This is a genomic window from Ruegeria sp. TASC047 (assembly GCF_059612445.1).
This window is the reverse complement of record NZ_JBXWQP010000030.1, coordinates 1-111337: the sequence shown is the minus strand read 5'-3', so window position 1 is coordinate 111337 and position 111337 is coordinate 1. Positions and strand designations below refer to the sequence as shown.

Annotated in this window: 114 protein-coding genes, 1 tRNA gene and 3 pseudogenes (1 of these 118 cut by a window edge); 61 read left to right on the top strand and 57 right to left on the bottom strand. The window is 58.8% G+C overall.

The window, feature by feature from the left end:
• Both AC2FLO_RS12915 and AC2FLO_RS12910 read left to right on the top strand, forming a co-directional pair.
• A protein-coding gene (locus tag AC2FLO_RS12915) for a F0F1 ATP synthase subunit epsilon (RefSeq protein ID WP_209504801.1) crosses the window boundary here: on the top strand, positions 1-13 show its 3' portion. It extends 398 nt beyond the left edge of the window; the window shows 13 of its 411 coding nt (coding positions 399-411); its start codon lies off the left edge, out of view; its stop codon occupies positions 11-13.
• Between the two features lie 114 nt (positions 14-127).
• Positions 128-478: an H-type lectin domain-containing protein gene (locus AC2FLO_RS12910; RefSeq protein WP_480482280.1), complete on the top strand. Its 351-nt coding sequence runs from the start codon at positions 128-130 to the stop codon at positions 476-478.
• A 28-nt stretch (positions 479-506) separates the two neighbouring features.
• Here AC2FLO_RS12910 and rpiB read toward each other — a convergent pair whose 3' ends face one another.
• Entirely contained in the window at positions 507-956 is a 450-nt protein-coding gene (gene rpiB / locus AC2FLO_RS12905; protein ID WP_480482278.1) for a ribose 5-phosphate isomerase B, read from the bottom strand.
• 105 nt (positions 957-1061) lie between these two features.
• Positions 1062-2081, bottom strand: a complete 1020-nt coding sequence (locus AC2FLO_RS12900) for a ribose-phosphate pyrophosphokinase (RefSeq protein ID WP_209504798.1) — start codon at positions 2079-2081, stop codon at positions 1062-1064.
• A 107-nt stretch (positions 2082-2188) separates the two neighbouring features.
• Here AC2FLO_RS12900 and AC2FLO_RS12895 point away from each other — a divergent pair, with 107 nt between their 5' ends.
• On the top strand, positions 2189-2791 hold the full coding sequence (locus tag AC2FLO_RS12895; protein WP_267362997.1) for a 2-hydroxychromene-2-carboxylate isomerase: 603 nt from the start codon (positions 2189-2191) through the stop codon (positions 2789-2791).
• A gap of 59 nt (positions 2792-2850) precedes the next feature.
• Positions 2851-3621 carry an alpha/beta fold hydrolase gene (locus AC2FLO_RS12890; RefSeq protein ID WP_496753580.1) on the top strand — a complete coding sequence of 257 codons (771 nt, stop codon included), beginning with the start codon at positions 2851-2853 and terminating at the stop codon, positions 3619-3621.
• Here AC2FLO_RS12890 and AC2FLO_RS12885 read toward each other — a convergent pair.
• From AC2FLO_RS12885 to AC2FLO_RS12875, 3 genes are read right to left on the bottom strand one after another with little or no spacing between them, the layout of a single operon-like run.
• Positions 3608-4642, bottom strand: a complete 1035-nt coding sequence (locus tag AC2FLO_RS12885; protein ID WP_480482272.1) for a threonine aldolase family protein — start codon at positions 4640-4642, stop codon at positions 3608-3610. The two genes, AC2FLO_RS12890 and AC2FLO_RS12885, sit on opposite strands and share 14 nt — an antisense overlap.
• Positions 4642-5115 carry a YcgN family cysteine cluster protein gene (locus tag AC2FLO_RS12880; protein ID WP_496753579.1) on the bottom strand — a complete coding sequence of 158 codons (474 nt, stop codon included), beginning with the start codon at positions 5113-5115 and terminating at the stop codon, positions 4642-4644. The genes AC2FLO_RS12885 and AC2FLO_RS12880 overlap by 1 nt, the downstream gene beginning before the upstream one ends.
• A complete protein-coding gene (locus AC2FLO_RS12875; RefSeq protein WP_496753577.1) occupies positions 5112-6044 on the bottom strand; it encodes a bifunctional riboflavin kinase/FAD synthetase in 933 nt (310 codons plus the stop codon). The genes AC2FLO_RS12880 and AC2FLO_RS12875 overlap by 4 nt, the downstream gene beginning before the upstream one ends.
• 261 nt (positions 6045-6305) lie before the next feature.
• Between AC2FLO_RS12875 and AC2FLO_RS12870 the strand changes: the two genes are divergently transcribed.
• Both AC2FLO_RS12870 and AC2FLO_RS12865 read left to right on the top strand, forming a co-directional pair.
• Entirely contained in the window at positions 6306-6887 is a 582-nt protein-coding gene (locus tag AC2FLO_RS12870) for a methylenetetrahydrofolate reductase C-terminal domain-containing protein (protein ID WP_496753575.1), read from the top strand.
• A complete protein-coding gene (locus AC2FLO_RS12865; protein ID WP_480487560.1) occupies positions 6884-7873 on the top strand; it encodes a methylenetetrahydrofolate reductase in 990 nt (329 codons plus the stop codon). The genes AC2FLO_RS12870 and AC2FLO_RS12865 overlap by 4 nt, the downstream gene beginning before the upstream one ends.
• Before the next feature lie 75 nt (positions 7874-7948).
• Here the strand turns inward: AC2FLO_RS12865 and AC2FLO_RS12860 are convergent, their stop codons facing one another.
• From AC2FLO_RS12860 to AC2FLO_RS12845, 4 genes are all read right to left on the bottom strand, one after another.
• Complete coding sequence (locus AC2FLO_RS12860) at positions 7949-8392, bottom strand: MaoC family dehydratase (protein ID WP_267362989.1); 444 nt, start codon at positions 8390-8392, stop codon at positions 7949-7951.
• A 101-nt stretch (positions 8393-8493) separates the two neighbouring features.
• On the bottom strand, positions 8494-9369 hold the full coding sequence (locus AC2FLO_RS12855) for a TIGR01459 family HAD-type hydrolase (protein ID WP_496753573.1): 876 nt from the start codon (positions 9367-9369) through the stop codon (positions 8494-8496).
• Between the two features lie 191 nt (positions 9370-9560).
• The gene (locus AC2FLO_RS12850; RefSeq protein WP_480475459.1) at positions 9561-10481 is read right to left on the bottom strand and encodes a manganese-dependent inorganic pyrophosphatase; all 921 of its coding nucleotides are present in this window, start codon (positions 10479-10481) and stop codon (positions 9561-9563) included.
• Positions 10482-10591: 110 nt separating this feature from the next.
• The gene (locus AC2FLO_RS12845) at positions 10592-11572 is read right to left on the bottom strand and encodes a TraB/GumN family protein (RefSeq protein WP_496753571.1); all 981 of its coding nucleotides are present in this window, start codon (positions 11570-11572) and stop codon (positions 10592-10594) included.
• Positions 11573-11682: 110 nt separating this feature from the next.
• Here AC2FLO_RS12845 and AC2FLO_RS12840 point away from each other — a divergent pair, with 110 nt between their 5' ends.
• The 6 genes from AC2FLO_RS12840 (at position 11683) to AC2FLO_RS12815 (ending at position 17540) form a co-directional block, all read left to right on the top strand.
• On the top strand, positions 11683-12357 hold the full coding sequence (locus AC2FLO_RS12840) for a DUF2161 domain-containing phosphodiesterase (protein WP_496753608.1): 675 nt from the start codon (positions 11683-11685) through the stop codon (positions 12355-12357).
• Between the two features lie 152 nt (positions 12358-12509).
• Positions 12510-12797 carry a co-chaperone GroES gene (gene groES, locus AC2FLO_RS12835; protein ID WP_170536247.1) on the top strand — a complete coding sequence of 96 codons (288 nt, stop codon included), beginning with the start codon at positions 12510-12512 and terminating at the stop codon, positions 12795-12797.
• Positions 12798-12850: 53 nt separating this feature from the next.
• On the top strand, positions 12851-14491 hold the full coding sequence (gene groL / locus AC2FLO_RS12830; RefSeq protein ID WP_480587939.1) for a chaperonin GroEL: 1641 nt from the start codon (positions 12851-12853) through the stop codon (positions 14489-14491).
• A 246-nt stretch (positions 14492-14737) separates the two neighbouring features.
• The gene (locus AC2FLO_RS12825; protein ID WP_496753569.1) at positions 14738-15589 is read left to right on the top strand and encodes a DMT family transporter; all 852 of its coding nucleotides are present in this window, start codon (positions 14738-14740) and stop codon (positions 15587-15589) included.
• A gap of 29 nt (positions 15590-15618) precedes the next feature.
• Positions 15619-16392: an alpha/beta fold hydrolase gene (locus AC2FLO_RS12820; protein ID WP_480587935.1), complete on the top strand. Its 774-nt coding sequence runs from the start codon at positions 15619-15621 to the stop codon at positions 16390-16392.
• The gene (locus tag AC2FLO_RS12815; RefSeq protein ID WP_496753567.1) at positions 16389-17540 is read left to right on the top strand and encodes an alpha-D-ribose 1-methylphosphonate 5-triphosphate diphosphatase; all 1152 of its coding nucleotides are present in this window, start codon (positions 16389-16391) and stop codon (positions 17538-17540) included. The genes AC2FLO_RS12820 and AC2FLO_RS12815 overlap by 4 nt, the downstream gene beginning before the upstream one ends.
• A 65-nt stretch (positions 17541-17605) precedes the next feature.
• Here AC2FLO_RS12815 and AC2FLO_RS12810 read toward each other — a convergent pair whose 3' ends face one another.
• The 4 genes from AC2FLO_RS12810 to AC2FLO_RS12795 all read right to left on the bottom strand — a co-directional run bounded on the left by AC2FLO_RS12810 (position 17606) and on the right by AC2FLO_RS12795 (position 20214).
• Positions 17606-18673 (bottom strand): 5-(carboxyamino)imidazole ribonucleotide synthase, encoded by a 1068-nt coding sequence (locus AC2FLO_RS12810; protein WP_496753565.1) that lies wholly within the window; start codon positions 18671-18673, stop codon positions 17606-17608.
• A gap of 2 nt (positions 18674-18675) precedes the next feature.
• The gene (locus tag AC2FLO_RS12805; RefSeq protein ID WP_496753563.1) at positions 18676-19431 is read right to left on the bottom strand and encodes an NAD(P)-binding domain-containing protein; all 756 of its coding nucleotides are present in this window, start codon (positions 19429-19431) and stop codon (positions 18676-18678) included.
• Positions 19428-19913 carry a 5-(carboxyamino)imidazole ribonucleotide mutase gene (gene purE, locus AC2FLO_RS12800; protein WP_480539325.1) on the bottom strand — a complete coding sequence of 162 codons (486 nt, stop codon included), beginning with the start codon at positions 19911-19913 and terminating at the stop codon, positions 19428-19430. The genes AC2FLO_RS12805 and purE overlap by 4 nt, the downstream gene beginning before the upstream one ends.
• A 76-nt stretch (positions 19914-19989) precedes the next feature.
• On the bottom strand, positions 19990-20214 hold the full coding sequence (locus tag AC2FLO_RS12795; protein ID WP_267362973.1) for a YdcH family protein: 225 nt from the start codon (positions 20212-20214) through the stop codon (positions 19990-19992).
• A gap of 163 nt (positions 20215-20377) precedes the next feature.
• On the opposite strand from AC2FLO_RS12795, the gene AC2FLO_RS12790 reads away from it, so the two are divergent.
• The 3 genes from AC2FLO_RS12790 to AC2FLO_RS12780 all read left to right on the top strand — a co-directional run bounded on the left by AC2FLO_RS12790 (position 20378) and on the right by AC2FLO_RS12780 (position 22001).
• A complete protein-coding gene (locus AC2FLO_RS12790) occupies positions 20378-20791 on the top strand; it encodes an Hsp20 family protein (protein WP_058275530.1) in 414 nt (137 codons plus the stop codon).
• A gap of 5 nt (positions 20792-20796) precedes the next feature.
• Entirely contained in the window at positions 20797-21021 is a 225-nt protein-coding gene (locus tag AC2FLO_RS12785) for a DUF1150 family protein (protein ID WP_209504776.1), read from the top strand.
• 92 nt (positions 21022-21113) lie between these two features.
• Positions 21114-22001 (top strand): PhzF family phenazine biosynthesis protein, encoded by an 888-nt coding sequence (locus AC2FLO_RS12780; RefSeq protein WP_496753560.1) that lies wholly within the window; start codon positions 21114-21116, stop codon positions 21999-22001.
• Between the two features lie 100 nt (positions 22002-22101).
• Here the strand turns inward: AC2FLO_RS12780 and AC2FLO_RS12775 are convergent, their stop codons facing one another.
• The 4 genes from AC2FLO_RS12775 to trxB form a co-directional block, all read right to left on the bottom strand.
• Positions 22102-23820, bottom strand: coding sequence for a bifunctional sulfate adenylyltransferase/adenylylsulfate kinase (locus AC2FLO_RS12775; protein WP_496753558.1), 1719 nt, complete (start codon positions 23818-23820; stop codon positions 22102-22104).
• A 196-nt stretch (positions 23821-24016) separates the two neighbouring features.
• A complete protein-coding gene (locus AC2FLO_RS12770) occupies positions 24017-25708 on the bottom strand; it encodes an adenylate/guanylate cyclase domain-containing protein (protein ID WP_496753556.1) in 1692 nt (563 codons plus the stop codon).
• A gap of 80 nt (positions 25709-25788) precedes the next feature.
• The gene (locus tag AC2FLO_RS12765; RefSeq protein ID WP_480587921.1) at positions 25789-26238 is read right to left on the bottom strand and encodes an RES family NAD+ phosphorylase; all 450 of its coding nucleotides are present in this window, start codon (positions 26236-26238) and stop codon (positions 25789-25791) included.
• A 3-nt stretch (positions 26239-26241) separates the two neighbouring features.
• Positions 26242-27183 (bottom strand): thioredoxin-disulfide reductase, encoded by a 942-nt coding sequence (gene trxB, locus AC2FLO_RS12760; protein WP_480587919.1) that lies wholly within the window; start codon positions 27181-27183, stop codon positions 26242-26244.
• A gap of 227 nt (positions 27184-27410) precedes the next feature.
• On the opposite strand from trxB, the gene AC2FLO_RS12755 reads away from it, so the two are divergent.
• The gene (locus tag AC2FLO_RS12755) at positions 27411-27911 is read left to right on the top strand and encodes an Lrp/AsnC family transcriptional regulator (protein WP_209504770.1); all 501 of its coding nucleotides are present in this window, start codon (positions 27411-27413) and stop codon (positions 27909-27911) included.
• A 119-nt stretch (positions 27912-28030) separates the two neighbouring features.
• Here the strand turns inward: AC2FLO_RS12755 and AC2FLO_RS12750 are convergent, their stop codons facing one another.
• The 5 genes from AC2FLO_RS12750 to lgt form a co-directional block, all read right to left on the bottom strand.
• Positions 28031-28813, bottom strand: coding sequence for a Hint domain-containing protein (locus AC2FLO_RS12750; RefSeq protein WP_496753553.1), 783 nt, complete (start codon positions 28811-28813; stop codon positions 28031-28033).
• Between the two features lie 330 nt (positions 28814-29143).
• Positions 29144-29272 (bottom strand): hypothetical protein, encoded by a 129-nt coding sequence (locus AC2FLO_RS12745; RefSeq protein ID WP_496753552.1) that lies wholly within the window; start codon positions 29270-29272, stop codon positions 29144-29146.
• Positions 29273-29543: 271 nt separating this feature from the next.
• Complete coding sequence (pgeF, locus tag AC2FLO_RS12740) at positions 29544-30302, bottom strand: peptidoglycan editing factor PgeF (RefSeq protein ID WP_496753550.1); 759 nt, start codon at positions 30300-30302, stop codon at positions 29544-29546.
• Positions 30299-31366, bottom strand: coding sequence for a class I SAM-dependent methyltransferase (locus tag AC2FLO_RS12735; protein WP_496753548.1), 1068 nt, complete (start codon positions 31364-31366; stop codon positions 30299-30301). The genes pgeF and AC2FLO_RS12735 overlap by 4 nt, the downstream gene beginning before the upstream one ends.
• Positions 31363-32253 (bottom strand): prolipoprotein diacylglyceryl transferase, encoded by an 891-nt coding sequence (lgt, locus tag AC2FLO_RS12730; protein WP_496753546.1) that lies wholly within the window; start codon positions 32251-32253, stop codon positions 31363-31365. Before lgt ends, AC2FLO_RS12735 begins: the two co-directional genes overlap by 4 nt.
• A gap of 97 nt (positions 32254-32350) precedes the next feature.
• Between lgt and AC2FLO_RS12725 the strand changes: the two genes are divergently transcribed.
• From AC2FLO_RS12725 to AC2FLO_RS12705, 5 genes are all read left to right on the top strand, one after another.
• Positions 32351-32599: an accessory factor UbiK family protein gene (locus AC2FLO_RS12725; RefSeq protein WP_050604795.1), complete on the top strand. Its 249-nt coding sequence runs from the start codon at positions 32351-32353 to the stop codon at positions 32597-32599.
• A 321-nt stretch (positions 32600-32920) separates the two neighbouring features.
• A complete protein-coding gene (locus tag AC2FLO_RS12720; protein ID WP_209598027.1) occupies positions 32921-33421 on the top strand; it encodes a type III secretion system chaperone family protein in 501 nt (166 codons plus the stop codon).
• A 39-nt stretch (positions 33422-33460) separates the two neighbouring features.
• Positions 33461-34276, top strand: coding sequence for a pyrroline-5-carboxylate reductase (gene proC, locus AC2FLO_RS12715; protein ID WP_496753544.1), 816 nt, complete (start codon positions 33461-33463; stop codon positions 34274-34276).
• Entirely contained in the window at positions 34269-34607 is a 339-nt protein-coding gene (locus AC2FLO_RS12710) for a tRNA-binding protein (RefSeq protein WP_267362951.1), read from the top strand. Before proC ends, AC2FLO_RS12710 begins: the two co-directional genes overlap by 8 nt.
• On the top strand, positions 34607-35557 hold the full coding sequence (locus AC2FLO_RS12705; protein WP_496753541.1) for a 2-hydroxyacid dehydrogenase: 951 nt from the start codon (positions 34607-34609) through the stop codon (positions 35555-35557). The genes AC2FLO_RS12710 and AC2FLO_RS12705 overlap by 1 nt, the downstream gene beginning before the upstream one ends.
• Here the strand turns inward: AC2FLO_RS12705 and AC2FLO_RS12700 are convergent.
• Positions 35554-36132, bottom strand: coding sequence for a thymidine kinase (locus AC2FLO_RS12700; protein ID WP_480587907.1), 579 nt, complete (start codon positions 36130-36132; stop codon positions 35554-35556). The two genes, AC2FLO_RS12705 and AC2FLO_RS12700, sit on opposite strands and share 4 nt — an antisense overlap.
• A gap of 355 nt (positions 36133-36487) precedes the next feature.
• Here AC2FLO_RS12700 and AC2FLO_RS12695 point away from each other — a divergent pair, with 355 nt between their 5' ends.
• Together AC2FLO_RS12695 and AC2FLO_RS12690 are read left to right on the top strand one after the other, a co-directional pair.
• Positions 36488-36949: a hypothetical protein gene (locus AC2FLO_RS12695; RefSeq protein ID WP_480587906.1), complete on the top strand. Its 462-nt coding sequence runs from the start codon at positions 36488-36490 to the stop codon at positions 36947-36949.
• A gap of 159 nt (positions 36950-37108) precedes the next feature.
• Positions 37109-38911, top strand: coding sequence for a hypothetical protein (locus AC2FLO_RS12690; RefSeq protein WP_496753539.1), 1803 nt, complete (start codon positions 37109-37111; stop codon positions 38909-38911).
• A 26-nt stretch (positions 38912-38937) separates the two neighbouring features.
• On the opposite strand, the gene AC2FLO_RS12685 is transcribed toward AC2FLO_RS12690, so the two are convergent.
• Positions 38938-40062 carry a beta-ketoacyl-ACP synthase III gene (locus AC2FLO_RS12685; protein WP_496753537.1) on the bottom strand — a complete coding sequence of 375 codons (1125 nt, stop codon included), beginning with the start codon at positions 40060-40062 and terminating at the stop codon, positions 38938-38940.
• Positions 40063-40221: 159 nt separating this feature from the next.
• On the opposite strand from AC2FLO_RS12685, the gene AC2FLO_RS12680 reads away from it, so the two are divergent.
• Genes AC2FLO_RS12680 through AC2FLO_RS12670 form a run of 3 tightly spaced genes read left to right on the top strand, consistent with a single transcriptional unit; the run spans position 40222 to position 44782 of the window.
• Positions 40222-40689 (top strand): MarR family winged helix-turn-helix transcriptional regulator, encoded by a 468-nt coding sequence (locus tag AC2FLO_RS12680; protein ID WP_209598021.1) that lies wholly within the window; start codon positions 40222-40224, stop codon positions 40687-40689.
• Positions 40686-41723: an efflux RND transporter periplasmic adaptor subunit gene (locus AC2FLO_RS12675; protein ID WP_267364260.1), complete on the top strand. Its 1038-nt coding sequence runs from the start codon at positions 40686-40688 to the stop codon at positions 41721-41723. The genes AC2FLO_RS12680 and AC2FLO_RS12675 overlap by 4 nt, the downstream gene beginning before the upstream one ends.
• Positions 41724-41734: 11 nt before the next feature.
• Positions 41735-44782, top strand: a complete 3048-nt coding sequence (locus AC2FLO_RS12670; RefSeq protein WP_496753534.1) for an efflux RND transporter permease subunit — start codon at positions 41735-41737, stop codon at positions 44780-44782.
• Positions 44783-44847: 65 nt separating this feature from the next.
• On the opposite strand, the gene carB is transcribed toward AC2FLO_RS12670, so the two are convergent.
• A complete protein-coding gene (carB, locus tag AC2FLO_RS12665; protein WP_480914059.1) occupies positions 44848-48201 on the bottom strand; it encodes a carbamoyl-phosphate synthase large subunit in 3354 nt (1117 codons plus the stop codon).
• A 178-nt stretch (positions 48202-48379) separates the two neighbouring features.
• On the opposite strand from carB, the gene AC2FLO_RS12660 reads away from it, so the two are divergent.
• The 4 genes from AC2FLO_RS12660 (at position 48380) to aspS (ending at position 52632) form a co-directional block, all read left to right on the top strand.
• Positions 48380-49507 (top strand): aminodeoxychorismate synthase component I, encoded by a 1128-nt coding sequence (locus AC2FLO_RS12660; protein WP_496753531.1) that lies wholly within the window; start codon positions 48380-48382, stop codon positions 49505-49507.
• Positions 49462-50109, top strand: a complete 648-nt coding sequence (locus tag AC2FLO_RS12655) for an aminotransferase class IV family protein (protein ID WP_480505948.1) — start codon at positions 49462-49464, stop codon at positions 50107-50109. The genes AC2FLO_RS12660 and AC2FLO_RS12655 overlap by 46 nt, the downstream gene beginning before the upstream one ends.
• Complete coding sequence (locus tag AC2FLO_RS12650) at positions 50106-50777, top strand: CPBP family intramembrane glutamic endopeptidase (RefSeq protein WP_496753529.1); 672 nt, start codon at positions 50106-50108, stop codon at positions 50775-50777. Before AC2FLO_RS12655 ends, AC2FLO_RS12650 begins: the two co-directional genes overlap by 4 nt.
• Before the next feature lie 79 nt (positions 50778-50856).
• The gene (gene aspS, locus AC2FLO_RS12645) at positions 50857-52632 is read left to right on the top strand and encodes an aspartate--tRNA ligase (protein ID WP_496753527.1); all 1776 of its coding nucleotides are present in this window, start codon (positions 50857-50859) and stop codon (positions 52630-52632) included.
• A 180-nt stretch (positions 52633-52812) separates the two neighbouring features.
• Here aspS and AC2FLO_RS12640 read toward each other — a convergent pair whose 3' ends face one another.
• Positions 52813-53532: a response regulator gene (locus AC2FLO_RS12640; RefSeq protein WP_496753525.1), complete on the bottom strand. Its 720-nt coding sequence runs from the start codon at positions 53530-53532 to the stop codon at positions 52813-52815.
• Positions 53533-53668: 136 nt separating this feature from the next.
• Between AC2FLO_RS12640 and mce the strand changes: the two genes are divergently transcribed.
• Both mce and AC2FLO_RS12630 read left to right on the top strand, forming a co-directional pair.
• Positions 53669-54073 (top strand): methylmalonyl-CoA epimerase, encoded by a 405-nt coding sequence (mce, locus tag AC2FLO_RS12635; RefSeq protein WP_170346086.1) that lies wholly within the window; start codon positions 53669-53671, stop codon positions 54071-54073.
• Positions 54074-54097: 24 nt separating this feature from the next.
• The gene (locus AC2FLO_RS12630) at positions 54098-54370 is read left to right on the top strand and encodes a DUF1467 family protein (protein ID WP_496753523.1); all 273 of its coding nucleotides are present in this window, start codon (positions 54098-54100) and stop codon (positions 54368-54370) included.
• 6 nt (positions 54371-54376) lie between these two features.
• Here the strand turns inward: AC2FLO_RS12630 and AC2FLO_RS12625 are convergent, their stop codons facing one another.
• Together AC2FLO_RS12625 and AC2FLO_RS12620 are read right to left on the bottom strand one after the other, a co-directional pair.
• Positions 54377-55075, bottom strand: a complete 699-nt coding sequence (locus AC2FLO_RS12625) for an EI24 domain-containing protein (RefSeq protein WP_496803976.1) — start codon at positions 55073-55075, stop codon at positions 54377-54379.
• On the bottom strand, positions 55072-55650 hold the full coding sequence (locus AC2FLO_RS12620; RefSeq protein WP_496753519.1) for a nitroreductase family protein: 579 nt from the start codon (positions 55648-55650) through the stop codon (positions 55072-55074). Before AC2FLO_RS12620 ends, AC2FLO_RS12625 begins: the two co-directional genes overlap by 4 nt.
• 134 nt (positions 55651-55784) lie before the next feature.
• On the opposite strand from AC2FLO_RS12620, the gene AC2FLO_RS12615 reads away from it, so the two are divergent.
• Positions 55785-56060: a DUF167 domain-containing protein gene (locus tag AC2FLO_RS12615; RefSeq protein ID WP_496753517.1), complete on the top strand. Its 276-nt coding sequence runs from the start codon at positions 55785-55787 to the stop codon at positions 56058-56060.
• Here AC2FLO_RS12615 and AC2FLO_RS12610 read toward each other — a convergent pair.
• The gene (locus AC2FLO_RS12610; protein WP_267364243.1) at positions 56057-56296 is read right to left on the bottom strand and encodes a DUF8831 family protein; all 240 of its coding nucleotides are present in this window, start codon (positions 56294-56296) and stop codon (positions 56057-56059) included. The two genes, AC2FLO_RS12615 and AC2FLO_RS12610, sit on opposite strands and share 4 nt — an antisense overlap.
• Positions 56297-56417: 121 nt before the next feature.
• Between AC2FLO_RS12610 and AC2FLO_RS12605 the strand changes: the two genes are divergently transcribed.
• The 5 genes from AC2FLO_RS12605 to AC2FLO_RS12585 all read left to right on the top strand — a co-directional run bounded on the left by AC2FLO_RS12605 (position 56418) and on the right by AC2FLO_RS12585 (position 58354).
• Entirely contained in the window at positions 56418-57125 is a 708-nt protein-coding gene (locus AC2FLO_RS12605; protein WP_496753515.1) for a M48 family metallopeptidase, read from the top strand.
• Positions 57122-57490, top strand: a complete 369-nt coding sequence (locus AC2FLO_RS12600; RefSeq protein ID WP_496753513.1) for a YigZ family protein — start codon at positions 57122-57124, stop codon at positions 57488-57490. The genes AC2FLO_RS12605 and AC2FLO_RS12600 overlap by 4 nt, the downstream gene beginning before the upstream one ends.
• 68 nt (positions 57491-57558) lie before the next feature.
• A complete protein-coding gene (locus AC2FLO_RS12595; protein ID WP_267366457.1) occupies positions 57559-57810 on the top strand; it encodes a DUF6455 family protein in 252 nt (83 codons plus the stop codon).
• Positions 57811-57824: 14 nt separating this feature from the next.
• The gene (locus AC2FLO_RS12590) at positions 57825-58094 is read left to right on the top strand and encodes a DUF6455 family protein (protein ID WP_496753511.1); all 270 of its coding nucleotides are present in this window, start codon (positions 57825-57827) and stop codon (positions 58092-58094) included.
• The gene (locus AC2FLO_RS12585) at positions 58094-58354 is read left to right on the top strand and encodes a DUF6455 family protein (RefSeq protein ID WP_496753509.1); all 261 of its coding nucleotides are present in this window, start codon (positions 58094-58096) and stop codon (positions 58352-58354) included. The genes AC2FLO_RS12590 and AC2FLO_RS12585 overlap by 1 nt, the downstream gene beginning before the upstream one ends.
• Here the strand turns inward: AC2FLO_RS12585 and AC2FLO_RS12580 are convergent, their stop codons facing one another.
• On the bottom strand, positions 58355-58597 hold the full coding sequence (locus tag AC2FLO_RS12580; protein WP_480587888.1) for a CDGSH iron-sulfur domain-containing protein: 243 nt from the start codon (positions 58595-58597) through the stop codon (positions 58355-58357).
• A 228-nt stretch (positions 58598-58825) separates the two neighbouring features.
• Between AC2FLO_RS12580 and AC2FLO_RS12575 the strand changes: the two genes are divergently transcribed.
• On the top strand, positions 58826-59014 hold the full coding sequence (locus AC2FLO_RS12575) for a hypothetical protein (protein ID WP_209504738.1): 189 nt from the start codon (positions 58826-58828) through the stop codon (positions 59012-59014).
• Positions 59015-59151: 137 nt separating this feature from the next.
• Here AC2FLO_RS12575 and rimO read toward each other — a convergent pair whose 3' ends face one another.
• Positions 59152-60540 (bottom strand): 30S ribosomal protein S12 methylthiotransferase RimO, encoded by a 1389-nt coding sequence (gene rimO / locus AC2FLO_RS12570; RefSeq protein WP_496753507.1) that lies wholly within the window; start codon positions 60538-60540, stop codon positions 59152-59154.
• 95 nt (positions 60541-60635) lie between these two features.
• On the opposite strand from rimO, the gene AC2FLO_RS12565 reads away from it, so the two are divergent.
• Entirely contained in the window at positions 60636-62591 is a 1956-nt protein-coding gene (locus tag AC2FLO_RS12565; RefSeq protein ID WP_496753506.1) for an AsmA family protein, read from the top strand.
• A gap of 47 nt (positions 62592-62638) precedes the next feature.
• Here AC2FLO_RS12565 and AC2FLO_RS12560 read toward each other — a convergent pair whose 3' ends face one another.
• Genes AC2FLO_RS12560 through AC2FLO_RS12545 form a run of 4 tightly spaced genes read right to left on the bottom strand, consistent with a single transcriptional unit; the run spans position 62639 to position 67210 of the window.
• Positions 62639-64135 (bottom strand): phosphomannomutase/phosphoglucomutase, encoded by a 1497-nt coding sequence (locus AC2FLO_RS12560; protein WP_496753504.1) that lies wholly within the window; start codon positions 64133-64135, stop codon positions 62639-62641.
• Between the two features lie 15 nt (positions 64136-64150).
• A complete protein-coding gene (gene kdsA / locus AC2FLO_RS12555) occupies positions 64151-64984 on the bottom strand; it encodes a 3-deoxy-8-phosphooctulonate synthase (RefSeq protein WP_267364357.1) in 834 nt (277 codons plus the stop codon).
• A 5-nt stretch (positions 64985-64989) separates the two neighbouring features.
• Positions 64990-66573, bottom strand: coding sequence for a KpsE/RkpR family capsule polysaccharide export protein (locus AC2FLO_RS12550; RefSeq protein ID WP_496753502.1), 1584 nt, complete (start codon positions 66571-66573; stop codon positions 64990-64992).
• Positions 66551-67210, bottom strand: coding sequence for an ABC transporter ATP-binding protein (locus AC2FLO_RS12545; protein WP_209504732.1), 660 nt, complete (start codon positions 67208-67210; stop codon positions 66551-66553). Before AC2FLO_RS12545 ends, AC2FLO_RS12550 begins: the two co-directional genes overlap by 23 nt.
• A 249-nt stretch (positions 67211-67459) precedes the next feature.
• On the opposite strand from AC2FLO_RS12545, the gene AC2FLO_RS12540 reads away from it, so the two are divergent.
• A complete protein-coding gene (locus AC2FLO_RS12540) occupies positions 67460-68047 on the top strand; it encodes a uracil-DNA glycosylase family protein (RefSeq protein WP_496753500.1) in 588 nt (195 codons plus the stop codon).
• On the top strand, positions 68040-68828 hold the full coding sequence (locus AC2FLO_RS12535) for an SseB family protein (protein WP_496753498.1): 789 nt from the start codon (positions 68040-68042) through the stop codon (positions 68826-68828). The genes AC2FLO_RS12540 and AC2FLO_RS12535 overlap by 8 nt, the downstream gene beginning before the upstream one ends.
• A 59-nt stretch (positions 68829-68887) precedes the next feature.
• On the opposite strand, the gene yghU is transcribed toward AC2FLO_RS12535, so the two are convergent.
• Positions 68888-69766 carry a glutathione-dependent disulfide-bond oxidoreductase gene (gene yghU / locus AC2FLO_RS12530; protein WP_480505973.1) on the bottom strand — a complete coding sequence of 293 codons (879 nt, stop codon included), beginning with the start codon at positions 69764-69766 and terminating at the stop codon, positions 68888-68890.
• 248 nt (positions 69767-70014) lie between these two features.
• Here yghU and AC2FLO_RS12525 point away from each other — a divergent pair, with 248 nt between their 5' ends.
• Positions 70015-70533 carry a YHS domain-containing (seleno)protein gene (locus AC2FLO_RS12525; RefSeq protein WP_480475567.1) on the top strand — a complete coding sequence of 173 codons (519 nt, stop codon included), beginning with the start codon at positions 70015-70017 and terminating at the stop codon, positions 70531-70533.
• 49 nt (positions 70534-70582) lie between these two features.
• On the opposite strand, the gene AC2FLO_RS12520 is transcribed toward AC2FLO_RS12525, so the two are convergent.
• Both AC2FLO_RS12520 and metF read right to left on the bottom strand, forming a co-directional pair.
• Positions 70583-71248, bottom strand: coding sequence for a DnaJ domain-containing protein (locus tag AC2FLO_RS12520; RefSeq protein ID WP_480487636.1), 666 nt, complete (start codon positions 71246-71248; stop codon positions 70583-70585).
• A 229-nt stretch (positions 71249-71477) separates the two neighbouring features.
• Positions 71478-72344: a methylenetetrahydrofolate reductase [NAD(P)H] gene (metF, locus tag AC2FLO_RS12515; protein WP_496753495.1), complete on the bottom strand. Its 867-nt coding sequence runs from the start codon at positions 72342-72344 to the stop codon at positions 71478-71480.
• A gap of 94 nt (positions 72345-72438) precedes the next feature.
• Between metF and AC2FLO_RS12510 the strand changes: the two genes are divergently transcribed.
• Together AC2FLO_RS12510 and AC2FLO_RS12505 are read left to right on the top strand one after the other, a co-directional pair.
• Positions 72439-73344: a LysR family transcriptional regulator gene (locus tag AC2FLO_RS12510; RefSeq protein WP_480482174.1), complete on the top strand. Its 906-nt coding sequence runs from the start codon at positions 72439-72441 to the stop codon at positions 73342-73344.
• Between the two features lie 98 nt (positions 73345-73442).
• Positions 73443-74228, top strand: a complete 786-nt coding sequence (locus AC2FLO_RS12505; protein WP_480773747.1) for an inositol monophosphatase family protein — start codon at positions 73443-73445, stop codon at positions 74226-74228.
• An 18-nt stretch (positions 74229-74246) separates the two neighbouring features.
• On the opposite strand, the gene AC2FLO_RS12500 is transcribed toward AC2FLO_RS12505, so the two are convergent.
• Positions 74247-74990: a rhomboid family intramembrane serine protease gene (locus tag AC2FLO_RS12500; protein ID WP_496753492.1), complete on the bottom strand. Its 744-nt coding sequence runs from the start codon at positions 74988-74990 to the stop codon at positions 74247-74249.
• 42 nt (positions 74991-75032) lie between these two features.
• Complete coding sequence (gene putA, locus AC2FLO_RS12495) at positions 75033-78431, bottom strand: bifunctional proline dehydrogenase/L-glutamate gamma-semialdehyde dehydrogenase PutA (RefSeq protein WP_496753490.1); 3399 nt, start codon at positions 78429-78431, stop codon at positions 75033-75035.
• Positions 78432-78539: 108 nt separating this feature from the next.
• Here putA and AC2FLO_RS12490 point away from each other — a divergent pair, with 108 nt between their 5' ends.
• From AC2FLO_RS12490 to AC2FLO_RS12475, 4 genes and pseudogenes are all read left to right on the top strand, one after another.
• Positions 78540-79022, top strand: coding sequence for an Lrp/AsnC family transcriptional regulator (locus AC2FLO_RS12490; RefSeq protein WP_480482166.1), 483 nt, complete (start codon positions 78540-78542; stop codon positions 79020-79022).
• A 30-nt stretch (positions 79023-79052) separates the two neighbouring features.
• Positions 79053-79619 carry a tetratricopeptide repeat protein gene (locus AC2FLO_RS12485; RefSeq protein ID WP_496753488.1) on the top strand — a complete coding sequence of 189 codons (567 nt, stop codon included), beginning with the start codon at positions 79053-79055 and terminating at the stop codon, positions 79617-79619.
• Between the two features lie 113 nt (positions 79620-79732).
• Positions 79733-80185: pseudogene (locus tag AC2FLO_RS12480) on the top strand (integrase core domain-containing protein); the annotation flags it as partial.
• A 25-nt stretch (positions 80186-80210) separates the two neighbouring features.
• Positions 80211-80369 (top strand): annotated as a pseudogene (locus AC2FLO_RS12475) (hypothetical protein); the annotation flags it as partial.
• Between the two features lie 33 nt (positions 80370-80402).
• Here the strand turns inward: AC2FLO_RS12475 and AC2FLO_RS12470 are convergent.
• Positions 80403-82106 (bottom strand): SulP family inorganic anion transporter, encoded by a 1704-nt coding sequence (locus tag AC2FLO_RS12470; RefSeq protein ID WP_496753486.1) that lies wholly within the window; start codon positions 82104-82106, stop codon positions 80403-80405.
• A 327-nt stretch (positions 82107-82433) separates the two neighbouring features.
• Positions 82434-83093 carry a phosphoglycolate phosphatase gene (gph, locus tag AC2FLO_RS12465; protein WP_496753485.1) on the bottom strand — a complete coding sequence of 220 codons (660 nt, stop codon included), beginning with the start codon at positions 83091-83093 and terminating at the stop codon, positions 82434-82436.
• A 217-nt stretch (positions 83094-83310) separates the two neighbouring features.
• Between gph and hemP the strand changes: the two genes are divergently transcribed.
• Positions 83311-83478 (top strand): hemin uptake protein HemP, encoded by a 168-nt coding sequence (gene hemP / locus AC2FLO_RS12460; protein ID WP_209504713.1) that lies wholly within the window; start codon positions 83311-83313, stop codon positions 83476-83478.
• Positions 83475-83951 (top strand): hypothetical protein, encoded by a 477-nt coding sequence (locus AC2FLO_RS12455; RefSeq protein ID WP_496753484.1) that lies wholly within the window; start codon positions 83475-83477, stop codon positions 83949-83951. Before hemP ends, AC2FLO_RS12455 begins: the two co-directional genes overlap by 4 nt.
• A 49-nt stretch (positions 83952-84000) precedes the next feature.
• Here the strand turns inward: AC2FLO_RS12455 and AC2FLO_RS12450 are convergent, their stop codons facing one another.
• From AC2FLO_RS12450 to AC2FLO_RS12415, 8 genes and pseudogenes are all read right to left on the bottom strand, one after another.
• The gene (locus tag AC2FLO_RS12450) at positions 84001-87066 is read right to left on the bottom strand and encodes an aminotransferase class III-fold pyridoxal phosphate-dependent enzyme (RefSeq protein WP_496753483.1); all 3066 of its coding nucleotides are present in this window, start codon (positions 87064-87066) and stop codon (positions 84001-84003) included.
• A gap of 107 nt (positions 87067-87173) precedes the next feature.
• Positions 87174-88052 (bottom strand): annotated as a pseudogene (locus tag AC2FLO_RS12445) (NAD(P)-dependent oxidoreductase); the annotation flags it as partial.
• Between the two features lie 95 nt (positions 88053-88147).
• Positions 88148-88537 carry a Cu(I)-responsive transcriptional regulator gene (cueR, locus tag AC2FLO_RS12440; RefSeq protein ID WP_480557736.1) on the bottom strand — a complete coding sequence of 130 codons (390 nt, stop codon included), beginning with the start codon at positions 88535-88537 and terminating at the stop codon, positions 88148-88150.
• Complete coding sequence (locus AC2FLO_RS12435) at positions 88534-91002, bottom strand: heavy metal translocating P-type ATPase (protein ID WP_496753482.1); 2469 nt, start codon at positions 91000-91002, stop codon at positions 88534-88536. Before AC2FLO_RS12435 ends, cueR begins: the two co-directional genes overlap by 4 nt.
• A 79-nt stretch (positions 91003-91081) precedes the next feature.
• Positions 91082-91846, bottom strand: coding sequence for an SDR family NAD(P)-dependent oxidoreductase (locus AC2FLO_RS12430; RefSeq protein ID WP_480587838.1), 765 nt, complete (start codon positions 91844-91846; stop codon positions 91082-91084).
• The gene (locus tag AC2FLO_RS12425; RefSeq protein WP_496753481.1) at positions 91843-92775 is read right to left on the bottom strand and encodes an SDR family oxidoreductase; all 933 of its coding nucleotides are present in this window, start codon (positions 92773-92775) and stop codon (positions 91843-91845) included. Before AC2FLO_RS12425 ends, AC2FLO_RS12430 begins: the two co-directional genes overlap by 4 nt.
• On the bottom strand, positions 92772-93674 hold the full coding sequence (locus tag AC2FLO_RS12420) for a bile acid:sodium symporter family protein (RefSeq protein ID WP_496753480.1): 903 nt from the start codon (positions 93672-93674) through the stop codon (positions 92772-92774). Before AC2FLO_RS12420 ends, AC2FLO_RS12425 begins: the two co-directional genes overlap by 4 nt.
• Positions 93671-94987: a flavin-containing monooxygenase gene (locus AC2FLO_RS12415; protein ID WP_496753479.1), complete on the bottom strand. Its 1317-nt coding sequence runs from the start codon at positions 94985-94987 to the stop codon at positions 93671-93673. The genes AC2FLO_RS12420 and AC2FLO_RS12415 overlap by 4 nt, the downstream gene beginning before the upstream one ends.
• A gap of 65 nt (positions 94988-95052) precedes the next feature.
• On the opposite strand from AC2FLO_RS12415, the gene AC2FLO_RS12410 reads away from it, so the two are divergent.
• Positions 95053-95715 carry a TetR/AcrR family transcriptional regulator gene (locus tag AC2FLO_RS12410; RefSeq protein ID WP_496753478.1) on the top strand — a complete coding sequence of 221 codons (663 nt, stop codon included), beginning with the start codon at positions 95053-95055 and terminating at the stop codon, positions 95713-95715.
• A gap of 220 nt (positions 95716-95935) precedes the next feature.
• Here the strand turns inward: AC2FLO_RS12410 and AC2FLO_RS12405 are convergent, their stop codons facing one another.
• A complete protein-coding gene (locus tag AC2FLO_RS12405) occupies positions 95936-96556 on the bottom strand; it encodes a pyridoxamine 5'-phosphate oxidase family protein (protein WP_480587823.1) in 621 nt (206 codons plus the stop codon).
• Positions 96557-96567: 11 nt separating this feature from the next.
• Positions 96568-97032: a nuclear transport factor 2 family protein gene (locus AC2FLO_RS12400; RefSeq protein ID WP_209504702.1), complete on the bottom strand. Its 465-nt coding sequence runs from the start codon at positions 97030-97032 to the stop codon at positions 96568-96570.
• Between the two features lie 303 nt (positions 97033-97335).
• Between AC2FLO_RS12400 and AC2FLO_RS12395 the strand changes: the two genes are divergently transcribed.
• From AC2FLO_RS12395 to AC2FLO_RS12385, 3 genes are all read left to right on the top strand, one after another.
• A complete protein-coding gene (locus AC2FLO_RS12395; RefSeq protein ID WP_496753477.1) occupies positions 97336-97899 on the top strand; it encodes a TetR/AcrR family transcriptional regulator in 564 nt (187 codons plus the stop codon).
• A 142-nt stretch (positions 97900-98041) separates the two neighbouring features.
• The gene (locus AC2FLO_RS12390; RefSeq protein WP_496753476.1) at positions 98042-99199 is read left to right on the top strand and encodes an acyl-CoA dehydrogenase family protein; all 1158 of its coding nucleotides are present in this window, start codon (positions 98042-98044) and stop codon (positions 99197-99199) included.
• Positions 99200-99375: 176 nt separating this feature from the next.
• Positions 99376-100647 carry an NAD(P)/FAD-dependent oxidoreductase gene (locus tag AC2FLO_RS12385; RefSeq protein WP_496753475.1) on the top strand — a complete coding sequence of 424 codons (1272 nt, stop codon included), beginning with the start codon at positions 99376-99378 and terminating at the stop codon, positions 100645-100647.
• Between the two features lie 3 nt (positions 100648-100650).
• Here the strand turns inward: AC2FLO_RS12385 and AC2FLO_RS12380 are convergent, their stop codons facing one another.
• Positions 100651-101352 carry an SDR family oxidoreductase gene (locus tag AC2FLO_RS12380; RefSeq protein ID WP_480482134.1) on the bottom strand — a complete coding sequence of 234 codons (702 nt, stop codon included), beginning with the start codon at positions 101350-101352 and terminating at the stop codon, positions 100651-100653.
• A 131-nt stretch (positions 101353-101483) separates the two neighbouring features.
• Positions 101484-102386 carry a LysR family transcriptional regulator gene (locus tag AC2FLO_RS12375; RefSeq protein WP_480587808.1) on the bottom strand — a complete coding sequence of 301 codons (903 nt, stop codon included), beginning with the start codon at positions 102384-102386 and terminating at the stop codon, positions 101484-101486.
• A gap of 75 nt (positions 102387-102461) precedes the next feature.
• Between AC2FLO_RS12375 and AC2FLO_RS12370 the strand changes: the two genes are divergently transcribed.
• The 5 genes from AC2FLO_RS12370 (at position 102462) to AC2FLO_RS12350 (ending at position 109635) form a co-directional block, all read left to right on the top strand.
• Positions 102462-105674, top strand: coding sequence for a reductive dehalogenase (locus AC2FLO_RS12370; protein ID WP_496753474.1), 3213 nt, complete (start codon positions 102462-102464; stop codon positions 105672-105674).
• A 125-nt stretch (positions 105675-105799) separates the two neighbouring features.
• Positions 105800-106666: an FAD binding domain-containing protein gene (locus AC2FLO_RS12365; RefSeq protein ID WP_496753473.1), complete on the top strand. Its 867-nt coding sequence runs from the start codon at positions 105800-105802 to the stop codon at positions 106664-106666.
• A complete protein-coding gene (locus AC2FLO_RS12360) occupies positions 106663-107142 on the top strand; it encodes a (2Fe-2S)-binding protein (RefSeq protein WP_496753472.1) in 480 nt (159 codons plus the stop codon). Before AC2FLO_RS12365 ends, AC2FLO_RS12360 begins: the two co-directional genes overlap by 4 nt.
• On the top strand, positions 107142-109397 hold the full coding sequence (locus AC2FLO_RS12355; protein ID WP_496753471.1) for a xanthine dehydrogenase family protein molybdopterin-binding subunit: 2256 nt from the start codon (positions 107142-107144) through the stop codon (positions 109395-109397). The genes AC2FLO_RS12360 and AC2FLO_RS12355 overlap by 1 nt, the downstream gene beginning before the upstream one ends.
• A complete protein-coding gene (locus AC2FLO_RS12350) occupies positions 109390-109635 on the top strand; it encodes a MoaD/ThiS family protein (protein ID WP_170346142.1) in 246 nt (81 codons plus the stop codon). The genes AC2FLO_RS12355 and AC2FLO_RS12350 overlap by 8 nt, the downstream gene beginning before the upstream one ends.
• On the opposite strand, the gene AC2FLO_RS12345 is transcribed toward AC2FLO_RS12350, so the two are convergent.
• On the bottom strand, positions 109632-110336 hold the full coding sequence (locus AC2FLO_RS12345) for a lysophospholipid acyltransferase family protein (RefSeq protein WP_496753470.1): 705 nt from the start codon (positions 110334-110336) through the stop codon (positions 109632-109634). The two genes, AC2FLO_RS12350 and AC2FLO_RS12345, sit on opposite strands and share 4 nt — an antisense overlap.
• Before the next feature lie 141 nt (positions 110337-110477).
• Between AC2FLO_RS12345 and AC2FLO_RS12340 the strand changes: the two genes are divergently transcribed.
• Positions 110478-110553 (top strand) — tRNA-Trp (locus AC2FLO_RS12340).
• 164 nt (positions 110554-110717) lie between these two features.
• Here the strand turns inward: AC2FLO_RS12340 and AC2FLO_RS12335 are convergent.
• Together AC2FLO_RS12335 and AC2FLO_RS12330 are read right to left on the bottom strand one after the other, a co-directional pair.
• Positions 110718-110930 (bottom strand): hypothetical protein, encoded by a 213-nt coding sequence (locus tag AC2FLO_RS12335; protein ID WP_496806587.1) that lies wholly within the window; start codon positions 110928-110930, stop codon positions 110718-110720.
• A gap of 208 nt (positions 110931-111138) precedes the next feature.
• The coding region (locus AC2FLO_RS12330) for a hypothetical protein (protein WP_496753469.1) at positions 111139-111337 on the bottom strand (199 nt) is incomplete at its 5' end.

Sequence of the window (111337 nt, the reverse complement as noted above, 5' to 3'; positions counted from 1 at the left end):
TATGAGCCTGTAATTGGCTTAACAGTGGAAAATTGGAACGGCCTCGCAATTGCGGGGCCGTTTTTTTGTCGTGCTTTTGCCAGAAAGCCGGGGTAAGTTGCGGAAATTCAAGTATAATGATGAAAACATGAAAAAATTTCTGACCCATCCCATTGGCATCGATCAGGGTGAAAGTGTTCTGTTTTCGGAATTTGCCGAAGGCGGGGACATGTGGACTGGCGAAGGCCCCCGCGAACGCCGGAAACCCATACAATTCAAGGGCACGTTTCTTAGCCCGCCCATGGTTCAGATCGGGATTTCCCTTTGGGATGTCGACACATCATCAGCCCTGCGCGCCGAGGTTCAGGCAGAAAATATCACCTCGGAAGGGTTCGAAGCGGTGTTTCGGACATGGTCCGACACGCGGATTGCCCGGATCCGGATCAGTTGGACCGCGTTTGGAGAGGTGGCACACCCGGACGACTGGAACATTTCCTGATCCGGGGCTTGCAGGACAGGCGCGGGGCTCAGTCGTCCTGCGCTTCGATCATGTCGACCCGTGTGGCGTGGCGGCCGCCTTCGAATTCGGCCCCCAGAAACGCATCCACAATATCCAGCGCCTGACCTTCGCCGACAACGCGCGCGCCAATCGACAGCATGTTGGCATTGTTGTGCTGGCGGATCATCCGCGCAGAAAACGCATCCGAACAGACGCCGCAGCGAATGCCGGGTACCTTGTTTGCAGCCATCATGATGCCCTGACCCGTGCCGCAGAGGATAATACCCAATTCGCAATCACCCGATGCAACAGTCAGTGCCGCGGCCTTGCCGTGTTTGGGATAATGGGTGCTTTCAGAGGTCGTCGGGCCGATATCGACCACGTCCCAGCCTTGCTGCGCGATGTGGTTGGCCACGGCCTGACGCAGCTCGATTGCCGCGTGGTCGCTGGAAAGAACAATGCGTTTGTTGCCAGTCATGGAGATCGGTCCACTTGTGTCGCTGATCGCGCACATGGGTCAGGCTTGTGCGCAATCGATGGTTCAAAAAGAAAGGGACGACACATCCTGTCGCCCCGTCCAAACTCAATCCATCTGGTACATGGATTCGTAGATCGGCGTCAGCGTCTTGTCTTCGAACAGGGATGACACGCTGGTTCCGTTCCAGATGTTCAGGATCGCCTGCGTAAAGATAGGCGCGGTCGGAACAATGCGGATGTTCTTGGCGCCCAAAATCTCTTTGGTCGGCTGGATCGTGTCGGTCAGCACCAGCGACTTCATCACCGAGTTTGTCACCCGTTCCACCGCAGGGCCGCTCATGACGCCATGCGTGATGTAGGAATGAACCTCTTTCGCACCGTTATCCAGCAGCACCTGCGCCGCCTTGCACAGCGTTCCGGCGGTGTCGCACATGTCGTCCACGATCAGACAGATCTTGTCCTTCACATCCCCGATCACGGTCATCTCGGCGACTTCGCCCGCTTTCTCGCGGCGCTTGTCCACGATCGACAGAGGGGCGTTGATCCGCTTGGCCAGTTCACGCGCGCGGGCAACGCCGCCCACGTCGGGTGAAACCACCATGATTTCATCCAGATTTCCCTTGAACTGATGCTTCACATCCAGCGCAAAGATGGGCGAGGCATAAAGGTTGTCCACCGGCATATCGAAAAAGCCCTGAATTTGGGCCGCGTGCAGGTCCATTGTCAGGATCCGTTCGATCCCGGCCCCGGTCAGCATGTTGGCCACCAGCTTGGCGCTGATGGGCGTGCGGGCCTTGGTGCGACGGTCTTGACGGGCGTACCCGAAATACGGAATCACGGCGGTGATCCGCTGCGCGGACGACCGGCGCAGGGCATCAGCGATGATCAGCAGTTCCATCAGGTTGTCATTGGCCGGGTTCGAGGTCGGCTGGATAATGAACATATCCTCGCCGCGCACATTCTCGAACACTTCGACGAAAATCTCACCGTCGTTGAACCGTTCGACACGCGCATCGACCAGACCCTGATCAACGCCTCGGTACAGGCTCATGCGGCGTGCGATGGCTTGGGCAAGCGGAAGGTTGGCGTTCCCAGCGATAAGCTTGGGTTCGTGAAGTGTCGGCATCGGCTGAGGTCCCCGGGCAGCAATGGCAATGTGACAGAATCGTGATGTTGACACCGCTTAGCATGGCCTTACCGTCCCGCAAAGGTAACGCAGCGGAGAAAGTGCACATGACCCAGATTGACTACTTTTTTGCGACACTCTCGCCCTATTCCTATCTGGCAGGGATGCGGCTGGAAGAAATCGCGGCAAAACACGGCGCCACGATCAACTATAAACCGCTGGATATTATCGCCCTGTTCGCGCGCACCGGGGGAACCCCTCCGAAAGACCGGCATATCTCACGTATCGAATACCGCGCACAGGAGCTGCTGCGCCAATCCAAGAATCTGGGGATGGAGTTCAATCTGAAACCCGCGCACTGGCCGACCAACATGGCCCCGTCATCTTATGCGGTTATTGCCGCGATCAAGGACGGCTCGGGCGATGTGGGCAAGCTGTGTCATTCCTTCCTTCGCGCCTGCTGGGCCGAGGAAAAGGATATCGCACAGGACGATGTTATCCGCGAATGTCTGACGCAAGCCGGGTTTGATCCCGGTCTGGCAGACAGCGGCTTGCTGGTGGGGGCAGAAACCTATGCCGCCAACCTAGAGGAAGCCGTGGACCGGGGTGTCTTCGGCGCACCGTTCTATATCACGCCCGACGATCAGCGGTTCTGGGGTCAGGACAGGCTGGACGATCTGGACCGGCATCTGGCCAAGATGAACGGGTGACGGTCAGGGCCGTGATGCAATCCGTTTTCGTCAGGCACTTGGGTGACGGGGGGCGGAAATTGCTCGCCCTCCATTGCACGATTGCGCATTCCGGTGCCTGGTCCGGTTTGGCCAGTGCGCTGGATGGCTGCGCGTCATTTATTGCCCCGGATATGCTGTCGCATGGGCGCAGCCCGGATTGGGACGGGCAGGGTGATTTCTTTGACGCAGTGACCAAACCGGCCCTGGCTGAATTGACGGAAACCATGGATGTAATCGGGCATTCCTTTGGGGCGATGATCGCGCTCAGGCTGGCGCTTGAGCATCCCGACCGCGTGCGCAGCCTGATCCTGATCGAACCCGTGTTCTTTGCAGTTGCAAAACAGGATGCGCCGCTGTTGTTCGACCAGCACGAACGGGACTCCGAGCCGGTCAATGCGGCCTTCGCGTCTGGTGACAAGGTTTTGGCCGCGCGCCTGTTCAACAGGGTGTGGAGCACGAAGATCAGCCCCAAATGGCCTGATCTGCCCGAGCGCACGCGGGCAAATATGGTGCGTGGAATCAATGCGGTTCCGGCTGTGCAGCCTGTGCTCTATGACGATCAGGCAGGGTTGCTTGACGCCGATCGGCTTCGGCGTGCATCGATGCCGACCCTGCTGCTGAGCGGGTCAGAGACGCCGCCGGTGATCCACGCGATTTGCGCAGGGCTGCAACGGCGCCTGCCTGATGCGCGCCATGAACGCATCAACGGCGCAGGGCACATGCTGCCGATTTCACACCCTGATGAAACCGGCGCTTTGCTGCGGGCGTTCTGGCAGGCCAACGCCCCGTTAGGCGTTAAAGCAGATTGAGAAACTGATCGATCTCCGCCGCTCCGATGGACCAGTCGCAAACCAGCCTGCACGCGAGGTTTTCGTTTTCATCCTCGCCGTCCAGCTCTGCCCCCCAAAGGTGATAAACCGCGCCGGCCTCATGCAGCTGCTTGTGCTTCGCGCGTGGGAATGAGGCAAAGATCATATTGGCCTGCGGTTCGTGCAGAAACGCGGCCCCCTTGGCGCGCAAACCCTCGGCCAAGCGGGCGCAATTGTCATTGGCCTGACGTGCCATCTTCAGCCACAGGTCGTCTTCCAGATAGGCGGCCATCTGAGCGGACAGATAGCGGTGCTTGGAAAACAGATGCGCCCCGCGTTTGCGCCGCAGCTCAAACTCCCAGGCTTTGCTTTCATCAAAGAACACCACCGCCTCGACACCCATCAGACCATTCTTGGTGCCGCCAAAACTGACAGCATCCACACCTGCTTTCCACGTCATATCCGCCGGGGAACAGTTCAGCGCAACCAACGCGTTGGTAAAGCGCGCGCCGTCCAGATGCACAGGCAGGCCGTACGTCTTGGCGACCCCGCACAGGGCCTGCAACTCTGCCAGCGAATAAACCGATCCGCGCTCGGTCACTTGTGTGATCGACACGGGTCCGCGCTGCGGCCCATGTACGCCGCGTGTTTCTTCGCCCAGAATTGACCCGCGCAGCGCCTCAGGGGTCATCTTGTCTCCGCCCGGAACCAGGGTCAGCTTGGCGCCGCTGTAAAACTCCGGTGCGTTGCATTCGTCCTCGTGGATATGCGCGACTGGGGAACAGAAAACCGTTTCCCAAGGCTTTGACAATGTTGCAAGGGCCAGAGAATTCGCGGCTGTCCCCGTCGCCACCAGATAGACCGCAGCACCCGGAGCCTCGAAGATGCTGCGGATACGGTCGCGCACCTCGTTCATCAGCGTATCCGCACCATAGGCCATCTGATAGCCCTGATTGACCTCGGCCAGCCTGGCCATGACCTGCGGATGAACCGGCCCGGAATTGTCAGACGCGAAATGCATCAGCTTGGCTCCTCGATTATGTAATCTTCCCACTCTTCCATGGGTGTCTCAAACTCGGACACCGTGCGCCCCTGAACCGAGACCCCGGCGGCGTGCACACTGTCCGCTGTACCAGATATCAACGGGTGCCAGTCGTAAAGCGGTTTGCCTTCCCACAGCAACCGATACGCGCAGGTTTGTGGCAACCAATAGGCATGTTCGTCGATATTGTCGGGGGTCATGATGATGCATTCGGGCACGAATTGATGCCGGATGTCGTATTGTACGCAGCGGCAGCTTTCATCATCCAACAGGCGGCACGCGACGCAGGTCAGGGCAACCTCGCCCGTGTCTTCATCTTCCAGCTTGTTCAGGCAGCATTTGCCGCAGCCATCACACAACGCCTCCCACTCGCGCTGGTTCATTTGGCGCAGAGGATTGCGCTCCCAAAACCGGGCAGGCAGGCCCGTGCGTTCAATCGGATCAACACTCATAGGGTGGTCAATATACCGCGGGCCTGTTTGCAGTCGGCATCCATCTGCGTGATCAGACTCTCCAGCCCGTCAAATGTCATCTCGGGGCGCAGAAAGTCGATCAGACCCACCGACAGCGTTGCCCCGTACAGATCGCCCGAAAAGTCGAACAAGAAGGTTTCGATATTGGGCACCTGGCCGTTAAACATCGGACGTACCCCGATCGAGGCCGCACCGTGATAGCTGCCTTTATGCGGCCCATCCAACACGTCCACCAGTACGGCGTAGACACCGAACTTTGGCGGGTGCAGCCCTTCGATGGACATGTTCGCGGTGGGAAAGCCCAGTTCGCGCCCGCGCTGTTCGCCCCCGATCACTTCGCCTTCGATCCGGTGCCAGTGTCCCAGCATCGCGGCTGCGTCCCGTGGCCGGCCGTCGCTCAGCGCGGTGCGAATGGCGGTTGAGGACACAACGTTTTCCGACCGTTCCATCAAAGGCGCAATCGTCACGCCGAACCCCATGCCCCGCCCGAACCGCACCAGATCCTGCGCCGTGCCGCTGCGGCCCTTGCCAAAGCAGAAATCAGCCCCCACCACGACATGCGACAGGCCCAGCCCGTCGCAGATCACGTTGCGTGCAAACTCTTCCGGCGATAGCCCTGCCAGCGCGGCGTTGAACGGCAGTTCATACAGCTTCTCTACGCCCAGCTTTTCCAGCCGGTGCGCCCGCGCATTGCCCCGCATCAGGCGGAACGGAGGCGTGTCCGGCGCAAAATACTCCCGCGGATGCGGCTCGAAGGTCAACACACCCAGCGGCGCGTCTGGCGCAGCATTACGGGCCAGTTCGATGACCGATTGGTGCCCCAAATGAACGCCGTCGAAATTCCCGATTGCCACGCTGGCGCCGCGATCTTCTGGCTGGACGAACTGGATATCCCGGATGATGTGCATAGACGATTGCGTAGCGGCGCGAGTCAATTTGTTCAAGCGGCAGTTTGAATTCCAAGAATGCGATCCTGTGAATGAGCCTTGAACATTTCGCTTGGCCGGGAAAATGCACGAGGCCAATCCAAGTATTTCATGCCAGCCGCCTCCAACCGCTTGATTCAAAAAAAACTCTGGGTTTAGACTGAAAATCCGGTCCCCTGGATTAAGGCGCACCGGATCAAAGCCCGGCCAGGTTCGAACGAACCCAGCACAGGAGGCAGACCCATGTACCGAATGCGACTGTTCGCGATTCGTCATGCCCGCACTTTCGAGTGGATCTATAAATGTGTCGAACGCGGCATGGTCGCGATGGACCCGCTATTTGCAAAGATCGGATATAACCGCGTCGAACGCCCCATCGCACTGGTCGAGAAGGGCGTCAAAACCCTGTTGTTCGATTGCAAGATGTGCGGGCAATGCGTGTTGTCATCAACCGGCATGTCCTGCCCGATGAACTGCCCAAAGCAATTGCGCAATGGCCCCTGTGGCGGCGTACGTCCCGGCGAGTTCTGCGAGGTGAAGCCGGATATGAAATGTGTCTGGGCCCTGGCCTGGAACGGAGCCAGCCGCATGCGGCACGGAGCCGACAAGATAAAAGAAGTTCTGCCACCGGTGGAGCACACGTTGAAAGGCTCGTCATCCTGGTTGCGGGTCAGCCGCGAGATTGCAGCGCGCGAGCGCGAGACCCGGGATGCTGCCCGATTGGCGCTGGCCGAGGCATTCCCCGAAGCGCGCGAGAATGAACCTTCTGCGGCACCACTGGCCGCCGAACCACCCAACGCGATAAACCGGGAACTGAAGAAATGAGTGATACCCATCGCAACGAGGTGGAGCCGATTGGCTATGTTCCGGTTCCCCAAGGATATGTGTCGCACAGCCGGTTGGAAAAGGTACTCCGTTCAGGCCGTTTCGCAGTCACAGCCGAGTTGAACCCACCCGACAGTGCCGACCCCGAGGATGTTTATCAGGCGGCCCAACCGCTTGGCGAAGTGGCTGACGCGATCAATGCAACCGATGCTTCGGGCGCGAACTGCCATATGTCCTCGATTGGGATTTGTGCCTTGCTGACGCGCGCGGGTTATTCTCCGGTCTATCAGATTTCCTGCCGCGACCGGAACCGGATTGCCATTCAGGGCGATGTTCTGGGGGCTGCGGCGTTGGGCGTCAGTAACGTGCTGTGCCTGACCGGCGACGGCGTCGGCGTCGGGGATCAGCCGGGGGCAAAACCGGTTTTCGATTTCGATTCCCTGACCCTGCTGCGGACGATCCGCACGATGCGCGATCAGGGAATGTTCCTTTCTGGTCGTAAGATCACGCGCCCGCCGCAACTGTTCCTTGGTGCTGCCGAAAACCCCTGCATACCGCCTTATGACTGGCGACCTGATCGTCTGGCAAAGAAGGTTGAGGCCGGGGCCGAGTATATTCAGACCAATTACATCTACGACATTCCGCTGTTCGAGAAATTCATGGCGCGGGTGCGCGATGCGGGACTGGACAAGAAAGTGTTCATCATCGCGGGCGTCGGCCCCATCGCGTCAGCGCGTGCGGCACGCTGGATGCGCAGCAATGTTCCCGGCATTCACATCCCCGATCAGGTAATCGAGCGGATGGAGAAAGCCGAAAAGCCAGCTGACGAGGGCAAGAAGATCTGTATCGAACTGATCCAGCAGATCCGCGATATCGCGGGGGTGTCCGGCGTTCATGTGATGGCCTACAGGCGCGAACACGTGGTGTCAGAGATCATTCTGGAATCCGGTGCGTTGAAAGGGCGAAAACGCGCCCGCCCGTCCTGAAAGGCACAGGCAAAAAACAGCGTCCAAACAAAAAAGGCGCCGGTCGGGCGCCTTTTGCATGGAAGTGTTCGCCGATCAGTCGAACTTACGCGACGGGGCCAGTACCATGGCTTCACCGATCAGAACCTTCTTGCCCTCGACCGAGCAATGGCAATCCAGTTTGACGCGACGCTTGGAAAAGTCGATGTCGATAACTTTGACCTCGGCGTAAACCATGTCACCGGGGCGCACGGGGGCCAGGAACTTCAGTGACTGCCCCATATAGACCGTGCCATGGCCCGGCAGTTGTTCGCCAATCACGGCCGAAATCAGCCCAGCTGTCAGCATCCCGTGCGCGATGCGCCCTTCGAAGATTGTATCGCGGGCATAATCATCATCCAGATGCACCGGGTTCCGGTCTGTCGAGATCTGCGCGAACATCTCGATATCTTCGTCCGTCACCACTTTGCGCAGGTGGCGGGACATGCCCATTTCGATGTCTTCGATACAGATCGTTCCGCGTGGAAGATTGTCCAACATGTTGCCCTCACTCGAAATCGACCGAGAAAGAAAAAACCACTATCCGGCCTAGGTTGGCAACTTTATTACTTCGCAGTTGCAGAAAATCAAGTCTTTTCTTGCTATCTCAATCGACCGATTGTGTAGGTCGGGTTGATCTTTTCCCTTTCGATATAAGCTGTTAGGGATTCGTGATCCGGATGGTGCAACGTTTTTGTCTCGGCCGCCGCCAGCCCGCCCGAAATGAACAGGGAATCAATGCCTTCACCCATGCCCCCCAGAATGTCCGTATGGGGGCCGTCGCCGATCACCAGAATGTCGCTGTCCGGGATATCATGGCCCAGTTCCTGCAACCTGCGGCGCGCCAGATCGTAGATCGGCGGGTGCGGTTTGCCGAAATACAGGCTCTCGCCGCCCATCTCGGTATAGAGCTTTGCCAAAGCGCCGGCACACCATTCGCGCACCTCGCCGCGATCGACAACAATATCGGGGTTTGCGCATAGCAGCTTCATGCCCATCTGCTTGGCATAGAGGAAATCGGGGCGGTTCACGTCCGGGTCAGCCATCGGATCAAAGGGGCCACAGCAGACGATCCCCTCGGCCTCTCTCAGCGGGACACGTTCGATATGGATCGGGTGGTGCAGCAGTTTCAGTGGCTCGAAAAAGCCCGCATCGCGCTGCCATTCCCCCATGAAGTAAACCTTGTGCCCGACAGCGCCGCGGAACATCGCCGACCGCGCGGAATCGCCGCTGGTGGCGATGGTGTCATAGGCATCTGCGGGAACATTGAACTGCACCAGTTGCTCGGCCACACCCGCACGGGGTTTGGGCGAGTTCGTGACTAGCACGACAAGCCCCCCGTCCGCGCGATAGGCTTGAAGGGCTGCGACAGCTTCGGGATAGGCCGTGATTCCGTTGTGAACGCACCCCCACAGATCGACAAACAACGCTTTGTAGCGGGCAGAGATTTCGGACAGCGCGTGAACGATCTGGGTCATATGTGGCCTCAAGCTGAAACTGCACGAGCCTTATGACCGATTGGCAAGGGATTGGCCACCAATCGATAGGTGGCCACCCTGTATTTCATCTGTCGGGTACAGGTCTGCCCAGGCGCAATGCCGAAGGCGCAGACTCAGGACTAATAATGCAGGGCCTGTTTTACTCAGAACGACAGACCCCGCGTGTTTCTTCAGACCTTCAGGTTCGGAATGATCTGCTTTTTACGGCTCATGATGCCCGGCAGAACCACGGCGTCGCCATCGACGGATGCGCCAAAGCTTTTCTCGGCAACGGTTTTGACCAGATCGTTGGGCACCAGCAGAGTGGCTTCCTCGTTCAGGATATCGACGACGAACAGCAGCACCTGATCGACACCGTCTTCCTTGGCGACATCCACCATCGAACCCGCCAGGCTTGCCTTGCGGTCCAGAATGACGCCCGGCGCAGTGGTTTCCAGAACCGAAACGCGGAATTTGGTGCCATCGACCTCGTATTCCTTGCTGTCCATGCGGATCAGTTCGGCATCCGAGAAGGACGAGACATCCGATTTCGCCGCAAACATGTCTGCCGCGTAAGCCGAGATATCCAGCTCCAGCTCGGCTGCCAGCCGCTCAGCAACCTCGCGGTCATGGGGCGTGGTGGTGGGCGAGCGGAATTCCAGCGTGTCCGACAGGATGCAGGTCAGTGCCGCGCCCTTGATGGCGTCAGGCATCTTGGCCGCATCGTCACCCATCAGGTCGACCATGATGGTGGCCGTACAGGCCAGCGGGCGCACGGTGATGTCGATCGGGCCTTTTGTTTCCAGACCACCGACCAGCTTGTGGTGGTCGATGATGGCGCGGATGTCCGCGTCATTGACATTGGCGGGCAGTTCGGCGGGGTTGTTGGTGTCGACGATGACCACCGGAGTGTCCGCGGCCAGATCGTCCAGGATGCGCGGTTTGGGCAGGTCCCAGTTGTCCAGCATGAACGCCGCTTCGGTGTTGGGTTCGCCCAACAGCACGGGCTCGGCCTGCACACCTTTGATTTCGTTAAGGTACCACGACCACAGGATCGGCGAGCCTGTGGAATCGGTGTCGGGGGATTTGTGGCCAAATACGAGCGTTGTCATGTCAGCGTCCTGCGGAATGGAAATTTGCGCGCCTTATAGGGCGGACAAACGTCCTTGTCACGCCACAGCAGCCCGTCTGCGACGCTTGGTCTGAAAACCGCTGAACCGGCTTAGAAAGCGGCGCGTGTCAGCGTGTATCCGGCCTGCCACAGCTGGTTCAGCAAACCGTGATCGTCACTCAGATGACCTGCGCCGACCGCGATCACTGCCGTCTGATCCGTGATGGCCAGAATATGCTCCATCCACAGGGCATTCCGCTGGACCAGCATCTGCTGCTCGAACCCGTTCCATTCCTCATCGAAGACGTCCCGGCTCAGCCCGGATTCTTCGAACCCCTGCAGGCGGGCAAATTGTATGATCTCGGCGTGCTTTTCTTCCAGATATCCATTGGCCATGGTGGCCAGTTGATCGTTGCTTCCCATCATCGCCCCGGACAGGCGCACCAGTGACTCGACCTGCTGTTCCAGAGGGTGGCTGTCGAACATGGCGATCAGGTCGTCGATACGTTCCAGCGAGTGTTGCGGAATGCCGTTTTCTGCGGCGAGATCGTTCAGGCGGGCGTCCATGCCGTAGGTCCCGTTCGGATCTTCCATCATGCAGGGCGGGATGCTCAGCATCATGCTCAAGAACCACGGTCGCATTTTGGCCGCCATCCAGCCGGGAATGCCGCGCTGGTTCAATGCGGTCGAGAATGCGGCCCAGTCTTCATCTCCCATCAGGTCGATCAGGGTCGGCCCGGATGTGATCATTACAGCGCTGAGATTATTGGCCAGGTTTTTTTCGAATGCGTCCATGTCAGCCTGGGTGACTTCGAAATAGAACGCGTCAGCCTTGCTCAGGTCCGGAGACAGGCGTTCAACCACCTTTTCCATGCGTTCGTCATACGTGTGCAGGGTGCCAATGATGTGCAGAACCGTGTCATCCTTGCGCGCAATCCAGTGGTTGCCTTCCGGAAAGGGGATGTCCGCCACCGCGCGCTGCAATTCGGCCCGCGCGTCATCCGACAGCTGCGGGCGCAGGTCCTGCCCATCGCACGCAGCCGCAGCCGTGATCGGGGCCAGTAGAAAAGCAAGAAATGTCAGCAGGCGCATGAACCCATCCGGTGTTGTGTCATCAAGGTGTTCCAGACATAGCCATGCCTGCGACCCATGTTCAAGCAACCCGTCTGGTATTCCTCAACAATCTGCGTAGCATAGGCCCCATGAACCGCGAGCAGGACCTCTATCCCCCGATCAAGGCGCTTTTGGAGCGTCAGGGATACACCGTCAAAGGAGAAGTGGGCGCAGCCGATATCGTCGCGATGCGCGAAGACGAGCCGCCTGTGATTGTCGAACTCAAGCTCAGGTTCACGCTGTCCCTGTTCCATCAGGCAATTGCCCGCCTGAAACTCACGGATCAGGTCTATATCGGGGTCAGCAAACCCACCGGGCGCACGGCCCGACGGGCGCTCAGGGACAATCTGGCGCTGTGCCGCAGGCTTGGTCTGGGTCTGATCACCGTACGTTCTGATGGCACGGTCGAGGTGCAATGCGATCCGGGGCCCTATGCACCGCGCAAGAACAAGGCCAGGGCGGCGCGGCTGCTGCGCGAATTCGACCGGCTGGAGGGCGACCCCAATTCCGGGGGCGCGACACGTCATGGGATCGTGACGGCCTACCGCCAGGATGCGCTGAAATGCGCGGCCTTTCTGGCCGAACACGGCCCAGCCAAAGGGGCCGAGGTCGCCAGATCGGTGGGTGTTCCGGTCGCCACCCGGTTGATGCGGGAAAATCACTATGGCTGGTTCGAGAAGGTTGAAAAAGGTGTCTACGCTCTTACCTCTGAGGGAACAGACGGCTTGAAACACTGGGCCTACAGCTGGGAACAGGCCGACTGAGCCGTTCTTAAAAAAATCCCAAACACCTTGTTGACTCGGCGTTTTAGAGTCCCTAGCTATGCGTCGTTATCACTCACACACACCGAGTGCTAACGCCTCGTCGAACGGCGAGGGGAGGATAAACAAAACTTTGAGCCCAAGGAGCTGCAAAGATGGCATTGAAACCGCTTCATGACCGTGTGCTGGTTCGCCGTACCGAAAGCGATGAAAAAACCGCAGGCGGACTGATCATTCCTGACAGCGCAAAAGAAAAGCCCAGCGAAGGCGAAGTCGTCGCAACCGGCGAAGGCGCGCGCAAGGACAGCGGCGAGCTGATCGCAATGGCGGTCAAGGCTGGCGACAAGATCCTGTTCGGCAAATGGTCGGGCACCGAGGTCCAGGTCGACGGCGAAGAGCTGCTGATGATGAAAGAAAGCGACATCATGGGGATCATCGAGTAAGCCCGCGCTTTCTCTGATCTTCCACTCAACACATTTTCTCAAGGAGAAACGACATGGCTGCAAAGGACGTCAAGTTCGACACCGATGCCCGCAACAAGATGCTGAAAGGCGTCAACATTCTGGCGGATGCTGTCAAAGTGACCCTGGGCCCCAAAGGCCGCAACGTGGTTCTGGACAAATCCTTCGGCGCACCGCGCATCACCAAAGACGGTGTTTCGGTTGCCAAGGAAATCGAACTGGAAGACAAGTTCGAAAACATGGGCGCGCAGATGGTGAAAGAAGTCGCCAGCCGCACCAATGACGAAGCCGGCGACGGCACCACCACCGCGACCGTTCTGGCGCAGGCCATCGTAAAAGAAGGCCTGAAGCAGGTTGCAGCGGGCCTGAACCCGATGGACCTGAAGCGCGGCATCGACCTGGCAACCGCCAAAGTTGTCGAAGGCATCCGTGCTGCTTCGCGCGAAGTCAAAGACTCGGCAGAAGTTGCTCAGGTTGGCACCATCTCGGCCAACGGCGAAGCTGAAATTGGCCAGCAGATCGCGGACGCGATGCAGAAGGTTGGCAACGAAGGCGTTATCACCGTCGAAGAAAACAAAGGTCTGGAAACCGAGACCGATGTTGTCGAAGGTATGCAGTTCGACCGCGGCTACCTGTCGCCTTACTTCGTCACCAACGCAGACAAGATGATCGCAGAACTCGACGACTGCATGATCCTGCTGCACGAAAAGAAACTGTCTTCGCTGCAGCCGATGGTTCCGCTGCTCGAGCAGGTGATCCAGTCGCAAAAGCCGCTGCTGATCATTGCAGAAGACGTTGAAGGTGAAGCGCTGGCAACTCTGGTTGTCAACAAACTGCGCGGCGGCCTGAAAATTGCTGCTGTCAAGGCACCGGGCTTCGGCGATCGCCGTAAGGCCATGCTGCAGGACATCGCAATCCTGACCGGCGGTCAGGTGATCAGCGAAGATCTGGGCATGAAGCTTGAGAATGTCACAATGGACATGCTGGGCACCGCCAAGAAGATCGAGATCAGCAAAGACGAAACCACCATCGTCGACGGTGCTGGCGAGAAAGCCGAAATCGAAGCACGTGTTGCTCAGATCCGCACCCAGATCGAAGAAACTTCGTCGGATTACGACCGTGAGAAGCTGCAGGAACGCGTTGCCAAACTGGCAGGCGGTGTTGCCGTTATCCGCGTCGGCGGCATGACCGAAGTTGAAGTGAAAGAGCGTAAGGACCGTGTGGACGATGCTCTGAACGCAACACGCGCAGCCGTTCAGGAAGGCGTCGTTGTAGGCGGTGGTGTTGCTCTGGTTCAGGCCGGTAAAGCACTGGAATCGCTGAAAGGCGCGAACGCTGATCAGGACGCAGGCATCAACATCGTGCGCAAGGCCATCGAAGCGCCGCTGCGCCAGATCGCCGAAAACGCAGGCGTTGACGGTGCGGTTGTTGCTGGCAAAGTGCGCGAATCTTCGGATCCGGCCTTTGGTTTCAACGCTCAGACCGAAGAATATGGCGACATGTTCTCGTTCGGCGTGATCGACCCGGCCAAAGTTGTCCGTACTGCTTTGGAAGACGCGGCATCTGTTGCCGGCCTGCTGGTCACCACCGAAGCGATGGTTGCAGACAAGCCGCAAAAAGATGCGCCTGCTGGTGGCGGCATGCCCGACATGGGCGGCATGGGCGGCATGATGTAAGCACGTCGAATTCGCCTCGGCGAATTCTGACGACCCCTAACAGGCGTTTGGCTGCAAGGTCAGGCTGTCGAGAGGGGAAGCAAAGTGCTAATGGACGGGGTCGCCTTTTAGGCGGCCCCGTTTCATTTCCGATGGCCGCAATGCGGCCATGCCTCCGGCGGGAGTATTTTGGAAAAGATGAAGGCTGGGCCGCGTGTGCCCGAATTGTGAGTGTCCAACGCGCCGCCAAGTCGGTATGTGGTTGAAATGCGACTGTTCCTTCTGACCGCCCTGACCATGTGCGCCTTTGCGGCGAACTCCATTCTGAACCGGCTGGCTATCGACAGCGCGTCCAGTGATCCTGCGGGGTTCGCCATTATTCGGGTTCTGGCGGGGGCGTTGGTTCTGGCTGCACTGGTGCTGCTGCGCAGAGGACATTTGCCCCTGCGCAACCGCAGGCGGTTTATCGGGGCGGGGTCGCTTTCCCTGTATATGATCGGGTTTTCCATTGCCTATCTGACGTTGGATGCGGGGCTGGGCGCGCTTATCCTGTTTGCCGTTGTGCAGATCACCATGTTCGCCGCCACCGCCCTTGCCGGGGCCAAACCCACCCGGCGACAGCTGGCCGGGGCAGGGATTGCACTGGGTGGTCTGGCCTGTGTTCTGTGGCCCACAGGAACAGTGCAGGTCGATCCAACCGGAACCGTTTTGATGATTGCAGCCGGGATCGGCTGGGCAGCCTATTCACTGGCCGGGCGGTCCGAGCCTGATGCGTTGCAGGGCACGGCCGCAAATTTCATCGTCGCGCTGCCGGTGACCGCGCTGGCCCTGATGGCCACAGGGGCAGAGTGGCACATGACCGGATTGGGCTATCTCCTTGCGGCCTTGTCAGGTGGCGTGACCTCGGGTCTGGGATACGCCTTGTGGTATCGCGTTCTGCCCCAGCTGGCACCTTCGACGGCGGCAGTCGTCCAGCTCAGCGTGCCGGTGATCGCGATTGTGGGCGGCGTGGTGCTGTTGGGGGAAAGCGCGGGTGTGCGGCTGCTTGTTGGTGCGGCACTGGTTTTGGGCGGTATCGCGCTGGCTGTCCTGCGACGTCAACGTGGGAAGGGCTTTTAACGCAGGCGCACAGGCTTTATCTGGCGGGTATGAGAATTCTGATCGCCCTGCTTTGTTGCCTTTTTCCCGCCGTGGCCAGCGCAAAATGCGTTGTCCTGCTGCACGGTCTGGCCCGGACCGAGGCGTCATTCAGCGTGATGGAACAACTGTTCAAAGCGAATGGCTATTCCGTCGTGCGCCCCGGTTACCCATCGACCGAAATCGGTATCCCCGAACTGGCCGAACAAACCATCCCGCAAGCATTTGCAGCCTGCGGCAGTGACACCGTCAATGTCGTTGCGCATTCCATGGGCGGCATCTTGTTGCGATACTGGTTGCAGGACCACAGCCCTGAAAACATGGGCCGTGTCGTCATGCTGGGGCCACCCAATCAGGGTAGCCAGCTGGTCGATGAACTCAGCGCGTGGGAGGTGTTCGGATACCTGAACGGCCCGGCCGGACTGCAACTGGGTACGGGCCCGGATGGTATTCCCAGCCGCCTGCCGCCCGTGGATTTCGAACTGGGTGTCATCGCAGGTGATCAGTCCTTGAACCTCGTGTTTTCATCTCTGATCGACGGCCCGGACGATGGCAAGGTGTCGGTCGAATCCACCAAGGTCGAAGGCATGGCCGATCATCTCGTCTTGCCGGTGACCCACACCTTCATGATGAACAACCCGCAGGTCATGGCACAGGCTTTGCACTTCATCGAATTTGGTCGGTTTGATCCGCAGATCACTTGGCTAGATGGTGTGATGGACGTAATAGACGAGATCTGCATCGGGCAAAATTGCTCGGAACCGGAGGCGGAGCCATCAGAATGACCACATTGGATCTGACATTGACCGGTGCCGAGGTTCTGCTACCGGATGAAGGGCTGTCACGCGCAGACCTCTCCATTGCGGATGGGGTCATTCAGAAAGACGCAACCGGGCGGCGGATTGACCTGACCGGGTTTCTTGTTCTGCCAGGTATTGTCGACTTGCACGGCGATGGGTTCGAACGCCATATCGCCCCACGTCGCGGCGCGATGAAGCAGATGAATGAGGGCATTCTGTCGGTCGAGGCCGAACTGGCCGCCAACGGCATCACCACAGCCGTTCTGGCGCAGTTTTACAGCTGGGAAGGCGGCGTGCGCGGCCCGGACTTTGCCGCGCAGGTGTTTGCGGCCATCGCAGCGGTCAAGGACAGCACGGTCACCGATCTGATCCCGCAATTGCGGTTTGAGACCAATATGCTCGCGGATTACGACGGGCTGGCCCGTCGCATCGCCGATTGGCAGGTGCCATACGTGGTCTTCAATGATCACCTGCCGCATGATCGTTTGGCACAGGGCAAGAAACCACCGCGCCTGACCGGGCAGGCATTGAAGGCCGGACGCAATCCGGAAGCGCATTTTGCGATGCTGCTCGGCATGCACGCCCGCAAGGCTGAGGTTCCGGCCGCGCTAGAAGCGCTCTGTTCGGACCTTGCGGAAATGGGCGTGCGTCTGGGCAGCCACGATGACGCAACTGCCGAGGCGCGCGCTTGGTGGCGCAGCCAAGGGGTGCGTATTGCCGAGTTTCCCGAAAAGCTTGAAGCCGCCGAGGCCGCGCGCGCTGCTGGGGATCACGTCATTCTCGGCTCGCCCAATGTGGTCCGCGGTGGCTCGCATAAGGGCAACGCCAGCGCGGTAGAGCTGATCGCCATGGGGCTCTGTGATGCGCTGGCCTCGGATTACCATTATCCCAGTCCTCGCCGCGCGGCGCTGATGCTGGCCAAAACCGGGCTGCTGGATCTCGCAGGGGCCTGGGCGCTGATCTCATCCGGCCCCGCGCGGGTGCTGGACTTGCAGGACCGGGGCACGCTTGCCGCGGGCAAACGCGCCGATCTGGTAATCCTTGATGCAACCACTCACCGGGTCGCCGCGACATTGGCGGGCGGGCGCTTCAGCTATATGTCAGGGGATATCGCGGTGCGCTTTGTGGGGTGAAACCAGACCGGCTTCACCTTTTTCCAAATACTCTCGCCGAAGGCATCGCGCCGCAGCGCGATATTCTACCGCATGATCCGGTTGAAATGTCCCATCTTGCGACCGGCCTTGACCTCGGCCTTGCCGTAAAGATGCAGCGCGACGTCCCGTTCGCGCGCCAGCTCGGGCACACGGTCCATATCGTCGCCAATCAGGTTCTCCATCACCACATCCGAGTGGCGCTGCCCGTCGCCCAACGGCCAGCCCGTCACCGCGCGGATGTGCTGTTCGAACTGATCCACGGCGCAGCCATTCTGTGTCCAGTGGCCCGAATTATGCACGCGCGGCGCGATCTCGTTCACGATCAGCCCGCCGGGTGTCACGAACAGCTCAACGCCCATGACACCGACATATTCCAGCGCGTTCAAGATATTGGCCGCCAGCAGGATGGCATCGGTGCGCTGGGCGGGGGACAGTCGGGCAGGAATGGTGGTGGTGTGCAGGATGCCGTCGCGGTGCACATTCTCACCCGGGTCAAAACAGGCCACCTGACCGTCCAGCCCCCGCGCTGCAATGATCGAAACCTCGTGTGAGAAATCAACGAACCCCTCCAGAAGGGCAGGCGCACCAGCCATATCGGCCAGCGCGGCCTCGGCATCCCGGGGGGTGCGCAATCTGGCTTGTCCTTTGCCGTCATAGCCAAAGCGGCGGGTCTTCAGGATGGCGGGCGTGCCGATTTCTTCGATGGCCGCATTCAGGCTGTCCAGATCGGTGATATCCGCAAACGGAGCCGTTTTCAGGCCAAGCCCTTGCAGGAACGTCTTCTCGGTCAGGCGGTCCTGACTGACCCTCAATGCCTCACGCCCGGGACGAATGGGGCGATGGGCTTCCAGAATATCCAATGCCTCGGTCGGGATGTTCTCGAACTCATAGGTGATGACGTCCACCGCATCGGCGAAGGCCGTCAAGGCGTCGATATCGTCGTAGGCCGCTGTCGTAACCCGATCCGCAACCTGCCCGGCAGGCGGGTTTGCGCCCGGCTCGTAGATGTGGCTGACAAACCCCAGCCGAGAGGCCGCCACCGACAGCATCCGGCCCAGCTGGCCGCCACCCAGAATCCCGATCACTGCACCTTGGGCGAGCATCTCCGCCATCGTCAATTCTCCAAACGTTTTCCAATTGCGCCAAGCGCCGCTCTCAGCGCCTCATGCGCGCCCTGTTCGATCAGGGTGCCCGTCATTTGCAGGCTCAAAGTACCTTCGGTCGCCAAAGCGTCGCGCTCCTGTGCCAACCGCCCGGCTGTGCCTTTTTCCATCGCGGCGAGAAAACCCGCCATCAACTGCGTGGTATAGAACTCGGCCCCGTCCGCATCGCCGGTTACGTCACCCAGCCATTCGGCCCCGGTGGCCATCAGATCCAGAATGCCGGGAACCATGGCACAAATGGCAAAATGCGCGTTCAGCGCCACCTCATCCGCAACCTTGACCACGGGGTTTTCCGGCTCAAACAGCTCGGCCAGCAAGCGGTCATTGCCGAACGCCGCCATCGGACAGCCACCGGACTGCAAGAACCCCAGTGGGATGGTTTGGACGAAATCCGACGCAGGGGCGCAAAGCTTGGCCAAATCCTCGGCGGAAACGGCCGCCATAACTGACACGACCTGCTGATCGGCACGAAAGGTCAGGGGGGCCAGAACCTCGGCCGCAATATGCGGGCGCAGGCACAGGAACACGATGTCCGAGGCGTCAATCACCGCTTGCGGCGGCGCGATAGTCACGCCCAGTTCGGCCTTCAGGGCGGTCGAGACCTCGGCGTTGCGTTCTGTCACGCTGATCTCATGCCCTTTGGCGGCCATCAGCCGCGCAATCGGCGCGGCGATATGCCCGGTGCCGATAAACCCGATCCGGCTCATCCCAGCGGTTCCTCGGGGATCGAGGCGGACAACGCGTCACGCCAGGCATCCAGCCGCGCGGCCAGGGCTTCATCCTGCAAGGCCAGAATGCCCGCGGCCATCAGGCCTGCATTGGCCCCGCCAGCGGACCCAATTGCCATGGTCGCCACCGGAAAGCCCTTGGGCATCTGCACAATGGAATACAGCGAATCCACCCCCGACAGGGCCCGCGTCTGCACAGGCACGCCAATCACCGGTACGCGTGTTTTCGAGGCCATCATGCCCGGCAGATGTGCTGCTCCGCCAGCGCCCGCGATGATCACCTGCAACCCGCGTGATACGGCGGTCTTGCCATAGTCCCACAACCGGTCCGGGGTGCGATGGGCCGAAACGATACGCGCCTCATAAGCGATGCCCAGTTCATCCAGAATATCTGCGGCTTCCTTCATCGTGGGCCAGTCCGACTGGCTGCCCATGATGATCCCCACTGTCACATCGCTCATCCGCTTACGTCCCCGCGCTCAGAAAGAGCGCGCACTATAGCCAAATCCGCTTTTGTGGCAATGCGGTACAGGGCGTTCAGGCAATGATATCGGGGGTCAGGCGGTCTTCGATCAGGCGGATGAAGTCTTTCAGGCGCAGTTTTTCCTTTTTCAGACGCCGAAGGGTCAACTGATCAGCCGTTCCTTTTTCGTGCAGCGCCTCGATCGCCTCATCAAGGTCGCGGTGCTGGCGGCGAAAAACCTCCAACTCAACCCGCAGAACTTCTTCGGTTTTCATTGAAAGGTCGGTGGGCGCGTTCATTGGCGACTCGGGCTTGTTGTGGTGCTTGCCCAACAAGATAGTGTGTCAGACGTTATCGCGCCAGACCTTGTGGACATCCTGTTTTCTTCCCATATTCTATAACAAGCGGTTGCCGGAACGGGACCGCACACCACGTCGCTTTGACAATAAAGGACGAAAATACGTGTCGAAACTTACTCTTGGCTCATACCCGCATCTTTTGGGGTTCGAGCAGCTGGAACGCCTTCTGGAACGGTCTGCCAAGGCCGGTAATGAAGGATACCCGCCCTATAACATCGAACAGACCTCGGACTTTTCCTACCGCATCACCCTTGCGGTGGCCGGGTTCGCCGAAGAGGATCTGTCGATCACCATCGAGGATCGCCAACTGGTGATCCGGGGCCGTCAGCGCGACGACAGCGAGGGGCGCATCTTCCTGCACCGTGGCATCGCGGCGCGTCAGTTTCAGCGCATGTTCGTGCTGGCCGACGGGGTCGAGGTGGGCGAGGCGATCATGGAAAACGGTCTTCTGCATGTGGATCTGACCCGCGCCGTGCCGGAAACCGTGGTTCAGACAATCAACATACGGAAGGGGTAAGAGCAATGAATACACCGATTGAAATCAACACCGAAGGCGATCGTATCGTCTATGTGAAAACAGTCGACGTTGCCGATCTGCCGCGTGATCTGCGCGATCAGGCAGGTGATCTGGATCACCTTTATGCCGTGCACGATTCCGATGGGCAGCAACTGGCGCTTGTGGCCGACCGCAAGCTGGCCTTCGTTCTGGCCCGTCAGCACGACCTTTCACCTGTGGCCGTTCACTGAACGGCCCCTTTGTCCGGTGGGGCTGAAACGTTCCCCGCAACACACGCGCATCGGCGAAACTGCCGCTTTTAACCTGTAACGGAGCCGACTGCATGAGCTGGTTTGAATTCGACTGGGTAGACGCCTTCACCAATCGTGCATTTGGCGGCAACGGTTGTGCCGTGGTCCACGGCGGCGCGGGTCTCTCGGCCGAGGTCTGCATGGCCTATGTGCGCGAAACCTCTCTGGTCGAATGCACATTCACCGGCCCGTCCGACGTGGCCGACATCCGCGTCCGGTATTTTCTGGCCAGCCGTGAAATTCCCTTTGCCGGTCATCCGACGATTGCCACCGTAGCGGCGATGCGGTCGCGCGGCATGATCTCCGGCGATAACCTGACGCTGGAAACCGGCGCTGGCATCGTTTCGATCGGATTGCAGGGCGAACAGATTGAGATGACGCAGGTCGCCCCGCAATTTGGTGCGCATGTGCCAGCCGATCTGGTGGCAAAGGCGATCAGCCTGCCGCAAGAAGCCATCATCTCGCCACCCCGGATGGTTTCAACCGGCTTGCCCTTCTGTATCACCGTTCTGCGCGATCATGACGCTTTGCGCGCGGCCCGCCTGTCCGAGGACGCGCTGCGCAAAGTGGCTGCGACGGCAGGGTATTCCGGCTCGGATATGGCCGAGCCGTTTCTTGTGACGCTCCAAGGGGCTACCGACGCGGGCGATACGTTCTCGCGCCTGCTCATGGCCCCGCCCAGCCCGCCCGAGGATCCGTTTACCGGGTCCGCCACCGGGTCCATGGCGGCCTATCTGTGGAAATATGGGCTGATGACCAAAGACAGTTTCGTTGCGGAACAGGGTCACGATATGGGTCGCCCCGGTCAGGCCGTTGTCACTCGCGTTGGCCCCACCGACGCGATGACGGGAATCAAGGTTGCCGGTCAAGGGCACATCCTGATGCGCGGGCAGGTTGATCTGCCACAAGCCACCCAGTAGCCGAACCGTTCCCGTCCCCAGGGACTGCCCGGAACGCCTCAGACTATCAAAACAAAAACGGCCCCCGAGAACCGGAGGCCGCGGCATTCATTCATCTGGTTCAGCCGGCTGCGATCAGGCCCATGCTTTCCAGCTTCAGCAGCACCTGATGAGCGCAGTTGTCGACCTCGACATTCTCGGTCTCGACACGCAATTCAGGGTTCTGAGGCACGTCATACGGGTCCGAGATACCGGTAAATTCCTTGATCTTGCCTTCGCGGGCCAGCTTGTACAGACCCTTGCGGTCGCGCCGCTCACACTCTTCGATGGTGGTCGCGACATGCACTTCGCAGAAGGCACCGAACTGCTCGATCTCTTCGCGCACCGCGCGGCGCGTGGTGGCATAAGGTGCGATCGGGGCGCAGATGGCGATGCCACCATTCTTGGTGATCTCGGATGCGACATATCCGATCCGGCGGATGTTCAGGTCGCGATGCTCTTTCGAGAAACCCAGTTCGGATGACAGGTTTTTCCGCACGACGTCGCCATCCAGCAACGTGACCGGACGGCCCCCCATCTCCATCAGCTTGACCATAAGCGCGTTGGCGATGGTGGACTTGCCCGAGCCCGAGAAGCCGGTGAAGAACACGGTAAAGCCCTGCTGGCTGCGTGGCGGCTTGGTCTTGCGCAGCTCGGCCACCACTTCGGGAAAGCTGAACCATTCGGGGATTTCCAGACCCTCGGCCAGACGGCGGCGCAGCTCGGTGCCCGAGATGTTCAGGATCGTGACATTGTCCTTGTCCAGAATCTCGTCATTCGGCTCGTATTGCGCGCGTTCCTGCACATAGACCATGTGCTTGAAATCGACCATCTCGACGCCGATCTCGTCCTGGAACTGGCGGAACAGATCCTGCGCGTCATAGGGGCCATAGAAATCTTCCCCGGCCGAGTTCTTGCCCGGGCCCGCGTGATCGCGGCCCACGATGAAATGGGTGCAGCCATGGTTGGCACGGATCAGCCCGTGCCAGACCGCCTCGCGCGGGCCAGCCATGCGCATCGCCAGATTCAGCAGGCTCATCGAGGTGGTGGATGCGGGATACTTGTCCAGCACCGCCTCATAGCAGCGCACGCGGGTAAAGTGGTCCACGTCGCCCGGCTTGGTCATGCCGACGACCGGGTGGATCAGCAGGTTGGCCTGCGCTTCCTTGGCGGCGCGGAAGGTCAGCTCCTGATGCGCACGGTGCAAGGGGTTGCGGGTTTGGAAGGCCACGATCCGGCGCCAGCCCAGCTTGCGGAAATAGGCGCGCAGCTCGTTCGGCGTATCGCGGCGACCGCGGAAGTCATAGTGAACGGGCTGCTGGATGCCCACGACGGGGCCACCCAGATAGACCTTGCCCGCCACATTGTGCAGATAGTTCACAGCCGGGTGGGCATCGTCATCGGCACCAAAAACCTTCTCGGCCTCGCGGGCCTTGTTCGGGGTCCAGCGGTCAGTGACCGTCATGGTGCCCAGAATCACGCCTTCCTGATCGCGCAGCGCGATATCCTGACCCAGTTCGATCTTGTCCGCAAAATCTTCGCTGACGTCCAGCGTGATGGGCATCGGCCACAGCGTGCCATCAGCCAGACGCATGTTTTCAACGACATTGTCGTAATCGGCTTCGCTCAGAAAGCCTTTAAGCGGGTTGAAACCGCCATTCATCAGCAGTTCCAGATCACAGATCTGGCGCGGGCTCAGATCCCAACTGGTCAGGTCGGCGGCTTCAACCTTCAGTTTCTGGGCCGAGTCATACGACACATAAAGTTCGGGAATGGGGGCCAGGTTGCTTAACATCGTCATCTGAATACTCTTATCGCAGTGTTGTGTTGCCAATGATTCAAGGGCGTTTTCGGGGCATTTGCACCGACTGTCGCGCGAAGTCCACTGGCGTCAATGAAACAAAGGACGATATGCTCTGATTTCTCGCGGATTGGAAGGAATTTCCAACTCTGAAATCAAAATGATGATCTGGTTCCCCTGGGCGTAGATAATCCGATCATGCAAGGTATGACTGTTCCTGTTTTCGCGTGTGCGGCGCAAGCTCGGACGCGCGGGTGACTGGCAGGGCGGGAATCGGATCGGCAACGCCGCGCAGCTGGAACATCCGGATACCCTCCGGCGGCAGGTCCATACCCGCAGCCTTCAACACCTCTTGCGAGACCAGCAACTCGACCCCCAAGGCCTTGGTTTCGCTTTCCAGTCGGCTGGCCACATTGACGGCGTCGCCGATGATCGTTCTCGCGGCATGTCCCTGCGCGCCAATCTCACCCAGCACCAGATCACCAAGGTGTAAGCCCATTCCGATGCGAATGCCGGGGCTGCCTTCGGCCTCAAGCTGCTCGTTGAACCGGTCGAGGGCATGGCTGATATCTATCGCAGCCTTCAACCCCGCGCTGGCGGATGCGGCTGCATCGGGTTTTTCGAAAACCGCCAGCAACCCGTCTCCCATATACTTGTCCACGACACCGCCGTCCTTGGTGATGGCAGGCACGACGGCGTCGAAGAACCGGTTCAGCAGGAACACGATATCATAGGGCAGCTGCCCCGTCGTGCGGGCGGTAAATCCGCGCATGTCCAGAAACAGCACGGCCAGTTTCCGTTCCTGCCCCTGACTGGCATGCCCGCGAACGCGCCCGCCATCCGGTTGAAAAACGCGGAAAACGGTGGTCGGTTCCGTCGGGCGGATCTGGCAGGCCAGCCGTGTCTGCGGTGAGGCGCCGACAGCGGCCAGGCTGCGGGCCTCGACATCGCCGGGCGGGGGCAGGGCGTTAGCGCCTTCCTCGATGATGACGCGGCATGTGGTGCAGCGTCCCTTCCCGCCGCACAAGGCCGTATGGGGCACACTATGTGCCTGCGAAATCTCAAGCAGTGTCATGCCCTTTTCGGCATCCACCTCGGGCCCGTTGCTGTAACTTACCCGCACCGAATGCCTGCGCCGCCACAGCTTGCGCCCGATATACACAAGACCCGTGGCCGCCAAGGCGAGCCAGAACGCCAAAAGGGCATTATCCTTGACGGTGAACATGGTCTGGAACGCCTCGGGCGAGGGCCAGTTGTAATGCTCGATATATTGTTCCCGCAGAAACTCATCCGCGAATTCCAACCAAATGCGGCGGCCCTCGGTCAGCAGACCAGCCAAGGCGAACATAGGGATGAAGACGGCAACACCGATCAGATAGGGTACGGCGCTGGACCACCATTTCGTCAGCCGTAACCACATATGCAGCCCGATACAGCCATGCACCCAGACGATCAGCAACAGTGCGCTTTGCATCCAAATCACGGTACTGGGCCACATCAGGATGATGATGTACCCCATCTCGTCATTGACGTCATAGATCTCGTGCGCGACCCGGGTCTGAATGACATGCGAGATCAACTGCAAAGGTATCAGCAGACCAAGAACCACCTGCAACGCCGTGCTGAACGGCATGCGCAGGGTCCGGCGCTGTGCGATCGAGGCTAGCGCCAGACCGGCATGTGTGAACAACGCCGCATAAAGCAGCAGGCTCATAAGACTGTGCCGCGTCACCGCTGTTCGACCGTCCTGCATCCCGTGCAGATAATCGGTGTGAAACAGGCCCAGTCCGATGTTGATGAAATGGAAGAAAGCGAAAGCAAACAGAACCAACCCGCTGCCGATCCGAAGCCGGGTTGCCCAACCGCCACGCCACAAAGCGCTCTTCAAGAATACCACCTGTATCGCTGTTCGCCTTGGTTGGACTTTGCGAGGACGTTCGCGGTCAGGTCAAGGCTTCGGGTGCAAATCTAGGCCCGCCAGTGGGTCGCGGTGTGTTGGGATTGAATTGATATCTTGTCCGCACAAAACAGCACCAGATGGCTGAGGTCAGGGCGCGAGCGCGAGCTGTAGATCAAGCCGTCCGCCCCTATTGCCCGCGCTTTATCCGAAAAAGACCATGTGGGCGAAGGGATCCCCGTCGCGCGAATATCCTGCCAGATCACCGACGCTGCCGTCTGCCCGCGGTAATCCACCAACTGCGCGTTTTCCACCAGAAACCTTTGTATCACGCGGTCGGGATCATCACCCGAGACGTAGCGCCGGATGGCGACCGAAGCGCCTTCGGCGCTGAGCGAGGCATAAAGCCCGAACTGTCCGGAATGGTGAAAGCGCCCCTCGGGCGCGCGGGCAGGCAGCAATGGGGCTGCTGCCTGCGACGCAAACAGAATTCTCCAGACAGGGCCAGAGAATTCAAGCATGTATCAGTCCTGTTCGGCCAGGAACCGTTCGGCATCCAGTGCCGCCATACAGCCCATTCCCGCGCTTGTTACCGCCTGACGATAGACATGGTCGGTCAGATCGCCTGCCGCGAACACGCCGGGGATCGAGGTTTCGGTGCTGCCCGGTTTGGTGACGACATAGCCACCCATATGGGTTTCCAGCGTCTCCTTAACCAACTCGTTCGCTGGGGCGTGGCCGATGGCGACAAAGACGCCCTTGCACGGGATCTCGGTAATCTCGCCGGTTTTGACATGTTTGACCCGAACGCCTTCAACGCCCAAAGGCGCGTCGGTGCCGATCACTTCTTCCAACTGGTGGAACCACATCGGTTCGATCTTTTCATTCTTCAACAGGCGATCCTGAAGGATCTTTTCCGCCCGCAACTCATCACGGCGGTGGATCAGGGTCACCTTGCTGGCGAAATTGGTCAGGAACAGGGCCTCTTCCACGGCTGTGTTGCCGCCGCCGATCACCACGATTTCCTGCCCGCGATAGAAGAACCCGTCACAGGTGGCGCAAGCCGAGACGCCAAAGCCCTTGAATTTCTCTTCCGACGGCAGACCCAGCCATTTCGCACGCGCGCCGGTGGCCAGAATGACGGCGTCCGCCGTGTATGTGGTGCCGCTGTCGCCCTTGGCGGTGAAGGGGCGCTTGCTGAGGTCCAGATCGCTGATGATATCGCCGATCACCTCGCATCCCATGGCCTTGGCATGGTCCTGCATCCGCACCATCAGGTCCGGGCCCTGCACCTCGGTGTCGCCGGGCCAGTTTTCGACCTCGGTGGTCGTTGTCAGCTGACCACCGGGTTCGATGCCCTGTACCAGAATGGGTTCCAGCATGGCGCGGCTTGCATATACGCCTGCGGTGTATCCTGCGGGTCCTGACCCGATGATCAGAACCTTGGTGTGTCTTGTGTCGGCCATGGTGCCCCCGCTCGAATTGCCTGAATTGGGCCCGCGGCCCGTCGCCCCGATATAGCGACCGACCGGCCCGGCTTAAAGCCCCTTACTGTTCAGGCCCCCGCGGGCTGGGGTGCCCTGGGTTTTAGGGGAGAAGGCGAAAAGGAAACAAAGAAAATTGCGCATCTGCGAAACATTATTGCGCGCGTGTAGGGTGCTGATATAAGAACCGAAAAAATCAGGAGCATTTGATGGTCACGACTCGGCTGGATGATATTGATCGCAAGATTCTGGCGGAACTGCAGGCGGACGGTCGTATGACCAATGTCGAGCTGGCAAAACGGGTCGGAATCTCGGCCCCGCCCTGTCTGCGCCGGGTGCGCACACTCGAAGAATCCGGTTTCATCACTGGCTATCACGCCGAGGTCAACTCGCGCGAGTTGGGGTTCGAGGTTCAGGTATTTGCCATGGTCGGTCTGGACAGCCAGGCCGAAGTCGAACTGCGCGCGTTCGAAGGCCGCTGCCGCGAATGGCCATTGGTCCGCGAATGCCACATGCTGAACGGCGAAGTGGATTTCATCCTGAAATGCGTCGCACCTGACCTGAGCAGCTTTCAGCAGTTCCTGACGGGCGAGTTGCTGACCACGCCAAACGTGGCCAGCGTCAAGACATCGCTCGTTATTCGCGGCGCAAAAGACGAGCCAGGCGTACCGTTCGACGTTCTGGAAGAACGTATGAACCGGACCGCGTAACGCCAACACGTTTTGGTTGCGCGGTGATTGGTGGCAACAGTGCTGCCACCGCAAGGGATAGAATCCAACTTATTACCAGCTGCATGATGCCCCCCATAATGCAGTAATCACAATCATGCTCAGGCCGTCATCGCGTCGATCTCACCATCTCCGGCGCGCGGCATCAGCAGCGGGCCGAAATCGTTCAGCGACTCGATATGCGCGAACAGGTTCAGATAGATCGACCGAAGCGAGTGGCTGATCATGCGAACCGCATTCACACCTGGATGATATGTTTCGAACTGTAATCCATCTACGCGAATAACGGAATGGCGTTTTAAACAAATGTGAAACAGTTCAACGGGGGTAGGCGGCATTGTTTCAATGACACCCATCCCGTCCTGAAATTCGGACACGGGTGTAAGAATCGGCTGCCCCCCATGCAGGTGCCGTAAATGCGCAGGTGTTCCCACGATTCGCGCCGCCGGGCCAGCAATGACACCCGACATTGGCTTTTGCATCCCGAACGTATCCGCCATGATCCGCGTCAGCGGTCGCGTCCGGCCACGTGAATCCGCTCGTCCGGGGATCAACGTGACAGATCCCTTCCACAGCACGGTTTCCGATGCACCATCCTGCGTCAGGACCGTATCCCCCGGCATCAAATCCTCGATTGCCATCGGTCCATGTTCCGTTTCTACCAAAGATCCACGTGTGAAGGCGCAAAACGCGTCTTCAAACATCGGCAGGGCAGGCGCGATGTGGCGGGTCTGAACCACATCTCCGTTCTTCAAAAGGCTGCTGACCTCATAGCGGCGCAGCTGGGCTTTTGGCTTGGAAACCGGCCGCGACGCGTCCCGCAGCATAACAGACGTTTCGATAGCATTTCTGGCCGCGCGGGCCAGTGAATTAGGAATAGTCATTAATATTCCGTCCCCTCAAAATGTTCGGTCAGGCGCGGCGTACCCCCGTACAGACCCGCCCGGCGAACTGGTTCTTTGTCTTGAAACAAATGGGTGACCCTCGGGCGGTGACCGGTACGGTCCCGCAACGCGACTAAATCTCGCTTTCCAATGGTCAACACATTGACCCCCCAGACAAACTCGTACTTCACGGGCGAAATTGCCCGCACACACACAACTCCTAAAAAGTCACGAACCCCTCGCTCGTGACGCGCGATACATCAGGCCGGAGCGAACCTGATACACGTTGACCCAGATGAGACCGGCAGCTTGGTCTCTGGGTTTTCTGTCTCAGCGTCGTGCCGCGATGCGACTGGCGACCCTGACAGAATTGCTTGTTACCCGCTTCCACGGCATTTCCAGGTTCTGGTCCCGAGTGGCCGCGACCATGGCTTTCAGAAAGCGTGATTTGGTTTTCATTTTCATTTTCCTGCTCTGAACGGAGATTTCCTCCCCGTATCCTCTGTAAACCTTTTGTGACGCGGGTTTGCGGCAGGGATAAGGCTTATCCGGGATGATTTGCGGACAGAAAAATGAAGTCAGACGGACCTCCCACTCAACACGCCAGCGCCCGATTTTCGAACGTCAGATACCGATCTGAATACTGGCAAAAACTCGTTACGATTCTGATGCCCAATCAACACAACAAATGTGGCGGAAAAGTGGCAGGGCACCTAAATCTGGACGAAGATCACAATCTTATGACGGAAATCAACCGCCCGTAATCGACCTCGTTCGCGTGCGTTGATCGGCGATAGGAATAGAACCTGTCAGGGTCGGAATATGTGCAGTGCCGGGTCCACTCGGCCTGTCCGATTCCCGCCTGCCGCAGCCGGTGCAACCCGAAGGCGGGCAGATCAAATTGCAGGCGGTCACTTTCACCATTGGCAAAAAAGCGGCTGTTGTCCGGCGAATCCGCCAGGAACGTGTCCAGAAACTCTGGCCCCACCTCGTAAGCGCGCTGGGAAATACTGGGTCCGATCACGGCGCAGATATTGCTGCGGTCGGCTCCCAGCGCCTCCATCGCGTCCAGCGTCGCTTCCAGAACACCGTCCAGCGCGCCGCGCCACCCCGCATGGGCCGCACCGATCACATGCGCGTCGGGATCGGCGAACAGAACCGGCTGGCAATCGGCCGTCAGGATCGTCAGGGCCAGACCGGGTGTTGCTGTGACAATGGCATCCGCTTTGGGCTTTTCACCGTCAACCGGGGCTTGGACTGTCAGAACCGTTGGGGAATGAACCTGATGCACCGCGACCATTGCCTCGGGGTCCACCTCCATCGCGTCGGCCACCCGCCGCCGGTTCAGCGCGACAATCTCGGTTTGATCCGAGGACCCCTGACCGCAGTTCAACCCGCTGAAAATTCCTGAAGACGCGCCGCCGCGACGGGTAAAGAACCCATGGCGAAATGGCGACAGCAGATCCGAGGTCAGAATTTCCAGCGTCATGGTTCCAATCCTGGTGGTGGGGCTGCATAGGCCGGGAAAAGGCCCATCACCTTGAACAGATTTCCCATTTCATCAGGATGCGTCAACCGCCGATGCGCGGCAATCAGCGCATCCAGCTCGGAACCGCTCAATGCCTTGGACAGGGCTTGCGCGCGGGCGGTGATCCCCAGCCGTTCAAGGAAGACGCCCTGCGGTGTCAAGCGTGTATGCCTGCACCCACAGGCGCGGGTCGCAACGGCCAAAGGCTCAAAATCCACATGCGCGGTCAAATCGGCCTGACCGGGCGATGCCAGAGGATCGGAATGTTCGTGGTTTTGCAGAGCCTGCAAAGTATCGCCCAGCGAATGCCAGTCGCCATAATCCACAATCAATGCCGCGCCGCCATGGCTGGCGACCCGCCCCGCGATCACGGTCAAAACGGGAATCGCAGCAGCACACAGTTCGACCAGATCACCGTCCTTGGTGTCCGACAGTCTATCATTCAACGCCACCTGCGGCCCGATCGCGCCCAGTCCGAACGTCAACCCGCCGTCACGCTCACCCACCAGACGCTCGCGCCAGCCCGTACCGTCACGCTGAAACTGGCGGATGGGCAGGGCATCAAAGAACTCGTTGGCAACCAGCATCAGCGGCTGGTCGGGCAGGTCGGCGATCATGTCGATCCAGGCCGCCCCGTATTCGTTCAGGGTTTCAGCCTGCACCTGTTTCAATACAGGCGATGCTTCGACCAGAACTACCTGCGCCGCCTCGTGAAAACCGGGTACAGACCGTGTGGCGCGCAGAATATCGGCCATCAGGGTACCGCGCCCCGGCCCCAGCTCACACAGGGTAAACGGTGCGGGCCGTCCCTGATCCATCCAGCTCTGCGCCAGAGACAGCCCGACCAGCTCTCCGAACATCTGACTGATTTCCGGCGCTGTGGTGAAATCCCCCGCAGCCCCCAGCGGATCACGGGTCGTGTAATAGCCCAGCGTCGGATGCAGCAGGCATTCAGCCATGTAATCCGCCACGCTCATGGGTCCATCCTGCCGGATGCGGGCGACCAGATGATCGGTCAGGCTCATACTGCCTGCCGCCGCGCGCGCAGGGCAAACCACAATCCAAGCGCGATCATCGGCAGCGACAGGAACTGCCCCATGGTCAGCCCGTACCCGCCCACATGCCAGGCCAGCCCCAGCGGATTGCCGGGCGATACGAATTGTGCGTCCGGCTGGCGAAAGAACTCGACGATAAAGCGCGACGCGCCGTAGCCCGCAAGAAACGTCCCCATGACAAGGCCCGGTGTGCGAAAACCGCCGCGCCGATAGACCAGCCACAGCAATACCGCCCCAAGCAACACCCCCTCCAGCGCGGCCTCATACAGCTGCGACGGGTGCCGGGCGCACATGCCTGCGACCACGCCGGGGCAATCCTGCGCAGCATATCCAGGAAAGATGACAGCCCAGGGCAGCTCACTCGGGCGGCCCCACAGCTCGGCGTTGACGAAATTGGCCAGCCGCCCCAGCAGCAATCCGGGCGGAACGGTGTAGGCAACCAGATCCCCCAGCGACAGGGCAGGGATCCGGTGCCGTCGTGCAAACAGGTACGACGCAAGGATCACGCCCAGCAGGCCGCCATGAAACGCCATGCCGCCTTGCCAGACCTTCACGATCTCCAGCGGGTGCGACAGGTAATAACTCGGCTGATAAAACAGCACAAAGCCCAGCCGCCCGCCCAGAATCACGCCCAGAATGATCCAGGTAACCAGATCCTCCAGCTGTTCGGGCTTCATCGGCGGGCCATCCGCAGGCCAGAGCGCCGGGCGGCGCAACGCCACAACAGCCAGCCGCCACGCGATCAGGATGCCCGCGATATAGGCCAGCGCATACCACCTTAACGCGAACTCCATCCCGAACAGCGGGATCGAGAACAGTTCGGGCGACAGATCGGGGAAATTCAGAACAGCCTGCATGTGCGTCTCATTGCCCGGGGTTTGCAGGTCAAGTCAACCTTGAGCCTGCGCCATTCTTTGCCCATATACAGGTAAACCGCGAGATCGGAGAACAGATATGCAGACCCGCAACAAAATCCTGGATGACGTGTCCCAGCTGATGACCAACGCCATGGGCGTGGCGCAGGGCGCGCGGGAAGAGGCTGAAAACGCGATGAAGTCGATGATCGACCGCTGGCTGGCCGACCGCGATTTCGTCACCCGCGAAGAATTCGACGCCGTGCGCGCCATGGCTCAGAAGGCGCGCGAAGAAAACGCGGCACTCGAAGCCCGCATCGCCGCGCTCGAGGCGAAACTGGACAAATAACGCCCCGGCGTTCCCTTTATTCACAATTTTCGGACAAAGCATTCCGCCGCGCAATCCAGCCCGGATTGTGCGGTGCTGTGTATTCTGACGTGTCGCAGAATTTATTCAAGACAAAGCTGACTCTGGCGCCAATATTTTGATCGCCGTTGCCTTCTGTCCACAACTTATTGCTGTTATCCCCAATAATTAGGGTTGCCAGAACTTACGCCACATCGCACCATATTTAGTACAGGCCTATGGGGGAAGCCCGGCTTGTAGAGCAGGCAACTAGCGCTGGGGCGCTGCCAGCCCCGAAATGCTAGAGATTAGTGAGGTGGCATTATGGCCCTTTCCGAGCAGTATCTCGAAGAAGACATTCATCCGATCGACATTGTTGAGCATCTGGCCGAACATCACGACTGGGATTTTGATCGCATTGGGGACGATCAGATTGCCATGGCCGTTGAAGGGCAGTGGCGCACCTACTCGATCACGCTGGCCTGGTCCAACTATGACGAAACGCTGCGCATGGTGTGCAGCTTCGAAATGGAACCACCGGCCGAGCGTGAAATGCAGCTCTATGAGCTGCTCAACAAGATGAACGACCAGTGCTGGGCAGGCGCGTTTACCTATTGGGCAAACCAGAAGCTGATGGTCTATCGCTATGGTCTGGTCCTTGCAGGCGGGCAAACGGCCAGCGCTGACCAGATCGACACGATGATCAATGCCGCCGTCATGAGCGCCGAGCGGTACTACCCCGCGATCCAATTGGTGACCTGGGGCAACAGAGGGCCAGAAGAAGCCATGCAAGTGGCCATTGCAGAGGCCTACGGCCGCGCGTAAACCTTTGCCCCGGACCGATATGTAAAGCGGGAGGGGCAAATGGACATGACGCGAGTGGCCGAACAGGGGCTTGTGCTTCTGGGGTGCGGAAAGATGGGGTCCGCAATGCTGGCGGGATGGCTGGAACACGGCCTTCCGCCAGCTTCCGTTTGGGTCATCGATCCCTACCCGTCAGATTGGCTGAAGGCGCAGGGCGTCAATATCAACGCACCCTTGCCCGAATCCCCCGCCGTGGTGCTGGTTGCGGTCAAACCGCAGATGATGGGCGAAGCCCTGCCTGCCCTTCAGGCACTGGGCGGCGGGTCCAGCCTGTTCATTTCCGTTGCGGCTGGCACCTCGATTGCCACCTTCGAATCCGTTCTGGGCCGAGACACCCCAATCATTCGCGCCATGCCCAACACACCCGCCGCTATCCGTCAGGGCATCACGGCACTGATCGGCAACGCACACGCCTCCGAGACCGATATGGAACAGGCCGAAAACCTGCTGGCGGCAGTGGGCCAGACCGTTCGCCTAGAGGATGAGGCACAGATGGACGCCGTCACCGGGCTCAGCGGGTCCGGCCCGGCCTATGTGTTCCATCTGATCGAAACCCTGGCCGCAGCGGGCGAGGCGCATGGCCTGCCTGCCGAGCTTGCGATGAAACTGGCCAAGTCCACAGTGGCCGGTGCCGGGGCACTGGCCATGGCGTCCGACGAAGACCCCGCGCAGCTGCGCATCAACGTGACCTCTCCGAACGGTACCACACAGGCCGCGCTTGAGGTGCTGATGCATCAGGAAACCGGCTTTCCCGACCTGCTGCACCGTGCCGTCAAGGCCGCAACCGACCGATCCAAGGAGCTCTCGCGTGAGTGAAATTTCGTTCGACGACTTTCTCAAGGTCGATATTCGCGTGGGCGAGGTGATCCGCGCCGAACCCTATCCCGAGGCCCGCAAACCCGCGATCAAGATGTGGATCGACTTTGGCGACGAGATAGGCGAGCGCAAGACCTCGGCCCAGATCACCGCGCATTACGATCCGGCCACTCTGGTTGGCAAACAGGTCATGGCTGTCGTCAACTTCCCTCCGCGCCAGATCGGCAAGTTCATGTCCGAGGTTCTGGTGCTGGGTCTTCCCGATGACAGCGGTGAGATCGTTCTGATCGGCCCCGACGGCAAGGTTCCTACAGGCGGGCGGATGCACTGATGAAACTGCTGATCACGCGTCCGATGACACCGGCAGTCGAATCGCGCGCCCGCGCCGATTTCGATGTGACCATCCGGGAAAACACCCTGCCCATGTCACGGCAGGAGATGCTGGCCGCTCTGGCCGATTACGACGTGGTCGTCCCGACGCTGGGTGATCAGTTTTCGGCGCAGGTTTTTGCAGAAGCCGGTCCGCCGCGCTGCAAGCTGCTGGCCAATTTCGGTGTTGGCTTCAACCATATCGACGTGGATGCCGCACGCGCGGCCGGGATTGACGTAACCAACACCCCCGGCGCGGTCACCGATGCCACGGCTGATATCGCCATGACCCTGCTGCTGACCACAGCCCGGCGCGCCGGTGAGGGTGAGCGGCTGGTGCGGTCCGGTCAGTGGCAGGGCTGGCACCCGACGCAGATGCTGGGCTATCACGTGACCGGCAAGCGCGTGGGCATCGTCGGTATGGGCCGCATCGGGCAGGCCATCGCGCGCCGCTGTCATTTCGGGTTTGCCATACAGGTGGCCTATCAATCCCGCGATGCAAAAGATCTGGATTTCCCGGCAGAATTCACACCTGACCTTGAAACACTCGCCGCCTCGGTCGATTTCCTTGTGCTTGCGGTTCCCGGTGGTGCGGAAACCCGCCACCTGATCAATGCGCAGGTTCTTGAGGCGATGAACCCCTCGGCTATTCTGGTCAACATCGCCCGTGGCGAGGTGGTGGACGAGGCCGCGCTGATCATGGCGCTGCAAACCGGTCAGATCGCGGGGGCGGGGCTGGACGTCTACGAATTCGAACCCAAAGTGCCACTAGCCCTGTGCGATATGGAAAACGTCACCCTGCTGCCCCATCTGGGCACCGCCACCGAAGAGGTGCGCAGCAGCATGGGGCACATGGCGCTGGATAACGTGGCGGCCTTTGTCGCGGGTAGGGCGCTGCCCAACCCGGTCTAGTCGCCCACCGCCTCGCGCCAGTGTTTGCGGCAGAGCGAGACATAGGTCTCGTTCCCGCCGATCTGCACCTGCGCCCCTTCGGTGATGGCCTTGCCGGTCTCGTCGCGACGAATCACCATCGTGGCCTTGCGGCCGCATTCACAGATCGTGCGCACCTCGCGCATTTCGTCGGCAAGGGCCAGCAGGGCGGCAGAGCCGGGGAACAGCTTGCCCTGAAAATCCACACGCAGACCATAGGCCAGCACCGGCACATCCAAATCGTCCACCGCACGGGCCAGTTGCCAGACCTGCGCCTCGGACAGGAACTGCGCCTCATCAATGAAAACGCAGGCCACGGAACCTTTGTCCAGCCGGGACCGGATCATGGCGAAGACATCATCTTCGGGTGTGAAAGTGTCAGCCTGCTCCGATATGCCGATGCGCGATGCTATCCGCCCCGCACCCGCCCGCCCGTCAATGGCGGCGGTCATCAGGTAGGTCTGCATTCCGCGCTCGCGATAGTTGTGCGAGGCCTGCAGCAACACGGTCGACTTGCCCGCGTTCATGGTGGAATAGTTGAAATACAGCTTTGCCATGGCGTGGGTCTAAAACGCCCGGCCAAAAGGAACAAGAGAGCAAAGGGATGTAAGAAGCGACGTCGCCGTTGCGTGTGCAGAGGCCGAGCTGGGCTCGTAGGGGATGGAACCCCCGCGTCTGCAACAGCGACGCCGTCGGCCAACATGTGGCCAAAACAAAGCAAGGCCCAACAATACCGCCCTGCAATCACTCTTTACCGGCTTGAACTGCCGCCACTCACTCACAAAATCCCCCGCTTATCTGAGGGATAGTCAATGTATGACATTTCAATTATGACTTAGTTATGGGAAATTTCCCGACGCTTTCCCCGGTTTGGACTTAGGGCAGGCGTTTGCAGGTAACAAAGGTAAATCAATGGCAGATATCGGGGCCTATCTGAAGAAACACACAGAAGCGCTGGTAAAAGATGTCGGAATAGAAGCTGCTTGTGAAATCACCGGAAAATCCAAGGCGACCCTGGGTCGGTATTATTCGGACAATGCCGAACACGCGGACAGGTTCATGCCCGTGGATGCGGTGGCCCGGCTTGAAAACGCAGCAACTTATCCGCATGTGACATCCGCGCTGGCGGATCTGAAAAACATCACCTTGTCGTACAGCGAACGCAACACCGTGGCACCACGCACAGGCGGGGTGAATTCGGATGTCATCGCGCTCAGCCAGCGGTTTGCAATGCTGATGACGGAATATCAGGCTGCAATCGAAGATGGCATCATCACGGTGAACGAAGCCAAAAGGCTGCTGAAAGAAACCAGTATGCTTCAGCAGGTCCTGATTGAAATGAAACTGCACCTGGAAGAAGAAAGCGTCAGCTAGGCTTGGTGGCGGCCAGCTATCGGCCAAAAACCGCCTGCCCGGATCGCCGCAGATGTCGTGCGCTTTGTTGCATGATCATCAACCGGACTCTGCGCCTCAATTCAGTCACGTCTTTCCGATAAGCTGCGGCGCAGGCAAGATCGTCAAGGGCAGTAAACCATGCAGAAAATGCAGGGAAATTACAGCATTCTCGCAGACCGTATGGTTTGGCAGTCGTTCCTGTTTGTCTATGTGCTTTTTCTGGCCACGGTGCTGTTTGGCGCTTATCAGGAAGGCCCTGATGACGCGATGCGCTGGGTTATGGTACAGGACCTGCTGGCGGGGCAGGGCTGGTTTGACGCCTATCAGCATCGGCTGGGGCCCGGTGACGGCACGCTGATGCACTGGTCCCGGCTTGTCGATGCACCGATTGCCGGGCTCTACGCGCTGTCCGCGATGGTCGCGCCGCCCGACACCGCCTTGCAAGTGACCGCGTTTATCTGGCCGGTGCTGCTGGCGGGGCTGACTCTGTGGGCCTTTGCTGTCACCGGCGCAGCGTTGGGCGGGCGAAATGGCGCGATTTCGGCACTGGTGGTCGGTGCGCTGACGCTCGAACATTATCGGAAGTTCGACTATTTCTCGTTTGACCACCACAATGTTCAGATTCTGCTGTTCGCAGCGGCCCTCATGTTCTTTGTCCTGCGCAAGGCCAAACCCTCTGCTGCGGGATGGCTGGGTGTCTGTCTGGCCCTTTCGGTGTCAATCGGAACCGAATCGATCGTGCAGGTCGCGATTATCGCGGTGTTCTTCACGATTGACTGGATCGTGACCGGCACAGCCGCCCGCCGCCGCACCATGGTGTTTGGAACCGGGCTGGCGCTGACCCTGTTGCTGGCCAGCGTTGCAACAACGGGGCGTCAGGGCTTTCTGTTCCCAAGCTGCGATGCCCTGACGATAAGTGTGGCCCTGCCGGCCGGGATCGCGGCCCTGTGCCTGTGTGCAGCAGCCTGGGTCGGGTCGGGCTGGTCCTATTGGGGGCGCATCGGTGCGTGTCTTGCGACAGGCGCTGTAACACTTGGCTGCGCTTACGCATTTGCACCGCATTGCCTTGAAAACCCGATTGCGGACCTGCCTCAGGACATGCGCGACTTCTGGCTCAGCCAGGTTGCCGAAGCACAGAATATCACCGTCGTGCTGGAACGACATCGGGGCGAGGCTGCGGCCCTGATAGCCATGTCCGTCATCACGGCGGTGGCAGCCTTGATTTTTGCCCGCCAGTCACAAGACAAAATGGATTACCTCCTGTTTCTGGCGCTGATTGTGACCGGGTTTTCCATGTTTCTGTACCAGTCCCGGATGATGACGTTTCTGGGCGTGTCCCTTGTGGCTGTTCAGGCTCAGATGCTGCGGGCCCTTTACGTCAGTTACAGAACCCATGGCCGCACGCTCTCCGGCTTGGCTATGATAGGCTTTATCGTCTGCGTCTCGCCAAAGATTGGTAGCAGCGTGGAAAAACAGCTGGAACGGTTTGCGCGCTCCTCCCTTGCGGCACCCGTCGCCGAGGTTGTGCAGGATTCGCAAAACATCGGCGCCCCCTGCAAAGCGCCCGAGGCCTACGCGGCCCTGCAAGACCTGCCAGCCGGAATGGTTCTGGTCGATTTCGATTATGCGGCAGAGGTGCTGCGCTATACCGATCATTCGGTTCTGGCGGGGAACTATCACCGCAACCGGGCCGGAATTCAGGCGCAGATCGCGGTTTTGCGTATGGATGCGTCCCAGGCCGGTCCGCGTCTTGCTGCACTGGGTGTAAGCTATGTGCTGCTCTGCACCGCCGCGCCCCGTGCCGAATTCTGGGATTGGGCATCTCAGGGGCGCGGTCTGCAATCCCAGCTAGCCAAGGGTGAAACCCCCGCCTATCTCAGCCGGATTGATGGTGGGGAAGGGGCCGCGTTTCAGGTTTTTCAGCTCGCGGCCGATCTCTAGGCCGTCAGCGCTTTGCGGAATGCCGATCAGGCGTGACGCTTGACGATCACCGATCCAACCGAATACCCGGCCCCAAAAGAACAGATCAGCCCCAGATCGCCCTCTTGCAGATCGTCAGAGTATTTCGAAAACGCAATGATCGACCCTGCGGATGAGGTGTTCGCATAATCCTGAAGGATATTGGGTTGCTCGCCCGCCTCGGGTTCGCGGCCCAGAACCTTCTTGCCGATGAAGTCGTTCATCGTCTTGTTGGCCTGATGCAGCCACAGGCGTTTGAGGTCGGTATTGCTGACCCCTTCGGCTTCCATATGGTCGCTGATATGCTTGCTGACCATCGGCAACACTTCCTTGAACACCTTCCGGCCGTTCTGCATGAACTGCATGTCGCGGCGGTCAATCACGCCATCGGGGCGCGACCGGCGCAGGAACCCGTTGTTGTTGCGGATATTGTTTGAAAAGGCGGTGGCACAGCGGGTCGACAGGATCTCGAAATGCGGGCCTCTGGCGTCTTCGATCCGCTCGATCAACGTTGCCGTTGCCACATCGCCAAAGATAAAGTGACAATCCCGGTCGCGCCATTCCAGATGGCCCGAGCAGATTTCAGGGTTCACCACCAACGCCGCGCGCACCGACCCGGACCGCACCATGTCCGCCGCCGCCTGAATGCCGAACGTGGCCGAAGAACAGGCGACATTCATGTCAAAGCCAAACCCATCGATGCCCAGTTCCTGCTGAATCTCGATTGCAATCGCCGGATAGGCGCGCTCGTGATTCGAGGCCGCGCAGATCACCAGATCGACATCCGCCGCCGTGCGCCCCGCCTGCGCCAGCGCCTTCCTGCAGGCATCCACTGCCATCTCGGTCATGATCCCGGGCTCGTCATCGCTGCGCTGGCGCAGCGTCGGGTGCATCACGTCCGGGTTCAGCACCCCGGTCTTGTCCATCACGTACCGGTTATGAATGCCCGATGCCTTGACGATGAACTCTTCCGAGGAATGCTGCATCGCCTCCATCTGCCCGGCTGCGATGGCCTCGGCATTCTTCGCGTTCTGCTTGTCGGCATAGGCGTTGAACGCTTCGACAAGCTCGGCATTGGTGATGACGTTTTCCGGCGTGAAGACACCGGTACCGGTGATGGCGGGGGTATACATGGCGGGCCCTGAATGTTTCGGATTCGCCCAAAATGCAGTCATGGCGTGATTTGATCAAGATATGTTGACCCAAGGGAATCCGTTCCGGGGTGCAGTTTCATATCTTGAATAGTTCATAAATTGAAGTATATCGCCCCGTAACCCGCGCGGAGACCCCCAATGCCCGACGATATCAGTGCCAGACTTGGCCGCCTCAGTCCCGAGATTCAGGCGATCATGGGCGTCTATGCCCTGTACTGGAAACTGGAAGAGACCTTTGACTGTATCGAAACAGACCTGAGCCACCCGGAATGCCACATGCTGATCAAGCTGGATCAGCCCAAGCGCATGGGCGTTCTGGCCTCTGATATGTTAAGCGTCCCATCAACGATCACCGCCACTGCGGATGCCCTCGAAAAAGCGGGCTATCTGATGCGGCGGCGTGACCCCGAAGACCGCCGCGCCTGGTTGCTGGTGCTGACAAAGCAGGGCGAAGAAGCCCGCAACATGCTGGTCGCCGCCGCCGGGGACCTGTTTCACCGGGCCTCGGGCCTCAACGAACAAGAAACTGCCGAATTCGCGCGACTGGCGCGCAAAATCCGCGACAACGTATTGAAAACGGGAATTCCCGAGGGATTGAAGAAATGAAACTCCTGACCTCTCTGGGCCTTGCACTGGCCATTCTGGCAACCCCGATTGCCGCTCAAGAGACCCCGAAACCGGTGAAACTCATGCAGGTGCGTGAAACCGCGCCCGGTTTCACGCGGCAGTTTTTCGGCCGCGTCGCCGCGCGCCAGACCGTTGATCTGGCCTTTCAGGTTGCGGGGCAGATTGTCGAAATGCCCATCAACGAAGGCTTCGTGATTCCCAAGGATGGCCTGATTGCCCGTCTGGATCAGGAACCGTTCGAGCTGCGCCTTGATCGGGCGCGGTTGCAAAAGGAGCAGGCCGACCGCACCGTTGCGCGCCTGTCGCGCCTGCGCGGTACAACCGCCAGCCAGGTGGCCGTGGACGATGCCGAGACCGAGGCGCAACTGGCCGCGATCGCCCTGCGCGACGCGGAATATGAACTGGAACACGCCACGCTGACCGCGCCCTTTGACGCGCTGGTCTCCAGCCGCTCGGTCGAGGCGTTTACGACCGTCTCGGCGGGCACGCCCATCGTCCGCATCCATGACATGTCCGAATTGCGCATCGTGGTCGACGTGCCCGAGATCCTGTTTCAACGCTCTGGTCAGAATGACGACATCTTCATCACCGCGAAATTCCCGGTCAGTGACGAAGTCTTCCCGCTGGAAATCCGTGAATTCGACGCTGAAACCTCCAGCGTCGGTCAAACCTTCCGCATCCAGTTCGGCCTGACCCCGCCAAAGGGGCTGCAAATCTTTCCCGGTTCTTCCGTTACCGTCAACGTTCAGGTGCAGGACAACCGCACAGGCATCATCGTACCGGCTACCGCTGTTGTCGCCGACGCAAACGGCGCGCTGAACGTCATGGTGTTTTCCCCGGTCGGGGCGGATGAGGGCACCGTGCGCCGCGTCCCGGTGACCATCGAGCCCACGCAAACCGGCGATGTCCGGGTGCTGACGGGCCTCTCTGACGGGGATGAGGTCGTCGTGGCCGGGGGCGCTGTGCTGACGGATGGTCAGACGGTGCGCCGGTTTGCCGGTTTCGCGAACTGAGGGGCTGACAGATGAATATCGCCCGCGCCTCAATCGACCGGCCGCTTTACACATGGCTGGTCATCCTCATTGCCCTCATTGGGGGCATCTGGGGGTTCACATCGCTTGGCCGTCTGGAAGACCCGGCCTTTACAATCAAAAACGCGGTCATCGCCACGCAATACCCCGGTGCCACGGCCGAACAGGTGGCGCTGGAAGTATCGGAACCGCTGGAATCCGCTATACAGCAGATGGGCGAGGTGGATGTCATCACCTCGGTCAACCAACCCGGACGGTCCCTGATCGAGGTCGAGATCAAGTCGACATACGACGGCACCGAACTGCCAGCCATCTGGACCCGGCTCAGGGCCAAGGTGCGCGACGCCGCGCGCGGCCTGCCTTCGGGCGTCGGCCAGCCGTTTGTGAATGACGGGTTCGGCGATGTTTTCGGCCTGTTCTATGCGGTGACCGCCCAAGGGTTCTCGGACGCTGAAAAACACGAACTGGCAACGTTCCTGCGGCGGGAACTGCTCACCGTGGACGGCGTCGCCGATGTCGAGGTTCAGGGCCTGCCGGACGAGGCGATCTTTGTCGAACCCGATCTGGCGATTTCGGTGAACCAGAATGTCCCGCTGCAAGCAATCAACCAGGCCATCGCCAATGCGGATTCGGTCAATTCCTCAGGGTCCTTACGCTCTGACAACGACCGGACCACCATCCTGACGGCCGAAGGGTCAGACAGCGTGTCGGCCATTGCGGGCCTGTCTGTTGGTTCGCAGGGGCAGGTGATCAACCTTTTTGACATGTCCGATGTCTATCGCGCCCGTCAGAACGACCCCGACATCATTATCCGCTACAACGGGACCGAGGCCTTCACCTTGGGTATCGCGGGTCTGGCCACGGAAAACATTGTCGAGGTTGGTAAACGTGCTGATGCAAAGTTCGCGGAGTTGAACACAAGCATTCCCTTCGGTGTCGAAATCCTGCCGATCTATCAGCAACATGTTGTGGTCGAACAGGCCTCGAACGACTTTCTCGTGAACCTTGCCATGTCGGTGGCCATCGTGGTCGCCGTTCTGGGCATCTTCATGGGCTGGCGCGCGGCCATTGTTGTCGGCTCGACCCTGCTGCTGACTGTTGTCGGCACGCTTCTGTTCATGTCGCTCTTTTCGATCGAGATGGAAAGAATCTCATTGGGTGCCCTGATCATCGCCATGGGGATGCTGGTGGACAACGCCATCGTCGTGGCCGAAGGGATGCAGATCTCCATGCTGCGCGGCCAGTCCTCGCGCAATGCGGCCGAGGATGTGGCGTCAAAAACCCAGATCCCGTTGCTGGGTGCGACCGTGATAGGCATCATGGCCTTTGCGGGCATTGGCCTCAGCCCTGACGCAACCGGAGAATTCCTGTTCTCTCTGTTCGCCGTGATCGGCATTTCACTGTTGCTCAGCTGGGTTTTGGCGATCACCGTCACGCCGCTATTGGGGCATTACTTCTTCAAACAGGGCAAAGCAGGCGAGATCGACGCTTACGGCGGCCTCCTGTTCCGCACCTATGGTGCGATCCTGCGCTTTGCGCTGCGCTTCCGATGGCTGGTTGTTGCTGGTCTCGTCGGCGTAACCGTGGTGTGCTATGCCGGGTTTGGGCTGATGAAACAGCAGTTCTTCCCCAACTCCAACACGCCTTTGTTCTTCGTGCACTACAAACTGCCGCAGGGCACACCGATTGCACGAACCGCCGAAGACATGGCGGTGTTCGAAGAGTGGCTGGCAGCACGCGACGACGTCGTCTCGGTCACGACCTTTGTCGGCCAGGGGGCTACCCGTTTCATGCTGACCTACTCCGCCGAAAAGCCGAATCCCAGCTATGGGCACATGGTCATCCGCACAGCAAGCCTGGACGACATCCCGGCGCTGCAAGCGGACCTTGAGGCGTTTGGGTCAGTCCAGTTCCCCGAAGGTGAGTTTGGCACCAAGCGCCTGGTTTTTGGCCCCGGCGGTGGTGATCCGATTCAGGCCCGCTTCTCGGGCAGCGATCCGGTCGTGCTGCGCCAGCTCGCGGACGTGGCAGTGCAGCGCATGGCAGCCGCATCCCCGAACGCGCTGCTGGTTCATCACGACTGGCGCGAACAGGAACTGGCGCTGCAACCGATCTATGCCACCGAACGGGCGCAGACAGCAGGTGTCACACGCGAAGACATCGCCGCCACCCTGCAATTCTCGACCGACGGCATTACGGGTGGTGTGTTCCGCGAGCGCGACCGCCTGATCCCGATCATCCTGCGCCGACCTGCGGACGGAGATTACTCGATCGTCGATCAGGTCGTGTACTCGGACCAGTCGGAAAAATTTGTACCAATTGAACAAATGGTGGATGGATTCGAGTACAAAACGCTCAATACGCTGGTTCACCGTCGAGATCGGGTTCTGACTATCACCGTCGGCGCGGACATCCCGCCCGACCTGACTGCGGCACAGGTTCACGCCGAAGTTCGGGACGCCATCGAGGCCATCGAATTGCCGCCCGGGTACAAGATGGAGTGGGGCGGTGAGTTCGAAAATTCGCGCGACGCGCAGGCAAGCCTAGGCAGACAATTGCCGCTGAGCCTGCTGATCACGGTGTTGATTTCGGTCCTGTTGTTCAACGCGATCCGTCAGCCGATCATCATCTGGCTGCTGGTGCCGATGTCCGTGAACGGCGTGGTGATCGGCCTGCTAGGAACAGGGCTGCCCTTCACCTTTACGGCACTTCTGGGCCTGCTCAGCCTGTCGGGTATGCTGATCAAGAACGGCATTGTTCTGGTTGAAGAAATCGATCTGGTCCGCGCCACCGGCAAGCCCCTGCGCGAGGCAATCATCGAAGCATCCGTGTCGCGTTTGCGGCCCGTCATGCTGGCGGCTGTCACGACCATTCTGGGCATGGCGCCACTGCTGACGGATGCTTTCTTCGTCTCGATGGCAGTGACGATCATGGGCGGTCTGGCATTTGCCACCGTGCTGACAATGGTTGCGGCACCGGTGTTTTACCTGCTGTTCTTCGCCCGTGACGAACCAAAGAAAACGATGGAAACGCCTGCGTAAGGCATTGGAAATAAAGAAAAGACCCAGAGTTTCCTCTGGGGCTTTTTCGTTTGGGTCAGGGGTCTTTACCCCTGTAGCGATTTCACCTCGACGTCGCCCTCAGCTTGTGCCTTGATCGCCAGTGCTGCGGCGTTGGCCCCTGCAGCGGTGGTGAAATACGGGATCTTGTCATACAGCGCGATCGAGCGGATGGCCTTGCTGTCCTCAACCGCCTGCGCACCTTCGGTGGTGTTCATCACCAGCTGCACCTGACCGTCTTTCAGCATGTCCACAACATCCGGGCGGCCTTCGTACACCTTGTTCACCACGTCACAGGCAACACCCTGTTCGTCCAGCCAGCTTTGGGTACCGCGTGTGGCCACAAGCGTGAAACCCTGATCAACCAGAACTTGTGCCGCTTCCAGCATGGCTTTGCCCTTGTCGGCATCCTTGATCGAAATGAATGCACGGCCAGAGGACGGCAGCACCATGCCCGCGCCCATCTGCGCCTTGAGGAACGCGCGTGGGAAGTCACGGTCCCAGCCCATCACCTCGCCGGTCGAGCGCATTTCCGGGCCAAGGATGGTGTCGACGCCGGGGAAACGGGCGAAGGGCATGACGGCCTCTTTCACCGAGAACCAGGGCATATCCGGATCGGCCAGCGTCATCTGGTCCGCGATCTTGGTGTCCTTGCCTTCCTGATAGGGCGGGCGCATCGGGAAATCGGCCAACTTCTCGCCCGCCATGATGCGCGCCGCAATCGACGCAATCGCACTGTCGGTGGCCTTGGCAACAAACGGCACGGTGCGCGAGGCGCGCGGGTTCACTTCGATCAGATAGATCTCATCATCCTTGATCGCGAATTGCACATTCATCAGGCCAACAACATTCAGCGCCTTGGCCAGCTTGAACGCCTGATCCTTGATCTGCCCGATGATCTCTTTCGACAGCGAATAGGGCGGCAGCGAACAGGCGGAATCGCCCGAGTGAACGCCCGCTTCTTCGATGTGCTGCATGATACCCGCGACGTGAACGTCGGTGCCGTCACACAGGGCGTCTACGTCCAGTTCGACCGCGCCGGCCAGATAGCTGTCCAGCAGTACGGGGCTGTCGCCGGAGACCACAACGGCCTCGTTGATATAGCGTCGCAGCTGATCCATATCGCGCACGATTTCCATCGCGCGACCGCCCAGAACGTAAGAGGGGCGGATGACCAGCGGGAAACCGATCTCTTCCGCAATCTCCAGCGCCTTTTCGTCGGTCGAGGCAATGCCGTTTCTGGGCTGTTTCAGGCCCAGTTCATTGACCAGCGCCTGGAACCGTTCGCGGTCTTCGGCCAGGTCGATTGCGTCCGGCGTTGTACCCAGAATCGGAATACCCTCGGCCTCAAGCGCGTTGGCCAGCTTCAACGGTGTTTGCCCACCGAACTGAACGATCACGCCGTGCAGCGTGCCATTTTCCTGTTCTTTCGTCAGGATTTCCATGACGTGTTCAAAGGTCAGCGGCTCAAAATACAGACGGTCCGAGGTGTCGTAGTCGGTCGAAACCGTCTCGGGGTTGCAATTGACCATGATGGTCTCGTACCCGGCCTCGGTCAGCGCATAACAGGCGTGGCAGCAGCAATAATCGAACTCGATCCCCTGACCGATCCGGTTCGGACCACCACCAAGAATAACGACCTTCTTGCGGTCGCTTGGGCGTGCCTCGCATTCGACATCGCCCATCATCGGGGCTTCGTAGGTCGAGTACATATAGGGGGTTTGCGCTTCGAACTCAGCAGCGCAGGTATCGATGCGTTTGAAGACCGCGGTAACGCCCAGATTGTGGCGGGCGCGGCGCACGTTATCTTCGCTGCGGCCTGACAGATTGCCCAGACGCGCATCGGTAAAGCCCAGCATCTTGAGCTTGCGGATGCCTTCTTCGGTCACTGGCAGACCGTCCTTGCGCACGGTGCGTTCTGCTTCGATGATCTCGCGAATGCGGGCCAGGAACCAAGGGTCAAACTTGGTGACGCCAAAGATTTCATCGTCGGCCAGGCCATGACGCATGGCTTGTGCGATAGTGCGCAGACGGTCGGGGGTCTGCTTGCTGATCGCCTTGATGACATGCGCCTTGTCATCGCTGCTTTCGACCTCATCCCACAGGCCGATGCTCAACCCCGGAATTTCGATCTCATCAAACCCGGTCAGGCCGGATTCCATCGATGCCAGCGCCTTCTGCATGGATTCGTGGATGGTGCGCCCGATGGACATCGCCTCACCCACTGACTTCATTGCAGTGGTCAGGTAGGGTTCAGAGCCGGGGAATTTTTCAAACGCGAATTTCGGGATCTTGGTGACGACATAGTCGATGGTAGGTTCGAACGACGCAGGCGTGACCTTGGTGATGTCATTGTCCAACTCGTCCAGCGTGTAGCCCACGGCCAGTTTCGCGGCGATCTTGGCAATCGGGAAACCCGTCGCCTTGGAGGCCAGCGCCGATGAACGCGACACGCGCGGGTTCATTTCGATCACAACCATGCGGCCATCATCGGGGTTGATCGCCCATTGCACGTTCGAGCCGCCGGTTTCCACCCCGATCTCGCGCAGCACGGCAATCGAGCCGTTGCGCATGATCTGGTATTCCTTGTCGGTCAGCGTCAGGGCAGGGGCCACGGTGATCGAGTCACCCGTGTGCACGCCCATCGGGTCGACGTTTTCGATGGAACAGACGATGATGGCGTTGTCGGCAGTGTCGCGCACCACTTCCATCTCGTATTCTTTCCAGCCCAGCAGGCTTTCATCGACGAGGATCTGGTTGACAGGCGAGGCATCCATGCCCGAGCGGCAGAAATGGATATAATCCTCGCGGTTATAGGCCACGCCGCCGCCTGTGCCGCCCAAGGTAAAGGCCGGGCGGATGATGGCGGGCAGGCCGATTTCCTCCAACTCGTCCAGAGCGATCTGCACACCTGCTTCCAGATCGGCAGAGCCGTCGGCCTTCTTGGGGGCGGTCACGATGGTGGCTTTGGGGTTTTCCAACCCCAGCCGATCCATCGCCTCGCGGAACAATTTGCGATCCTCGGCCATCTCGATGGCGTCGCGTTTGGCACCGATCATCTCGACACCGAACTTGTCCAACACCCCCATCTCTTCCAGCGCGAGCGAGGTGTTCAGACCAGTTTGCCCGCCCATTGTGGGCAGCAGGGCGTCAGGGCGTTCCTTTTCGATGATCTTGGCGACGACCTCGGGCGTGATCGGCTCGATATAGGTGGCATCGGCAAGTCCGGGGTCAGTCATGATTGTCGCCGGGTTCGAGTTGACCAGAATAACCCGGTAACCTTCTTCGCGCAGGGCCTTGCAGGCCTGAGCGCCGGAATAGTCGAACTCGCAGGCCTGACCGATAACAATGGGACCCGCCCCGATGATCATGATCGACTTGATGTCGGTTCTCTTCGGCATGGCCTGGCCCCTTCGATTTTGCACGAGTCGCGGGCGCCGCCCAAGCGCCCAAATTGTCGTGCGTTATAGGGACCACGCAGAAAGGTTCAAGGGGTATCGGAAACAGAAGCGAAATTGCCGCTTTCCCCCCTTTCCCCTGCCAGAGTATTCTCTATATCGCCCTTCACGGCAAAAGAGGATGCAGTTGCGTATTCGTTTTGATCAGGGACCAGCCGGTCGCGGAACCCGGTTTCAGCGCCCGACTCGGATTATCCGCGCGGATACGGCGGAGGACGTGCCCCAGGCTCTGGCGGCGCTGGATGAGGCGCGCGCGGGCGGGGCCTGGCTGGCTGGCTATGCCAGTTATGAACTGGGATATGTGCTTGAATCCCGGCTGATCAATCTTTTGCCGGAATCGCGTCGGCTGCCCTTGCTGTGCTTTGGGGTCTACGGCGCGCCGGATCGGGTTGCTTTACCGACGCCCGCGGGCGAGGTGCGCGCGTTTCAGCCGCGCTGGGACGAGGCGCGCTATGGCGAAGCCTTTCAAGTGGTGCATGATGCCATCGGTGCCGGTGATATCTATCAGGCGAACCTGACCTTTCCGATTGACCTGACCGTCTCGGGCAGCAGTGAAACCCTTTATGCGGCACTGGCAGCGGGGCAGCCCGTTGGGCATGGTGCGCTGGTGCAGCAGGTCGGGTTGCCGGATTTGCTCAGCCGCTCGCCAGAGTTGTTCTTCCGCACAGACGCGGATGGAAAGATCGAGACTCGACCGATGAAGGGCACCCAGCCGCGCAGCGAAGACCCGGACGAGGATATGCGGCGCCGGGCGTTTCTGACCACGGACGAAAAGAACCGGGCGGAAAACCTGATGATCGTCGATCTTCTGCGCAACGATATCAGCCGTGTCGCATTGCCCGGTTCCGTTCATGTCCCTGAACTGTTCAAGGTGGAAACCTATGCGACAGTGCATCAGATGGTTTCACTTGTCCGTGCCCAGTTGCTCAAATGCGCAGGGCTCAGCGATATACTGACGGCGTTGTTTCCCTGCGGCTCGATCACGGGCGCCCCCAAAATTCGCGCCATGGAAATTCTGGCCGGGCTGGAACCCTGGCCGCGCGACATCTATTGTGGCACCATCGGCTGGGCCGCGCCTGATGGCCGGTCCGAGTTCAACGTGGCCATCCGTACGCTGATGCTGGAAGACGATCAGGCCACCCTGAACGTGGGCGGGGGCCTTGTCTGGGACAGCACCGCCCCGGCAGAATATGAGGAGGCGCTATGGAAAGCCCGCTTCGCCCGCCAGCTGAGCCTGATTTCCGCCTGATCGAAACACTGGCGTTTCGGCCGGGTCAGGGCTTTGTCCGAAAAGACCGTCACCTTGCGCGCATGGCCCGAACCGCTGCGGCCTTTGGCCTTCCCTTCAACCCGGATTCAGCGACCGCCGCGCTGGATGGCGCGTTGGGCGACACCCCCTTGCGGTGCCGCCTTACACTGGACGCATCGGGCGCATTCGAATTGACCACCGGGGTTCTGGCCAGCAACCCTCCGGTCTGGCGCATCGCCCTGTCTGATCAGCGACTGGCTTCCAATGATCTTTGGCTGCGTCACAAGACAAGCCGCCGCGCCCTTTATGACAATACTCGCGCCGCGCTGACGGATGGCATAGACGAGGTGTTATTCCTGAATGAGCTTGATGAGCTGTGTGAGGGCACCATCAGCAACCTTTTCGTCGAAAAACAGGACGGTCGTATTCTGACACCTGCGCTCTCCAGCGGTCTGTTGCCTGGCATATTGCGCGAAGAATTACTGGATAAAGGAACGGTGTCTGAGGCCGTGCTGACCTTGAGCGACCTGAAAAATGCACAAACTGCCTACATGGGCAATTCATTGCGCGGGCTGATCCGGGTGGAGCTGATAGACACGTGACCAAAGACAGCGCGATGGTCGGACCGCCGGTTGCATTGCCGCGGTTAAGAGTTGAGTTCGGCCTGTTCTATGTTGTCCTGCCGCTGATCATCGCGGTTTTGTTTCCACCGAACTGGATGTTTCCGGCTCTGTTTGCCCTGACCGGGCTGGGGATCATGCTGCTGCATTGGACTCCGGGCTTTCAATGGGCCGAGTTGCGCTATGGTTGGGCCAACTGGTCGCTTCGCGAAGTTGTGCTGTTTACCGCTTTCATGTCCGTGTTTTGCGTTGGGCTGATTCAGGTGACACGCCCCGACGCCGCGTTTTTTCTGCTAGTACACCGCCCTGAGATGCTGGCGTTTATCTGGATCGGTTATCCTGTTTTGTCTGCACTGCCACAGGAACTTCTGTTCCGCCCACTGTTCTTCCGTCGCTATCACGCGATCCTGCCAGAAGGGCGCGCGGCTTATGTGCTGAATGCTGCCATCTTCTCGTTCGCGCATCTGATGTATTGGAGCTGGATTGTCGTCCTCATGACATTTGCGGGCGGGCTGCTGTTTGCATGGGCCTACAGGCAGCGCGGCTCGTTCTTCTATGCGGTGCTGCTGCACGCGATTGCGGGCAATATCATCTTTGCGGTCGGGCTGGGTGTCTATTTCTACTCAGGCAACGTGCAAAGGCCGTTTTGACAGGGCGACCCGCCTTGACTTTCCGGGCCTGACAGGGTGTATCGGCGCGACGAATTCTGCGCCCGAAGGGATATGATCCATGCACGCCTATCGCAGCCACACCTGCGCCGCACTGACCGCCGCTAATGTCGGTGAAACCGTTCGCCTGTCCGGTTGGGTGCATCGGGTCCGAGATCACGGGGGCGTCCTGTTCATCGACCTGCGCGACCATTTTGGTGTGACACAGGTTTTGTGCGATGGCGACAGCGCCGCTTTTGCTGTGCTTGAAAAGGTGCGTTCCGAATGGTGCATCCGCATCGACGGAACCGTCAAGGCGCGTGCCGCCGAACTGGTTAACCCGAAACTGCCCACCGGCGAGATCGAGGTTTACGTGCGCGAACTGGAAGTTCTGGGGGCCGCCGAGGAACTGCCGCTGATGGTGTTCGGCGATCAGGAATACCCCGAGGAAACACGCCTGCGTTATCGTTACCTCGACCTGCGACGCGAGGCGATGCAGCGCAACATGATCCTGCGCTCGGACGTGGTGGCCTCCATGCGCAAGCGTATGTGGGATCAGGGGTTCCGCGAGTACCAGACGCCGATCATCACCGCGTCCTCGCCCGAAGGCGCGCGTGACTTCCTTGTGCCGTCGCGCCTGCATCCGGGCAAGTTCTACGCGTTGCCGCAAGCCCCGCAGCAGTTCAAGCAGCTGATTATGGTGTCAGGTTTCGACAAGTATTTCCAGATTGCGCCCTGCTTCCGCGACGAAGACCCGCGCGCCGACCGCTCACCCACCGATTTCTACCAACTTGACCTCGAGATGTCCTTTGTCGAGCAGCAGGACGTGTTCGACACGATCCAGCCCGTTCTGACCGGTGTGTTCGAAGAGTTTGGCGGTGGCCGCAAGGTCGATCAGGACTGGCCGCAGATTTCCTACAAGGATTCGGCGCTGTGGTACGGCACGGACAAGCCCGACCTGCGGAACCCTATTAAGATGCAGGTGGTTTCCGACCACTTCCGCGGGTCTGGCTTCGCGATTTTTGCAAAGCTGCTCGAACAGGAAGGCACCGAAATTCGCGCTATCCCCGCGCCAACCGGTGGCAGCCGTAAGTTCTGTGACCGCATGAACGCCTTTGCCCAGAAAGAGGGTCTGCCCGGTATGGGCTACATCTTCTGGCGCGATCAGGGCGAAGGGATGGAAGCCGCAGGCCCGCTGGCCAAGAACATCGGCCCCGAGCGGACCGAGGCTATCCGTCAGCAATTGGGTCTGGGTGTCGGCGATGCGGCGTTTTTCCTGGGCGGCAAGCCGAAAGCCTTTGAAAAGGTTGCAGGCAAGGCGCGCGATGTGATCGGGGATGAGCTTGGCCTGACCGAGAAAGACCGCTTTGCCTTTGCCTGGATTGTTGATTTCCCGATCTACGAGCAAGACGAAGAAACCGGCGCGATCGACTTTGAGCACAACCCGTTCTCGATGCCGCAGGGCGGCATGGAAGCGCTACAGGGCAATCCGCTGGATGTGCGCGGGTATCAGTATGACCTCGCGTGCAATGGATATGAGCTGGTGTCGGGTGCGATCCGGAACCACAAGCCGGAAATCATGCTGAAGGCCTTTGAACTGGCAGGCTATGGCGAGGATGAAGTGAAATCCCGCTTTGGCGCTCTGTTCAACGCCTTCCACTACGGTGCGCCGCCGCACGGTGGCTGCGCTGCTGGGATCGACCGGATCGTGATGCTGTTGGCGGATGAGGCCAATATCCGCGAGGTCATGATGTTCCCTATGAACCAGCGGGCCGAAGATCTGATGATGGACGCGCCTTCAGACCCGACCTCGGATCAACTGATGGAACTGGGCTTGCGCCTCATCCCGCAGGACTGAACGAGAGCCGCCCGCATCAAGCGGGTGGTTTCATTTTGAAGCTGATTAGCATTCGCGGGTCAGTCCAGTGGGTTGTTCAAATCGCCTCGGTTGACACGAATTGAGCGTGCAGTCTGCCGTGTTTGGCGATAGGCCCAGATGCACAGAAGCGTTGCAGTGATGAAATAAGCTGCAATCACGTCAAATCGCCTTTCTCTGTTCCAGGCGGTTCTGCACCATGCCGGCGACCTGCGCTGCCTGCGCCGTGATCGGTGCGCCGTTCGCCCGTGAAAGCGCCAGCTTTCGGGCGGCTTCTGCCAACGGTCTGTCATCGGCTTCTCGTGCGACCCCTTGCAGGAACTGGGCAGCGTAATCCCATGTGCGATGATCGTTGGGCCCGGTAAGGACATCGGCGATATGGGCCATGTCGTCCTGATAAGCCATCGGGTCGGGGCGGATGACTTCGTCTCGAACCGAGTGGAGCCCGCTTGGGCGTCGATCTTCGGGCAGGCGCTCCAGAATGGACTTCTGAAAATAAGACAATGATTTTATCGGCTTGGACAGAAATCCATCCGCTCCGGCTGCGTACGCCAGACCTTCGGTAGCGTCATCGCCCGACAGGCCCATGATCACGCTGATCCGTGGTGAAGCTTCGGCCAGTTCGGCGATCAGGTCAGCTCCGGACCCGTCGGGCAGGCCCATATCGACCAGAATGACAGAGGGGCGATAGATCTGCAGGTGTCGCCGTGCCGATTTCAGGCAGTCAGCGCGTCGGATGCGTGCGCCGCTGTGCAGGCACATCAGGCGGATCGCGTCGCAGGCATATCGGCTGTCTTCAACAACCAGAATTGTCTGTCCCAGCAAGGGCCGCGTTGCGGTGGGCGAGGCGGCGGTGGTGGCAATGAGGCCCGAATCGTCCATGGCAGCTCTCCTATCCAGCAGATGCTTCACGCTAGGAACTTCTGGCTAACACGACGTTAACGCGCGATTTGGCGCACTTGTCCTTTTGCAGAGCAGCCCCCATAACCCACGCAACGCAGGACATCAGGAGTGAGACATGATTGGACGTCTGAACCACGTTGCCATCGCCGTACCCGACCTTGAGGCGGCATCCGAACAGTACCGCAATGCGCTGGGCGCCAAGGTCGGCGCGCCGCAGGACGAGCCGGATCATGGCGTCACGGTTGTGTTCATCGAACTGCCCAACACAAAGATCGAACTTTTGTACCCGCTGGGCGACGACAGCCCGATCAACGGGTTTCTGGAAAAGAACCCGGCAGGCGGTATTCATCACGTATGCTATGAGGTCGAAGACATCATCGCCGCCCGTGATCATTTGAAAGCGACCGGCGCCCGTGTTCTGGGGTCGGGGGAGCCCAAGATCGGCGCGCATGGCAAGCCGGTGCTGTTCCTGCATCCCAAGGACTTCAACGGCTGCCTTGTCGAGCTGGAACAGGTATGATCCGCAAAACCCGGAGGGGCTGAAGTGACCATTACTGCTGCATTGGTGCTGTTTGCCGTCATCTGGTTCATGACGTTGCTAGTGGTTTTGCCCATTCGCATCAAAACTCAGGGTGACCTGAACGATATCGTTCCGGGCACCCATGCGGGTGCGCCGGAAGTCCATCATCTGAAGGCAAAGATGTGGATCACCACCGCCATTGCTGTGGTTTTGTGGGTTATCATTGCCGGGATCATCATATCTGGTGTGATTTCAGTGCGGGACTTCGACTGGCTGAACCAACTGGAGCCGCGCTAATCTGTGTCAGACCTTTTGGCCTGACACAGCATGAAAAATATGGGTGAATGTCGCCGCGCCAAGGATCGGGATCACCAGATTCAACAGCGGTATCGACAGCGGAATGGCCATCAGCGTTCCAGCGACCCAGATCGTGGTCGAATGCGTGGCCCGCAGTTGGCGTGCGCCATCCCGCCCGATCCGGCGCATTGCAGCCAGCGTGAAGTATTCCCGCCCCAACAGGAACCCGTTCATGGCCCAGAAGATGAAGGGCGCAAACGGGGTGAAGATCGCATAGAGGATCAGCGCCAGCAGGTTTGCGACAATCAGCACGCCAAGAAAGCTGAGGCCGTCAAACAGGGCTTCTGACACCGGGATGCGTCGTGCATTCGGCAAGGCTGGAAAGTGCTTGTCCTCGACCGCCTGTGCCACCTCGTCCAGAAAGATCGATGTGATGGCTGACGCCACCGGCACCATCAGGAAAACAGGCAGGATCAGGACGAGAACGATACCTGAATAGTTCAGAACGTCGTTCAGCCACGGGACAGCTCCGACAAATGGCAGCGAGATTTCACTGCCCGACAACCAGTTGATCAACCTGATCGCACCCGCACAGGTGAGACCCAGCAACAGGATGGTCAAACCTACACCGCGCAGCAGAACGGCGCGGAATTTGGGATCTCCGATTTGGCCGAGCGCGCTGATAAAGGCGTTCAGGATGATCATTCTGTGATCCATTCCGTCAAGGCTGCCACATCGGGCCGCGGGCGTTCGGGTGGCGCTGTTCCCTCGGTGGCGATATGTATCAGCCCGGCGACACGTTCGTTGTCGGCAAGCCCAAAGGCGTCGACGCAGAAGTCGTGGTCATGGGTTTGCCAACCCGATAGCCAGTTTGCGCCCCAACCTGCGGCCAGCGCGGCATTCAGCAGGGCCAGACAGACCGCGCCCGCAGAATAGGTTTGTTCGATCACGGGTATTTTCTCGGACGGTTTTTGTACTTCGATCACGGCTACGGCCAGATGCCCCATGTCGAACTGGCTGCGCGCTTTTGCAATGTCTTCCGGACTTTTGTTCAGCCGTTGCCCGCAGGCCTCGGTCAGGGTTGCCAACCGTGCCATGGCCCCCTGTTCCAGAACGATAAATCGCCAGGGTTCCAGTTTTCCGTGATCGGGGCTGCGTGCGGCTGCGGTCAGCAGGGGGCGCAATTCGTCCCGTGTCGGAGCCGGGGCAACCAGTGTCTTGGCGGGTCGGGACCGGCGCGACTGCAAAAACTCCAGAGCAGCGGGGTTTTTCATGGACATATGTTAACTTCCTTTACATCACGTCTCTGTATCTTGGTCGGCATGCCGAGGGTTTCAAGGGCGCGGCGACGGATCGCGTGGATCAATTTCATTCCACCGCCCATCATGCAAGACTATTGAGGGAAGGGGCGACAATGGCGAAATCCAAACTACGAGATCTGCCGGATCTCAGCGCGCAGGCGCACGCCGGGGCAACGTTTCATCTGAAAGTTACACCCAAGGCCGCGCGCGACCGGATGGTCGTGAAAGACGGGCAGATCAGGGTATTTGTCACGGCACCGCCTGACAGTGGCAAAGCCAACCATGCGGTTCAGGTGATCCTTGCGAAATGTCTTGGCGTTGCCCCTTCGACACTGACACTCAAGCAGGGGCAAACCGCGCGCAACAAGGTGTTTGTCTATGTGCCCTAAGGCCCCGTTTCACGGATCTGGTAAACCCCCTCGGGCAGGTCCAGCGCCGCGGCCAGATCGCGGACCTGTTCGGGCGACAAGGTGATCTTTTGCACCTGGTCGGTTCGCGGATCAAACTGTTCCAGCGTGACGCATTCGGCGAAATTGTTGATCACAACATCCTCTTGCAAAGGTTTTTCACCTTCGTCCACAAGCGTTATGACCGTCGAGTCGAATTCATGCTCAATCGAAAACATAAGGACAGAGTGCAAGCCGTCGACGCGCAATGCAAGACGTTCGTTTCAAAGCATTGTGTGGTCACTCTGAACAGCACGTACTATGTTGAAATCACGGTCAGACCGAGCCGAAGGATGTAACATGCGCAGACGCTTAGTTTTGGTGCTTCCCCTGCTGCTTGCGGCCTGTGCGGAAGGTGCACTGCGCGTGCAACCCGCCGCGGATTGGCTGGGTGAAGGACCGGAGTCCGAAACCATGGCCCAGACCTTTCGCGAAGTCAGCCAGAACATTGGGGCCCAGGCTCGCAGCCAGTGTTTGAAACAATCAAGGCTTCAGAAATGCGATTTCCGGATTCTCGTTGATCTGAACCCACGTGCGCCGGCCAATGCGTTTCAGACATTGGACGACCAGAAGCAACCCACCATAATCTTTACACTTGCGATGATCCGCTCCACACAAAATGCAGATGAACTGGCTTTTGTCATGGGGCACGAGGCGGCCCATCACGTTTTGGGCCACATCGCACGGCAAAGCGAAATTGCCAGCGCAAGCGCAACTGAGTTCGGAAAGGCGGAGAAGCTGCGCGGGGGCGACGCCGCCGACATAGAAGAGGCCCAGAAAGTTGGGGCGCAGGTTGGTGTTCAGGCTTATGTGAAGGATTTTGAGCTTGAGGCTGACCAGATGGGCACGATCATTACACATAATGCGGGCTACAACCCGCTGGTTGGGGCGAAGTTCTTTGACCGGATTCCGGATCCCGGCGACAGGTTTCTGGGCACCCACCCGCCAAACGCGCAGCGCGTTCACATCGTGCTTGAAACCGCGACACAACTGGGACTGACACAATGACTGATCTTGTGCGTCTTGGCGTGATTTTGACGGATCGCGGGTCGAAATATGCGGTTTCCGGGGCGCGCGTGGTATCACGCGCGGAAGTTGACGCGGTTTTGGACCAACTGAAGTCCGAAAAATCTTATGCCAAGGCCACACATAACACCTGGGCCGCCTCCTTGCCGACCGGTGCGCTGAAGGCCGATGATGGGGAAAGTGGCGCCGGTATGGTAATCCTGCGGATGATCGAGCGTGCAGGGCTGGACAATCACATGATCATCGTCACCCGCTGGTACGGAGGCAAAAAGCTGGGTGGGGACCGTTTTCGCCGCGTTCAAGATGCAACCCGGGCCTATCTGGACCACATCGGCGTCCAATCTTGACCTGTATCAAAGTCTGACCTTCCGGATGCGCTAGGATTTCGTAAAGCGCGAAAGGGAAAGGATACAGCATGCCCACCCGAGAGTCCTTGCGGCTTCATGCCGGATTGGTGGACGATATGGCCAGAATGCTGGACATCGATCTTGAGGAAGCAGCCATTGGCGGCAAGCTATCTGTCGACCAGATTTCTGACGCAGTTCTGCGATGTACCGATTGTCCGAACCCGGATCATTGTCAGGATCTGCTTAAGAAAATGGCGACCGCTGGGCGGACACCTGAATATTGCCGTAACCAGGAGTTACTGCACAAATTGATGCCTTAACTGTCAGGTTCGCCATGCCACGTCTTGGTGAAATCATGGCCCATCTTCGTTTGGTGTTGCGGATGGGCGAGGTCACAGGAACCGACCTGGCCGCAGCCTATCGGGACGGTCACCTGAAACATGAGGATTGGGCCGAGATCGTGCAGCAATGCCGAGGCTGTGCCTGGGCCAGAACCTGCCCTGAGTGGCTGGAACGGCGCGAACAGATTGATCATGCCCCATACACATGCCCGAACCGTGAGCGTTTCAAGGCCATCAAAGCTTTGCAAGCGGAGGACGCGTGATGCCTCGTGATATTCTGGGTGAAGTCGAAAAGCACTTTTGGTTGACGCGCTCTGTCTCTCGAAGCATGGGAATTTCACTGAGCGAAGCCATGGCTGAAGGGCGGCTGTCGCCCGAAGAATACGCCGAACTGGTCACGCGCTGTCGCGCATCGGGCTGTAATGCGCAATGCGCCAGCTGGCTGGCTCAGCGGCAGCATCCAGCGGACACGGCCCCGGATTTCTGTGCAAATTCAGAGACACTGAACCGATTAAAAGGTTGATCAAAGGTCTTTATGCGTTCCATCGCATAGCGGCGCGTTTGCACTGTGTTTGCACCCGCAAAAGAAGACCTTTTTGCTGGTCTCGGCCGTGTATTTCACCGGTTCGAACCCGCTGTCCTTATGTGATCCATCGCAAAAGGGCTGCCGGTTCGATTTTCCACACGCGCACCAGAAATAGGTTTTCCCTTCGACAACCTCGACTGAAAAAGGGGTTTTCTGGGCAATAACGGGTGTGTCTGACATGTGGTTTCTCCGTCTTTGGCTGAAAACGTCGCACAATTTAGGGCAGTACAGACAAAAGGGTAGATGTAATGCCTCAAGGATCATCGTTTGGGCTTCGAACTGGCATGGAATCGCTCTGACTCACAAGGTTGTGATCGAATTGGTTGCCAGATTGCCGTTCAGACCGTATTCTGAATGCGGCCCCGAAAAGCTGGGCAATATCAGAAAAGTAATAGAGGATTGACGGACATGAAACTGAAACTTGCAGCCGTTGGCGCATTTGCCCTGGTCCTGACCGCTTGTGCGCAGCAGGAAGAACCGACCCCTGTTTACGTACAACCCGACTATGACAAGTATGGCTCGGCCAGCTGCTCGGCAGGCTATGAACTGGCAACAACCGAAGCAGGTCAAACCGTCTGCAACCCGGTTTCTCAGTAAGCTTATCGCAGGCGGTCTGACTACGGACCGCCTGCACCATTTTCAGGAATTATCACCGCCATTCATGGCGGTTTTTTTCTACCTGCGCTGTACGGGGTAACTATTCACCCCAGGGCATTATGGGCAGGTTACTGGCGTCAAACGGGTTTTCCCCACAGATCGTATTCCCCCGCCTCGTCCACTTCGACCGTGACGATATCGCCGGGAGTGAAGCCTTCGAAGCCCTCGTCAATAAACAGGTTGCCGTCGATCTCAGGCGCGTCCGATTTTGTGCGGCAGGTGGCGGCTTCGTCATCCACTTCGTCGACGATTACTTGAAGCGTTTGTCCGACTTTAGCCTGCAACTTGGCTTCTGAAATGGCCTGCGCCTTTTCCATGAAGCGATCCCAACGTTCTTGTTTGACTTCTGCCGGGACGTGATCGGGCAGGTCGTTTGAGCGCGCACCATCCACGTTTTCGTATTGAAAACAGCCGACACGATCCAGTTGCGCCTCGTCCATCCAGTCCAGCAGGGTTTGGAATTCGGCCTCAGACTCACCGGGATAGCCAACGATAAAGGTCGAACGCAGGGTGATATCCGGGCAGATTGCGCGCCAGGTCTGAATTTCGTCCAGAGTTTTGGCCGCTGCCGCGGGGCGGGCCATCCGTTTCAGAACATCCGGGTGGGCGTGCTGGAACGGGATATCCAGATAGGGCAGTATGTTGGACCCGGCGTCCGCCATCAGCGGGATCAACTCGCGCACATGTGGATAGGGATAGACATAGTGCAGCCGCACCCAGGCATCCATCTGACCCAGTTCTCGGGCCAGATCGGTGATGTGGCTGCGTACCTCGCGGTCTTTCCACGGGTTCACATCGTATTTCCGGTCCAGCCCATAGGCCGAAGTATCCTGCGAGATCACCAGCAGTTCGCGCACGCCATTTTCGACCAGCTTTTCCGCCTCGCGTAGAACCGCATAGGCCGGACGGCTGGCCAGTTTTCCCCGCATATCGGGGATGATGCAGAACTTGCATTTGTGGTTACAGCCCTCGGAGATTTTCAGATAACTGTAGTGGCGGGGGGTTAGTCGAACGCTGCTGGCGGGCAGCAGATCGACGAACGGGTCAGGGTCAGGGGGAACGGCGGCGTGAACCGCATCCAGTACCTGTTCGTACTGATGCGGACCGGTGACCGCCATGATGCGGGGGTGGTGTTCGCGGATGTAATCCGGTTCGGCCCCCAGACAGCCGGTGACGATGACCTTGCCGTTTTCAACCAGTGCCTCTCCGATTGCGTCCAGCGATTCCGCTTTGGCGCTGTCGAGGAACCCGCAAGTGTTCACAATGACGGCATCGGCTCCGGCATAATCGGGCGAAATGCCGTATCCTTCAGCACGAAGCCGGGTCAGAATGCGTTCGCTGTCGACCAAAGCTTTTGGACAGCCCAGCGACACCATGCCGATCGTCGGCTGGTTCGAACGGGGTGTCTCGGTGATCCGGGCAGCCGGTGCCAGGTCGGGGCGGAGGTTTGGCGGGTTCGTCGTCATGGCGCGGCATATAGTGGGGAAAGCTTCCCCTTGCAAATGTGACGTGCGATTTGAATGATCGCGGCAAAGACAAGCCAAAAGGCGGAGAGCAGATCATGAAATGGCTGATACGCATCCTGTTTATTCTTGTGGCGGTGGTTGGGCTGGTCATTGGCGCGCTTTTGCTGATGCCCGGAGACAAGCTTGGCGCGATTCTGGCTGAGCAGGTCAAAGCCCAGACAGGGCGCGAACTGACATTGAGCGGCGATGTGCGCCTGTCGTTCTGGCCGGTACTTGGGATGGAAACCGGGCCCGTGCGTTTTGGGAACGCCAGCTGGGCCGGGCCAGAGCCGATGTTGAGCGCTGATAGCCTTGCCGTGGGCGTGGATGCTGCTGCGCTTTTGAATGGGGATCTGCGGATCAAACGTGTTTTTGCAGAAAACCCGGTGCTGCGGCTGGAGCGTTCGCAAGGGCGCGGAAACTGGGAGCTGAGCGCGCCTGTGACCACCGCGACTGCCACACCGTCTGCGGGGACGGTTCCGGCCGGCGCATCGTCGACCGTAACTTTGGAAGAGTTGCAGCTAAATAATGCGCGACTGATCTATGTGGAAGACGGTGCCACGCAGATGGATTTTCCTGATGTCACCTTGTCGGCCAGTTGGCCTCAGGTCACTGCGCCGATGGTAATGGAAGCATCAATGCCTGTACCCGGAGGTGCTGTTCAGGTTGATTTGAAGATCCCGGACTTGCCAGCTTTTGCCGCAGGGTCCGTAACCGCGCTTGAACTGGCCCTGACTGCACCGGGTGGTGAGATAGGCTTTGACGGCCACGTCAACCTGGCCGGAGAGATGGACGGGACCACAAAGATCACCACCCGAGATACGGAAAGGATGCTGGCGGCCTTCGGTCAGGCGGGTGTGGCTGTGCCGTGGGGATTGGGTAGCGTTGCCGATATCTCTGCGCAAATGACCTATACGCGGGACGGTCGGATTTCCCTGCGGAGCATGACAGCGCAGTTGGATGGCAACCAGTTCGTCGGAGAGGCGGATATCACCATTTCCGATCCCCCTCAGATCGTCGCACGGTTGGATGCGGGCGATCTTGACCTGTCAAAGATATCCGAAACCGGCGCCGGGTCGGGTGGCGCGTCTCAACCTGCGTCACCAGTTCAGGAAGGCTGGTCAAAAGACCCAATCGACGCATCCGCATTGGCTTTGGCGAATGGCAATATTCGCCTGACGGCCAACTCAATCGCGGTTCCCGGCATGACCTTTGGGAAAAGTGACCTGACGCTGACACTGGACCGCGCGCGGGCGGTCCTTGCGATGCATCCGGCAACGTTGTTTTCGGGTCAGTTGAATGGGCAGGTGGTTGCCAACAATCGCAACGGCCTGTCCGTGGGTGGCAAGGTGACGGCAAGTGAGATTGATCTGAAACAGGCGTTGTCGACACTGGCCGGGGTCGAACGCCTGTCGGGAAGCGCGGCAGGAACCGTTGAGTTTCTGGGTGTAGGTCAGTCCGAGGATCAGATTATGCATTCTCTCAGCGGTAAGGGAAATCTGGATGTCGGGACGGGGGTAATATCCGGTTTCGATCTGGATCGACTTATGGGGCAGGGGACCGGTTCAGGCGGGACAACTGTGTTCAACAGCCTGTCGGCCAGCTTCACCATCGATCAGGGTGTGTTGACGAATAACGATCTGCTCATGTCGCTCAAGAATTTCCGCGCCGATGGTCAGGGGATCGTGGGTCTGGGTGCGCGCAATATCGATTATCTGTTCACGCCCGTAGCTTTGCGGGCCAATTCGGGGCAGGGCATATCGGTGCCTGTGCGTATCGTTGGCCCGTGGAGCAACCCGTCAATCAAGCCGGATCTGACCAAGGTCATCGAAGCGGCGGCAGATGTGAAGGTCAAAGAGCTGGAAAACGACGCGAAACAGAAAGTTTTCGAAAAGGTTGGAAACGAGCTGGATACTACCATCACGGACAGCGATCAGATCGAAGATGCGCTTAAGAACAAGCTTGAAGAAGAGGCGAAGAAAGGGCTGCTCAAACTGTTTGGCGGCAACTGAGCAAGTGTTGCGCTTGGGGCAATCAGATATGCCCCAAACAGTTTTCCTCAGATGGTCTGGTCGTAATCGCCAACACCGGGTTCGGTTCGGATCACCGCATCGATATCGGCAAAGATCGCCCGCATCTCAGCCTCGCTTTCGCTGCTTTCACAGACGACCACCAGATTGGGTGTGTTGGATGAAGCCCGCACCAGCCCCCAGCTGCCATTGTCCAAAATGACACGTGCGCCGTTCACCGTAACGACCTCTTTGATCGCACGGCCAGCAAATGTCTCACTAGCTTCGCTTTTGGCAACGAGCTTGTCGACCAGACGCTGCAGGATATCGTATTTTTCGGTATCTGCTGCATAAGGTGACATGGTGGGCGTTGACCATGTTTTGGGCAGCGCCTTGCGCAGGTCGGACATGCTTTGATCCGGGTTGCGGTCCATCAGCTTGCAGATCTCGACCGCTACGCGCATTCCGCAGTCATAACCGCGCCCGACCGGCTCGGCCAGAAAGTAATGGCCCGACTTTTCGAACCCAGCCAGCGCGCCGATTTCCTTGACGCGCCGTTTCATGTGGCTGTGGCCGGTTTTCCAGTAATCTGCTTTGACGCCAAGGGCCTGCAACTCGGGATCGCTGGCAAACAGGCCGGTAGATTTCACATCTGCGACAAAGGTCGATCCGGGGTGCAGCTTGGCAAGATCGCGGGCCATGATCACACCCACCTTGTCGGCAAAGATTTCTTTACCTTCATCATCGACGACGCCGCAACGATCACCGTCACCGTCAAACCCAAGTGCCAGATCGGCACCGCTGGATTTTACCGTTGCCGCCATGTCATGCAGCATTTCCATAGCTTCGGGGTTCGGGTTGTAATTCGGGAAAGTGTAATCCAGCCGGTTATGGCTGGGGACGACCTCAACCCCCATCCGTTCGAAGATTTCGGGCGCAAAGGCCGAAGCGGTGCCGTTTCCGGTTGCGCAGACAATCTTTAGCGGGCGGGACACTTTGAAATCACCGACGAGGTCGTCGATATACGCTTCCTTCACGCCCTCGACGAATTCCCAAGATCCACCCTCATGCGCCTGACCTTCGCCGTTCAGAACGATGTCGCGCAATTCAGACATCTCGTTGGGGCCGTGTGTCAAAGGGCGGTCAAAGCCCATTTTGACCCCAGTCCAGCCGTTTGGATTGTGGCTGGCCGTAACCATCGCCACGGCCGGTACATCCAGATGAAACTGCGCGAAATAGGCCATTGGGCTAAGCGCAGGGCCAATGTCTTTCACGCGGATACCGGCCTGCATCAATCCCAGGATCAGGGCGTTTTTGATCGCCAGTGAATAGTCACGATAATCGTTTCCTACGGCGATCACGGGTTCGATCCCGCGCCTGCGCATTTGGGTACCCAGCCCAAGGCCCAGCGCTGTCATGCCTGGCAGGTTGATCTCTTCCGGATATTTCCAGCGGGCGTCATATTCGCGAAACCCGGTGGGCTTGATCATCGCGTCGCGCAGAAAGCTCCAGGTGTTCGGTGTTACCTCGGGAATCGGTTTGGTCATAACAAGTCTCAGTCGTTAAATCTGAATAGGATCAGCTTTGGCCAGCGCATCAAAGCGCATCAAAGTGTCAATGAGTTGGGGCATCTGATCCAACGGAATCATGTTGGGCCCATCCGAAGGGGCATTGTCCGGATCCTGGTGTGTTTCAATGAACACCGCGCCAATACCCAGCGACACGGCGGCGCGCGCCATGACCGGTGCAAATTCGCGTTGCCCGCCCGAGGAGCCACCTTTTCCACCCGGTTGCTGAACGGAATGGGTCGCATCCATCACCACCGGGTATCCGGTCTGGGCCATTTGCGGCAGGGACCGCATATCAGCCACCAGCGTGTTATAGCCGAACGAAGTGCCACGTTCGGTCAGCAGGATATTCGTGTTGCCTGTGCTTTCGATCTTGGACACGATATTGGGCATCTCCCACGGCGCAAGAAACTGACCCTTTTTCACATTGACCACTGCGCCGGTATTGCCCGCAGCCAGCAGCATATCCGTCTGGCGGCACAAGAACGCCGGGATTTGCAGGACATCTACCGCCTCGGCAGCTATGGCGCACTGCGCTTCGGTATGAACATCGGTCAGGACCGGTATGCCCATTGTCTTGCGGATACTGTCCAGAACCTGCAACCCCGCATCAATGCCCATGCCGCGCTTGCCGGACAGCGAGGTCCGGTTCGCCTTGTCATAAGATGCCTTGAAGACATATTGCGCGCCGGCTGCATCGCAGGCCTCTTTCATCTTGCCAGCAATCATCTGTGCGTGGTCTGCCGTTTCAAGCTGGCAAGGGCCTGCAATGATGGTCAGCGGAAGGTCGTTGCCGACTGTCAGGTCGGAGATTTTTACATGTTTCATGAGTCTTATGAGGATACCTGTTCACGAAGGACCGACGCGGTAAGCGAGATCATGAGGTAGATACCAGCAAACAACAGGAATGCCAAAATCGTATTTTCGAACTTGCGCGGATAGCTGGGTTCCTGACTTGGGATCGGGTTCACCGAGACGGTCAGGTAACGCACCTGCCGGTTAGCTTCGGATCGGGTCGATTCCATTTGCTGCATTGCCGTTTGCAGCATCATGTCCCGTGCCGCCAGATCCGCCTGAGCGATCTGGATGCGCACGCTCAACCGCGCCAGCGAATTTTCGCCATCGGAAGCATCCTGCATCTCGGCATTCAGTTGTTCCAGCACCTTTTCAAGCCGGGCAATGTCAGCCTTGACGCCGTCGACCTTGGCTTTGTTCGGACGCAGGTTGTCTTGCAGGGCGGCAAGTTCAAGCTCTTTGTCCTGCACCAATATCTCGATCTCGTTGATGCGGGCGCGCAGGCTGGCAATGACATTCTCGGGGTCCAGCACCGCCCCTTGAAGCTGAAGCTCGATCAATTCCTCCTGCGCCTGCCGCCGCGCCTCCTGCGCCGCTTCAAAGCTTTCCAATGCGTCGCGCATCTGGTCTTCGCGCTTCTTGCCGGACAGGGCATTCACCCGATCTTCGGCGTAAGAGATCAAACGCTCCGAGAACTCGGTTGAGGTCTGTGCGTCTGGTGCAACAACCTCCATCCGAATGACCCCTTCGGTTGGATCATACCCGATTGTGATCATGCGTTTGAACAGCTTGTATGCGTCTTCCAGCGTGGCGTCGGGTGATAGCCTTTGAATCGGATCAATCACTTCCTGCTTGAAGACATCAGAAAAACCGGCGTCCCGATCCAGCAGCAACAAAGCCTCTTTCGATTCCAGGAAAGATTGAACCGAGATTGAATCCTGCGTGGTGGCGAATTGCGTCCCGGCGAGCAGCCCGCCGATGGAACCCGGCCCGCCATCGGCTTGCAGGATCAGAAACTCGGAATCGCTGGCATACATCGGGGTGGCGATGCGATAGAAATAGAACCCCACAACAAAGGTCGGAAGGAACACAAAGGCGGCCAGACGCGCGAAAAGGCCAAACAGCTTACGCCTGCGTCGACGCGCGATGTCCTTCTGAATCTGACCGACTTCAAGGTTGCGCCGCTTAGCCGGGCTGAGCTCGGGTCCCGGAAGGTTCGGTGTGCTTGTGCCTACAGATTGCGGCAACTGAATGCTGATCTTGTCTTTGACCTTCGAACTGTCGCCCTGTCCCGAGGGCTTTGCCGCGGCAAGATCAAGAAGGTTCGTGCGCTGAAACGGATCAATGCCTTTCTTGCGCAGCAAGCGCACCGCATCATAGTCCGATGTTGCTGCCAGTCCGTGTTTCTGCGCGAGTTTACGCGCAATACGCAACTGGCGGCCTGTCAGGCCTTCGCGCTTGATGTCGTCAATTTGCGTGCCTGGCTGGGCCTCGGCCGCCGGTGCCTGACCTTGCGTCGCGCCCCGTATGCGCGAGATTGCATCCGCTCGCGCCTCGGCCGAATCGTCCACCTGTCGATTGCTGCGCCAGTTGTACTTTCTAACCTTGGGTTTCGTAGTCATATAGCTGCTTTGCCTCTTCCAAGGAGTCAAACATGTACAATTGCCCGTCCAGCAGAACGGCGGCCTGCTGAGCGAATTTTTCCAAAACAGTCGGGCTGTGCGACACGATCACCAATGTCGTGGTGCGCAACCTTTCCTTCAGGATCGCCCCTGCTTTTTCGTTGAATTCAACATCTGTAGACGCCGGCATCCCTTCATCGACAAGATACATGTCGAAATCCAGCGCCAGCATCAAAGAAAACGTGAATCGAGACCGCATCCCCGAAGAATAGGTGGACAGCGGCTGTTCGAAATATTCACCCAAACCGCAGAGCCATTTGCAATACGCCTCAACATAGTCCGGGTCCATGCCGTAAATCTTGGCGATGTATCGCGCGTTCTCAAGCGCCGACAACTTGCCGGTTACACCCCCGGTGAAACCCATGGGGAACGAGACCCGGCATTCGCGGCGGATCACGCCCTCGTCGGGTTTTTCCAGACCGGCCATCATGTTGATCAGCGTGGTTTTGCCAGTACCATTCGGGGCCAGAACGCCCAGCGACGTGCCCAGTTCGACACGGAACGAGACCCTGTCCAGGATCACCTTGCGGCGCGTCCCGGTCCAGAAGGACTTGCTGACATTGTCGAACTCTAGCATTCGGGGCCTGCTGCTCGTTTCCGTTGTGTCGCCGCGCTTTCAGGCGGTCAGAAAGGATGGTTTTTACCGTTCCATGTTGGCTACATTATGTCGAATTATGAAACAAATGTTCAATGCGTTGCTGCCGCCCCCTCAAACAACTGATCGGTTGTCGGCAATTCCGCTGCACTTCTGGTAATCTGCCGCACCTTTATTATGTGGTTTCACACCTGATCCTTGCAAAACAGCTTTGGGAGGTTTTGCAACAAGATGAAAGATTTAGATGGCGAAATCCGCGCGTGCCGCCTGTGCGCCGCGTCCTTTGCGCAAACCAAAACTGCCCATGAACCCCGCCCGGTGGTCTGGTTTCGGCGCGGAACACCCATCCTGATCGCAGGGCAGGCACCGGGTGCGCGCGTGCACGAGTCGGGGCAGCCCTTTACTGACCCGTCAGGCGACAGGCTGCGCCACTGGCTTGGGGTCGATGAACCTGTTTTTTATGATCGTGACCTTGTGTCGATTGTGCCCATGGCGTTCTGTTTCCCCGGCTATGATGCCCGCGGCTCTGACCTTCCTCCGCCCGCGATATGCGGCAAAACCTGGCATGACAGGGTGATGCAGGAACTGGGGCAGGTGCCGTTGACGGTGTTGGTCGGTGGTCATGCGCATAAATATCATCTGGGCGCGCGAGGGTCGGTGACGGATACCGTTCGGAACTGGCAGGACCATGCGCCGCGGGTCTTTGCCTTGCCTCATCCGTCCTGGCGGAATACGGCATGGGTAAAGAAAAACCCGTGGTTCGAGGCAGAACTGCTGCCGATTCTGCGCGCGCGGGTCCAAGAGGTGCTGAATGACTGAAACCACAGCGTTGGACACGGCGCATGCCGCGATGCTGGCAGATCCGCAGAACGATGCTGCCCGTCTGCGGTTTTTTGAACGGCTTGCAGATAGTGAGCTGTTTTTGATGCTGACCGAGGAAGCGATGGGCGAAAACATCTCGCCCGAGGTGTTCGATGTGGCCGACGGGCGCTTTGTGTTGGCGTTCGACCGCGAGGAACGATTGGCGCAGTTTGCCGGGAGGCCTGTGCCTTATGTTGCGCTGTCGGGGCGTGTGTTGTCGGGGATGCTGGCAGGGCAGGGTATCGGGCTGGGCCTGAACCTGGAAACTGCGCCATCATCCATGCTGGTGCCTGCCGAGGCCCTGGGCTGGTTGGCCGAAACGTTGCAGCATGGCCCGGAAGAGGTCGAGGAAAAACTAGCCGAGTTCATGCCGCCCTCCGGTCTGCCGGACAGCCTGTTGACCGCCCTTGATGCAAAGCTGGCAACTGCTGGCGGACTTGCCAGTGCGGCCTATCTGGTCGCCACGAAATCCGAGGCGGGCGCTCAGGGTCATTTGCTGGGGTTTGTCGGTGCGGTCGAAGGGGCCGAGCCCGCGCTGGCCAAGGCAGCTTCTGAGGCGTTGACGTTTTCGGGGATCGAAGCGGGGGCGATGGATGTCGGGTTCTTTGCCACAGATGACGCCGCTGCCGCGCTGCTGGCGAAGACGGGGCTTCGCTTTGACCTGCCCGAACCGCAGGTTGCAGATCTGGTGCGCGAGGTTCCAGGCAGCAATCCCGCGAAACCGCCAATTCTGAAGTAACGGCCAAAACGCAAACACGCGGCGCATATTGCGCCGCGTGCCACTAGGATGGGACACTGCTATTCCGCAGCAGCTTCCAGTTTGTCCTGCGTGCGTGTTTCGAAATCACTGGCGTCGTGACGCTCGTGAAGCTGTGTGTGCGGCTCGCCAAAGGCGCGATTGACCATACGGCCACGCTGAACCGCAGGCCGCGCGTCAATCGCTTTGGCCCAGCGCACCACGTTCTTGTAAGATTCCGCGTCAAGGAACTCTGCCGCGCTATAGAGCCGGCCCAGAACCAGTTGACCGTACCACGGCCAGATCGCCATGTCGGCAATCGTATATTCCTCGCCCGCGATATAGGTCTTGTTCGCCAGTTCCCTGTCCAGAACGTCCAGTTGGCGTTTTGCCTCCATCGCAAAGCGGTTGATCGGGTATTCCCACTTTTCGGGCGCGTAGGCGTAGAAATGGCCAAACCCGCCGCCCAGATAAGGGGCGCTGCCCATTTGCCAGAATAGCCAGTTCATGACTTCGGTCCGTTCCGGCCCGGACGCGGGCAGAAACTCTCCGAACTTCTCAGCCAGATGAAACAGGATCGAGGCACTCTCAAACACCCGAACCGGCTTGTCGCCAGAGCGATCCCAAAGGGCGGGGATTTTCGAGTTTGGGTTGACCTCGACAAACCCTGAACCGAACTGGTCGCCCTCGCCGATGTTGATCAGCCAGGCGTTGTATTCAGCGCCTTCGTGACCCAATGCCAGCAACTCTTCCAGCATAACGGTGACTTTGACACCGTTGGGCGTGGCAAGGGAATACAACTGCAATGGGTGACGTCCAACCGGCAAGTCCTTGTCATGGGTTGCGCCGGCAATAGGTCGGTTAATGTTGGCGAACTGTCCGCCACTTTCACTGTCCCATGTCCAGACTGCTGGTGGGGTATACGAAGATTGGTCGCTCATTTCTTGCCTTTCATGCCCTTGTCCGGGCCGCGTTCGATAGTGTCTTACAGGTAGTGTTGCAATCCGCCGAGTCCAACCCAGCTTTTCCGGCTTAATTTGTAATAATCCGCGACCAAACTCTCACGTTAGCTCGAGAGGGATCACAGCGGCGCGAGGAGGGCTACGGACAGAATGGGAATCGCATATTGTTTTGCCAGACCCGCTATCACGGCGTCACCGATACCGCTGGAACGAAAAGGATAGACTACATGAAACGCTTTGCTTTGACCTTTGCTGCGGCCATGGCCCTGGCCGTTCCGGCATTTGCCGGGCCGCAATATATTGACGGCACAGGGTTTGCCGTCTCGGGGTATGATGTTGTCGCCTATCGCAACCTGGATCAGGTACCGGTAGGTCAGCCACAGCACGAGGGCGTGCGTGGCAATGCCAGTATTACTGCCGAATACAATGGTGCAACCTGGGCATTCTCGTCCGAGGAAAACCGCGACAAATTTCTGGAAAACCCGGCCTATTATGCGCCGCAATATGATGGGCACTGCGCCTATGGCGTGTCGCGCGGTGGCAAGGTTCCGGCAAACCCGAACTTGTGGCGGATCGTTGACGACAAGCTGTATCTCAACATCACGGATGTGGTCGTCGGGTTCTTCGAAGAAGACATTCCGGGCAACATCAACCTTGCTGAAGGCAACTGGCCGGGTATCGAGCCGTCTGACGCCTCGACCAGCGTGATCCCGAAATTTACCTCGGAAGGTCCGGTGAAAAACTGACCCGGCCAAAATTGCACAAAGCCCGGCTGACCCAGCCGGGCTTTTTCGTTCAGCCAGCAAGCCAGAACTGATCCCGTATCGTCTGGTCGGCGTCAAACCGGATCCTGACGCTCTTGGCACCCGGAAATTTGCGTTCTCGGATCGTATCGGGAATGACGACTTCCCCAGCGCCCGTATCGCTGGATTGAAAGCTCAGGATTTCCGCTGTGGTGTGCCGCGCACTGGTCAGAACGGTCGTTGGCAAAGCCACACGATTTGCGCCCTGATTAACCGGCGTCGTGACGAAGTAGGTCAGGTGTCGCCCAAAGCATCCGACCGCGTCGGGAACATGGTCAGCAACACCGCTGCCGCATTTGGGTTGAATACCAGGCTGACTGTTCATATGCGACAGCGCTTGCCCCGGATTCAGCATTGCCTCACAGGCGGCAATATCTTCTTGCGGAAGCTCGATGATACGTTTTTTCAACCGTGCCCGACGTGGTTGTGGCGGGCCAGCAGCGGCACCGCCCTTTGTCGCCAGCCCTTCTTTGCGCAGAAAATCATAGGCTGCCTTGGCGCGCGAAAACCCGGAACTGTCGCCTTCCTTGTGATCAGGATGCGTGTGAAAGGCGATGTGACGCCAGGCCTCTCGTATTTCACTGGAATTGGCAGACGGGTTTAGGCCCAGATCTGCCAGGGCATCCGTGCGTGCCCTAACCTTATCGACAGGTTCCATACTCAAAACACTCATTAAAAACTACACAGCCCTAGTGTTGCCGAGGGCATGGTTTTGTCAAATTTCATGGTTGATTGAGAGGGAAGCTGACAACAATCGCGATGCGAAGATTCCATTGTTCCGCGAAGGCGTGAATTCGCGGATACGACTGTGAAACAGGTCACGCATAAGAAAAGGAAAACGCCCGGGGAAAATCGTAACCCGAGCGAATCATTGGAGTTTTCAGTTGTCAGGCGACGTTTTGAAGATCGACTTGTGGCGTAATCCCAAGGGCAAAGCACACATCGCGCGTCAATTCCGGGCGGTTGAGGGTATAGAAATGCAGCTTGTCCACGCCACCTTCGATCAGGTCCGAGCACAACTCGGTGCAGATCGCAGTTGCCAGCAGATCCTCACGGCTGTCGCGCACGGCCTTTTCAAAGGCTTGTTCGACCCAATCGGGAATATGCGTGCCGCAACTTCTGGCGAACTTGCGCGCACCTGCCCAGTTTTCTATCGGCAGAATGCCCGGAACGATCGGTTTGTCGATACCTGCCTTGGCGCAGGCATCACGGAAACGAAAGAAGGTTTCGGCCTCGAAAAAGAATTGCGTCAGCGCTTCGTCAGCGCCCGCGTCAAGTTTGGCCTTCAGCCAGTCCACGTCTGCTGACATGTCGGCGGCTTCAGGGTGCTTGTCAGGATAAGCCCCGACACGGATGCTGAACATTTCGGTTTCAGCCAGCGCCTCAATCAACTCAATCGAACTGTTAAAGCCTTCGGGGTGCGGTACGAACCGATCATGCCCTTTTGGCGGGTCGCCCCGCAGGGCCACGATGTCCTGCACGCCCGCACGTGCGAATGTGTCGGCGATCTCCAGCGTTTCCTGCCGCGAAGCGTCAACACAGGTCAGATGCGCAGCGACGTTCAAACCAGAGGATTTATGCAGGGTTGCGACCGCGTCGCGCGTCAGTTCCCGGGTCGTACCGCCTGCACCGTAGGTGACGGAAACAAAACGGGGCTCCAGCGGTGCCAATGTCTGGACCGTATCCCAAAGACGGAAAGAAGCCTCCAGAGTTTTGGGCGGAAAGAACTCGAATGAAATTTCGGGTTTGGACATGGCTGCCTCACTGGATCAACTGACTATCTTGTGCCATGACGGGCATTGTGAGACAAACTCATATTATTCAACAACAACATGAACGATACTTGAGATGCACATTGAATTCCGCCACCTGCGTACCATCAAGGCGATCCATGAATGCGGTGGGTTGGCGCGCGCTGCCGACCAATTGAACATCACTCAATCCGCATTGAGTCATCAGATCAAAGGGTTGGAGGATCAGGCCGGGGTCGAGCTGTTTCTGCGACGTTCAAAGCCGATGAAGCTGTCAGCCGCCGGTTTGCGTCTGCTGCGGTTGGCTGAGCAGATCCTGCCGCAGGTCGAGGCGGCACAGAATGAGTTTTCATCGCTGCGGGACGGGCGTACCGGGCGGATGCATATCGCCATCGAATGCCACGCGTGTTTCGAATGGCTGTTTCCGGTTCTTGAATCCTTCAGGAAATCCTGGGGCGACGTGGATGTCGATATCCGACCCGGTCTGGCCTTCGACGCCCTACCAGCCTTGCAGAAGGAAGAGGTTGATCTGGTGGTCTCATCCGATCCCGAAGACCTGCCGGGTGTCGAGTTTGTGGAGCTGTTTGACTACAACCCCGTCTTTGTCGCTGCATCAGCCCATCCACTGGCGGAAAAAGCCTATGTCGAGGCTGAGGATTTCCGAGGCCAGACCCTGATCACCTACCCGGTGGAACGCACACGTCTGGATGTGTTCAGCCAATTGTTGATCCCTGCACGGGTCGAACCCGCCTCGATCAGGCAGGTGGAACTGACAGCTGTCATCCTGCTTCTGGTGGCATCAAACCGAGGCATCTCCGTTCTGCCGGATTGGGTCGTGCGCGAGGTCAAATACAACTCGGACTATGTGACCCGCCCCCTGACCAAAGAGGGGATTACGCGTCGCCTTTATGCAGCGGTCCGATCAGAAGATCTGGACAAGCCCTATGTGCAGGAACTGGTGAAACTGGCCCGCGAAGAGGCGCGCAAGCTGCAATCCCGGTAGAGGCGTTTTCTGCGGGTCTGTTATGCACATCATTCCTCTTGGCAAGGAAGCCTTGCGGCAGTATACGCGCGGTTTGACCGGACAGGAGCCTTTTTACAATGGTTGGCAGTGCAAATCTCAACATCATGATCAAGGCCGCGCGCAAGGCGGGGCGTTCTTTGGTCAAGGATTTCCGTGAAGTCGAGAATTTGCAGGTGTCGATGAAGGGCGCTGGTGACTTTGTGTCGAAGGCCGATATCGCGGCCGAAGCCATCCTGAAGGACGAGTTGCTGGGCGCACGCCCAACCTATGGCTGGCTGGCTGAAGAGGGTGGCTCCATTGACGGCGAAGATCCCACGCGCCGCTGGATCGTTGACCCGTTGGACGGCACCACCAATTTTCTGCATGGCCTGCCGCACTGGGCGATTTCCATCGCGCTGGAGCACAAAGGCAAGATCGTAGCCGGCGTGATCTATGACGCCGCCAAGGATGAGATGTTCTTTGCCGAAAAAGGCGAGGGCGCGTGGATGAACGACACCCGAATTCGAGTGTCGGGGCGTCACCGCATGATAGAATCGATCTTTGCAACCGGCCTGCCCTTTGGGGGTCGTTCTGACCTGCCTGCAACCCTGCAGGATCTGGCGCGTCTGATGCCCGCTTGCGCCGGTGTGCGCCGTTGGGGTGCTGCGGCGCTTGACATGGCATATGTGGCTGCGGGCCGGTACGAAGGCTTCTGGGAACGCCGCCTGAACGCGTGGGATGTCGCCGCCGGTATCATCATCGTGAAAGAGGCGGGCGGCTTTGTGCAGGCCCTGAACCCCGAGGGTAACGCGCTGGAAGATGGTGAAGTGATCTGTTCGAATGAACCGATCTTTGATCAATTCGCCAAAGTGATCCGGGGCTGATCGCCCCTTAGCCCAGCTTTATCGACGCGGAACGCGCGGTATACGAGACTGCGACAGCTTGTACTTTGCCTCTGGGTGGGGCGGGTGCCCGTGGGTGCGGTTCCAGAATTGCACGCCACCGCGCCGCAGCCACAATGGTACGCATAGGATCAGGCCCACGGCAAACCCGCCGGTATGGGCCCAGTAGGCGATACCGCCTTCGTCCGGGTTGCTGGTGACGCTGCCAAAGAACTGAATCGCCAGCCATACGCCCAGCATGATGAAGGCGGGGATGGTAAAGACCCTGAAATAGACAACCAGGATCAGCAGAATATCCACACGCGCCTTGGGAAACAGCAGCAGGTATCCCCCCATGACACCCGCAATCGCGCCCGAGGCGCCGACGGTAGGCACCTGAGACTCCGGCCCTGTAACCACATGGATCAGACCTGCGCCGATACCTGCGACCAGGTAGAACAGCAAAAAGGGCAGATGGCCCATTTCGTCTTCCAGATTGTCGCCGAATATCCACAAGAACAGCATGTTCCCGGCTAGATGCATCCATCCCCCATGCAGGAACATGGATGTCACAAGGGTTTCCAGACCAACCCCGTCACTGACCCGCGCCGGGATGATGGCATAGTCGAAGAACAGCCGGTTGATAAGTGGCGCATCATTCATGATCCCCACATAGCTGAGGAAGATCAGGATGTTGGCCGCCAATAAGGCGTAGACAACATAAGGCGTGCGCCCCGAGGGGTTATGGTCGCGGATCGGAAACATGAGGTGACGCTGGGCTTTTGCGCGCCCAGCGTCAAGGCAAGCTTACGCCGCACCTCCCAACAACGCAGCGTTTCCGCCAGCTGCGGTCGTATCGACACACACATGGCGCTCACCCAGCACACGCGCGCGGTCGGGTCTGCCCGGAATCAGGGGCAGAATGGGGCCGTCCCGGCGGGCCAGATGCTGTTCGATCTGCTGCGCGGTTTCAGCGTCGCCCCACCAAAGAACACCAGAGATGCTGGTCAGGTTTTCCAACCGATGAAGGTCAAGCATTCCGGTTGCCTGAATAGCCGTTCCACCTAGCGCCTGTACGGCGTCAGCCTGCGCGCGCGCTGCTGCTTCCCCCGGCCCCATGCACAGAAGAGGCGGGCGGGGATATTCGCTTAGCCGGTTCGATTCTCCGGTTGGGCCGGGCAGAGAACGGGTTTGGATTGGGGCAGGTTGGCCTTGAGGGGCAGGTAGGTCTGCCAAATGCTCCCAGGTTTCTGTCGTGATTTGCCGATCCGGCGCACAAAACCGGGCCATGTAATTCGGGCCGCCCGCCTTCGGGCCGGTGCCTGACAGCCCTTCACCGCCAAAAGGTTGGGAGCCAACGATGGCGCCGATCTGATTGCGGTTTACATAGATGTTTCCGGCATGGATTGCTTCGGTCACATGCTGCACCCGGTCGTCGATCCGGGTTTGCAGGCCAAAGGTCAGCCCGTATCCGGTTGCGTTGATATCCGCGATGACCTTTTCGATTTCCTGCGCTTTGAACCGTGCCACGTGCAGCACGGGGCCAAAAATCTCGCGCTCCAGCGCGGCAATGCCCGAGATTTCAATCAGCGTGGGGGCAACAAAGATGCCTTCTGGCGGCAGCGACAGCTCTTTCAGAACGCGCCCTTCCGCCCGTGCAATAGCGACGTGATCGGCGATGACCTGCCGGGCCTGCGCGTCAATCACCGGGCCGCAATCGGTAGAGATCAGCCACGGATCACCGATTCGCAGGGCATCCATTGCCCCTTTGAGCATGGTCAGCACGTCATCTGCGATATCCTGTTGCAGGTACAGGCATCGCAGTGCGGAACACCGCTGACCCGCGGACTGAAAAGCGCTTTCAATGATCGATTGCACGGCCTGTTCGGGAAGTGCGGTGCTGTCAACGATCATGGCGTTCAGGCCGCCAGTTTCTGCGATCAACGGCGTGCCGGGGCGCATGGACCCAGCCATTGCCGACCGGATTCTGAGAGCGGTCGTTGTCGAGCCGGTGAAGGCCACGCCCGAGACGCGCGCATCCGATGTCAGCGCCGCACCTACGGCAGGGCCACCCGGCAGCAATTGCAGCGCGTCGCGCGGCACACCAGCCTCATGCAGCAATTGAATGGCGCGGTGCGCAATCAGGGGTGTTTGCGGCGCAGGCTTGGCCAAAACGGCGTTCCCGGTCGCCAAAGCAGCTGATATCTGACCAGAGAAAATCGCCAGCGGGAAGTTCCAAGGGCTGATGCAGGTGAATACGCCCGCGGGCTCGGCATCAGGTATGTTGGCGGCGTAGTAGCGCAGGAAATCCACCGCCTCACGCAGTTCCGCCACGGCGTCAGGCAGCGATTTGCCAGCCTCGCGCGCCAGCAGGGCGAACAATTCGCCGTAGTGTGTTTCATAAAGATCGGCTGCAGAGTTCAGGATGCGGGCACGTTCGGCTGCCGGGGCCTGCCATGGCTTTGCCGAAGCCAGCGCCAGTTCCACATCTGCGTCACTTGCCGAGGCGACCGCACCTGGTTTGTCGGCAGGATTTGCCGGGTTGACTACCGGCTCATCCGCCCGGGGTTTTGCAGCGTCAGCCAGCAAGGGCTGTGCATACCAGTGATACGCACGGAACTGGTCCCGCGCTGCATCAACCTTGTCCAGCGTCGGAGTGTGGTGAAGATCGAATCCCATGGAATTGGGACGATCCGGCTGGAACAGTTCGGGGCCGGTGGGCAAAGGGGGTGGGGGCGTTTGAACAGTAACAAACGGATCTGCGGCAACCACTTCCGGCGGGACGTTTTCGTCGACAATCTGGTTGACGAAGGATGAGTTCGCTCCGTTTTCCAGCAGACGCCGCACAAGGTAGGCCAGCAGGTCACGATGCGCGCCAACCGGTGCATAAATGCGGCAGCGGGTCTTCTGCCTGTTCATCACAAGCTGATGCAATGTCTCGCCCATGCCATGCAGGCGCTGGAACTCAAAAGGCTGACCTTCGGCCATGTGCAGAATGGCGCTGACTGTATGGGCGTTGTGGGTGGCGAATTGCGGATAGATCCGGTTTGTCATGCCCAGCAATTTGCGCGCATTGGCGATATAGGACACGTCGGTGACCGCCTTGTGCGTGAAGACGGGAAAGCCATCCACGCCTTCGACCTGCGCGCGTTTGATCTCGGTATCCCAATAGGCGCCTTTGACCAGACGCACCATCAGCTTGCGATCGTGGCGTTCAGCCATGTCATAAAGCGTGTCCAGAACCAGCGACGCGCGTGGCCCATAGGCCTGAACCACGATGCCGAACCCTTCCCAGCCGGTCAGGGCCGGATCGGACATCACCGCCTCGATCACCTGCAATGACAAAGACAGGCGATCCGCCTCTTCGGCGTCGACGTTCAGCCCCATGCCAGCGGCCTTGGCCAAAAGGGCCAGCGCCCGCAGGCGCGGAACCAGTTCATCCATCACCCGCTTTTCTTGTGCCAGTTCATAGCGGGGGTGCAGGGCCGACAACTTGACCGAAATGCCGGGGTTTGCGCGGATATCATCATGGGTGCAGGCTTCGGCGATGGCCGAGATGGCGCGTGAATACGACAGGTGATAACGCGCGGCGTCCGCCTCGGTTCGCGCGGCCTCTCCCAGCATGTCGTAAGAGTAGGTATATCCCTTGCTTTCCATTCCGCGCGCGCGTTCCATCGCAGCGTGAATGGATTCACCCAACACGAATTGCCGCCCCATTTCCTTCATCGCCCGCGACACGGCGGTACGGATCACGGGTTCCCCCAATCGCCTGATGGCCCCGCGCAGGGCGCCAACAGGCGAGGTCTTGCCTTCGTCCAGAACCTTGCCCGTCAGCATCAGCGCCCAGGTTGAGGCGTTCACCAAGGATGAAGACGAGTGCCCAAGATGCTTACCCCAATCCGAAGGGGCGATTTTGTCTTCAATCAACGCGTCAATCGTGTCGGCATCCGGCACGCGCAACAGCGCCTCGGCCAGGCACATCAGGGCGACGCCTTCGTCGGTGGACAGGCCGTATTCGGCCAAAAACACCTCCATCAACCCCGGAGACGTGCTGGATCGGATGTCGCGCACAAGCTGCGCGGCAGCGGCGCTGATGGCGCCGCGGTCTGTGGCGCTCAGGCTGGCCTGAAAGATCAGGGTTTCAAGGATCGCCGACTGGTCAGCATAGGTTGAGGTGTCGATTAATGTACGCAGGGTATGAGACATGGGTCCTCCGGTCTTTGTGCCAATATAACTGCGAAAACTCAGGACAATCGCCTGAGTTTACGGTAACTGAAGGCGGAACACCTGAAATTTCGCCAGAGAGCAGCGCAAATGAACTTTCCCGACCTGGACCGGTTTGACCGGTCGATTCTGAGAATTCTGGCCGAGGATGGGCGCATTTCGGTCGCCGATCTTGCACGCGAAATCGGTCTGTCGAAATCACCGACACAGGCGCGCCTGAAACGGCTTGAAGCAAGCGGGGTGATCAAGGGATACCGGGCGATGCTGGATCCGATCAGACTGGGGCTGGACCACGTTGCCTTTGTCGAGGTGCGTCTGACCGATACCCGCGAAAAGGCACTGGCCGAGTTCAACGCGGCTGTCCGAAAAACTGCCGAGGTCGAGCAAGCCCATATGATCGCTTCGAATTTCGACTATTTGTTGAAGGTCCGCACAGCCACGATGTCAGAGTATCGTCGTGTTCTGGCCGAAAAGATTTCATCCTTGCCGCATGTTGCCAGCACCTCGACCTTTGTGGCGATGGAGGCGGTTAAGGAAACCGGCAGTTTGGGTGGGTTCGAGCATCAGGCTTGACGGATCGGGATTACGAGCCATCCTTGGTAAATGACACACGCTTTCCTCGCCGCTCTTGCTGTCGTTGCCTTGTCCTGCGCGGCACACGCCCAGTCCTGCCCTGATGCTCCGGATCATTCAGAAGGTGTGGATGCGCTAATCAATCGGGTTCAGAAGGCAGAATCGCAAAGTGATGCGCGCGCTATTTCCAACCAGATGTGGGAGCTTTGGACCGACGCGCCAGATGCGCGTGCGCAAGGCTTGCTGGACCGGGGAATGGCGCGGCGGGAGGCCTGGGATTTACCGGGGGCGTTGGACGAGCTTGACCAGCTAGTCGAATACTGCCCGAACTACGCCGAAGGGTACAATCAGCGTGCGTTTGTGAACTATCTCCGACAAGACTTCGCTGCTGCCTTGCAGGATCTGAATGTCACGATCGAGTTGTCGCCGAACCATATAGGTGCGCTGAGCGGGCGCGCCTTGTCACTGTTGGGTCTGAAGCGCCTTGACGACGCGCGCGCGGCACTTGCCGAAGCGCTAGAACTTAACCCATGGCTGTCAGAACGGGCATTGTTGGAACCCGGCGGTCTTTTGGAACCGCCCGGTCAAGATATCTGACGCCGGGTTTTCGAAAGAACCGCAATGGGAAACCGAACCTATTTGCAAGCAAACTGGTCGTGTTGGACCCATCCGAGTTGTTCACTGGCTATCATATGGCATGACTTCTGGCTGATGGGCGCGTCTATCGAACGCTGAACATCATTGACGAATTCACCAGCGAGGCGCTGATGATCCGTGTCGATCGCAAGTTCAACTCAACCGATGCGCTGAATGCATTGACTGACCTGTTCATCTTCCGCGGCCCGCCGGAATACAAAAGAACCGACAATGGGCCGGAATTTTTCGCCTAGAAGGTGCGAGGGTGGATCGCAGCTGTTGGGGCGAAGACGGCTTACATCGAACCGGGATCACCCTAGGAGAACGGCTATTGCGAATGCTTCAACGCCCGGTTCCGGGATGAGCTGCTCAACGGTGAAATCTTCTACAGCCTAAGGAAGGCGCAAATCCTGATTGAGCAATGTCGTGTCCACTATCACTCCGTCAGGCCGCACAGCGCGTTGGGCTACCGCCGGCCTGCGCCCGAAAGCATCGTCCCGATAGACCAGAGGCCCACGGTGCAGTAACAAACAAAACCGGACCACACACGATAGGGGCACGCCGCCGAAGGCGCTGAAGGCGGCAATGCTGACCCTTTTTGAATATCCTGCCGAACACAATGTGGGCCACTTGTACAAAGCCAAACCCGATTTGGCGGCGCATTACAAATGCTGTGATCCGACCAACTCTTTCATTCCGGGGGTCGGGGAATATGTCCAAGGCGTGAACCTACCGGTGACTATGTCAGATGGGATTTGGGCGCATGTGATAGGCATCCAGCAGAGCCTTGCCGTTTTCATAAAACGCAGTTTCGCCAACCAGTTCTGTTACACCGTAGCGATCCAGCTCGGCTTTCACGTCTGGCTCGACCAGCGTGAAAACCAGCCGTATCCCCTTGGATCGCAGGAAATTGGCGATACTGCGCAACGTGAACCCGGCTGTGAAATCGACAACGTCAATTGCCGAGGCGTCGATGCAAAACCATGTCAGTTTTCCGTCTGCGTTTTGAACGATTGTTGTGACTTCCTCAGTGAATATCTGCATGTTCGCGTAGTACATACCGTGGGAAAACCGGTAGATTACCAGACCGGGCTCGAATTGGTTTGGTGCTTCCAATCCCTTTGAACGCCAGCCACCAGACTCGGTGCGCAATACTACCGAATTCTTTGGGTGGTATCCCCGGCGTGTGTGGTCGACCAAAGACAGGACCATGGCAAAAATGACGCCTTGCTCGACACCAACCAGAACAACCACGGTGGCGGTTGCCGTGGCAACCCAGAACTCGGACCGGGCCTGCCTGTAAATTGTTGCCATTCCGTGCAGGTCGATCAGCTTGAGACCGATCAGAAAAACGATGGCCGAAAGTGCTGCTGTGGGAAGATAGGCTAAAGGCTTGGTCAGAAACAGGATAACCAACAGGACTATTGCCACTGTTGTCAGTTGCGCCACCTGGCTGCGCCCTCCGGCGCTGGCGACCATCTCGGTCTTTGTGGGGCTGCCATTGACCACGAATGTCCCCGTGAATGCGGCTCCGAAATTCGCAAGACCCAGTCCGATCAGGTCCGTGTTTTCGTTGAATGTCTCGTTAAATCTTGAGGCGTATGCCCGTGATGTGGCGGCGCTTTGTGCCAGAATGACAACGAAGATGGACAAGGCCGTGGGGAGTAATTGTTTGAACAAGGTCCAGTTCCACTGCACGTCCGGGATCGAGAACGAGGGCAAACCGCCGGCAACCTCTCCCAACACCGAGATTCCGGAAATGTTGAATGAAAAGGCCCAACTGCACAGGATCACCCCGACAATGGCAACCAACGGCCCCGGGATTTTGCGCGACAGTCTTGTGCATCCTAGGACAATGCCCAACACGGATGATGAGACGATCACGGTTGGCCAGTTGACGTTGGATATGTTGAAGTAAACGTCCCTCAACCTTGCAAGTGTTCCGTGCCCAGCGGATTCGATGCCCAACAATCCGGGAATTTGACCCGTTGCAACCTGAATGCCCACGCCGGTCAGAAAGCCGACCAATACCGTTCTGGACAGAAAATCGGCCAGAAACCCCAGCCCGATGACTCGCGCGGCAATCAAAAGCATGGCAGCCATAAGCGCCAGCAAGGACGCCAGTGCCAGATACTCAGGCGTTCCGGACATCGCCAAGCCCGCCAGCCCCGAGGCGGTGATGGCTGCTGTCGCCGAATCAGCGCCGACAACAAGGTGTCGGGACGATCCGAACAACGCAAACAGAGCCATGGGAATCAGGATCGTATACAGCCCGGACATGACCGGAGTGCCGGCGATTTTGGTGTAACCCATGACTTCGGGGATCGCGAGACATGCAAAACTCAGACCAGCCAGCATTTCCGCCGGAAGGCGCGCGCGGTCAATAGGCAGGATGCCCTGCAGGATTTGCAGACGCGCCGCCCTCTGATTTCTGTCCTGTTTTTCCATGGGTTACCCTATACCCATTCAACCAGCGAACCGAGTGTTCGAACCGTCGGGCTATCTTACAGGCAAATTATCACAGGTAAATTGGGTGGTCTGACGTGCTGCTTTTTCCAGTTTTTCAGTTATTTTCGCCGAACTACGGGAATCCCCCAATTTCGCAAACTGCCGATCAGGGGTAAACATGACTTACCGTACTTACCACACACAAACACGGTATTTACTTTCCCCGATGAGGGGCTGGTCACACCCCCTCGGCCGGCCCCTCTTAACTTTTAGGGGTTCGCGAAGGCCCAAATCACTCGTTTGAAAACTGACATCGTGTGAACGTACTTAGTTTTGGATCAATTTGGTCACGAGTGTCGGCAGTGTTTCCGACGCACTGTAAGCAACGGTGTGCGGAATGCTGGCCACCGGGGTTTTGCGGTACCCTTCCGTGAACAACAGAAACGGTATCCTGGCGTTTACAGCTGTTTCTGCGTCGACCTCGCTGTCGCCCACATACAAGCGTGTGCCCGAGGTCCCAAGTGCTTTGAAGCTTTCCAGCAGGTGGCCCGGATCCGGTTTGCGAATTGGCAATGTATCACCGCCGAAAACAACGTCGAAGAACCGGGATAAGTTGAGCGCCTCCAGCACGTGACGTGCGGGTGCTTCGGGTTTGTTGGTGCAGATACCAAGAACGCAACCCATCTGTTTCAGTGTTTCCAGGGCTTCGGGAACTCCGGGATAAGGCACTGTCGTTGCACTGACCGCCGCATTGTAATGCTTCAGTGTCTGTTGCGTCAGTTCCGTGTGGCGGTCCATGGGCAAATCACAGTGTCGCATCAAACGCTCGACCAGTTTGGGAAGGCCATTGCCAACAAACCCTCTGATCACATCAACGGGCACAGGATCGTGACCGACGCCATTCAGCGTTTTATTGGCCGCTGCTGCCAGGTCCCCGACGCTGTCGACCAACGTTCCATCCAGATCAAAAACAACTGCTGCGGTCACGTTTTGCTTGCCTTTCAATACCCGCCCCAAGTCTTAACCCGTCGTTTTCAGGGGCGCAATCGGCTCAATGACACCTGATTTGAAACAGCGCTTGACATTCCTTACTAAAATAATCAGATTTAATGACAGGAACGGAAAGCCAACCCTCTCGGGTCAGCCAGATAAAACGAAACGCAACAGGTATGGCACCATGCCGACTCGCTCTGGAGATGCCACGATGAACGTACAGAACCCGACCCCAACCCAAGGTTATGCTGTCTCGATGCTGCCTGCGCACAAGGCCGAGGATTTGACCAAAGGTGGCCACCTGGCCCATATCGAGTTGGGTGACCAATTGTATACCCTGCGCATCACCCGTGCAGGTAAACTGATCCTGACGAAATGAGCGCGCATTCAATGCGCGGCGGTGCCGCGGTCGGCCGTCTGGCGGATCTTGATCCAGTCGAAGCGGGTGCGGTGATGTATCTGCGGATGTGGAGCCAGGGTGAAAGTGGTCGCGCCGATGTCGCGAGCGATTTTTGCATAGCGCTGGGATCAGATTATGGGCGTGCCGCCATGCTGACGCTGGATCGTCTGTGTTCGCTTTGCGCAACGCATTGTCGACGCCCGCTAATCAGGCACGGTATGGGGTGTGCATGTCTGGGCGCGGATGAGAGTTGTTTTGCCCAAATGGTTGCCGCCGCATCCGAAGGGGCACGCGAAGACGCGATGATGATGGCGTCACTGATCGTGCGCCCGGATTTTGCGCCTGCTCTGGCATCCCTGTCGGAGGAACTGGGCCTGACGCTCCGGCGTATGACAACGGGAAATGCGATTCCGACGACAGGTCACGATACCCCCACTGCCGTTTTGCATTGACTGTGCTTGCAGGACGGTCAAACCCCGGCAAAGCGCCGGGGTCAATCCTTCAGCAGCACCCGCATCCCGCATGGTGATGGTCGTGATCGCAAACCGGAGCAGGGGAGAACTCGCCGACCTCGGACAGCACGTCCCTTAGCGCCCACAGGATCATGTCCACATCCTCGGCCTCAATCGTCAGCGGTGGGCGGATTTTCAGGATGTTGTCCTTTGGTCCCTCACTGCCGATCAGAATTCGGTGATCGCGCATCCGGTTTTTGACATAGCTGCAAATCTCGGTTCCTTCGGTTCCGTCGGGATTGATCAGCTCAACACCCAGAAACAGTCCCATGCCCCGTACATCGCCAACGCAATCAAAGTCGGCTTCGATCTGGCGCAGCCCCGCCATCAGGCGCTCACCCATCTGACGCGCATTGTCCTGCAGGCCTTCGTCATCGACGATGTCCAATACTTCCTTGCCGATCCGGCAAGACAGCGTTGATCCGCCAAAGGTCGAGAAGAATTCGATCCCGTTATTGAAGCTGTCGGCAATCGCCCGCGTCGTCACCAGCACACCCAGAGGGTGCCCGTTACCAATGGGTTTACCCATCACCACGATATCAGGAAGCGCGCCCTGATGTTCAAATCCAAAGTAATACTCACCCAGGCGACCCAGACCGGTCTGTACCTCATCTGCTATACAGACACCCCCGGCGGCACGGATTTTTTCATAAACCGCAGGCAGGTAACCTTTGGGCGGAATGATTTGTCCACCGACAGACGGGAAAGTTTCGGCGATGAACCCGGCCAGACCCTGACCCCGGTCCTGCAAGGCAGCAATGGCCGGGTCCACAAGATCAGCAAATTTCTGCGCCCGATCCGCATCGTCACGCTTGAACGAACTGCGATAGTCGTCTGCAACTTCAACCAGTTCAACCCAGTCGGCTTTCCCGATGCCACCGGGTTTGTTGAACTTGTAAGCCGATATCGCCACAGCCGCATTCGTATTGCCGTGATAGCCATGGTCTGGTGTCACGATCCCCTTGGCCCCAGTATGGGCACGGGCAAGCCGCAGGGCCAGTTCGTTGGCTTCAGTTCCGGAATTGACGAAGAAGCAGACCTCGAAGTGATCGGGCAATTTGGACAGGATCTTGTCGGCGAAAGCTGTCTGTGCCGGATGCAGGTATCGTGTATTTGAGTTCATCCGCTTCAACTGATCCGCAGCCACTGCCTGAATACGGGGATGCGCATGACCCACATGAGGGACGTTGTTATAGGCGTCCAGATAGGGGCGGCCCCATTCGTCAAACAGGTGATGTTTCCACCCGCGTACCAGCATGACAGGGTCATCATAAGTCAGCGACAGGTTGCCACCAAAGTGATCGCGGCGGCCTTGCAGGATCGCCTGCTTGTCGGTGGGTTGGTAGAACACCTTGTCATCCGGCAGGTTCAGCAAGGCCGCCGGGTTCGGGCAAACCGCGTGCCATAGCTCCATCTCATCCGGGTCGCCGACACCGGGCCAATCCGCTTCCATGCCATTGGTTGTCAGCGCCAGCTGGAAATGCACATGCGGGGCCCATCCGCCATTCTGGCTGGCGTCGCCCAATCGGGCAAACGCTGCCCCTTGTGCCACCGGATCACCGGGTTTCAACCGGTCACAGCATTCCGGGTCCAGATGACCATAGAGTGTATAGAACGGATCGCCCTCGGGCGTTTCATGGTGCAGGATAATTACCCCACCGTAATCGAGGTGCTGATCTCGGTTCTCGACCACCTCGACCCGCCCGCTCATTGGCGCGTGCAGCACCGTCCCTGCGGGTGCAAACACATCCACAGCCAGATGCACTGTTCGCCGGTCCGAGGCTTTCCATGGCCCTTTGCTAAATCCTGGCTCGGCATAAATCAGGCGGGGTTCGTTGTAATAGCCCAGCCACAGCCCTTCGCCGTATTCCTCGCCAACACGCGCGGCCTCGGCCAATGGCATGTGGAAAGGGTTCTGGGGCCACACGCAATTTTCAACCGACAACGACCCCATCGGAATATCGCTTAGGTCCTGACCGAACATCTGGGAAAACCGGCCGCGATGTCCTTGCAGATACGCATGGATGCGTTCTGCGCCGTCCACGACCGGCAGCCCGCACGCTGCCCGAAGACGCGCAGACATCAGCCCGCCATTGACGGAAGCATTCTCAAGAAACCGCCACGCAGGTGCCTGAGAGATTGTCACATATGGGTCGTCCGGGTTTTCGACTGCCATCAGGGTCGAGTTGAGGACAGACACTGCCAATCGCATCCGCAGCAGCGGCCAGATCAGGTCGATCTCCTCGGCTTGCAGCCGGTTTGCGGCATGGTATCCCCGCACAAGGGCAGTCAATGCCCGCTCGGGTCTGGCATGATCTAGCACCACATAGGCCCCGGCGATCGCAAGATCACAGACGCGCGGTGCCGCACACATGTCACCCAGATCAATCAGGCCGGAAACCTGCCTCCGCTCACCCAATTCGCCTTCAACCAGAATGTTATAGTCATTGGCATCGTTGTGAATGGCCTGTTTCGGCAGGCGCCCCAGCCTATCCGTGATCGCCGTGAATTCGTTGCAGATATCCCGAAGCAACGCCCGACGCGCGGGATCGCTGATGGCGCCCAGCTTGTCACTGATCCAACCCGCTTGCGTCAGGTCCCATTTGAAATCTGGGCGGTGCAAAGCTTCATGCTGAAAACCTTCCAGCGCGCGATCCGTTGCGCCCAGAACACGACCCAATTTCAGGATCAGCTCTTCGGATTTTGGGTTCGCTTTTGCATAGCAAAGCCCGGGCAGGCGTTCCTGTAACCACACCAGCCGCGACTTCCCTTCGGAATCGGAGATTTCCGGCAACATTGAGCCGTTCAACGCCGGGAACACCTTTGGAAACGGCAACCCGGGAGCTTCCGAGGCGATATGCGCAAGTGCTTCGATCTGAAGATCTACCAGACTCGCATCGCACCCCGCGCGCATGACTTTCAGCACATAGTCCTGACCATTTGTGGCTTGCGCCAGAAAGTTCAGATCATATTCGCCATCCAGCCGGGTCAACCGTGCGTCCAGCCCCCAGTTTTGGCGCAGCGTGTCCGCCCAGAAGTTCACCAAATCGTTCATGTCTTTCTCCGTCCCGCTCATCCGGGATCCTCTTCATCTGGCCGAAAATATCCTCGGGGGTGAATTGGCCCAAAGGGACAAGAGGGGGCGGACAGCCCCCCGACCCCTTAATCCAAGGCACGCAAACGTTTGAACAGCGATGACGTGTCCCATCGCCCGCCGCCCAGTTTCTGCACGTCCTTGTAGAACTGATCGACCAGAGCGGTCACCGGCAGAGACGCGCCGGTTTCATTGGCCGTATCCAGACAAATCCCCAGATCCTTGCGCATCCAGTCCACAGCAAAGCCATGTTCGAACTGATCATTCAGCATGGTTTCATACCGGTTTGACATCTGCCAGCTGCCAGCCGCACCCTGGCTGATCACCTCAACAACGGCCTTCCCGTCCAAGCCCGCTTTTTCGGCAAAGTGCAAGGCTTCGCTGAGACCCTGAACCAGACCGGCAATCGCGATCTGGTTGCACATCTTGGTCATCTGGCCCGCGCCGCTGGCTCCGAGTCGACGGCAGATTTTGGAATAGACATTCATCACCGGCTCAGCTGCATCATAAGCTGCCTGATCACCGCCACACATTATCGAGAGAACGCCGTTTTCAGCACCTGCCTGACCACCCGAAACAGGGGCGTCCACAAAAGCGATACCCTGAGATTGGCCAGCAGCGTAAAGCTCGCGCGTGACCTTTGCTGAAACTGTCGTGTGGTCGACAAAAATGGCCCCGTTGGACATTCCCTGGAACGCGCCATCCTCTTCGGTGCAAACCGCACGCAGGTCGTCGTCATTGCCGACGCAGGCCATGACAAACTCAGCATCCTTGACGGCGTCTTTCGGAGTGGCGGCCATCGCGCCGCCATGCTGCGCGACCCAGGCTTCGGCCTTGGTGGTCGTACGGTTGTAAACGGTGACGTCATGGCCTGCGGCGTGCAGATGTCCGGCCATGGGATAGCCCATGACACCAAGGCCAAGGAACGCGACTTTTGCCATTTTGTGATCCTCTCCGCTGTTCGGTCGGCTTTAGCGAAACAGGCCTGACCGAAATCTCTGGCGAAGACAAAGCAAAGCTGCGCCCAAAGGGCAACCCCAAGTCAGCCTTTCCCGCCCAGATCTCGCAGGATTGGGCAATCGGGCCGGTCGTCCCCCGCGCAGGCCTCGATCAGATGGCTCAGCGTATCGCGCATGGCGTTCAGGTCAGCGATCTTGGTTTCAATCTGAACAAGATGATCGCGTGCAACCTGTTTAACGTCGGCACTGGCACGGGTTTCATCTTCGTAGAGTGCCAGCAGGGTCCGGCAATCCTCGATGGTGAACCCAAGCGCCCGGGCGCGGCCCAGAAAGTTCAGCTTGTGCACGTCCTGGTCGCGAAACCGGCGGTAGCCATTGTCGTCGCGCATTGGTTTGATCAGGTTGATGTCCTCATAATACCGGATCGTCTTGGCGGGCAGGCCGGTGCGCGTGGAAACATCTCCGATATTCATGCGCGCACCTCTTTGGTGGCCGTACCTGAGGCTTCCGGCACGCTAGCGCGAATACGGCGCAGGCGCAGCGCATTCGAGACCACAAAAATGCTCGACAGTGCCATTGCACCAGCTGCCAGCGCTGGGGACAGCAGATAGCCGCCAAACGGGTACAGCGCACCGGCAGCCACCGGTATCAGAAGGACATTGTATCCGAAGGCCCAGCCCAAATTCTGGCGAATATTCCTCATTGTCCGGCGGCTGACCTCGGTCGCATTCGCGACGCCCCGCAAATCACCGGACATGAGGACAACGTCGGCTGTTTCGATGGCCACATCCGTGCCGGTTCCGATGGCGATGCCGATATCAGCTGCCGCCAGAGCGGGGGCGTCGTTGATCCCGTCACCGACAAAGGCCAGCACTCCGAACCGGTCCCGTAAGGCCGTGATTGCGTCTACCTTGCCATCAGGCAGTACCTCGGCAGTGACATGATCAATCCCCAGCCGGTCGGCCAGAGCCCGCGCCGTGCGTGCGTTGTCACCCGTGATCATGGCCACGGTCAAACCCATCTGGTGCAACCGTTCCAGCGCTTCCACTGTGCCGGGCTTGATCGGGTCGGAAACGGACAAAGTGGCCGCTGCCTGCCCATCCAGAGCGACGAACAGAGGGGTTGCCCCCTGTGCGGCACGGGCTTCTGCCTCATCCGCTAGGGCTCCAAGGGTGATCCCACGCTGCTGCATCAACCGGTGCGACCCGATCAACACGTCGCGGCCTTCAACCAACCCTTGCAGGCCAAGCCCGGTAAGCGAACGGACATCCGATACCTCTGGCAGTGTCGCGGGCCCCGCGCGGGTGATGGCGGATGCGATAGGGTGTTCCGACCGTGCCTCAAGGGCTGCAGTCAGCCGCAGAACCTCCTCCCGGTCAAATCCTTTCGCCGTTGTCACGCTGTCCAGTTCGGGGCGCCCCAGCGTCAGGGTTCCGGTCTTGTCCAACGCAATGACGCGCGCCTGCTGAAGCTGTTGCAACGCATCCCCCTTGCGGAACAAAACCCCGAGTTCTGCCGCACGCCCGGTGCCCACCATGATCGAGGTTGGGGTCGCCAACCCCATAGCGCAGGGGCAGGCGATGATCAGAACTGAAACACCTGCGACAAGCGCCAGGGGAAGGGCCGGGCTGGGGCCGAAGATCAGCCAGAGCGCGACAGTGATCACCGCAACAGCGATGACCGCAGGAACAAAGCGATAGGTGATCCGATCCACCAACCCCTGGATCGGCAGCTTCGCGCCCTGCGCCTGCTGCACCATACGAATGATCTGTGCCAGAGCCGTGTCGCCGCCGACGCGGGTAGCGCTTACCCGTAAAGCGCCGGTGCCATTCACGGTGCCGCCGACAACAGGCGCGCCTGCCGACTTGCCAACAGGCACTGGTTCGCCCGTGATCATGCTTTCATCGACGTAAGAGGTGCCTTCAAGCACTTCGGCATCCACCGGTACACGCTCGCCGGGGCGGATGTGCAGGATATCTCCGACAACAATTTCGGCGATTGGCCGGTCCTGTATCTGTCCATCCAGTTCGACCCGCGCGGTTTTTGGTTGCAAACCCACCAGTTTTCGGATCGCAGCACCTGTTTTGCCTTTGGCACGCGCCTCCATCAACCGGCCGAGAAGGATCAGAACCACGATCACCGCGGCCGCTTCGAAATAGACATTGGCGGTACCTTGCGGCAGCAGGCCGGGCGCGAATGTGGCCGTGACCGAATACAGATAAGCCGCGCCGGTCCCAAGCGCTACCAACGCGTTCATGTCCGGCGTGCCCTGCAACAGCGACGGGATACCTTTGCGGTAAAACACACGGCCCGGTCCGATAAGCAAAGCCGAGGTCAGGGCAAATTGAATCAAATGGCTCGTCTGCGTTCCAATGGTCGCCTGTATCCAATGGTGGAAGGCGGGGATCATGTGCCCGCCCATCTCAAGAATGAATACGGGCAGGGCTAGTGCCGCTGCCAGTATTGTGGAACGGACCAGCCGCTGAATTTCATCGTCTTCCCGGCTTTCTGGTTCCGCAACGCCTTGGATACGCGCGGGGTATCCAATTCCGGTAACAACCTGAGCCAGCGCCTCGGGCGTAGTTGCAGCTGTGGCGTAAGTCACCGTAGCTGTCCGAGTTGCCAGATTGACCTGCGCTTCGATCACGCCAGCGGTGGAAGCCAACGCGCGCTCGATCTTGCCAACGCAGGATGCGCAGTTCATGCCCTCGATGCTCAGATCTGAATGGCTTGTTTCAGCCGGATAGCCAGCTGCATCCAGCGCCGCTGTCAGGGCCGAAACCGGCCCGTCAAATGCCACCTGTGCCGTTTTGGTCGCGAAATTGACCGAGGCCGCATCAACACCAGACACATCACGCAGTGCAGCCTCGACACGGCCCACACAGGATGCGCATCCCATGCCGGTGATTTTCAGTTCTGTCAGTGCTTTTTGCGCCATGCGACTCATCCCACGTGGTTGTCTGCCCTCCAGATGGGGGTTCCAGTGACGGGAAGGTCAAGGGGGTCACGGCAAAATTCTACGATCCCGGCCCGCGCATGTTGTGCTCCATTAAGCACTGATACAGGCGTGGGGACAGACGGTTGAGCCACCACGATAGGTGTGCAACGCGTCCGACCGGGATCATGGGCTGCGATTTGTCCAGTCCGCGCAGGATTGCCATGGCAGCACTCTCGGGGCTCATTTCGTCCATTCCGTCCTTGGCCGATCCGGGGCGCGCGGTTCCATCGGGTTGCTCCATTGCGTTGCCGGGGTTGGTGGCCACAAAAGACGGCGCTGCAATCTGAACCTGAACGCCATGTGGCTTTTCTTCGGATCGAAGCGATTTGAAAAAACCCTCAAGCGCGTGTTTTGAGGCTGCATAAGCCGTGCGATGGCAGAGCGGAGCGAAACCAGCCACCGACGAGATCGCCAGATGTGTTCCCTTTGACGCGCGGAGAGGCTGCAAGAATACGCGGGCCATTTCAACGGCTGCAAAATAGTTGATATCAAACAGTGCACGGTGACTGGCCGTGTCAGACCGGTCAAACCCCCGAATTTGCGTAACCCCGGCGTTGTAGATGACCAGATCAATGCTGCCGCTTGACGTGATCGCCCTTTGAGCTGCGTTGGCAAGCTGTTCGGGGTCAGTCAGATCACAGGCAATTGGCAGTTGGTTCTGTTCTGTTTGCAGGCCGGACACATCAAGATCCAACAGCACCACCCGCCACCCACGGGCTTGCAATGCACGGCTTAAAGCCAGTCCCAAACCGCCCGCACCGCCAGAGATGACCGCGGTCTTCATAATCCGGCCTGCCGTTGCCAGAGCGCAAAAACCTCGGCGCTGGACTTTTCGGGCACATAGCCGAATTCAGATTTCAGGGCAGAATTATCCAGAACTGGCCGATATTGAAGGAACCTTACCTGTTCCGGCCCATAGCGAGATAATCCCAGTGGGCGCGCCACGACCAAGGCCGCTTTCAGCACCCATGCGGGCAGACGCAGAACCGGTTTTCCCATGGCGCGCGCCAAGTCGTTCACACCCATCGTGCCGTCACCGGCGACGTTGTAAATCCCGGCTGGCCCGTCGGTTGCTGCGCGCTGAAGGATGCGTACCAGGTCCCGGGTCCAGACAAAGACAAACGGGCTTTCGCTGCCGGACACCGCCAGCAACCGGGGCTTTCGAAACAGGGCGGTGATCTGGTTCTCGGTTCCAGCCCCCAGAACCGTACCCACACGCAGAACAACCTGCTCAAGATCGGGGGCGGTTCTGCGGGCTTCGGCCAAAATCTCTTCGACCTGATGCTTGTGATCTGAATAAGGAAACTCGGGGTTGCCGCGCAATGGATCGCCTTCGCGCAACGGCACAGGATTGTCTGAATGATAGCCATAAGCGGCACCGGAAGACGTAACGACCAATCTGCGCACCCCGTTTGCGATGGCGGCATTCACCACATTTCGCGTGCCTTCGACATCGACAGCATAGGCTGCGGCGCGCCCCATCTTTGGCGGCGGCGTCACGACTGAAGCCAAATGCACAATCACATCCGGATTCACCTTGGCAATCACACGTGCAGGAGCGTCGGTTGTAACATCCATGGACAAATATGAGGCGTCTTCCGGCAGGTTAACCGGGCGTTTCAGATCGGTTGCAAAGACCTCGTGCCCAACAAGTTCGGGCAACAGCGCTTGCCCGACCATCCCGACAGCGCCGGTAATCAGGATGCGGGTCATCGCGCGGCCTCGGTTCGTGCCATGACCGAAGCCAAAGCCAGGCCCGAGATAGCGTGCCATACTCCCCAGAATGCAGCGACTACGGCCATGCCGCCAAGACCGTTGAAGAATGCAAAGATCAGGACGAGCCCAAGTCCGGAGTTTTGAATGCCGGTCTCAATGGTGATGGCGCGGCGATCGAAGGGGGACAGCCCGGTCAGAGTGGCCACAACCCAACCGCCCCCCAGCGCCAGGGCATTGTGAAGGATTAAAAGCCCGGCAACAGCCCCGGCAAACCCAAGGAAAAACCCCCAGTTGGCAGCCAGAGCAAGTACGATAAACCCAGCAAAGATACCCATCGACAGAAGTTGCAGCGGTGCGCGCAACCGTGCCGTCAAGGCGGGGAGGCGTTGATTCAGCGTAATTCCCAGAACCAGCGGCAGGATCAGCATCAGACCGACCAGGATTGCGATCTGCATTGGGTCGATCTGGGTCTGTTGCAGGATTGCGCGGGTCGGAGGGTAAAGCCCACCCCAAAGCGCAATATTGAAAGGTGTCATGAAGATCGCACTGATGGTGGCGAAGGCTGTCATCGACACCGAAAGCGCTGCATTCCCGCCCGCGCGGTGGGTGGTGAAGTTCGAGATATTGCCCCCTGGGCAGGCCGCGACAAGGATCAGGCCAAGCGCAATTGACGGTTGCGGTGCTGCAATCCACACCATCACAAAGGTCAGCGCAGGTAGGACGACGAGTTGTGAAAACAATCCGACAACCACTGGTTTGGGTGCGCGCCTTAAACGGTCAAAATCCCGAGGCGTAAGGTCGATGGCAATCGAGAACATCACGATTGCCAGAATAGCATTCAACAGCGTCAGAGACGCCGGACTGAAATTCAGTGTGATCTGGTCAATACCACTCACGCGGCGGCCTTCCGCAGCCGGTCGATCCAGCCGGTGACAGCCTTTCTGTAGGTATTCTTGTCCACGTAATAGGCCATGCGGGGCAGGTCGATGTAGTTCATGCCTCCGGTGGCGCGCGCATAACCTTTTTGCTTTTCTGCGTGCAGATCGGCCGCCACGTGGCAGCCGTGTCGAAGCCCCTTGATGTAGCGCGCCACCATCTCGGCCTGCTCGTGCCTGCCCTGCCAGCCCAGGCCCGTGGCTTCGACCATGCCCAGCACGAACAGATCGTCCCGTTCGGGATGTATCGTGTTCAGATACAGATGCGGGGCGTCGCCCTGCCAGTTCAGCAGGCCTTTGTCGATGAACGGGTAATGCAGTTTGTATCCGGTCGCGGCGAGGATCATGTCATAGTCGTCGCAGGAGCCGTCCTTGAAATGCACGGTGTGACCTTCCAGCCGTTTAATATCCGGGCGGATGCTCAGATCGCCATGGCCTGCGTGATACAGAACCAGCGAATTCACCACGGGGTGGCTTTCGTACAGCTTGTAATCCGGTTTGGGAAAGCCGTATTTCTGCGGATCACCGACAAACCAGCCAAGGATCAGGCTGTCGACCTTACGCTTTAGCCACATCGGCAGTCGGATCTTTCCGCCCATTGTGTCAGCGGGTTTGCCAAAGACGTATTTCGGGACGAAATAATACCCGCGCCGCATCGACAGATCGCAGCGTTTCGCGTGGTGGATGGCGTCGACTGCGATGTCACAGCCGGAGTTGCCTGCGCCCACGACCAGCACACGCTTGCCGTCGAATTGGCTTGGGTACCGATATTGCGAGGCATGGACCAACTCGCCGTCAAATGTACCCGGAAAGCTGGGTACATTCGGTTCCGACAGGGTGCCGTTCGCAATGAGTACGCCGGCGAATTCGGCCTGATGGGCGCCATCCTGATCCCGCCAGCACACGCGCCAACCGTCACCCGGATTGCCCAGCGGAGCGACCTGAGTGACTTCCGCATTGAATTTGTAACCCTCTCGCAACCCGAAACGGTCCGCAAATGCGCGGAAATAGTCGCGCATCGCCCGGTGCGAGGGGTACTCGGCAACCGCGTCATCCATGGGGAAATCCGCAAATTCGGTCATACGCTTGGATGAGATCAGGTGCGCCGACTCGTACATGGTTGATCGTGGGGCATCGATGTCCCACAGACCGCCCACATCCGAATGCAACTCAAACCCCTGAAATGCGATTCCCTGTTCTTTCAGCACCTTGGCCGCGGCCAAACCCATTGGCCCCGCCCCAATCAGGGCGAATGTGTCGCGCGTTTCTGTCATGAACCCTCCCAAAGTTCGTGAGGTTTAAATTGAACGAACGACCAAAATAAGGCAAGATGAATTTCATGGCGCTGAAAAACGTAGAAAAACCAAGACAAAGGGCACCGTCCAAGCGGTCTTTGAAAACCAAAGCGCGGATCATGGATGCGGCCGAAACAGTCTTTGCCGAACGCGGATTCGAAGGCGCGTCGATCCGCGATATCGCTGCGCTTGCAGGCGTTCAGGTTGGCCTTGTTCATCACCATGGCGGCGGCAAGGAGGAGCTGTTTTTTCGAGCGATCGAACGCCGTGCGGGCAAGCTGGCACAAATCAGAACCGATGCGCTGGCCAAGGCAAGAAAAGCAGGCCCGCTAACATTGCGCAGCATTCTGGACAGTTTTATCCGGCCTTATGTGGAACTGGCAGAAACAGGCGGTTCGGGATGGATGGCGTATGGGCGCCTTGTGGCGCATGTCTCGGTCGATCCCCGCTGGCGCGATATCGCGGCTGAGTGTTTCGACCCGACCGCCCGGCATTTTGTCGACGAAATCGCTGCGCTTTATCCGGACGTTGACCCTGCGCTGCTGGCCAGCGGCCAGGTCTATTCCGTGTCGGCAATGCTGGCGCATCTCAACAGTGGCTGGCGGGTCGGGGCTTTGTCGCAAGGCGGCGGAGTGTCAGAGGTGGAACGCCTGATCGATTTTTGTGCAGCCGGTATCGAAGCGATGGTTCAGGCCTGTCGCGGTTGAACGCGCAGCATTGCTATTGCTGCAAATGGTTGAACAGGATGGTGCTGAACACAGAAGGTGGTGACGTCCGGACGGCGCTGGGTGAGACAAAAAAACCAAACATCATGATCATAAGGATCAGGGCTGCTCCGGCAAGGCACGCCGCAGAAAGCTGAAAGACCGAACGAACCATTGGATTATTCCCTGTAAAAACTCAACAAAATTTGCGGTGTCTTGCGCATCACGAGAGCTTTGACAGCTCTTGTCTCAGCCTTTCATTTTCGGCCTGCAACTGGGCCAGTTGCTGGCCTAAACTGTTTAGATGCGGGCGCAGTTCGGCTTCGGTGAAACGCGGCGTGATGTGGCGCGGGCAGTTCCAGTCAAGCGCCTCAACTCGAATGATCGCGGCCCGCTCTGCGGGGGCTTCGGCCCCTTCCGGATACAAGCTGGCTGCCGCTGCTTGACCTTCCGTGAATTCGACACGCCCCAGGATCTTCAAACGGTGTTGATTGGCATAATCCATCAGGATCATCGCGACCCGATCGTTGCCATCCAGGTTCCCACGCGAGATATACTGTTTGTTGCCTGAAAAATCGGCATATCCGATGGTTTGCGGACCCAGTACTTTCAGAAACCCGACCGGCCCGCCGCGATACTGCACATAAGGCCAGCCTGTTTCAGACACCGAGGATTGATAAAACCCGTCGCGTGCCTGAATGAACTGTTTTTCGGGTTCGCCGATCAGATGGCCCTGTTGCGGGCCACCTTCAATGAATTTGGCATAGGTTTTTGCCGATCCCATCCGCTCCTGATGGGCGCGGACGGTTGGGGTGAAGGTCAGTTCTGAAAACGCACGCGGCACAGTATGTCCTTTCAAAGACCCAGATCAGACAGCTCGGGATGGTCATCGGGGCGTTCACCCAATGGCCAATGAAACAAGCGGTCGCTTTCGGCTATGGGGTGATCATTCAGTGAGGCATGCCGATGCGACATGCGTCCGTCTTCGGCAAATTCCCAATTCTCGTTGCCATATGACCGGAACCACTGACCGCTATCGTCGTGCCACTCGTAAGCGTAACGCACTGCGATGCGATTACCGGTAAAGGCCCAGAGTTCCTTGATCAGCCGATAGTCCAGCTCCTTGTGCCATTTACGGCTTAGGAAGGCGTGAATTTCGTCATGCCCTGACAGAAATTCCGCCCGGTTTCGCCACTGACTGTCATCTGTGTATGCGGGGGTGACGCGGTCGGGATCGCGGCTGTTCCAGGCATTCTCTGCCATGCGCACTTTTTGCGTGGCAGTTTCCAACGTGAACGGGGGAAGAGGGGGTCGAGACATGGTGCAGGGGGCTTTCAGGTCAGAGAAGCGGCAAGAATGGCCAGTGTCAGAAGAAATGGAACGTACTGAGGGGGGAAAATGCTGGCGCGACGTTTCATCGGTCAAATCCTCTGGTGTACTGATCGGTAAACTTAGCAATAAAGTGTACCGATCTGTTAACTTTTGCAAGAGGAAAAGCTGAAAATTTTCCTCGCAGTTTAAGGTGAGTCATGAATTATAATGAAAACAATGCTTTGGGCGGGGCCGGTTGTACTTCATGTTTCGGGGTAATATGTACAGAACGGTACACCATGGAGCCGAATCATGCGTCCAAACAAACGGGATGAACTTGTCAGCAAGGCCCTGAAGGTTTTTTACCGCGACGGGTTTCACGCGACCGGCATGGATAAGCTGGTGGCGGAAACGGGCGTTTCGAAAACGTCGATGTACAAACATTTCCGCACCAAGGAAGACCTGATTGTAGCCGCTCTGCGCCTGCGGGATGAGAATTTTCGCGAGTGGTTCTATCAGCGCATTGACGAGATGTCGGATACACCGGCCGAGCAACTCATCGTCAGTTTTGATGCCTTGAAGGAATGGTTCGAGGAAGATGGGTTCCGGGGCTGCATGTTCATCAAGGCCGGGGCTGAATATCAGGAAACAGACCATCCGATCCATGTGCAGGCAGCCGAACATAAACAGCTGTTGCTGGAGCATTTCACGTCCGTCGCCGAACAGGCTGGTGCGCGTGATCCTCAGAAACTCGCCAGCCAGATCGTGTTGTTGCAGGAAGGGGCAATCGTGTCTGCGGTTTTGCTCAAGAATTGTGATCCTGCGGAAGACGCCAGAGATGCGGCACAGCAATTGCTGGCATTGGCGCTGAGTTAATTTCCTTTAAAACAAGCAGGTTCTCAAAGTTACCTAGCAAAGAAACGTTGCGTTGTTCGAAGTCGGAACGCCACGTCACGTGGATTGGCGGGAATCGGGCTGAACGCTAGGCTTTCGCGAAAGACAGATTGGAGAGCCTTTGATGTCACTTTTCACTTCGACCGCGGCATGGATCACTGACGAACACCGCATGTTTGCGGATATGGCTGGCCGATTCATGGATGATGAACTGTCACCGAATATTGAAACCTGGGTTGAAAACGGGGCTGTTGATCGCGACTTCTGGCGCAAGGCTGGTGAAACCGGCCTGATGGCTGGTGCAATCCCCGAAGAATATGGCGGCGTCGGCGGCGGTATGGGCTTTGACGCAATCACCGCGTACGAACAGGGCGCACGGGGCGACGCTGGCTGGGGCTATGGTATTCAGTCGATCGTGACCCATTATCTTATCGCCTATGGCAGCGAAGATCAGAAACGGAAATGGCTGCCCAAACTGGCTTCGGGTGAGATGGTCGGCGCACTTGCCATGACGGAACCCAGCACCGGCTCGGATGTTCAGGCTGTGCGCACAACGGCCGAGAAGGACGGAAACTCCTACCGGCTGAATGGCTCGAAAATCTTCATCACGAATGGCCAGACGGCGGATCTGATCATCGTGGCCGCCAAGACTGACAAGTCCGAGGGCGCGCGGGGTGTGTCATTGATCGTGGTCGAAACCGAAGGGGCCGAGGGGTTTCGCAGGGGGCGCAACCTCAAGAAACTGGGGATGAAGGGCAACGACACGGCCGAGCTGTTCTTCGAAGATGTCAAAGTGCCGATGACAAACCTGTTGGGCCCCGAGGAAGGGCAGGGGTTTTACCAGCTGATGAAGCAACTGCCATGGGAACGGCTGAACATCGCGATCATGGCGCTGGGTTCGATCGATTTTGCCATTGCCGAAACGGTAAAGTACGTGCAGGAGCGCAAAGCGTTCGGTCAGCGGGTGATGGATTTCCAGAACACGCGTTTCAAGCTTGCAGAATGCAAGACCAAGGCCGAGGTGCTGCGCAGTTTCGTCAATGACTGTATCGGCAAGCTGGAGGCTGGCGAACTGGACGCGGCAACCGCCTCGATGGCCAAATACTGGGGCTCGGAGGTGCAGAACGAAATCATGCACGAATGCCTGCAGCTGTTCGGCGGTTACGGTTTTATGATGGAGTATCCGATTGCCCGCCTCTACGCAGACGCGCGCGTGCAGATGATTTACGGCGGCACGAACGAGGTCATGAAAGAGGTGATTGCAAGGTCGCTCGACGTCTGAAGGTATCCGGGCAGCCTCTTGCCGGATGTCATCATTCCTGACGGAATGTTCGCTTCTGTTGGACCTCGCAGGCCCGTGCTTGCGGGGTTTTTTCGTTGCTGACCCGACCGCAGTTGCCCACTTGCAAAGGACGTGCAGCGGTATGATGATCCGCCGAAAAGACTCAGAGGTCTGACGTGAACGATCCCGAACAAGCCCTGTGGCGGACTACATGTACCGAAGCAGTCACAGCTCTGCCGCTGGGTAGTGATACAACCGTTGATCTGGCCATCATAGGTGGCGGATATACCGGGTGTTCAGCTGCCTTGACGGCAGCCCGGTCCGGCGCTTCGGTCTGTTTGCTTGAAGCGCAGAAGATCGGGTTTGGCGGGTCGGGGCGCAATGTCGGTCTGGTCAATGCCGGGCTGTGGCTGCCACCGGATGACATCCGCGCGCATATCGGTGCAGAGGCTGGCGATCGCCTGATCGATCTGCTGGGCAAGGCACCGACGGACGTATTTTCCCTGATCGAAGAACATGGCATCACATGCGAACCCATTCGCAATGGAACCCTGCATTGCGCGCATTCCGCCTCGGGGCTGAAGGACCTGCAAACGCGCCATGCCCAGCTAAGCGGGACTGGCGCGCCGGTAGCGCTGCTGTCGGTGGATCAGGCCCGTGACCGGACCGGTAGCGATGCTTTCCATGGGGCGTTGTTCGATCCTCGCGCAGGAACCATACAACCCTTGGCTTATGTCATGGGATTGGCGCGTGCCGCGTCTCAGGCCGGGGCGCAGATCCATGAACAAAGCCCGGTGCAGACCCTTCGGCACGAAGGTGGGCAATGGGTGTTGACCACACCGGGCGGGATTGTAAGGGCTAAGTCCATTATACAGGCAACCAACGCCTATCACCTTGGCTTGCCAGATACTGCGCCCGCCTATGTTCCCGTTTATTACTTTCAATACGCAACGACCCCGCTGTCGCATAATCTGCGCGCCAGCATCCTGCCGCAGGCAGAAGGGTGCTGGGATACCGGGCTGATCATGACGTCGTTCCGGCTGGATCAGGCGGGGCGGATGATCATTGGCGGCATGGGCGATCTGGGGAATGCAGGTCGCAGTGTGCATGTCAACTGGGTCCGACGCAAACTGGCCAACCTTTATCCTCAGCTTGCAGATCAGCCGTTTGAACAGGGTTGGCACGGGCGGATTGCCATGACCTCGGACCATATCCCGAAAATCACGCAGATTGGCCCCAACGCTCTGGCCGCGCACGGATATTCCGGCCGTGGTATCGGCCCCGGCACGGTGTTCGGTCGAATGATGGCCGAAAGTCTTCTTGCAGGTGACCCCTCGCTTTTGCCCGTTCCTGCGGTGCGTGAGCATCGCGAAAGCTGGACGCGCGTGCGCCGCGCCTTTTTTGAATCCGGTGCGGCACTGACGCATCTGATAAAGGCGCGGTTCTGAAATTCAGACCGAGCGGGTGATGCCACCATCAACCCGGATATTCTGCCCGGTGATGTAGCCACCTCCTTCGGATGCCAGCAGGGCCACGACCGAAGCGACCTCGTCATAACTGCGCCCATAGCGCCCCATGGGAATGCGTGCGCGGAATTCTTCTTTTTCGGGCAGGCTGTCGATGAAACCGGGCAGGATGTTGTTCATGCGGATGTTTTCGGCAGCGTATTTGTCCGAGAACAGTTTGGTGAAGGCGGCCAGCCCGGCGCGAAACACGCCCGAGGTCGGGAAAACCGGGTCAGGTTCGAACGCGGCGAAGGTTGAGATATTGATGATCGATCCACCGCCCTGCGCTTGCATGATCGGCGTCACAAGCCGCGAAGGGCGGACGGCATTCATGAAATAGACATCCATACCGGTGTGCCAATCTTCGTCCGTCAACTCAAGGATCGGGGCACGGGGGCCGTGACCAGCGGAATTGACCAGAACGTCAATACGCCCCCAATGGGCCATGGCCGCATCAACAAGCTTTTGCAGATCCTCCGTGGACTGGTTCGAGCCGGTTACACCGACGCCTCCCAACTCATGCGCCAGCGCTTCGCCTTTGCCCGAGGATGACAGAATCCCGACCTTGAAACCGTCCGCGGCCAGCCGCCTCGCGGAATCCGCGCCCATGCCGCTGCCGCCTGCTGTGATAAGTGCTACTTTCTCCATCTGAGATCTCCGTTTTGATTTGGTTTCAGGATGGCGAATGAATTGCGGTTTGACCAATCAGTTTTGTTGAGTACTCGTGACCGTGTCCCGCAGCCGAACCTGGCCTTTGTTATGCGCAGCTGACGGCTGTCTCAGGTCTGAAGGGACGCTGCGATGGCTTCTATCCGGCCGCGTAACCAGCGGTGGGCGGGGTCATTGGCCGATCTTTGATGCCAGACCATATAGATGGACACAGGGGGACAGGCGAAGGGTAAAGGTGCGCAATCCAGCGCGGCCAACGGACCCTGTTTCATCAGTGCCGTATCTGTCGAGATCAGGTCGCTGCCCTGCACAAAGGCCGGGATCGCGTTGAAATGCGGCAGGGTCACAACCGCAGGATTGATCTGGCTTTGATCAACGCCGCGCATGACGGCACGGGCGTTTCGGCCATCGGCAAACCGCACTTCGACATGGTCGCTGTTGCAATAGTCCTGCCAGTTGCCCGGTGGTCGGCGTTGCGCTGCGTCGTAGAACACCATCATCGGGCTTTCGATCAGTCTTTTCTGGAAAATATCCGGTCCGTCGGGCGGCAGCGGGGTCAGCATCAACTGGCACCGGTCGCTGCGCAACAATTCGGGGTCGGGCACACCCGATGGGATGAATTCCAACCGCAGGCGCGCGCCTTCGGCGCGTGTGTCACGCAGCAACCGTGGAAAGATCAGCTCTCGTGGCATGTCATTGGTGGCGATGCGGATGTTGATCTGTTCCGACAAAGGATCGAACGGCCGGCCGTCGGTCAGCGTGCGCATCCCGTCCAGTACCTTTTGCGCAGGCTCTTTCAGGGACAGGGCGCGTTCGGTTGGCGTCAGACCCTGACCTGAGCGAACAAACAGCGGGTCGCCCAGGACCTGCCGCAGTTTGGCCAGAGTATGACTGATCGCAGATTGCGTAACCCCCAGCCGATCTGCGGCTTTCGAGACCGAGTTTTCCTCGAGTATCGTCAAAAAAGTGCGTAGAACCTTGCCGTCGAGGTCAATGAAATCGAATTTGCTCATACCATTTATGATTAATCATGAATGGTTTTGCTGTCCATGGCGGGGTACGGGACGGGCATCAACAGGAGATATTCGATGGGGATCCGTTTATTCTCGGACAGAAACCGGCCCGTTCATATGGGCGGCTACCCGCTGGAGCGTTTGGCCCGGCAAGATGACATGCCGGATCTGTCGCTTGTGCCCGCTTTGGCCGAGCTGAGTTTCCACCGACCGGAACACCCTGACAGCATCGTCAATGCGATGGGTGAGTTTCAGGCGATGATGGACGCCATCCGCGACGGAATGGTGAACCCGGTTGCGTCCGAGATTCCATCTAACCCGCAGGAACGGGCCAACCACATAAAAGCGTTCGGCTACTTCAACGATGCGTCGATGATGGGGTGCGGTCCACTGCCATCTGACGCCCTGTTGCTTGAGGCCCGCCGCAATCCCGATATTGACCGGCTTGCCCACGCGTTGCGCACCCGTCAGACCAAAACGCTGGCATCCGGGATCGACGTCATCATGGCTGATCTGAAAGACAGTATGGAGGCCGCGCCCAAGCCGATCGACAGCCATCGGCACAGCATTGTCTTTCTTTATGAACACAACCGCGATCCCGACCCGTCCGAACCCGGCGCTGATTGGATAGTCGACGCGCAGGACCATCGCGCCTGTCTGCTGGCGACCGAGAATGCGGTGGTCATCGCCAATTACATCCGCCTTTTGGGCTTTGACGCGCGGGCGCACAGCATGATGTCGACCGACGTTGATTTGGGCAAGCTGGCGGTCACCGCCGGGTTGGCTTCGGTCGGGGATGGAGAGGTTGTCGTGCCCTGGCTGGGCAAGCGCTTTGGTTTGGCCGCTGTGACGACTGACATGCCGATCGCCCATGACAAACCGCTGAAGCCTATGGCCGATCAGCCCTGGTTCCGGACGCAGGGGCCGGCATGGTGGTTGGGAACGGGCTTTGCCAAGAACGCCTTCAACCGCGACCCCTATGCCAAGCGGCGCTATGTGGACGGGGCACATCCGTTTGAGAAACTCAAACGGGTCGAGACACCAACGACCTTTATTGACGAAGAGAATGTCGCTCGTGTGCCCAAGCGTGCAGATATGTTTGCCCGGGCGCAGTTCGGAGATATGGGCAAGTCGCTACAGGATGCGGCCAAAGGCGGGTATTACGTCCGCAAGGCAGCACCGAGTTTTGCCCAACGCCGTGCTTTGGGTGCGTTTGTACTGTTGCAGGACGGTGAAAGCGCTGACGCGCCCAAGCCATCTGACGCACAACGCAACGCAGCAAACATCAAGGCTGCGACCTATTTTCTGGGGGTCGATGCGGTGGGTCTCAGCCGCTGCCCGGAATGGGCCTGGTATTCCCATGACGCGACGGGCGAAGAAATCGTGCCGCCCCATGATCAGGCCGTCAGCATGATCATCGATCAGGGTTATGAAACGATGGAGGGTGCCAGCGGCGACGACTGGATCAGCGTCGCCCAATCGATGCGCGCCTATCTGCGATTTTCCCTGCTGGGTGGCGTGATTGCACAGCAGATCCGCAATCTTGGCTACAAGGCCAAGGCGCATACGGTGATGGATGGCGAAGTTCTGCAACCTCCGCTTTTGTTGCTGTCCGGTCTGGGCGAAGTCAGCCGGATCGGCGAAGTGATCCTGAACCCCTATCTTGGGCCGCGACTGAAATCAGGCGTGGTGACCACGGATATGCCGATCGTGCATGACAGGCCCATCGATTTCGGTCTGCAAAGCTTTTGCGAGTCTTGCAACAAATGCGCGCGCGAATGCCCATCGGGCGCGATCACGGCTGGGCCAAAGCTGATGTTCAACGGCTATGAAATCTGGAAATCCGACAGCCAGAAATGCGCGACCTACCGCGTGACCACTCCGGGAGGCGCGATGTGCGGGCGGTGCATGAAGACCTGCCCCTGGAACCTTGAGGGTATCTTCAAGGAGCGCCCGTTCCGCTGGGCCGCGATGAACATACCCTCGGCGGCGCCTGCATTGGCCAAGCTGGATGATGCGGTTGGCAATGGCGGTTTGAACGACACCAAGAAATGGTGGTGGGATATCGAGTTGCAGCCCGACGGGGCGTATCGGCCAACAACACACCCTTTGAACCGGCGCGATCTGCAAAAGGATCTGGACCTTAGATACGAAGATCAGACATTGGCGGTCTACCCGGCCTATCTGGCCCCGCACCCCTGGCCCTATCCGTTTGCAATGGATCGCGAGGCAGGAATTGCCGCCTATGAGGCCTTGGTGACAGCCGAAGAGTACAAGGCGCGTAAAGCTGCGGGGGATATGTCGTTCATTCATCGTTATCAGGTCGCAGGTGACGCGCCGGTGATGCGGGTCGCTGTGACCAAGGTCGACAAGATGACCTCGGATGTCACCAAGTATGAGTTTTCCTCCCTTGACGGTGCGCCGCTTCCTGAATGGTCCGCAGGTGCGCATCTGGATGTGCTTGTCGCGCCAGAGTTCCTGCGCCAATACTCCATGTCTGGCGACCCGTCGGAACGGGGGTCTTATCAGATCGGTGTTCTGCGCGAGGATGAAGGGCGGGGTGGCTCGGCCTTGCTGCACCGAATTTTCAACGAAGGGCGCAAGGTTTTCATCTCGAAACCCATCAACCATTTCGAACTGAACGAAGGGGCGTCCAAAACCTTTTTGATGGGGGGAGGTATCGGAATCACTCCGATGATCGCATTTGCTCATCGCCTGCACGCAACGGGCATGGATTTCGAGTTGCACTACTCGGCCAGCACGCGGGGCGGTGCGGGGTATCTGGATGATCTGGCGGGGATGCCCTGGGCGAACCGCGTTCACTACCATTTCTCGGATGAAGGCACGCGCGCTGATCTGGATGCGATCCTGTCGGGGTATCAGCAGGGATGGCACGTCTATACATGCGGGCCTGATCGGTACATGGAAGGGGTCATGCAGGCCGCGGAACATCAGGGTTTCCCCGAAGAGGCCCGACATCTTGAATATTTCTCGGTCCCGGAAACCCCGGACTACGAAAACCACCCATTTACCCTGAAACTCGCGCGTTCAGGTAAAACGTTGCCTGTGCCCGCAGACAAGGATGCCGCTCAGGTTCTGAACGAGGCGGGTTTTCGCGTGGATGTGAAATGCGCCGATGGTATCTGTGGTGTGTGCAAATGCGGTGTCCTTTCGGGCGAGGTCGAGCATCGGGATTTCGTGCTGTCCAAAAAGCAGCGCCAAGGGGCGATGATTCTGTGCCAAAGCCGCGCTGCGGAGCCGGATGGTGTGATCGAGCTCGATCTGTAAGCATGGTCAGAAAGCGACCTTTGGACGGTTAAATTTGGTCGCTCGGCCCATGGACGTCACGTGGGTGGTGAATTAACGTCGCCCCGAACCCAGATATCCCTGACCAACAGGTGCGAGGTAGCATTATGGATTATCACAGCCCCGCCAGCTTTGCCGAGGCTTCGGCTCTGGCCGCAAATGCGACGGGCATCACGCGCTTTCTGGCGGGCGGCACCGACGTTTTGGTGCAGCTGCGCTCGGAGTTGGTGACGCCTGATACGCTGATCGACATCAAGAAAATCAACGGTGTACACGACATCACCCGCAATGCTGATGGAAGCTGGACGTTGGGAATTGCCGCAACCGGTGCCGAAATGAGCGAGCATCCCGAGTTGGGTCGTGACTGGCCCGGTGTGGTCGAGGCGATGGACCTGATCGGATCAACCCAGGTGCAGGGGCGCGCAACACCGACCGGTAACCTGTGTAACGGCTCACCTGCGGCTGATTCCGTGCCCGCCATGGTCGCAGCTGGTGTGACTGTTACCGTGACCGGCCCGGACGGCACTCGCGGAGTCGCGGTCGAGGATATTCCGACCGGCCCCGGTAAAACCTCGCTGGCCAAAGGCGAGCTGATCTCGGCGGTCAATATCCCGGCACGTGGCGAAAACGGCGGCGATGCCTATCTGCGGTTCATCCCCCGCACCGAAATGGACATCGCTGTGGTTGGCGTTGGTGTGAACCTGCGTCTTGACGGCGACACCATCACTGAGGCCCGTGTATCACTGGGCGCCGTGGCCCCGACCGTTCTGCTGGTCGAAGACTGTGCCCAGGCCATTATCGGCAGCGCGCTGGATGATGCGGCCCTGGATGCGCTGGCCGCCGCCGCCTCTGCCGCCTGTAACCCGATTGACGACAAGCGCGGCACGATCGCGTTCCGTACCGAGGTCGCAGGCGTTCTGGCAAAGCGCGCCGCGAAAATTGCCTATGCCCGCGCGAAGGGAGAAAACGCATGAAAAAGCTCCACGTAACCACCACCGTGAATGGCGATGCGGTCGAATACCTGTGTGATCCGCGTGAAACCCTGCTGGATTGTCTGCGCGACAAGCTGAACCTGACAGGCGCGAAAGAGGGCTGTGGCACCGGCGATTGCGGCGCGTGCTCGGTCACCGTTGATGGCCGTCTGGTCTGTTCATGTCTGATGCTGGGTGTCGAGGCTGAAGGTAAGCAGATCGAAACGGTCGAAGGCATTGCCGACGGTGATATTCTGCATCCGCTGCAAAAGAAGATGATCGAATACGCTGCCCTGCAATGCGGCATCTGCACGCCGGGCATTCTGGTGGCGGCCAAGTCGCTGCTGGAGAAAAACCCGAACCCGACCGAGGATGAGACGCGGTATTGGCTGGCAGGCAACCTCTGCCGCTGTACTGGATATGACAAGATCATTCGCGCCGTGATGGAAACGGCGGCTGAGATGCGGGAGGCGTCGTAATGGCTTTGGACGATCGTAAATCAGACTTCACTTTTGTCGGCACCCGCCCCAACCGTCCCGACGGTCTGGACAAGGTGACCGGCCGCGCCAAATTCGGAGCGGATGCCTACGCCCCGGGAATGCTGCATGGCGCGATCCTGCGCTCACCTCATGCGCATGCTCGGATCGTGAAAATCGACACGTCGAAAGCCGGGGCGCACAAGGATGTCAAAGCTGTTGTGACGCGCGCCGACTTTGCTGAAGTGCCGTTCAAGCCCGGTCTGGAAGGTGAATTCTACAACGTTCTGGAAAACGTTATGGCCGGTGAGAAAGCGCTATATGACGGGCACGCGGTTGCAGCGGTCGCTGCGACTTCGGCATTGGCGGCGCGTGACGCGCTCAAGCTGATCGAGGTCGAGTACGAAGTTCTGCCCCACGTCACCGATGTGGATAAGGCGATGGCACCGGATGCGCCTGTGATCCGCGAAGGGGCAGCGGATTATTCCGTGCCGGAAGGAATGCACCCGAATGTTGTCCGCTATCATGAAAGTGGTCACGGCGATGTCGAGGCCGGATTTGCCGAAGCGGATCTGGTCATTGAAGACAGTTTCGTCACTGAAGCGACGCATCAGGGTTATATCGAACCACACGCCTGTCTGGCCATATTGGGTAATGACGGCAAGGGTGAGTTATGGTGCACGACACAAGGGCATTGGATTGCGCAGAAAACCTGTGCCGCGCTTCTGGGAATTGAAACTTCGCAGTTGCGCGTCACTGCGTCTGAGATTGGCGGAGGGTTTGGCGGTAAGACAACCGTTTTCATCGAACCCGTCGCACTAGCGCTCAGCCGTAAGGCTAATCGCCCGGTCAAGCTTGTGATGACCCGGTCCGAGGTGTTCCGGGCCACTGGTCCGACTTCGTCTGCCTCGATGGACGTCAAGATCGGCATGAAGAAAGACGGCACGATCTCGGCGGCCCAGGGTGTTTTCCGCTTGCAGGGCGGGGCCTTTCCCGGTGCGCCGGGCGACATGACAGCCATGTGTGCCTTTGCGCCGTACAACCTGACCAACGTCAAGCAGATCGGCTATGACGTTATGTCCAACCGCCCAAAGCAGGCAGCGTATCGCGCGCCGGGTGCACCAATGGGTGCCTTTGCGGTCGAGTCGGTGATCGATGAGTTGTGCAACAAGCTGGGACTCGACCCCGTTGAGGTACGTCTGAAGAACGCCGCGCATGAGGGCACGAAAGCCAGCTATGGACCTACCTACGAGCGCATCGGTCTTGTCGAAACGTTGGAAGCAGCCAAGGCACATCCTCATTATTCGGCTCCGCTGAAGCCGGGGCAGGGGCGCGGTATTTCCTGTGGCTTCTGGTTTAACCATGGTGGCGAGACCAGCGTTTCGCTTGCCTTGTCCGAGGATGGCTCGGCTCAGGTGATGGTCGGAACGCCTGATATCGGTGGCTCGCGCGCGTCAATGGCCCTGATGGCGGCCGAGGTTCTGGGCATTCCGTATGAAAACATCCGGGTGACCATCGCCGATACGGCCACGCTGGGCTACAATGACGTAAGCCATGGCTCTCGCGTGACCTACGCGTCAGGGCTGGCGACGATCAAAGCTGCGAGACATGCGGTTGAGAAACTGTGCGAACGGGCCGCGGCCAAATGGGGCATTCCGGTTGATGCGGTGAAATGGGAAAACGGCTGTGCGGTGCCCTCAGGCCCGAATGCAGGTGATTTCGATCCGATGCCGCTGGCCGATATCACCGCTGATATGGGCCGCACCGGTGGTCCGATCTCGGGCCATTTCGAGGCAACCCCCGAAGGTGCCGGCGTGTCTTTTGGCACCCATATCGTCGATGCCGAGGTTGACCCGGAAACCGGTAAGACCAGTGTGACCCGCTACACGGTCATTCAGGACGCGGGCAAGGCGATCCATCCGACCTATGTCGAAGGCCAGTATCAGGGCGGTGCCGCGCAAGGTATCGGCTGGGCCCTGAACGAGGAATATATCTACGGCGAAGACGGTCGCTTGCAGAATTCGATCTTTCTCGACTACCGCATCCCGGTTGCCAGTGACCTGCCGATGATCGACACCGTAATCGTCGAGGTTCCGAATCCGGGCCATCCGTTTGGCGTTCGCGGTGTGGGCGAAACGGGTATCGTGCCGCCACTGGCCGCCATTGCCAACGCTGTGTCCAACGCGGCTGGCGTGCGGATGAAGCGGTTGCCGATGTCGCCGCCACGCATTCTGGCCGCTCTCAAGGACAATGGTTGAGGTTCACCTCTGGTCCGGCCTCCGGTCACTGACCGGGGGCCAGCAGGTGGTTGAGGTCGAGGCCAAAACCACTGGCGAGTTGCTGCGCGCGCTCGTGCGTGCGCATCCGCAGCTTCAGGCGCCCATCGACGCTGGCGTGTCTATCGCTGTCGACGGGCGCGTGATCGCGACCGGACTGACCGAACCGATTCCCGAAGGCAGTGAAGTCTATCTGATGCAAAGGCTGAGGGGCGGTTAAGCGCCAGGCGACCAAGGCTCGCGCCCGACCATTCGGTCTGCCTCGGCCGTGATATCGTTCATATGCTGCTCAAGGCTGTGGCGCAGGGTTTCTATTTCGTCTTCACTTGCTTTGCGCGGAACTGTTTCTGTCCATTCCCGGCACAGAAACACCCCCTCGTTACCCCATGGGCGGGGCATCAAAAGATGATCCCATGTTCCTGCTTCGCGCCCATGTTTCGCCGAAAAGGTAATACCAAACACGCGTTTGCCTGATGTGCGCGCCCAAACCAGCGGAACCGTTGACAAAACCCGCTCTGGCCCACGGGGTCCGTCCGCCGCTATGCCAATGGATATTCCCTGTTTCATTTTGCCAAGCACTTCGCGTGATAACGCCACGTGGCGCTGATGACTGGACATGGCAATCGTGTCCATTCCGAACAGCTTTTGCACGCGACCCACCATGCTGCCAGCCCGCGCAGACGATGTAATCGAACAGATGCGCCCCTTGTCCAGTGGGAAGAAATAGGGCGACTGCGCCAGCCGTTGATGCCAGAGAACAACGATGACCGGCTCACCCTGTTCGGCCAACTGGTCCAGCTTTTCATAACCGATGCGCTGCCAGCGTGTGTTGCGGTGTACCAGCCGAATATAGTTTGCAACCCGACGCGCCACCCAGTTTAGCACAGCTTCGCTGTCTACAATCTTCTTTCGGAGGTTCACGCCGGGTTCCTTCTGCTAACCGGTCCTTGTCTTAGCGCACCACGCGGTTTGCGCAACTTGTTTGTCCGGGCATTTCGTGGCTCGGAATCTGAAAAAGCCTCTTGAGTCCGCCGCGCGGCTGGCATATCTGGGGCTCACTACAGGGGTATAGCTCAGTTGGTAGAGCGACGGTCTCCAAAACCGTAGGTCGCGGGTTCGAACCCTGCTGCCCCTGCCATTGAAATCGTCCGAATACTAAGTTGTGATATCCAAGGGTGAATGGGTTTCATCCTTTGAGTTCGCTTTGCCTGTCTTCAGCCATTTCGCGCTTGGGTCATTACTGGTCGCAGAATTGGCTTCGGCAACACTGCTACAATGGTGCGAGGCCATCGTGCCCTGTTATTATCTCTTGTTGGCACCTGTATTTTCGTGCGGACCTACGGCATCCAGCTTTTCAGCCCACATATGCTGATATTCTTGAAACACCGCCGGCTTGTTTGAGTGGAGCGCCATCAATGCGCACGCGGCCCACATAGCGACATCGTAATCCGAGTCGCTCTTTTTCAGTAATTGCGCATTAAGTGCAGCGGCTTCTGATGTCGAAGGTTTATGCATTGCCATCGGACCCCTTGTGCCAACTGATACTGTTACTCGCAATCGTCCTGCCCCGGACACTCACCAAAACCAACAGATTTCATTATGTGGGTAGAACAGTGAATGGGCTGGAAACAAGACGTTAACGTGTCATTAACTTTTTGCTGGGGCAGATGTCTACAAGAGTGTTCATGCGAACGGTCCAAAGGTGAACTAAGTCACAGACCAATCACTTGAGTTCCGCTTTACTTACAATTGTTACGAGTTGGCGCTCACGTTCGGTACATGACGCTGTTTTGTTTTTCCCACCTGTGGCTGGGGCGCGCTTGTGGTTGAGCGCGCCCTTCCCATTGAGCCTCCCCAACTGAACTGGTCCACCGTTATGTTTAGGAAACGGAGGACCACGAATGGCAAACAAGAGACCGAAG

Coding starts and splice junctions, on each gene's coding strand:
- AC2FLO_RS12910 (WP_480482280.1), top strand. CDS start 128: ATGAAAAAATTTCTGACCCATCCCATTGGCATCGATCAGGGTGAAAGT.
- rpiB (WP_480482278.1), bottom strand. CDS start 956: ATGACTGGCAACAAACGCATTGTTCTTTCCAGCGACCACGCGGCAATC.
- AC2FLO_RS12900 (WP_209504798.1), bottom strand. CDS start 2,081: ATGCCGACACTTCACGAACCCAAGCTTATCGCTGGGAACGCCAACCTT.
- AC2FLO_RS12895 (WP_267362997.1), top strand. CDS start 2,189: ATGACCCAGATTGACTACTTTTTTGCGACACTCTCGCCCTATTCCTAT.
- AC2FLO_RS12885 (WP_480482272.1), bottom strand. CDS start 4,642: ATGCATTTCGCGTCTGACAATTCCGGGCCGGTTCATCCGCAGGTCATG.
- AC2FLO_RS12880 (WP_496753579.1), bottom strand. CDS start 5,115: ATGAGTGTTGATCCGATTGAACGCACGGGCCTGCCTGCCCGGTTTTGG.
- AC2FLO_RS12875 (WP_496753577.1), bottom strand. CDS start 6,044: ATGCACATCATCCGGGATATCCAGTTCGTCCAGCCAGAAGATCGCGGC.
- AC2FLO_RS12870 (WP_496753575.1), top strand. CDS start 6,306: ATGTACCGAATGCGACTGTTCGCGATTCGTCATGCCCGCACTTTCGAG.
- AC2FLO_RS12865 (WP_480487560.1), top strand. CDS start 6,884: ATGAGTGATACCCATCGCAACGAGGTGGAGCCGATTGGCTATGTTCCG.
- AC2FLO_RS12860 (WP_267362989.1), bottom strand. CDS start 8,392: ATGTTGGACAATCTTCCACGCGGAACGATCTGTATCGAAGACATCGAA.
- AC2FLO_RS12855 (WP_496753573.1), bottom strand. CDS start 9,369: ATGACCCAGATCGTTCACGCGCTGTCCGAAATCTCTGCCCGCTACAAA.
- AC2FLO_RS12850 (WP_480475459.1), bottom strand. CDS start 10,481: ATGACAACGCTCGTATTTGGCCACAAATCCCCCGACACCGATTCCACA.
- AC2FLO_RS12845 (WP_496753571.1), bottom strand. CDS start 11,572: ATGCGCCTGCTGACATTTCTTGCTTTTCTACTGGCCCCGATCACGGCT.
- AC2FLO_RS12840 (WP_496753608.1), top strand. CDS start 11,683: ATGAACCGCGAGCAGGACCTCTATCCCCCGATCAAGGCGCTTTTGGAG.
- groES (WP_170536247.1), top strand. CDS start 12,510: ATGGCATTGAAACCGCTTCATGACCGTGTGCTGGTTCGCCGTACCGAA.
- groL (WP_480587939.1), top strand. CDS start 12,851: ATGGCTGCAAAGGACGTCAAGTTCGACACCGATGCCCGCAACAAGATG.
- AC2FLO_RS12825 (WP_496753569.1), top strand. CDS start 14,738: ATGCGACTGTTCCTTCTGACCGCCCTGACCATGTGCGCCTTTGCGGCG.
- AC2FLO_RS12820 (WP_480587935.1), top strand. CDS start 15,619: ATGAGAATTCTGATCGCCCTGCTTTGTTGCCTTTTTCCCGCCGTGGCC.
- AC2FLO_RS12815 (WP_496753567.1), top strand. CDS start 16,389: ATGACCACATTGGATCTGACATTGACCGGTGCCGAGGTTCTGCTACCG.
- AC2FLO_RS12810 (WP_496753565.1), bottom strand. CDS start 18,673: ATGGCGGAGATGCTCGCCCAAGGTGCAGTGATCGGGATTCTGGGTGGC.
- AC2FLO_RS12805 (WP_496753563.1), bottom strand. CDS start 19,431: ATGAGCCGGATCGGGTTTATCGGCACCGGGCATATCGCCGCGCCGATT.
- purE (WP_480539325.1), bottom strand. CDS start 19,913: ATGAGCGATGTGACAGTGGGGATCATCATGGGCAGCCAGTCGGACTGG.
- AC2FLO_RS12795 (WP_267362973.1), bottom strand. CDS start 20,214: ATGAACGCGCCCACCGACCTTTCAATGAAAACCGAAGAAGTTCTGCGG.
- AC2FLO_RS12785 (WP_209504776.1), top strand. CDS start 20,797: ATGAATACACCGATTGAAATCAACACCGAAGGCGATCGTATCGTCTAT.
- AC2FLO_RS12780 (WP_496753560.1), top strand. CDS start 21,114: ATGAGCTGGTTTGAATTCGACTGGGTAGACGCCTTCACCAATCGTGCA.
- AC2FLO_RS12775 (WP_496753558.1), bottom strand. CDS start 23,820: ATGACGATGTTAAGCAACCTGGCCCCCATTCCCGAACTTTATGTGTCG.
- AC2FLO_RS12765 (WP_480587921.1), bottom strand. CDS start 26,238: ATGCTTGAATTCTCTGGCCCTGTCTGGAGAATTCTGTTTGCGTCGCAG.
- trxB (WP_480587919.1), bottom strand. CDS start 27,183: ATGGCCGACACAAGACACACCAAGGTTCTGATCATCGGGTCAGGACCC.
- AC2FLO_RS12755 (WP_209504770.1), top strand. CDS start 27,411: ATGGTCACGACTCGGCTGGATGATATTGATCGCAAGATTCTGGCGGAA.
- AC2FLO_RS12750 (WP_496753553.1), bottom strand. CDS start 28,813: ATGACTATTCCTAATTCACTGGCCCGCGCGGCCAGAAATGCTATCGAA.
- AC2FLO_RS12745 (WP_496753552.1), bottom strand. CDS start 29,272: ATGAAAACCAAATCACGCTTTCTGAAAGCCATGGTCGCGGCCACTCGG.
- pgeF (WP_496753550.1), bottom strand. CDS start 30,302: ATGACGCTGGAAATTCTGACCTCGGATCTGCTGTCGCCATTTCGCCAT.
- AC2FLO_RS12735 (WP_496753548.1), bottom strand. CDS start 31,366: ATGAGCCTGACCGATCATCTGGTCGCCCGCATCCGGCAGGATGGACCC.
- lgt (WP_496753546.1), bottom strand. CDS start 32,253: ATGCAGGCTGTTCTGAATTTCCCCGATCTGTCGCCCGAACTGTTCTCG.
- AC2FLO_RS12725 (WP_050604795.1), top strand. CDS start 32,351: ATGCAGACCCGCAACAAAATCCTGGATGACGTGTCCCAGCTGATGACC.
- AC2FLO_RS12720 (WP_209598027.1), top strand. CDS start 32,921: ATGGCCCTTTCCGAGCAGTATCTCGAAGAAGACATTCATCCGATCGAC.
- proC (WP_496753544.1), top strand. CDS start 33,461: ATGGACATGACGCGAGTGGCCGAACAGGGGCTTGTGCTTCTGGGGTGC.
- AC2FLO_RS12705 (WP_496753541.1), top strand. CDS start 34,607: ATGAAACTGCTGATCACGCGTCCGATGACACCGGCAGTCGAATCGCGC.
- AC2FLO_RS12700 (WP_480587907.1), bottom strand. CDS start 36,132: ATGGCAAAGCTGTATTTCAACTATTCCACCATGAACGCGGGCAAGTCG.
- AC2FLO_RS12695 (WP_480587906.1), top strand. CDS start 36,488: ATGGCAGATATCGGGGCCTATCTGAAGAAACACACAGAAGCGCTGGTA.
- AC2FLO_RS12690 (WP_496753539.1), top strand. CDS start 37,109: ATGCAGAAAATGCAGGGAAATTACAGCATTCTCGCAGACCGTATGGTT.
- AC2FLO_RS12685 (WP_496753537.1), bottom strand. CDS start 40,062: ATGTATACCCCCGCCATCACCGGTACCGGTGTCTTCACGCCGGAAAAC.
- AC2FLO_RS12680 (WP_209598021.1), top strand. CDS start 40,222: ATGCCCGACGATATCAGTGCCAGACTTGGCCGCCTCAGTCCCGAGATT.
- AC2FLO_RS12675 (WP_267364260.1), top strand. CDS start 40,686: ATGAAACTCCTGACCTCTCTGGGCCTTGCACTGGCCATTCTGGCAACC.
- AC2FLO_RS12670 (WP_496753534.1), top strand. CDS start 41,735: ATGAATATCGCCCGCGCCTCAATCGACCGGCCGCTTTACACATGGCTG.
- carB (WP_480914059.1), bottom strand. CDS start 48,201: ATGCCGAAGAGAACCGACATCAAGTCGATCATGATCATCGGGGCGGGT.
- AC2FLO_RS12660 (WP_496753531.1), top strand. CDS start 48,380: ATGCAGTTGCGTATTCGTTTTGATCAGGGACCAGCCGGTCGCGGAACC.
- AC2FLO_RS12655 (WP_480505948.1), top strand. CDS start 49,462: ATGGAAAGCCCGCTTCGCCCGCCAGCTGAGCCTGATTTCCGCCTGATC.
- aspS (WP_496753527.1), top strand. CDS start 50,857: ATGCACGCCTATCGCAGCCACACCTGCGCCGCACTGACCGCCGCTAAT.
- AC2FLO_RS12640 (WP_496753525.1), bottom strand. CDS start 53,532: ATGGACGATTCGGGCCTCATTGCCACCACCGCCGCCTCGCCCACCGCA.
- mce (WP_170346086.1), top strand. CDS start 53,669: ATGATTGGACGTCTGAACCACGTTGCCATCGCCGTACCCGACCTTGAG.
- AC2FLO_RS12625 (WP_496803976.1), bottom strand. CDS start 55,075: ATGATCATCCTGAACGCCTTTATCAGCGCGCTCGGCCAAATCGGAGAT.
- AC2FLO_RS12620 (WP_496753519.1), bottom strand. CDS start 55,650: ATGTCCATGAAAAACCCCGCTGCTCTGGAGTTTTTGCAGTCGCGCCGG.
- AC2FLO_RS12615 (WP_496753517.1), top strand. CDS start 55,785: ATGGCGAAATCCAAACTACGAGATCTGCCGGATCTCAGCGCGCAGGCG.
- AC2FLO_RS12610 (WP_267364243.1), bottom strand. CDS start 56,296: ATGTTTTCGATTGAGCATGAATTCGACTCGACGGTCATAACGCTTGTG.
- AC2FLO_RS12605 (WP_496753515.1), top strand. CDS start 56,418: ATGCGCAGACGCTTAGTTTTGGTGCTTCCCCTGCTGCTTGCGGCCTGT.
- AC2FLO_RS12600 (WP_496753513.1), top strand. CDS start 57,122: ATGACTGATCTTGTGCGTCTTGGCGTGATTTTGACGGATCGCGGGTCG.
- AC2FLO_RS12595 (WP_267366457.1), top strand. CDS start 57,559: ATGCCCACCCGAGAGTCCTTGCGGCTTCATGCCGGATTGGTGGACGAT.
- AC2FLO_RS12590 (WP_496753511.1), top strand. CDS start 57,825: ATGCCACGTCTTGGTGAAATCATGGCCCATCTTCGTTTGGTGTTGCGG.
- AC2FLO_RS12585 (WP_496753509.1), top strand. CDS start 58,094: ATGCCTCGTGATATTCTGGGTGAAGTCGAAAAGCACTTTTGGTTGACG.
- AC2FLO_RS12580 (WP_480587888.1), bottom strand. CDS start 58,597: ATGTCAGACACACCCGTTATTGCCCAGAAAACCCCTTTTTCAGTCGAG.
- AC2FLO_RS12575 (WP_209504738.1), top strand. CDS start 58,826: ATGAAACTGAAACTTGCAGCCGTTGGCGCATTTGCCCTGGTCCTGACC.
- rimO (WP_496753507.1), bottom strand. CDS start 60,540: ATGACGACGAACCCGCCAAACCTCCGCCCCGACCTGGCACCGGCTGCC.
- AC2FLO_RS12565 (WP_496753506.1), top strand. CDS start 60,636: ATGAAATGGCTGATACGCATCCTGTTTATTCTTGTGGCGGTGGTTGGG.
- AC2FLO_RS12560 (WP_496753504.1), bottom strand. CDS start 64,135: ATGACCAAACCGATTCCCGAGGTAACACCGAACACCTGGAGCTTTCTG.
- kdsA (WP_267364357.1), bottom strand. CDS start 64,984: ATGAAACATGTAAAAATCTCCGACCTGACAGTCGGCAACGACCTTCCG.
- AC2FLO_RS12550 (WP_496753502.1), bottom strand. CDS start 66,573: ATGACTACGAAACCCAAGGTTAGAAAGTACAACTGGCGCAGCAATCGA.
- AC2FLO_RS12545 (WP_209504732.1), bottom strand. CDS start 67,210: ATGCTAGAGTTCGACAATGTCAGCAAGTCCTTCTGGACCGGGACGCGC.
- AC2FLO_RS12540 (WP_496753500.1), top strand. CDS start 67,460: ATGAAAGATTTAGATGGCGAAATCCGCGCGTGCCGCCTGTGCGCCGCG.
- AC2FLO_RS12535 (WP_496753498.1), top strand. CDS start 68,040: ATGACTGAAACCACAGCGTTGGACACGGCGCATGCCGCGATGCTGGCA.
- yghU (WP_480505973.1), bottom strand. CDS start 69,766: ATGAGCGACCAATCTTCGTATACCCCACCAGCAGTCTGGACATGGGAC.
- AC2FLO_RS12525 (WP_480475567.1), top strand. CDS start 70,015: ATGAAACGCTTTGCTTTGACCTTTGCTGCGGCCATGGCCCTGGCCGTT.
- AC2FLO_RS12520 (WP_480487636.1), bottom strand. CDS start 71,248: ATGGAACCTGTCGATAAGGTTAGGGCACGCACGGATGCCCTGGCAGAT.
- metF (WP_496753495.1), bottom strand. CDS start 72,344: ATGTCCAAACCCGAAATTTCATTCGAGTTCTTTCCGCCCAAAACTCTG.
- AC2FLO_RS12510 (WP_480482174.1), top strand. CDS start 72,439: ATGCACATTGAATTCCGCCACCTGCGTACCATCAAGGCGATCCATGAA.
- AC2FLO_RS12505 (WP_480773747.1), top strand. CDS start 73,443: ATGGTTGGCAGTGCAAATCTCAACATCATGATCAAGGCCGCGCGCAAG.
- AC2FLO_RS12500 (WP_496753492.1), bottom strand. CDS start 74,990: ATGTTTCCGATCCGCGACCATAACCCCTCGGGGCGCACGCCTTATGTT.
- putA (WP_496753490.1), bottom strand. CDS start 78,431: ATGTCTCATACCCTGCGTACATTAATCGACACCTCAACCTATGCTGAC.
- AC2FLO_RS12490 (WP_480482166.1), top strand. CDS start 78,540: ATGAACTTTCCCGACCTGGACCGGTTTGACCGGTCGATTCTGAGAATT.
- AC2FLO_RS12485 (WP_496753488.1), top strand. CDS start 79,053: ATGACACACGCTTTCCTCGCCGCTCTTGCTGTCGTTGCCTTGTCCTGC.
- AC2FLO_RS12470 (WP_496753486.1), bottom strand. CDS start 82,106: ATGGAAAAACAGGACAGAAATCAGAGGGCGGCGCGTCTGCAAATCCTG.
- hemP (WP_209504713.1), top strand. CDS start 83,311: ATGAACGTACAGAACCCGACCCCAACCCAAGGTTATGCTGTCTCGATG.
- AC2FLO_RS12455 (WP_496753484.1), top strand. CDS start 83,475: ATGAGCGCGCATTCAATGCGCGGCGGTGCCGCGGTCGGCCGTCTGGCG.
- AC2FLO_RS12450 (WP_496753483.1), bottom strand. CDS start 87,066: ATGAACGATTTGGTGAACTTCTGGGCGGACACGCTGCGCCAAAACTGG.
- cueR (WP_480557736.1), bottom strand. CDS start 88,537: ATGAATATCGGAGATGTTTCCACGCGCACCGGCCTGCCCGCCAAGACG.
- AC2FLO_RS12435 (WP_496753482.1), bottom strand. CDS start 91,002: ATGGCGCAAAAAGCACTGACAGAACTGAAAATCACCGGCATGGGATGC.
- AC2FLO_RS12430 (WP_480587838.1), bottom strand. CDS start 91,846: ATGAAGACCGCGGTCATCTCTGGCGGTGCGGGCGGTTTGGGACTGGCT.
- AC2FLO_RS12425 (WP_496753481.1), bottom strand. CDS start 92,775: ATGACCCGCATCCTGATTACCGGCGCTGTCGGGATGGTCGGGCAAGCG.
- AC2FLO_RS12415 (WP_496753479.1), bottom strand. CDS start 94,987: ATGACAGAAACGCGCGACACATTCGCCCTGATTGGGGCGGGGCCAATG.
- AC2FLO_RS12410 (WP_496753478.1), top strand. CDS start 95,053: ATGGCGCTGAAAAACGTAGAAAAACCAAGACAAAGGGCACCGTCCAAG.
- AC2FLO_RS12400 (WP_209504702.1), bottom strand. CDS start 97,032: ATGTCTCGACCCCCTCTTCCCCCGTTCACGTTGGAAACTGCCACGCAA.
- AC2FLO_RS12395 (WP_496753477.1), top strand. CDS start 97,336: ATGCGTCCAAACAAACGGGATGAACTTGTCAGCAAGGCCCTGAAGGTT.
- AC2FLO_RS12390 (WP_496753476.1), top strand. CDS start 98,042: ATGTCACTTTTCACTTCGACCGCGGCATGGATCACTGACGAACACCGC.
- AC2FLO_RS12380 (WP_480482134.1), bottom strand. CDS start 101,352: ATGGAGAAAGTAGCACTTATCACAGCAGGCGGCAGCGGCATGGGCGCG.
- AC2FLO_RS12375 (WP_480587808.1), bottom strand. CDS start 102,386: ATGAGCAAATTCGATTTCATTGACCTCGACGGCAAGGTTCTACGCACT.
- AC2FLO_RS12370 (WP_496753474.1), top strand. CDS start 102,462: ATGGGGATCCGTTTATTCTCGGACAGAAACCGGCCCGTTCATATGGGC.
- AC2FLO_RS12365 (WP_496753473.1), top strand. CDS start 105,800: ATGGATTATCACAGCCCCGCCAGCTTTGCCGAGGCTTCGGCTCTGGCC.
- AC2FLO_RS12360 (WP_496753472.1), top strand. CDS start 106,663: ATGAAAAAGCTCCACGTAACCACCACCGTGAATGGCGATGCGGTCGAA.
- AC2FLO_RS12355 (WP_496753471.1), top strand. CDS start 107,142: ATGGCTTTGGACGATCGTAAATCAGACTTCACTTTTGTCGGCACCCGC.
- AC2FLO_RS12350 (WP_170346142.1), top strand. CDS start 109,390: ATGGTTGAGGTTCACCTCTGGTCCGGCCTCCGGTCACTGACCGGGGGC.
- AC2FLO_RS12335 (WP_496806587.1), bottom strand. CDS start 110,930: ATGCATAAACCTTCGACATCAGAAGCCGCTGCACTTAATGCGCAATTA.